Origin of the sequence: Frondihabitans sucicola, from assembly GCF_030296615.1 — a bacterium.
GTDB lineage: Bacteria > Actinomycetota > Actinomycetes > Actinomycetales > Microbacteriaceae > Frondihabitans > Frondihabitans sucicola.
On the sequence record NZ_AP027732.1, the window covers coordinates 1,860,953 to 1,975,650 of the forward strand.

The 114,698-nt window shown below is 69.2% G+C and carries 96 protein-coding genes, 1 tRNA gene, 17 pseudogenes and 1 riboswitch (1 of these 115 cut by a window edge); of the genes and pseudogenes, 73 read left to right on the forward strand and 41 right to left on the reverse strand.

The window, feature by feature from the left end; genetic code table 11:
- On the forward strand, positions 1-264 hold the final stretch of the coding sequence (locus tag QUE79_RS09625) for an ABC-F family ATP-binding cassette domain-containing protein (protein WP_286346466.1). Its footprint begins 1,344 nt before the window's first position; 264 of the gene's 1,608 nt are visible here — the last part of the coding sequence; its start codon lies off the left edge, out of view; the stop codon is at positions 262-264.
- Positions 261-743: pseudogene (locus QUE79_RS25450) on the forward strand (NAD-dependent epimerase/dehydratase family protein); the annotation flags it as partial. The gene QUE79_RS09625 and the pseudogene QUE79_RS25450, both read left to right, overlap by 4 nt.
- A 487-nt stretch (positions 744-1,230) precedes the next feature.
- Here the strand turns inward: QUE79_RS25450 and QUE79_RS09635 are convergent.
- Positions 1,231-2,073: an NAD-dependent epimerase/dehydratase family protein gene (locus QUE79_RS09635; protein ID WP_286346467.1), complete on the reverse strand. Its 843-nt coding sequence runs from the start codon at positions 2,071-2,073 to the stop codon at positions 1,231-1,233.
- A gap of 118 nt (positions 2,074-2,191) precedes the next feature.
- Here QUE79_RS09635 and QUE79_RS09640 point away from each other — a divergent pair, with 118 nt between their 5' ends.
- A complete protein-coding gene (locus tag QUE79_RS09640) occupies positions 2,192-3,025 on the forward strand; it encodes an aldo/keto reductase (protein WP_286346468.1) in 834 nt (277 codons plus the stop codon).
- 19 nt (positions 3,026-3,044) lie between these two features.
- Positions 3,045-3,949: pseudogene (locus QUE79_RS09645) on the forward strand (LysR family transcriptional regulator).
- Here the strand turns inward: QUE79_RS09645 and QUE79_RS09655 are convergent.
- From QUE79_RS09655 to mobA, 5 genes and pseudogenes are all read right to left on the reverse strand, one after another.
- Positions 3,950-6,256: an FdhF/YdeP family oxidoreductase gene (locus tag QUE79_RS09655; protein ID WP_286346471.1), complete on the reverse strand. Its 2,307-nt coding sequence runs from the start codon at positions 6,254-6,256 to the stop codon at positions 3,950-3,952.
- Positions 6,253-7,133 (reverse strand): annotated as a pseudogene (gene fdhD, locus QUE79_RS09660) (formate dehydrogenase accessory sulfurtransferase FdhD). Before fdhD ends, QUE79_RS09655 begins: the two are co-directional and overlap by 4 nt.
- 30 nt (positions 7,134-7,163) lie before the next feature.
- The gene (locus tag QUE79_RS09665) at positions 7,164-8,378 is read right to left on the reverse strand and encodes a molybdopterin molybdotransferase MoeA (protein ID WP_286346472.1); all 1,215 of its coding nucleotides are present in this window, start codon (positions 8,376-8,378) and stop codon (positions 7,164-7,166) included.
- Positions 8,375-8,632, reverse strand: a complete 258-nt coding sequence (locus QUE79_RS09670) for a DUF6457 domain-containing protein (RefSeq protein WP_286346473.1) — start codon at positions 8,630-8,632, stop codon at positions 8,375-8,377. Before QUE79_RS09670 ends, QUE79_RS09665 begins: the two co-directional genes overlap by 4 nt.
- Before the next feature lie 4 nt (positions 8,633-8,636).
- A complete protein-coding gene (gene mobA, locus QUE79_RS09675; RefSeq protein WP_286346474.1) occupies positions 8,637-9,254 on the reverse strand; it encodes a molybdenum cofactor guanylyltransferase in 618 nt (205 codons plus the stop codon).
- Between the two features lie 76 nt (positions 9,255-9,330).
- Here mobA and msrA point away from each other — a divergent pair, with 76 nt between their 5' ends.
- The gene (msrA, locus tag QUE79_RS09680; RefSeq protein WP_286346475.1) at positions 9,331-9,852 is read left to right on the forward strand and encodes a peptide-methionine (S)-S-oxide reductase MsrA; all 522 of its coding nucleotides are present in this window, start codon (positions 9,331-9,333) and stop codon (positions 9,850-9,852) included.
- A gap of 55 nt (positions 9,853-9,907) precedes the next feature.
- Here the strand turns inward: msrA and bla are convergent, their stop codons facing one another.
- Complete coding sequence (bla, locus tag QUE79_RS09685; protein ID WP_286346476.1) at positions 9,908-10,849, reverse strand: class A beta-lactamase; 942 nt, start codon at positions 10,847-10,849, stop codon at positions 9,908-9,910.
- A gap of 41 nt (positions 10,850-10,890) precedes the next feature.
- Positions 10,891-11,853, reverse strand: coding sequence for a quinone oxidoreductase family protein (locus tag QUE79_RS09690; protein ID WP_286346477.1), 963 nt, complete (start codon positions 11,851-11,853; stop codon positions 10,891-10,893).
- Positions 11,854-12,094: 241 nt separating this feature from the next.
- Between QUE79_RS09690 and QUE79_RS09695 the strand changes: the two are divergent.
- Positions 12,095-12,178, forward strand: a pseudogene (locus QUE79_RS09695) (MarR family transcriptional regulator); the annotation flags it as partial.
- Between the two features lie 190 nt (positions 12,179-12,368).
- Here QUE79_RS09695 and QUE79_RS09700 read toward each other — a convergent pair.
- The 3 genes from QUE79_RS09700 to QUE79_RS09710 all read right to left on the reverse strand — a co-directional run bounded on the left by QUE79_RS09700 (position 12,369) and on the right by QUE79_RS09710 (position 14,549).
- Positions 12,369-13,259, reverse strand: coding sequence for an aldo/keto reductase (locus QUE79_RS09700; RefSeq protein WP_286346478.1), 891 nt, complete (start codon positions 13,257-13,259; stop codon positions 12,369-12,371).
- An 88-nt stretch (positions 13,260-13,347) separates the two neighbouring features.
- Positions 13,348-13,755: a VOC family protein gene (locus tag QUE79_RS09705; RefSeq protein WP_286346479.1), complete on the reverse strand. Its 408-nt coding sequence runs from the start codon at positions 13,753-13,755 to the stop codon at positions 13,348-13,350.
- Between the two features lie 92 nt (positions 13,756-13,847).
- Positions 13,848-14,549, reverse strand: a complete 702-nt coding sequence (locus tag QUE79_RS09710) for a helix-turn-helix transcriptional regulator (protein ID WP_286346480.1) — start codon at positions 14,547-14,549, stop codon at positions 13,848-13,850.
- A 44-nt stretch (positions 14,550-14,593) separates the two neighbouring features.
- Between QUE79_RS09710 and QUE79_RS09715 the strand changes: the two genes are divergently transcribed.
- Positions 14,594-14,995, forward strand: a complete 402-nt coding sequence (locus tag QUE79_RS09715) for a VOC family protein (RefSeq protein ID WP_286346481.1) — start codon at positions 14,594-14,596, stop codon at positions 14,993-14,995.
- Complete coding sequence (gene lepB / locus QUE79_RS09720; RefSeq protein WP_286346482.1) at positions 14,992-15,678, forward strand: signal peptidase I; 687 nt, start codon at positions 14,992-14,994, stop codon at positions 15,676-15,678. Before QUE79_RS09715 ends, lepB begins: the two co-directional genes overlap by 4 nt.
- 990 nt (positions 15,679-16,668) lie before the next feature.
- Here lepB and QUE79_RS09725 read toward each other — a convergent pair.
- The gene (locus QUE79_RS09725) at positions 16,669-16,902 is read right to left on the reverse strand and encodes a hypothetical protein (RefSeq protein ID WP_286346483.1); all 234 of its coding nucleotides are present in this window, start codon (positions 16,900-16,902) and stop codon (positions 16,669-16,671) included.
- A gap of 266 nt (positions 16,903-17,168) precedes the next feature.
- On the opposite strand from QUE79_RS09725, the gene QUE79_RS09730 reads away from it, so the two are divergent.
- From QUE79_RS09730 to QUE79_RS09740, 3 genes are all read left to right on the forward strand, one after another.
- Positions 17,169-17,912: a hypothetical protein gene (locus QUE79_RS09730; RefSeq protein ID WP_286346484.1), complete on the forward strand. Its 744-nt coding sequence runs from the start codon at positions 17,169-17,171 to the stop codon at positions 17,910-17,912.
- Positions 17,909-18,550: an ABC transporter ATP-binding protein gene (locus tag QUE79_RS09735; protein WP_286346485.1), complete on the forward strand. Its 642-nt coding sequence runs from the start codon at positions 17,909-17,911 to the stop codon at positions 18,548-18,550. The genes QUE79_RS09730 and QUE79_RS09735 overlap by 4 nt, the downstream gene beginning before the upstream one ends.
- Before the next feature lie 69 nt (positions 18,551-18,619).
- Positions 18,620-18,970 (forward strand): helix-turn-helix domain-containing protein, encoded by a 351-nt coding sequence (locus tag QUE79_RS09740; RefSeq protein ID WP_286346486.1) that lies wholly within the window; start codon positions 18,620-18,622, stop codon positions 18,968-18,970.
- On the opposite strand, the gene QUE79_RS09745 is transcribed toward QUE79_RS09740, so the two are convergent.
- Together QUE79_RS09745 and QUE79_RS09750 are read right to left on the reverse strand one after the other, a co-directional pair.
- A complete protein-coding gene (locus QUE79_RS09745) occupies positions 18,952-19,590 on the reverse strand; it encodes a ClpP family protease (protein ID WP_286346487.1) in 639 nt (212 codons plus the stop codon). The two genes, QUE79_RS09740 and QUE79_RS09745, sit on opposite strands and share 19 nt — an antisense overlap.
- On the reverse strand, positions 19,587-20,201 hold the full coding sequence (locus QUE79_RS09750) for a ClpP family protease (RefSeq protein ID WP_286346488.1): 615 nt from the start codon (positions 20,199-20,201) through the stop codon (positions 19,587-19,589). Before QUE79_RS09750 ends, QUE79_RS09745 begins: the two co-directional genes overlap by 4 nt.
- An 89-nt stretch (positions 20,202-20,290) precedes the next feature.
- Here QUE79_RS09750 and QUE79_RS09755 point away from each other — a divergent pair, with 89 nt between their 5' ends.
- Positions 20,291-20,539 (forward strand): glutaredoxin family protein, encoded by a 249-nt coding sequence (locus tag QUE79_RS09755; RefSeq protein WP_286346489.1) that lies wholly within the window; start codon positions 20,291-20,293, stop codon positions 20,537-20,539.
- A gap of 45 nt (positions 20,540-20,584) precedes the next feature.
- A complete protein-coding gene (gene deoC / locus QUE79_RS09760; protein ID WP_286346490.1) occupies positions 20,585-21,280 on the forward strand; it encodes a deoxyribose-phosphate aldolase in 696 nt (231 codons plus the stop codon).
- 25 nt (positions 21,281-21,305) lie between these two features.
- Here the strand turns inward: deoC and QUE79_RS09765 are convergent, their stop codons facing one another.
- Positions 21,306-21,701, reverse strand: coding sequence for a VOC family protein (locus tag QUE79_RS09765; protein WP_286346491.1), 396 nt, complete (start codon positions 21,699-21,701; stop codon positions 21,306-21,308).
- Positions 21,702-21,792: 91 nt separating this feature from the next.
- Here QUE79_RS09765 and QUE79_RS09770 point away from each other — a divergent pair, with 91 nt between their 5' ends.
- The 3 genes from QUE79_RS09770 (at position 21,793) to QUE79_RS09780 (ending at position 25,087) form a co-directional block, all read left to right on the forward strand.
- Positions 21,793-22,704, forward strand: a complete 912-nt coding sequence (locus QUE79_RS09770) for a glycerophosphodiester phosphodiesterase (protein WP_286346492.1) — start codon at positions 21,793-21,795, stop codon at positions 22,702-22,704.
- Positions 22,705-22,976: 272 nt separating this feature from the next.
- Positions 22,977-24,599: a sigma-70 family RNA polymerase sigma factor gene (locus tag QUE79_RS09775; protein ID WP_286346493.1), complete on the forward strand. Its 1,623-nt coding sequence runs from the start codon at positions 22,977-22,979 to the stop codon at positions 24,597-24,599.
- Positions 24,518-25,087: an Ig-like domain-containing protein gene (locus QUE79_RS09780; RefSeq protein WP_286346494.1), complete on the forward strand. Its 570-nt coding sequence runs from the start codon at positions 24,518-24,520 to the stop codon at positions 25,085-25,087. The genes QUE79_RS09775 and QUE79_RS09780 overlap by 82 nt, the downstream gene beginning before the upstream one ends.
- Positions 25,088-25,093: 6 nt before the next feature.
- Here the strand turns inward: QUE79_RS09780 and QUE79_RS09785 are convergent, their stop codons facing one another.
- The 4 genes from QUE79_RS09785 to QUE79_RS09800 form a co-directional block, all read right to left on the reverse strand.
- Positions 25,094-25,936: an ABC transporter permease gene (locus QUE79_RS09785; protein ID WP_286346495.1), complete on the reverse strand. Its 843-nt coding sequence runs from the start codon at positions 25,934-25,936 to the stop codon at positions 25,094-25,096.
- Complete coding sequence (locus tag QUE79_RS09790) at positions 25,923-26,843, reverse strand: ABC transporter ATP-binding protein (RefSeq protein ID WP_286346685.1); 921 nt, start codon at positions 26,841-26,843, stop codon at positions 25,923-25,925. Before QUE79_RS09790 ends, QUE79_RS09785 begins: the two co-directional genes overlap by 14 nt.
- A 29-nt stretch (positions 26,844-26,872) precedes the next feature.
- Positions 26,873-27,997 (reverse strand): LolA family protein, encoded by a 1,125-nt coding sequence (locus QUE79_RS09795; protein ID WP_286346496.1) that lies wholly within the window; start codon positions 27,995-27,997, stop codon positions 26,873-26,875.
- A 100-nt stretch (positions 27,998-28,097) separates the two neighbouring features.
- Positions 28,098-28,853, reverse strand: a complete 756-nt coding sequence (locus tag QUE79_RS09800) for a DeoR/GlpR family DNA-binding transcription regulator (protein ID WP_286346497.1) — start codon at positions 28,851-28,853, stop codon at positions 28,098-28,100.
- Between the two features lie 142 nt (positions 28,854-28,995).
- Between QUE79_RS09800 and melA the strand changes: the two genes are divergently transcribed.
- From melA to QUE79_RS09840, 9 genes and pseudogenes are all read left to right on the forward strand, one after another.
- Complete coding sequence (gene melA / locus QUE79_RS09805) at positions 28,996-30,312, forward strand: alpha-galactosidase (RefSeq protein ID WP_286346498.1); 1,317 nt, start codon at positions 28,996-28,998, stop codon at positions 30,310-30,312.
- The gene (locus QUE79_RS09810; protein ID WP_286346499.1) at positions 30,309-31,184 is read left to right on the forward strand and encodes a class II fructose-bisphosphate aldolase; all 876 of its coding nucleotides are present in this window, start codon (positions 30,309-30,311) and stop codon (positions 31,182-31,184) included. Before melA ends, QUE79_RS09810 begins: the two co-directional genes overlap by 4 nt.
- Positions 31,181-32,077, forward strand: a complete 897-nt coding sequence (locus tag QUE79_RS09815; RefSeq protein WP_286346500.1) for an SIS domain-containing protein — start codon at positions 31,181-31,183, stop codon at positions 32,075-32,077. Before QUE79_RS09810 ends, QUE79_RS09815 begins: the two co-directional genes overlap by 4 nt.
- 37 nt (positions 32,078-32,114) lie before the next feature.
- Positions 32,115-33,449, forward strand: a complete 1,335-nt coding sequence (locus QUE79_RS09820) for an ABC transporter substrate-binding protein (protein ID WP_286346501.1) — start codon at positions 32,115-32,117, stop codon at positions 33,447-33,449.
- A 250-nt stretch (positions 33,450-33,699) separates the two neighbouring features.
- Entirely contained in the window at positions 33,700-34,407 is a 708-nt protein-coding gene (locus QUE79_RS09825) for a carbohydrate ABC transporter permease (RefSeq protein WP_286346502.1), read from the forward strand.
- Positions 34,408-34,459: 52 nt separating this feature from the next.
- Positions 34,460-35,314 (forward strand): carbohydrate ABC transporter permease, encoded by an 855-nt coding sequence (locus QUE79_RS09830; RefSeq protein ID WP_286346503.1) that lies wholly within the window; start codon positions 34,460-34,462, stop codon positions 35,312-35,314.
- A complete protein-coding gene (locus QUE79_RS09835; RefSeq protein ID WP_286346504.1) occupies positions 35,311-36,285 on the forward strand; it encodes a carbohydrate kinase family protein in 975 nt (324 codons plus the stop codon). The genes QUE79_RS09830 and QUE79_RS09835 overlap by 4 nt, the downstream gene beginning before the upstream one ends.
- Before the next feature lie 32 nt (positions 36,286-36,317).
- A pseudogene (locus tag QUE79_RS25455) lies at positions 36,318-36,854 on the forward strand (PfkB family carbohydrate kinase); the annotation flags it as partial.
- A 47-nt stretch (positions 36,855-36,901) separates the two neighbouring features.
- Positions 36,902-37,228 (forward strand): PfkB family carbohydrate kinase, encoded by a 327-nt coding sequence (locus QUE79_RS09840; protein WP_286346505.1) that lies wholly within the window; start codon positions 36,902-36,904, stop codon positions 37,226-37,228.
- A 232-nt stretch (positions 37,229-37,460) separates the two neighbouring features.
- Here QUE79_RS09840 and QUE79_RS09845 read toward each other — a convergent pair whose 3' ends face one another.
- Genes QUE79_RS09845 through QUE79_RS09855 form a run of 3 tightly spaced genes read right to left on the reverse strand, consistent with a single transcriptional unit; the run spans position 37,461 to position 40,383 of the window.
- Positions 37,461-38,594: an N-acetylglucosamine-6-phosphate deacetylase gene (locus QUE79_RS09845; RefSeq protein ID WP_286346506.1), complete on the reverse strand. Its 1,134-nt coding sequence runs from the start codon at positions 38,592-38,594 to the stop codon at positions 37,461-37,463.
- Positions 38,591-39,505, reverse strand: coding sequence for an ROK family protein (locus QUE79_RS09850; protein ID WP_286346507.1), 915 nt, complete (start codon positions 39,503-39,505; stop codon positions 38,591-38,593). Before QUE79_RS09850 ends, QUE79_RS09845 begins: the two co-directional genes overlap by 4 nt.
- Positions 39,502-40,383, reverse strand: a complete 882-nt coding sequence (locus tag QUE79_RS09855) for an SIS domain-containing protein (protein WP_286346508.1) — start codon at positions 40,381-40,383, stop codon at positions 39,502-39,504. The genes QUE79_RS09850 and QUE79_RS09855 overlap by 4 nt, the downstream gene beginning before the upstream one ends.
- Positions 40,384-40,514: 131 nt before the next feature.
- On the opposite strand from QUE79_RS09855, the gene QUE79_RS09860 reads away from it, so the two are divergent.
- The 10 genes and pseudogenes from QUE79_RS09860 (at position 40,515) to QUE79_RS09905 (ending at position 52,161) form a co-directional block, all read left to right on the forward strand.
- A complete protein-coding gene (locus QUE79_RS09860; RefSeq protein ID WP_286346509.1) occupies positions 40,515-41,303 on the forward strand; it encodes a DeoR/GlpR family DNA-binding transcription regulator in 789 nt (262 codons plus the stop codon).
- A gap of 249 nt (positions 41,304-41,552) precedes the next feature.
- A complete protein-coding gene (locus QUE79_RS09865) occupies positions 41,553-41,756 on the forward strand; it encodes a hypothetical protein (protein ID WP_286346510.1) in 204 nt (67 codons plus the stop codon).
- Positions 41,753-42,790 (forward strand): Gfo/Idh/MocA family protein, encoded by a 1,038-nt coding sequence (locus QUE79_RS09870; RefSeq protein WP_286346511.1) that lies wholly within the window; start codon positions 41,753-41,755, stop codon positions 42,788-42,790. Before QUE79_RS09865 ends, QUE79_RS09870 begins: the two co-directional genes overlap by 4 nt.
- A gap of 25 nt (positions 42,791-42,815) precedes the next feature.
- Positions 42,816-44,144, forward strand: coding sequence for an ABC transporter substrate-binding protein (locus QUE79_RS09875; RefSeq protein WP_286346512.1), 1,329 nt, complete (start codon positions 42,816-42,818; stop codon positions 44,142-44,144).
- A 4-nt stretch (positions 44,145-44,148) separates the two neighbouring features.
- Positions 44,149-45,084, forward strand: coding sequence for a carbohydrate ABC transporter permease (locus QUE79_RS09880; protein ID WP_286346513.1), 936 nt, complete (start codon positions 44,149-44,151; stop codon positions 45,082-45,084).
- A complete protein-coding gene (locus tag QUE79_RS09885; RefSeq protein ID WP_286346514.1) occupies positions 45,077-46,033 on the forward strand; it encodes a carbohydrate ABC transporter permease in 957 nt (318 codons plus the stop codon). The genes QUE79_RS09880 and QUE79_RS09885 overlap by 8 nt, the downstream gene beginning before the upstream one ends.
- 358 nt (positions 46,034-46,391) lie before the next feature.
- Positions 46,392-47,812: pseudogene (locus QUE79_RS09890) on the forward strand (DUF4832 domain-containing protein).
- Positions 47,813-48,073: 261 nt separating this feature from the next.
- Positions 48,074-49,228, forward strand: coding sequence for an ROK family protein (locus QUE79_RS09895; RefSeq protein WP_286346515.1), 1,155 nt, complete (start codon positions 48,074-48,076; stop codon positions 49,226-49,228).
- A 121-nt stretch (positions 49,229-49,349) separates the two neighbouring features.
- A complete protein-coding gene (locus tag QUE79_RS09900) occupies positions 49,350-50,627 on the forward strand; it encodes an MFS transporter (RefSeq protein WP_286346516.1) in 1,278 nt (425 codons plus the stop codon).
- Between the two features lie 53 nt (positions 50,628-50,680).
- A pseudogene (locus QUE79_RS09905) lies at positions 50,681-52,161 on the forward strand (carboxylesterase/lipase family protein).
- Between the two features lie 235 nt (positions 52,162-52,396).
- Here the strand turns inward: QUE79_RS09905 and QUE79_RS09910 are convergent.
- Positions 52,397-52,879 (reverse strand): FBP domain-containing protein, encoded by a 483-nt coding sequence (locus tag QUE79_RS09910; protein ID WP_286346517.1) that lies wholly within the window; start codon positions 52,877-52,879, stop codon positions 52,397-52,399.
- A 50-nt stretch (positions 52,880-52,929) separates the two neighbouring features.
- Between QUE79_RS09910 and QUE79_RS09915 the strand changes: the two genes are divergently transcribed.
- Both QUE79_RS09915 and QUE79_RS09920 read left to right on the forward strand, forming a co-directional pair.
- Positions 52,930-53,706, forward strand: a complete 777-nt coding sequence (locus QUE79_RS09915; RefSeq protein WP_286346518.1) for a class I SAM-dependent methyltransferase — start codon at positions 52,930-52,932, stop codon at positions 53,704-53,706.
- 136 nt (positions 53,707-53,842) lie between these two features.
- Positions 53,843-55,027 (forward strand): Gfo/Idh/MocA family protein, encoded by a 1,185-nt coding sequence (locus QUE79_RS09920; RefSeq protein WP_286346519.1) that lies wholly within the window; start codon positions 53,843-53,845, stop codon positions 55,025-55,027.
- Between the two features lie 108 nt (positions 55,028-55,135).
- Here QUE79_RS09920 and QUE79_RS25460 read toward each other — a convergent pair whose 3' ends face one another.
- Positions 55,136-55,636: a LacI family DNA-binding transcriptional regulator gene (locus QUE79_RS25460; protein ID WP_350271694.1), complete on the reverse strand. Its 501-nt coding sequence runs from the start codon at positions 55,634-55,636 to the stop codon at positions 55,136-55,138.
- Here QUE79_RS25460 and QUE79_RS25465 point away from each other — a divergent pair.
- Positions 55,559-55,870 (forward strand): hypothetical protein, encoded by a 312-nt coding sequence (locus QUE79_RS25465; protein WP_350271753.1) that lies wholly within the window; start codon positions 55,559-55,561, stop codon positions 55,868-55,870. The two genes, QUE79_RS25460 and QUE79_RS25465, sit on opposite strands and share 78 nt — an antisense overlap.
- A gap of 185 nt (positions 55,871-56,055) precedes the next feature.
- Here the strand turns inward: QUE79_RS25465 and QUE79_RS25470 are convergent.
- Positions 56,056-56,154, reverse strand: a pseudogene (locus QUE79_RS25470) (LacI family DNA-binding transcriptional regulator); the annotation flags it as partial.
- Positions 56,155-56,262: 108 nt separating this feature from the next.
- Between QUE79_RS25470 and QUE79_RS09930 the strand changes: the two are divergent.
- The 7 genes and pseudogenes from QUE79_RS09930 to gcvP all read left to right on the forward strand — a co-directional run bounded on the left by QUE79_RS09930 (position 56,263) and on the right by gcvP (position 64,667).
- Entirely contained in the window at positions 56,263-57,441 is a 1,179-nt protein-coding gene (locus QUE79_RS09930) for a Gfo/Idh/MocA family protein (RefSeq protein ID WP_286346520.1), read from the forward strand.
- On the forward strand, positions 57,438-58,445 hold the full coding sequence (locus tag QUE79_RS09935; protein WP_286346521.1) for a sugar phosphate isomerase/epimerase family protein: 1,008 nt from the start codon (positions 57,438-57,440) through the stop codon (positions 58,443-58,445). The genes QUE79_RS09930 and QUE79_RS09935 overlap by 4 nt, the downstream gene beginning before the upstream one ends.
- 257 nt (positions 58,446-58,702) lie before the next feature.
- Complete coding sequence (locus QUE79_RS09940) at positions 58,703-59,224, forward strand: SseB family protein (RefSeq protein ID WP_286346522.1); 522 nt, start codon at positions 58,703-58,705, stop codon at positions 59,222-59,224.
- A gap of 246 nt (positions 59,225-59,470) precedes the next feature.
- A complete protein-coding gene (locus tag QUE79_RS09945) occupies positions 59,471-59,737 on the forward strand; it encodes a hypothetical protein (protein ID WP_286346523.1) in 267 nt (88 codons plus the stop codon).
- Positions 59,738-60,005: 268 nt separating this feature from the next.
- Positions 60,006-60,101, forward strand: a riboswitch (glycine riboswitch).
- A 142-nt stretch (positions 60,102-60,243) separates the two neighbouring features.
- A pseudogene (gene gcvT / locus QUE79_RS09950) lies at positions 60,244-61,385 on the forward strand (glycine cleavage system aminomethyltransferase GcvT).
- Between the two features lie 11 nt (positions 61,386-61,396).
- A complete protein-coding gene (gcvH, locus tag QUE79_RS09955; protein ID WP_286346524.1) occupies positions 61,397-61,771 on the forward strand; it encodes a glycine cleavage system protein GcvH in 375 nt (124 codons plus the stop codon).
- Positions 61,768-64,667, forward strand: a pseudogene (gene gcvP / locus QUE79_RS09960) (aminomethyl-transferring glycine dehydrogenase). Before gcvH ends, gcvP begins: the two are co-directional and overlap by 4 nt.
- 133 nt (positions 64,668-64,800) lie before the next feature.
- On the opposite strand, the gene QUE79_RS09965 reads toward gcvP, so the two are convergent.
- Complete coding sequence (locus QUE79_RS09965; protein ID WP_286346525.1) at positions 64,801-65,286, reverse strand: peroxiredoxin; 486 nt, start codon at positions 65,284-65,286, stop codon at positions 64,801-64,803.
- A gap of 43 nt (positions 65,287-65,329) precedes the next feature.
- Positions 65,330-66,123, reverse strand: a pseudogene (locus QUE79_RS09970) (CPBP family intramembrane glutamic endopeptidase).
- 289 nt (positions 66,124-66,412) lie between these two features.
- Here QUE79_RS09970 and QUE79_RS09975 point away from each other — a divergent pair.
- From QUE79_RS09975 to QUE79_RS10025, 11 genes and pseudogenes are all read left to right on the forward strand, one after another.
- Complete coding sequence (locus tag QUE79_RS09975) at positions 66,413-68,050, forward strand: peptide ABC transporter substrate-binding protein (protein WP_286346526.1); 1,638 nt, start codon at positions 66,413-66,415, stop codon at positions 68,048-68,050.
- A 132-nt stretch (positions 68,051-68,182) separates the two neighbouring features.
- Positions 68,183-69,112: an ABC transporter permease gene (locus QUE79_RS09980; RefSeq protein WP_286346527.1), complete on the forward strand. Its 930-nt coding sequence runs from the start codon at positions 68,183-68,185 to the stop codon at positions 69,110-69,112.
- Positions 69,102-70,052, forward strand: coding sequence for an ABC transporter permease (locus QUE79_RS09985; RefSeq protein ID WP_286346528.1), 951 nt, complete (start codon positions 69,102-69,104; stop codon positions 70,050-70,052). The genes QUE79_RS09980 and QUE79_RS09985 overlap by 11 nt, the downstream gene beginning before the upstream one ends.
- Complete coding sequence (locus tag QUE79_RS09990) at positions 70,049-71,809, forward strand: dipeptide ABC transporter ATP-binding protein (RefSeq protein ID WP_286346529.1); 1,761 nt, start codon at positions 70,049-70,051, stop codon at positions 71,807-71,809. Before QUE79_RS09985 ends, QUE79_RS09990 begins: the two co-directional genes overlap by 4 nt.
- A 205-nt stretch (positions 71,810-72,014) precedes the next feature.
- On the forward strand, positions 72,015-73,922 hold the full coding sequence (gene typA, locus QUE79_RS09995) for a translational GTPase TypA (RefSeq protein ID WP_286346530.1): 1,908 nt from the start codon (positions 72,015-72,017) through the stop codon (positions 73,920-73,922).
- A gap of 90 nt (positions 73,923-74,012) precedes the next feature.
- Positions 74,013-74,201: a hypothetical protein gene (locus QUE79_RS10000; RefSeq protein WP_286346531.1), complete on the forward strand. Its 189-nt coding sequence runs from the start codon at positions 74,013-74,015 to the stop codon at positions 74,199-74,201.
- A gap of 56 nt (positions 74,202-74,257) precedes the next feature.
- A complete protein-coding gene (locus QUE79_RS10005) occupies positions 74,258-75,031 on the forward strand; it encodes a PIG-L family deacetylase (RefSeq protein WP_286346532.1) in 774 nt (257 codons plus the stop codon).
- Complete coding sequence (locus tag QUE79_RS10010) at positions 75,028-75,522, forward strand: DUF6113 family protein (protein WP_286346533.1); 495 nt, start codon at positions 75,028-75,030, stop codon at positions 75,520-75,522. Before QUE79_RS10005 ends, QUE79_RS10010 begins: the two co-directional genes overlap by 4 nt.
- Before the next feature lie 3 nt (positions 75,523-75,525).
- Entirely contained in the window at positions 75,526-75,852 is a 327-nt protein-coding gene (gene fdxA / locus QUE79_RS10015; protein ID WP_286346534.1) for a ferredoxin, read from the forward strand.
- Positions 75,853-75,858: 6 nt separating this feature from the next.
- Positions 75,859-76,958: pseudogene (gene dapC / locus QUE79_RS10020) on the forward strand (succinyldiaminopimelate transaminase).
- Positions 76,959-77,145: 187 nt separating this feature from the next.
- A complete protein-coding gene (locus QUE79_RS10025; RefSeq protein ID WP_434011046.1) occupies positions 77,146-78,459 on the forward strand; it encodes a citrate synthase in 1,314 nt (437 codons plus the stop codon).
- 579 nt (positions 78,460-79,038) lie between these two features.
- Here QUE79_RS10025 and dapD read toward each other — a convergent pair.
- Positions 79,039-80,037 carry a 2,3,4,5-tetrahydropyridine-2,6-dicarboxylate N-succinyltransferase gene (gene dapD / locus QUE79_RS10030; protein WP_286346535.1) on the reverse strand — a complete coding sequence of 333 codons (999 nt, stop codon included), beginning with the start codon at positions 80,035-80,037 and terminating at the stop codon, positions 79,039-79,041.
- A gap of 99 nt (positions 80,038-80,136) precedes the next feature.
- Between dapD and dapE the strand changes: the two are divergent.
- The 3 genes and pseudogenes from dapE to QUE79_RS10045 all read left to right on the forward strand — a co-directional run bounded on the left by dapE (position 80,137) and on the right by QUE79_RS10045 (position 82,719).
- A pseudogene (gene dapE / locus QUE79_RS10035) lies at positions 80,137-81,209 on the forward strand (succinyl-diaminopimelate desuccinylase).
- Positions 81,194-82,447: a hypothetical protein gene (locus QUE79_RS10040; RefSeq protein WP_286346536.1), complete on the forward strand. Its 1,254-nt coding sequence runs from the start codon at positions 81,194-81,196 to the stop codon at positions 82,445-82,447. The pseudogene dapE and the gene QUE79_RS10040 overlap by 16 nt, the downstream one beginning before the upstream one ends.
- Positions 82,448-82,542: 95 nt before the next feature.
- Complete coding sequence (locus QUE79_RS10045) at positions 82,543-82,719, forward strand: DUF3117 domain-containing protein (protein WP_119868011.1); 177 nt, start codon at positions 82,543-82,545, stop codon at positions 82,717-82,719.
- 248 nt (positions 82,720-82,967) lie between these two features.
- On the opposite strand, the gene QUE79_RS10050 is transcribed toward QUE79_RS10045, so the two are convergent.
- On the reverse strand, positions 82,968-83,594 hold the full coding sequence (locus QUE79_RS10050) for an O-methyltransferase (protein WP_286346537.1): 627 nt from the start codon (positions 83,592-83,594) through the stop codon (positions 82,968-82,970).
- Positions 83,595-83,657: 63 nt separating this feature from the next.
- Between QUE79_RS10050 and QUE79_RS10055 the strand changes: the two genes are divergently transcribed.
- Positions 83,658-84,050, forward strand: coding sequence for a twin-arginine translocase TatA/TatE family subunit (locus QUE79_RS10055; protein ID WP_286346538.1), 393 nt, complete (start codon positions 83,658-83,660; stop codon positions 84,048-84,050).
- Positions 84,051-84,068: 18 nt separating this feature from the next.
- Here QUE79_RS10055 and QUE79_RS10060 read toward each other — a convergent pair whose 3' ends face one another.
- From QUE79_RS10060 to QUE79_RS10075, 4 genes and pseudogenes are all read right to left on the reverse strand, one after another.
- Positions 84,069-84,986: a LysR family transcriptional regulator gene (locus QUE79_RS10060; RefSeq protein WP_286346539.1), complete on the reverse strand. Its 918-nt coding sequence runs from the start codon at positions 84,984-84,986 to the stop codon at positions 84,069-84,071.
- Between the two features lie 443 nt (positions 84,987-85,429).
- A complete protein-coding gene (locus QUE79_RS10065) occupies positions 85,430-86,575 on the reverse strand; it encodes an Mrp/NBP35 family ATP-binding protein (protein ID WP_286346687.1) in 1,146 nt (381 codons plus the stop codon).
- A 7-nt stretch (positions 86,576-86,582) separates the two neighbouring features.
- Positions 86,583-87,130, reverse strand: a pseudogene (locus QUE79_RS10070) (DUF1003 domain-containing protein).
- Positions 87,117-88,436, reverse strand: a complete 1,320-nt coding sequence (locus tag QUE79_RS10075; RefSeq protein WP_286346540.1) for a magnesium transporter MgtE N-terminal domain-containing protein — start codon at positions 88,434-88,436, stop codon at positions 87,117-87,119. Before QUE79_RS10075 ends, QUE79_RS10070 begins: the two are co-directional and overlap by 14 nt.
- Positions 88,437-88,484: 48 nt before the next feature.
- Here QUE79_RS10075 and QUE79_RS10080 point away from each other — a divergent pair, with 48 nt between their 5' ends.
- Positions 88,485-88,967, forward strand: a complete 483-nt coding sequence (locus QUE79_RS10080) for a YflT domain-containing protein (protein ID WP_286346541.1) — start codon at positions 88,485-88,487, stop codon at positions 88,965-88,967.
- Positions 88,968-89,237: 270 nt separating this feature from the next.
- On the opposite strand, the gene QUE79_RS10085 is transcribed toward QUE79_RS10080, so the two are convergent.
- Together QUE79_RS10085 and QUE79_RS10090 are read right to left on the reverse strand one after the other, a co-directional pair.
- A complete protein-coding gene (locus QUE79_RS10085; protein ID WP_286346542.1) occupies positions 89,238-90,725 on the reverse strand; it encodes an aminopeptidase P family protein in 1,488 nt (495 codons plus the stop codon).
- A 77-nt stretch (positions 90,726-90,802) separates the two neighbouring features.
- Positions 90,803-91,807, reverse strand: coding sequence for an endonuclease/exonuclease/phosphatase family protein (locus QUE79_RS10090; protein ID WP_286346543.1), 1,005 nt, complete (start codon positions 91,805-91,807; stop codon positions 90,803-90,805).
- Between the two features lie 91 nt (positions 91,808-91,898).
- On the opposite strand from QUE79_RS10090, the gene QUE79_RS10095 reads away from it, so the two are divergent.
- The gene (locus QUE79_RS10095; RefSeq protein WP_286346544.1) at positions 91,899-92,753 is read left to right on the forward strand and encodes a PHP domain-containing protein; all 855 of its coding nucleotides are present in this window, start codon (positions 91,899-91,901) and stop codon (positions 92,751-92,753) included.
- Between the two features lie 236 nt (positions 92,754-92,989).
- Here the strand turns inward: QUE79_RS10095 and QUE79_RS10100 are convergent.
- Positions 92,990-94,446, reverse strand: a pseudogene (locus QUE79_RS10100) (DEAD/DEAH box helicase).
- A gap of 98 nt (positions 94,447-94,544) precedes the next feature.
- Here QUE79_RS10100 and QUE79_RS10105 point away from each other — a divergent pair.
- A complete protein-coding gene (locus tag QUE79_RS10105) occupies positions 94,545-95,267 on the forward strand; it encodes a ferritin-like fold-containing protein (RefSeq protein ID WP_286346545.1) in 723 nt (240 codons plus the stop codon).
- A gap of 51 nt (positions 95,268-95,318) precedes the next feature.
- On the opposite strand, the gene QUE79_RS10110 is transcribed toward QUE79_RS10105, so the two are convergent.
- Both QUE79_RS10110 and QUE79_RS25475 read right to left on the reverse strand, forming a co-directional pair.
- Positions 95,319-95,618: a hypothetical protein gene (locus QUE79_RS10110; protein WP_286346546.1), complete on the reverse strand. Its 300-nt coding sequence runs from the start codon at positions 95,616-95,618 to the stop codon at positions 95,319-95,321.
- A gap of 2 nt (positions 95,619-95,620) precedes the next feature.
- Positions 95,621-95,998, reverse strand: coding sequence for a DUF3107 domain-containing protein (locus QUE79_RS25475; protein ID WP_350271677.1), 378 nt, complete (start codon positions 95,996-95,998; stop codon positions 95,621-95,623).
- Between QUE79_RS25475 and QUE79_RS10120 the strand changes: the two genes are divergently transcribed.
- Genes QUE79_RS10120 through QUE79_RS10130 form a run of 3 tightly spaced genes read left to right on the forward strand, consistent with a single transcriptional unit; the run spans position 95,991 to position 102,242 of the window.
- Positions 95,991-96,383, forward strand: a complete 393-nt coding sequence (locus QUE79_RS10120) for an AAA family ATPase (protein ID WP_286346547.1) — start codon at positions 95,991-95,993, stop codon at positions 96,381-96,383. The two genes, QUE79_RS25475 and QUE79_RS10120, sit on opposite strands and share 8 nt — an antisense overlap.
- A complete protein-coding gene (locus QUE79_RS10125) occupies positions 96,353-99,178 on the forward strand; it encodes a PD-(D/E)XK nuclease family protein (RefSeq protein ID WP_286346548.1) in 2,826 nt (941 codons plus the stop codon). Before QUE79_RS10120 ends, QUE79_RS10125 begins: the two co-directional genes overlap by 31 nt.
- Positions 99,179-99,188: 10 nt before the next feature.
- Positions 99,189-102,242, forward strand: coding sequence for an ATP-dependent helicase (locus QUE79_RS10130; RefSeq protein ID WP_350271678.1), 3,054 nt, complete (start codon positions 99,189-99,191; stop codon positions 102,240-102,242).
- 235 nt (positions 102,243-102,477) lie between these two features.
- Here the strand turns inward: QUE79_RS10130 and QUE79_RS10135 are convergent, their stop codons facing one another.
- A complete protein-coding gene (locus QUE79_RS10135) occupies positions 102,478-103,479 on the reverse strand; it encodes a phosphotransferase (protein WP_286346549.1) in 1,002 nt (333 codons plus the stop codon).
- Between the two features lie 74 nt (positions 103,480-103,553).
- Here QUE79_RS10135 and nudC point away from each other — a divergent pair, with 74 nt between their 5' ends.
- On the forward strand, positions 103,554-104,504 hold the full coding sequence (gene nudC / locus QUE79_RS10140; protein WP_286346550.1) for an NAD(+) diphosphatase: 951 nt from the start codon (positions 103,554-103,556) through the stop codon (positions 104,502-104,504).
- A 1-nt stretch (position 104,505) separates the two neighbouring features.
- Positions 104,506-106,218 (forward strand): ATP-dependent helicase, encoded by a 1,713-nt coding sequence (locus QUE79_RS10145; protein WP_286346551.1) that lies wholly within the window; start codon positions 104,506-104,508, stop codon positions 106,216-106,218.
- Here the strand turns inward: QUE79_RS10145 and QUE79_RS10150 are convergent.
- Positions 106,202-106,957 (reverse strand): annotated as a pseudogene (locus QUE79_RS10150) (TOMM precursor leader peptide-binding protein); the annotation flags it as partial. The gene QUE79_RS10145 and the pseudogene QUE79_RS10150 overlap by 17 nt on opposite strands.
- A gap of 81 nt (positions 106,958-107,038) precedes the next feature.
- A pseudogene (locus QUE79_RS25480) lies at positions 107,039-108,402 on the reverse strand (zinc-dependent metalloprotease).
- Between the two features lie 160 nt (positions 108,403-108,562).
- Between QUE79_RS25480 and QUE79_RS10165 the strand changes: the two are divergent.
- The 5 genes from QUE79_RS10165 to QUE79_RS10180 all read left to right on the forward strand — a co-directional run bounded on the left by QUE79_RS10165 (position 108,563) and on the right by QUE79_RS10180 (position 114,512).
- Positions 108,563-109,726, forward strand: coding sequence for a YlbL family protein (locus QUE79_RS10165; protein ID WP_286346552.1), 1,164 nt, complete (start codon positions 108,563-108,565; stop codon positions 109,724-109,726).
- Between the two features lie 147 nt (positions 109,727-109,873).
- Positions 109,874-112,645, forward strand: coding sequence for a UPF0182 family membrane protein (locus QUE79_RS10170; protein ID WP_350271679.1), 2,772 nt, complete (start codon positions 109,874-109,876; stop codon positions 112,643-112,645).
- Positions 112,646-112,653: 8 nt separating this feature from the next.
- Complete coding sequence (locus QUE79_RS25485; protein ID WP_350271680.1) at positions 112,654-112,782, forward strand: hypothetical protein; 129 nt, start codon at positions 112,654-112,656, stop codon at positions 112,780-112,782.
- Between the two features lie 61 nt (positions 112,783-112,843).
- Positions 112,844-112,917, forward strand: a tRNA-Met gene (locus QUE79_RS10175).
- A gap of 773 nt (positions 112,918-113,690) precedes the next feature.
- On the forward strand, positions 113,691-114,512 hold the full coding sequence (locus QUE79_RS10180; RefSeq protein WP_286346553.1) for a carbon-nitrogen hydrolase family protein: 822 nt from the start codon (positions 113,691-113,693) through the stop codon (positions 114,510-114,512).
- Positions 114,513-114,698: the final 186 nt, after the last annotated feature.

Sequence of the window (114,698 nt, forward strand, 5' to 3'; positions counted from 1 at the left end):
GGCACGCTCTCGGGCGGGCAGAAGGCGCGCGTCGCCATGGCGCAGTGTCTGCTCTCCGGAGCGTCGGTGCTGCTTCTCGACGAGCCGACCAACCACCTCGACCTGGTCAGCACGCAGGTGATGGAGCGGGCGCTCGTGCACTTCCCCGGGGCGGTCGTCGTGGTCAGCCACGACCGTTTCTTCAGCGACAAGATCGCCAACCGGCGGCTGACGTTCGGCGTCGAGGGGTCGGAGCCCGGCGAGGTCGAGGTGTCGGCCGCATGAGCCCCGCGGCACTGCTCGCCGGGTGCGGCGACCTCGGAACCGAGGTCGGGCTCCGCCTGCGAGCGGCCGGTTGGGAGGTCTCGGGCGTCCGGCGCCGGGCGGAGCTGCTCCCGAAGGCGTTCGGGCACCAGGCCGTCGACCTGCGGCACGAACGCCCCTTCGTCGCCCGCGACACCGCGGTCGTCGTCGTCGCACTGACAGCCGGCGACCGAACGGCCGAGGCCTACCGGGCTTCCTACCTCGACGGCCTCCGACACGTCCTCGAGGCCGTCGAGACGTCGGGAGCCGCGCCTCGGGTCCTCCTCCTCTCGTCGACGGCCGTGTACGACGTCGACGACGGGTCCGAGATCGACGAGACGACCGAGGCGACCGGGCGCACGCCCACCGGCGCAGTCCTCCTCGAGACCGAGGCGCTGCTGCGGGAACGCTCTCGAGACTCTGTGATCCTGCGCCTCGGCGGAATCTACGGGCCCGGCCGCGAACGGCTTCTCGACCAGGTGCGCCAGGGCGGCATCCACGAGCCGCACGATTCGCCGTTCACGAACCGCATCCACCGCGACGACGCGGCCCGCGCGATCCTGCACCTGGTGACTCTCGAGAACCCGCCGCCGCTCGTTCTGGGCGTCGACGACGAGCCCGCCCGGCTCGGCGACGTGCTGCGGTTCCTGGCCGCCGAGGTCGGGGCGGATGAACCGGGTACCGGATCCCGCGACCGCGGTCCTGCGGGGAGCAAACGCTGCAGCAACGCCCTCCTGCGCTCGACCGGCTTCGCGTTCTCCTACCCGACGTACCGCGAGGGCTACCGGGCTGTGTTGGCCGGCAGCGGCGTGCGGCACCCTGACCGACGCCGGTTGGGCCCGCGACACCGGTTCGGCCCGCGACACCGGTATCACCGGGTGTCGCGGGCCGAAAGCGGTGCCGGGCGGCTGGGGCGTGTCTCTCGCTTCACCGCGCGCCGTGTGCGCCCTAGTCGCGCCAGCTGTGCTCGGGCGCGTAGCCGAGGAGGCGGCGCGCCTTGTCGATCGACAGCAGGGTCTCGGTGCCCGACACGTCGCGCGCGAGCTCGACGTTCGGGAAGACCTCCGCGGCGAGCTCCGCGCTCGGACGGCTCATCACGGTGTCGGCCGCGGCGATGATGTACGCCTCGAATCCCCGCTTCGCGGTCTCAAGAGCCTTCGCCACCGCCTGGGCGCCGTCGCGCCCGTCGATGTAACCCCAGAGATTCCACTTGCGCAGCGTGGCGTCCGCGTCGAACGACGGGAACGCCGCGTAGTCCTCCGGGTTCATCACGTTCGAGAAACGGAAGGCCGTGATGCTGAGCTCCGGGTCCCAGCGGACCAGTTCTTTCGCCATCGTCTCTTCGAGGTGCTTGACGAGGGAGTAGGTGCTCTCGGGCCTGGCGGGGTACTCCTCGTCGACCGGGATGTACGGAGGGTCGATGTCGAACGGGAGGCCGAGCACGGTCTCGCTGGACGCGTAGACGATGCGCTTGATCCCGGCCCGACGGGCCGCCTGGAAGACGTTGTAGGTCGAGAGGATGTTGTTGTGGAACGTCGCCACGTCGGGCAGGATCGCCGGCGCCGGGATCGCGCCGAGGTGGACGATCGCGTCGAAGCCGGTCGTGTTCACCTCGTCGATTCCCAGGATCGCGTCGACCACCTGGCCGTAGTCGGTCAGGTCGATCGCGATGAAGCCGCGACCGCGGGTTCCGGCTCGATCGAGATTCACGACGTCGTGCCCGTCGTCCTTCAGGCGGGCGACGACGCTCCGGCCCAGTTTTCCGCTACCGCCGGTGACAGCAATCTTCATCGGTGAACTCCTTCGTTTCGGCCATCCTGCACCTCTCGGGCTTTCATGAGCCCAGCTTCTGAATGCCATGAGCATTTTCCATTTGACGTCACGAACCAGCTTTCCTAGATTCAGGACCATGACGGACACGCAGACCACGATCCCCCTCCTCTCCACGACCTCGATTCCGCAGGTCGGCTTCGGCGTCTTCCTCGTCGACCCCGAAGACACGCAGCGCGTGGTGGAAGACGCCCTCGAGGTCGGCTACCGCCACATCGACACGGCGACCGGGTACCACAACGAGAAAGAGGTCGGGGCGGCCCTCACGGCTTCCGGCATCCCGCGCGACGAGATCTTCGTCACGACGAAGCTCCGCAACGACCACCACAAGGCCTCCGACGTGGAGGGCGCCTTCGAGCGCAGCCTCGAAGCCCTCGGCCTCGACTCGCTCGATCTGTACCTGATCCACTGGCCGATGCCTCAGAACGACCGCTACGTCGACACCTGGAAGACCTTCGAGACGTTCGCCGCCGACGGCCGGGCGAAGGCGATCGGCGTCAGCAACTTCCTCGTCCCGCACCTCGAGCGTCTCCTGGCCGAGACCGAGGTCGTCCCCGCGGTGAACCAGGTCGAGCTCCACCCCATATTCCAGCAGCGCGAGCTCCGCGAGTTCCAGGCGCAGCACGGCATCGTGACCGAGGCCTGGGGTCCGCTCGGGCAGGGCAAGTACGACCTGTTCGGGCTCGCGCCGATCCAGGCCGCCGCCGCGGCGCACGAGGTGACCCCGGCCCAGGTCGTCCTCCGCTGGCACCTGCAGACCGGCAACGTCGTGATCCCGAAGTCGAACCGCAAGGAGCGCATGGCCGAGAACCTCGATGTCTTCTCGTTCGCCCTCGACGCGGACGAGATGGCCGCCATCGACGCCCTCGACGAGAACCGTCGAGTCGGCGGGGACCCGGCCGAGGTCAACTGACCCCGTGGACCTCCGGCAGATGGAGTACTTCGTCGCGCTCGCAGAACAGCAGCAGTTCACGCGAGCGGCGGAGGTCACCAGGGTGTCGCAGTCCGGTCTTTCCGCTGCGATCCGCACGCTGGAGGACGAACTGCAGACGCCGCTCTTCACGCGGACGACCCGTCGCGTCGAGCTGACCGGCGCCGGCCGGGCGCTTCTTCCGCACGCGAAGGCGCTGCTCGCCCAGGCCGTGGCCGGCCGCGACGCCGTCGTGGCGGCGCGCGGCGAGGTCGTCGGCGAGCTGCGCGTCGGCGGTGAGCAGTGCCTGGGGGTGCTCGACCTGCCCGATCTCCTCACCCGGTTCCGGACGCGGTACCCCAAGGTCGCGATCACCTTCGAGCAGGCGGGATCGAGCACCCTCCTCGCGCAACTCCGGAGCGGAGACCTCGACATCGCGTTCGTCGCCTCGGCCGAGCAGGAGCTCGGCGGGCCTCAGCGCGGTGGGGCCGGCGCACCGGCGGTGACTCAGATCGCGGTCGAGCCCCTGGTGTTCCTCTGCAGGCCGGACTCCCGGCTCGCGAAGAAGACGCAGTTCGACTGGTCCGACCTCGAGGGGAGACCTTCGTCGACTTCCACCCCACCTGGGGCGTGCGAGCGATCAACGACCGCGCCTTCCACGAACGCGACCTCGACCGCCGCGTCGGGCTGGTCGTGAACGACGTCCACACCCTCCTCGACTTCGTCCAGCGCGGACTCGGGGTGGCCATCGTGCCGCGGCCGATCGCCGCGAAGCCGCAGGCGCAGGGTCTGGTCGTGAAGGCCATCGTCGACCCGCGCGCACCCCGCTGGTCGGTCGGGATCGCCACGCCCGCCGGTGATCGGGCGGGAACGCTCGCGGCGCGCCTTCTCGAATTGGTGAGCGTCCCGGATCCTGCCGTCGTCTGATCAGACGCGCGTCGAGACGGCGGCGGGAACGACGCGGACGAGGACGGCCTTCGACACGGGCGTGTTGCTGCCGATCGCGGCGCTGTCGAGCGGCACGAGCACGTTGGCCTCGGGGAAGTAGGCTGCTGCGCACCCGCGAGCCGTCGGGTAGGCGACGACGCGGTAGTCGCGGAGCACTCGCTCGACGTCGTCGGTCCACTCCGTGAAGACGTCGACGCGCTGGCCGTCGACCAACCCCAGCTCGACGAGGTCGTCGGGGTTGATGAACACCACCTCTCGGCCTTTCTTGATGCCGCGGTAGCGGTCGTTGAGGCTGTAGATCGTCGTGTTGTACTGGTCGTGCGACCGGAGGGTCTGCAGCAGCAGACGGCCCTCGGGGCGTTCGACGGGCTCGAGGTCGTTGACCGTGAGGACGGCTCTCCCGGACGTCGTCGGGAACGTCCGAGAGTCGCGGGGCCCGTTCGGCAAGACGAATCCGTCGCGGCTCCTGACCCGCTCGCTGTACCGCTCGAAGCCCGGGACGACTCGGCTGATGTGGTCGCGGACGCTGTCGTAATCGTCTTCGAACGACTGCCAGTCGACCGGCACGCGGTCGCCGAGCGTCGCGAGAGCCAACCGGGCGACGATCGCCACCTCGGAGAGCAGCTCGGGCGCCACCGGCGGCACCTGCCCGTGGCTGCCGTGCACCGAGCAGACGGTGTCCTCGACGGAGACGAACTGCGGTCCCGACTTCTGGATGTCGATCTCGGTGCGGCCCAGGGTCGGCAGGATCAGAGCCTCTGCGCCGACGACGGCGTGCGAGCGGTTGAGCTTCGTCGACACCTGGACGGTCATCTCGGTGCCTCGCATGGCCTTCTCCGCGAGCTGCGTGTCGGAGATCGCGGCCACGAGGTTGCCGCCCATTCCCATCCAGAACCTGATGTCGCCAGACTGCATGGCCTTGATGCCCTTGAGGGCGTCGACGCCGTGCTTCCGGGGCGGCTCGAAGTGGAACTCGTCGCGAATCGCGTCGAGGAAGGTATCGGACATCTGCTCCCAGATGCCCATGGTGCGGTCGCCCTGGACGTTGCTGTGACCGCGGATCGGCGATGCGCCGGCCCCCGGCTTGCCGATGTTGCCGCGCAGGAGCAGGAGGTTCAGGATCTCCTTGATCGTCTCGACGGCCTTCCTGTGCTGCGTGATGCCCATCGCCCAGGTGATGATGACGCGGTCCGAGTGGATGTACCGGTCGGCGAGCTCGTCGATCTCCGCGAGCGACAGTCCCGTCGCCAGCAGCACCTCGTCGTCGTCGACCTCGGCCGCGTGCTCGGCGAACGCCTCGAAGCCCTCGCAGTACTCGTCGATGAACGCCCGATCGAGGACGGTTCCGGGTGCCGCGGCCTCCGCTGCCAGCACGCGCTTCGAGACGGCCTGCAGCAACGCCATGTCGCCGCCGAGTCGAATCTGCAGGAACTGGTCGGCGATCTCGGTGCCCTTGCCGATGATCCCCTTCGCCCGCTGCGGGTTCTTGTACCGGCGGAGACCGGCCTCGGGCAGCGGGTTCACCGCGACGATCGCGGCGCCGTTCCTCTTCGCGTCCTCGAGCGCCGTGAGCATCCGGGGATGGTTCGTGCCCGGGTTCTGGCCCATCACGATGATGAGGTCGGCCTTCTCGAAGTCGTCGTAGGCGATCGTCGACTTGCCCACGCCGACGACCTCGTTCATGGCCGTGCCCGTCGACTCGTGGCACATGTTCGAGCAGTCCGGCAGATTGTTGGTCCCGAACGCCCGGACGAAGAGCTGGTAGGCGAACGCCGCCTCGTTCGACGTGCGACCCGAGGTGTAGAACGAGGCCTCGTCGGGGCTCCGGAGCGAGGTGAGCTTGGCCGCGATGATCTCGAATGCCTGCGCCCAGCTGACTTCTTCGTAGTGGTCGCTGCCGACCGGCTTGTGCACGGGCTTCGTGATCCTGCCCTGCATCCCGAGCCAGTACTCGGATTTCCCGAGGAGGTCGTCGATCGAGTGCTCGGCCCAGAACGAGTCGGGGACGAGCACCGGGTTGGCCTCCCAGGTGACCGCCTTGGCGCCGTTCTCGCAGAACTCGGCGACCTTGCGGTGATCCGGATCGGGCCAGGCGCAGCTCATGCAGTCGAAGCCGTCCTTCTGGTTCAGGGACGTCATCAGCTTGATCGTGCGCGTCAGGCCGAGCTGCTTGATCGCCGGCTCCATGGAGTGCAGGACCCCGGGGACTCCGGCCGCCCACTCCCGGGGCGGGCCCACCTCGAGCCGATCGTCGGTCACGTCGTCGACGGGAGGCTTCTCGGTCACGGGCGGGTTCCGATCGTCAGGGGAACGGGGGTGGCGGCTTCGGCAGCGGGTTCGCCCAGCCGGTCGGGCCGTGAGTAGACGACCATGTTCGGGCCGCGCAGGAACCCGACGATGGTCACGCCGAGTTCGACGGCGAGATCGACGGCGAGGAGGAAGGTGCGGAGACGGCCGCCATCATCGGGATCCCCGCCATCGAGGCCTTCTGCGTCAGCTCGAACGACGCGCGACCGGACACCATGAGCACGTGGCCCGTCAGAGGCAGTCGATTCTCTTTCGCGGCCCAGCCGATCACCTTGTCGACCGCGTTGTGCCGCCCGACGTCTTCGCGGAGCACGAGCATCCTGCCGGTCCGCCCGTCGAAGAGGGCTGCGGCGTGGAGACCACCCGTCTTCTCGAAGACGTCCTGACCCGCGCGGAGCAGGTCGGGGAAGGTGGCGAGGAGCGCAGGATCGACGACGAGCGGGTCGTGCAGGACGGCGTGCTGCGACGTCGTGCGGACCGCGTCGATCGACGCCTTGCCGCACAGGCCGCAGGAGCTCGTCGTGTAGAAGGCGTGCGCGAGGCTCGGATCGGGGGCCGGGACTCCGGGGGCGAGCGTGACGTCGAGCACGTTGTACGTGTTCAGGCCCTCGTCGGTCGCGCCCGCGCAGTAGCGCGCGGCGAAGAACTCGTCGCCGGTGGAGATCACCCCCTCCGAGACGAGGAAGCCGGCGGCGAGGTCGAAGTCGTTGCCCGGCGTGCGCATCGTGATGGCCAGCGACTCGCCTCCGACGCGGATCTCGAGGGGCTCTTCGACGGCGAGGGTGTCCATCGTCTTACGGGTCTCGACGCCGACCGTCAGCCGCGTCACCTGCCTGCGCGCCGTGATTCGTGCCATGGGGTCAGGTCTACCCTTCCGGGCTCGGGTTCACCAGGGCAGTGCCAGCGACGCCACGCTGTCGCCCGCGCGCGAGCCGCCTTCCGGCACGACGAGCAGACCGTCGGCGTCGGCGAGCCCTCGCAGCATGGCGGACGACTGCCGCGGCATCGGGACGGCGCCGTCGGACGTCATCCGATAGGCCTGCACCAGAGAGCCCGGTCGCGGATGCTCGACGTCGACGGCGAGCGTCACCGGCGCGGGAGTGCCGGTGGCTCGACCCAGAAGGCCGTCGATCAGGGGCGTGCCGACCAGGACGAGGCCGACCAGGGCGGCCATCGGATTGCCCGGAAGGCACAGGTACAGCGTCTCTCCGCGCCGGGCCACGAGAAGCGGCTGGCCGGGTCGCAGGGCGACCCGATCGATGACGAGGTCGGCGCCGAGGCGCCCCAGCGCAGCTCGCACGTGGTCGGTGCTGCCGTGGGCGGTGCCTCCCGTCGTCACCACGAGAGCCGTATCCGGGCGGTCCAGGGCGGCGACGGTCCGGGCGAGCTCGTCCGGTACCCGTTCGCTGGAGACCGGGACGGCGCCGAGGCGGCGCAGGACGTCGGGAACCTGGACGGAGAACACGTCGCGAACCGTTCCCGGCAGGGGCACCCCGCTTCCGACGATCTCATCGCCGAGGACCGCCAGCGCCACACGCGGCGGGACGACGACCGGTACCTCGTCGAGCCCGCAGACGGCGGCAACGGCCACCCGGGGCGGCGTGAGCACGGTGCCTGCGGCGAACAGCAGGTCGTCGCGTTCGGCTTCTTCGCCGGCGCGGCGGATGTGGCGCGGGGAGGGGACGGCCGGACCGCGGTCGCTTCCGGCGTGGTCCGGTCGCCCGGAAGCCGGGCCGTTCTCCGCGAGGACGCCGCCGTCGACGCGGCCCGACTCGGAGCGCAGCACGCGGTCGGTGCCGGGCGGGACCGCGGCTCCGGTCGTGACAGGCCGGGCCGCGCCGGCCGCCAGTGGAGGGACATCGACCGCGGCGCCGGCGACGATCGGCGCTCCGACGGCCCACGGTCCCTCGCCGGAGACGGCCCAGCCGTCCATGGCCGAGGCGTCGAAGCCGGGAACGCGTCCCGGCGATCGGAGCTCGGTCGCCACCGTGCGGAAGGCGGCCTCGGCCAGCGGGACGCGCTCCGTAGCGCGTGGACGGCCGAGGGCCTCCGCGTGGGCGAGGGCGCGCGCCTCCGTCCACTCCGGTCGGGTGACCGTCACGCCTGCTCGGCCGCCGCGAGCTGACGCGCGGTCTCGAACGACCGCGCCAGGTCGTCCGGGGACGCCCCGCCGAGTCCCGCCGCGAGGCCGACCAGGAATGTGGTGAGGGGAGCGGCCGGTCGAGCGACACCGTGCGCCGCGTCGCGCGCCAGATCGAGCACGGCGGGGACGTCGATCTCGACGTCGTCGGGGAGTCGGAGGGCGGCGGCGAGCTTCGCCGCCCAGGCATCGAGGTCTGCGGGAGTGTCGGTCATGCCCTCACCTAACCAGCCCCTCGCCCGCCGCGCCGCCGACACCCAGGCGAGCGGCGTCCGCGGGCGTGTCGACGTCGGCGCAGAGCTCCGTCGGAACCGGAACCTCGACGAGGTCGACATCGGCGAGCAGGCGCCGCAGCGACAGCCCCGCGAGCGGCCCCTCGGCTTCCAGCGCGGCGAGCCGCTGCAGGAGCGCCTCGGTGCGGTAGACCGCGAGGAGCGGCTGCCGGTACCCGGCGTCGTCGACGGCGACGAACCCGTCGTGTTCGCGTCCCGAGCCCCGGGCGCCGGCGAGGAGGGCGCGCGCGGCCTCCGGCGCTCTCGGGAGGTCGCAGGCGAGCACGAGCGTGCTCGGCGACATCACCGGAAGGGCTTGCAGCCCGGCGGCGAGCGCTGCCACGGGGCCTGACCAGGGAGGATCCTCTCGAGTCAGGATGGCGCGAGCCGGAGGTGCGGTTCCGTCGCGGAGGCCGACGATCACCAGCGCTGTGGCCTCCTGGGCCGCCTCGATCGCCCGATCGAGGAGCGTCGCCCCGCGGCTGACCATCCGGGTCTTGTCGAGGCCGCCGAGGCGGGACGCGCGGCCGCCCGCGAGGAGGACGGCGGTGTACGCGATGCTCACGAGGAACATCCTGCCCCCGTCGGCTGTTGGATGGAGTGGTGCCACAGCCAGCGGCACGAAACCATGGAGGAACCACATGACATCGACCACCGAGACCGCGATCCTCGCCGGCGGATGCTTCTGGGGCGCGCAGCAGCTGCTCCGCCGCCGCCCGGGAGTGATCAGCACGCGGGTCGGCTACTCGGGTGGCGAGGTCGCCAACGCGACCTATCGCAACCACGGTAACCACGCGGAGTCCGTCGAGATCGTCTTCGACCCGTCGCAGATCTCGTATCGCGACCTGCTGGAGTTCTTCTTCCAGATCCACGACCCGTCGACGAAGAACCGCCAGGGCAACGACGTCGGCGCGAGCTACCGTTCGGCCATCTTCTTCACGTCGGACGAGCAGAAGCGGGTGGCGCTCGACACCATCGCCGACGTCGACGCGTCCGGCCTCTGGCCGGGCAAGGTCGTCACCGAGGTGACGGCCGCCGGCCCGTTCTGGGAGGCGGAGGAGGAGCACCAGGATTACCTCGAGAAAGACCCGGCCGGGTACACCTGCCACTACGTGCGCCCGGGCTGGAAGCTCCCGCACCGCGAGGACGCCGTCACCGCGTAGGTCGACGAAGCCCCGTTCCGTTCGTCGGAGCGGGGCTTTCGCGTGCTCGGGCCGATCAGCCGAGCTGTGCGACGACGGCCCGCGTCGCGTCCGCCAGCAGTGCGTCGTCGGAGCTCGCCCCCGCGGCGCCGCGGTCGGACAGCAGCGCGAGCACGATCGGGGCTTTGCCGGGGCGCCGGACCAGCGCGATGTCGTTGCGTGTGCCGAAGCCGGCGTTGCCCGTCTTGTCGGCCACCGTCGATCCTGCGGGGACGCCCGCTCGGATGTACGGCCCACCCGTCGTGTTGCCCGCCATCCAGGTGTTCAGCAAGGCCCGGCGAGACGAGGTCAGGGTATCGCCGAGGAGGAACGAGCGGAGATCGCCGGCCAGCGCCCTCGGAGTGCTCGTGTCGCGCGGATCGCCCGGCGTCGCCTCGTTCACGTCGGGCTCGGGGCGGTCGACGTTCGTGACCTCGTCGCCGAGGCCGCGGAGGGCCTGCTGCAGCCCGGCCGGTCCGCCCAGCTGCTGCAGCATGAGGTTCGCGGCCGTGTTGTCGCTGTACTGGAGGGCCGCTGTGATGAGCGCCCGCAGAGTCATCCCGGTGGCGACGTGCGCGCCGGTGACCGGCGAGTAGTCCACGAGATCGGAGGCGGTGTACCGGACGGTCGCGTCGAGCTCGGCGTCGGTCCGCTTCTGAAGCAGGACCCCCGCGGCGAGGGCCTTGTAGGTGGAGGCGAAGGCGAACCGTTCGCCGGACCGGTAGGCGACCGTGCGCCCGGTGCCGGTGTCGACCGCGTCGACACCCAGCCGCGCACCGAACCGCTTCTCCAGGGCTGCGAAGGCGGCGGAGTCGGTGACGTCCGTCGCGGACGGCGAAGACGTCGGCGTCCGTGTCGATGGGGAGTCCGGTGTCGAGGGGGAGGTCGTGGTCGCCGGTGCGGGGCGGGCAGCGGTGCACCCCGTCACGGCCAGAAGGATGATCGCGAGTCCGGAGGCGAGTCGTGCGCGCTGGAGCATCCGGCCATCCTGCCCCACTCGTCCGGGCTCTCGCCGAACGGCTAGGGGACGAGGACCACGCGCTCGGTGGCTCGCGCGGGTGCATCGGCCCAGGCCTCGGCGACTTCGGCCAGGGGACGAGCGACGGCGTCGACCGAGAAGGTGCCGCGGCCGATCTCGGCGACGAGGTCGGGGAGCTCTCGGAGGATGCCGGCCGCTGAGACCGAGCCCTGGCCGCTGCCCGAGAAGCAGACGTTCGCCTGCCGCAGGGCGGCCGACGGCAGAGCGATGTCGGGCCCGGCGACGGAGCCGATCTCGACCCACGAGAGGAGCCTGCTGCGGTCCGTCCGCGCGAGCAGGAGAGGCATGATCGCCTTCTCGGTGACGGGCCCCCACAGGTAGTCGAGAACGACGTCGACGTCGGCGGCCTTCGCTGCGAGCTCCTGCGCAACCGTCTCGTCGTCACCGGCGAGGTCGACCGTGTCGGTCGCCCCCAGAGCGGTCAGGGCCGCCAGACGTTCCGCCCCGCGGCCCGCGGCCACGATCCTGCCCGCTCCGAGGAATCTCGCCGTCTGGATGGCGAGTCGGCCGGCCGAGCCGGTCGCCCCGAGGATCAGGACGGCCTGACCGGGTGTGAAGGTCACTCGGCGCTTCAAGGCCACCCAGGAGGACATGGCCGGGTTCATCGCGGCGGCGAGAAGGACCGGGTCGATGCTGTTCGGGACGGGGATGCTCCGCCCGGGGTCGACGAGGGTCTTGTCGGCCATGGCGCCGAGCGCGGTGTCGGGCAGGACGAAGTAGAGAAGCGAGCCGTCGGCGCGGCGGCCGACGCCGTCGACGCCCGGGACGAGCGGGAGCTCGTCGGTCGCCGTGTAGTGCGTGCCGTCGGCCTGCGACCGGACCCGCGGATGGAGCCCGGAGGCGAGGACCTCGACGACCTCCTCGCCCGGGCCGGTCGCGACGGGATCGGGGAACTCGTCGTACCGGGGCGGCTCGGCGAACGTGTGGACGACTGCTGCGTGCATGGTGACTCCTCGACGGTGTCCGGCTTCGTGTCAGGCCGGTAAGTAGTTGGTGACACCAATCATATGCTTGGTGTCACCAACTATGTCAAGTACTCTTCTGGACATGCCCCTCTCGCTGACCGACGCGGCCGCGCAGTTCACCTTCGCCGTCCACGAAGAGCTGACCAGGGTCGCCGCGAGCCGGCAGCTGTCGGTGACCCAGCTGCGCGTGCTCGGGATCCTTCGGGATCGCACCCCGAGCATGGCCGAGATCGCCGATCGCCTCGGGCTCGACCGCTCGTCGGTCACGGGGCTGATCGATCGCGCAGCGGCTCGCGGCCTCGTCGAGCGGGCGCCGTCCGACCACGATGCCCGAGTCGTCACCGTCCGGCTCACCGACGCCGGGCGCACGATCGGCGCCGTCCTCGAAGAAGACGTCGAGGGCAGGATCGCGCACCTGCTCCGGGGGTCTCCGCGCGCGATCGCGAGGCGCTCATCCGGATGGTTCCCCTCCTGCGCCGATCGTGACCTGGAGGTCAGGCCTCCGGGATCGAGTAGATCGCCTCGGGCGGGCGGACCGCGTCGGGATCGGGACCGCTGCGCACGCCGCGGTCGAGGGCGTCGATGGAGGCGAGTTCGTCGGACGACAGCACGAAGTCGAACACGTCGAAGTTCTCCGCGATCCTGTCCGGATTGACCGACTTCGGGATGGCGCTGCGTCCCTGTTGGAGGTGCCAGCGCAGCATCACCTGCGCGGCCGACTTGCCGTGGGTTTCGCCGATCCCGAGAAGGACCGGGTCGGTCAGGGGATTGCCGTTCCTGCCCTCCGCGAAGCCGGGGTAGAACGTGATCCCGCCGATGGGTGACCAGGCCTGCGTCACGATGCCGAGCGCCGTGTCGGCGGCTTCGTTGTCGTGCTGGGCGAAGTACGGGTGCAGCTCGATCTGGTTGACGGCGGGAACGACGCTGCGCTCCGCCATCAGGCGCCCGAGGTGAGGCTCGGTGAAGTTGCTGACGCCGATGGAACGCACGCGCCCGTCGGCGAGCAGACTCTCCAGAGCCCGGTAGGCCTCGAGCGTCCTGTCGAACAGCCACGGCGCGGGCTGGTGCAGGATCAGCAGGTCGAGTGTCTCGACGCCGAGCTTCGCGGTGCTGAGATCGAACGCGTGCAGGGTCTCGTCGTACCCGTACTGGGCGATCCAGACCTTCGTCTCGATGAAGATCTCGTCGCGGGCGACGCCCGACGCGCGGATGCCTTCGCCGACTTGACGTTCGTTTCGGTAGGCGGCGGCGGTGTCGATGTGGCGGTAGCCGGTGCGCAGCGCCGCCTCGACCGCTGCGGCGGTGTCTTCGGCGGAACTCTGGAAGACGCCGAGACCGAGGGCGGGCATCTGCACGCCGTTGTTGAGAGTGAGCAACTCGTTCATGTTCCCAGGCTGGCACCGGTTCGCCACGGGAGGGAGGCAGCGTCATTACCTGGACCAGCGGGCCCCCGCACCACTCGCCGCCGCGTCATCAGCGCGGGGTGCCTGCGAATTTGGCGATCGCATCGGGGGTCACCGGTGTGAAGAGGTTGACGAGTGTGCCGTCGGGGTCGCGGAACAGCAGCGACCGGTTGCCCCACGGCATCGTCGTCGGCCGGGTGACGACCTCCGCGAGCGAGTCGCGGAGCCGCTCGAACTCGGCGTCGACGTCGTCGACCAGGAACTCGACGATGACCGACGCATTGGCGGCTGGACGCGCCGACCCCGGCCCGAAGAGACCGACGGTCGCCGTGCTGCCGAGGGCGAGCGTGCCCTGCGGTGTGCGAATCTCGGCGAACTCCTCGTTGAGGAACACGGCAGGGGTCTGGGTGACGGTCGTGTAGAAGCCGGCGAGAGCGGCGACGTCGTCGGTGATGATGCGGAGCGAGACGAGGTTCATGAGAAGGTCCGTTTCTGCCGGGATCGTCCCGACTCGCTCCACTCTCCCGGGATCCTGCGACAGCCCCCTGTCGGTGTTCTCCGGCTTCCGCCCTAGTCGTCGAGGCTGAGCTGTCGGACCTCGCCGTAGGGGATGGCGAGATCCTCCGGGCGCAGGTCCCGTGGCGCGGGCACTTCGGCGGTCGCCACACTGGACGTGATGCGGTCGGTGCGGAACGCCCGGACCCCGTCGCGGAGGCGACACCACCCGACGAGGTACCACCCGGTGGCCGAGCCGACGTAACCGAGCGGTTCGACGTCGCGCACCGTCGGCGCTCCCTCGCGGTCGGTGTAGCCGATCCGGAGCACGTACCCCGCGGAGAGCGCGTCGGCGATCCAGGAGGGGACGGCTCGGGGCTCGTCGTCGCTGCCGAGGAGGTGGATGCGGGAGGCGAGTCTGCGGGCCGCCTGCACGTCGTGATCCTGCATCACAGCCACGACCTTGCGGAGCGCGGCCTGCGCCGCCTGCTGGAAGGGCGTGCCGCTGAGCCCCTCCAGTGAGACGGCCATCGCGACGGCTTCCGACGGCGTGAGATTGACCGGCGGCAGCGAGTGCTGCCGATCGAGGCAGTACCCGCCGGATCGGCCCGGTTCGGCCCAGATCGCAGTACCCGCCTGCTGGAGGGCACCGATGTCGCGCTCGATGGTTCTGGCGCTCACCTCGAACCGCCGGGCGAGCCAGGACGCGCTGCGTGGCCGCGGGGCGACGGCGCGGAGCTCCTCGACCAGCGCGTACAGGCGATCGGTGCGGTTCACGCCGACCATTCTCCCGCGGAAGCCCCGCTGACTAGAGTCGGGCCATGAACGACGGACTTCGCGCGGTGGGCGTCTCGCTCGACTGCGCCGACCCGGCCCTGCTCGGAGACTTCTACCTCGGATTGCTCGGCGGCGAGGTGCGGTGGCGGTCCGACGGCAGCGTCGGAATCCAGGTCCCGGGTCTGCTGCTCGTCGCCCAGCGCGTCGACGACTACCGGCCGCCCGTGTGGCCGGGCGCGTCGATCGTGCACCTCGACCTGACAGCGGGGGAGGAGCTCGAGGGGCCCGAGCAGCGCGCGCTCGCCCTCGGGGCCGTGCGTGCCGCGACGCAACCCGACCCGCGGTGGCGAGTGCTCCTCGATCCTGCCGGTCACCCGTTCTGCATCACGACGCTCGCGCCCGCCCCGGAGCCCTTACGATCGGATCAGGAACAGGGGGTCACATGACCGAACAGGGCGAGATCGCTGCCACGAACGCGGCCGGCGCTCCGCGCAAGGCCCAGCGGCCGTGGCGGTTCGTGCGCGACATCGTCATCATCCTGCTCGCGGCCCTGCTGATCTCGTTCCTGGTGAAGACGTTCGTGGCGCGGTCGTTCTACATCCCGTCGGCGTCGATGACCAACACCCTCCAGATCAACGACAGGATCATCGTCAACGAGCTGGTGCCGAAGGTCGCGCCCGTCAAACGCGGCGACGTGATCGTCTTCACCGACCCGGGCGGCTGGCTGCAGGGAGGCGAGCTGGCCGACGGCGACCACCTCGTGAAGCGCGTCATCGGCCTCCCGGGCGACAAGGTCGCCTGCTGCGACGCGAGCAGCCAGACCGAGGTGAACGGCGCGCCCCTCACGGAGCCGTACGTGCGAGCGCCCGAGAACGCCCTCGAGACGAAGAACGCCGACCAGTCGTTCTCGGTGACCGTTCCGGCCGGATCCGTGTGGGTGGAGGGCGACAACCGGGGCAACTCGTCCGACAGTCGTTTCCACCAGAGTCTCCCCGGCGGTGGCTTCGTCCCGATGTCCGACATCGACGGCAAGGCCTTCGTCATCACCTGGCCGATCTCGCGCTGGACCTGGCTCGGCGACTACCCCGACGTCTTCCGCGCCGCCGCCGCCGCCCCCTCGTCGCGCTGAGCCGGCACCCGTCGCGGGCGGTGCACGGCGTGCGCGCTGCCCGACTGACCCCTGCGCTCCGAGAGTGTCACATATGACATGAGTTGTCCGATAGGAAAAATTCTGCGAAAGTGACTGTGTCCGAGGGCTCCACAGCGGCTGCTGATCGTCTGCCGTGGGGGTGCTTCTGAGGGGAGCGCCCCCACGGATCCGAAGGGGAATCGGCCCGTGCCGTTCAGATCCGTCCGAATCGCCTTTGTCGTTCCGCCCCTGCTCGCGTTCCTTCTCGGATTCCTCGGGCTCACGCAGGTCGCGGACGACGGGATCATCGGGGTCTCCTCGGTCGCCACCGCAACCGGCGAATCCGGATCAGCAACGAACGAGCGGATAGCCGAGGTGTTGGAGTCCGTGGCTGTCGAGAACGGCGCGACGATTCTCCGCGTCGTGGCGGATCGCGCAGCGCCGACCTCTCGGCGCGTCGCCCTCGTGACGAACGCTCCGTCGAGCAGCGGAGCCGAGTGGCTCCAGGGCGGGTACCCGGAGTTCTCGCGGGCGATGACAACTCGCGTCAGACCGATGGCGGACCTCATTCGCTACGACACCGCCGGGTCCTATCAGGTGATCGGCGATGCTGCCTCGCGACGGGCGGTGTCCGTCGCCCTCGCAGCGGTCGGATTCTCCGTGACGACAGAATCCGTTCCGTTGGCTGAGAGGTTCGGGATCACGGGTGGGCTCAGCGGGACCGGCGCGCTGATCGGCGCGCTCACGCTCGGGTGCGTGACGCTCTGTCTCGTCGGCACCGTTGGCGCACCCCGACGGTCGGCGATCCGTCGTATGAGCGGACGCAGCACAGGTGCCGTCGTGCTGGCCGAACTCGCGGAGCTCCGCTTCTCTGCGATCGCCGCCGCGATGGCGACGCCGGTGGCAGCCGTGTCACTGTGGTTCTACAACGGGCTTGCGTCGGTGTCGCACCTGGCGGCAGCCGTCGTCGTGTTCGCCGTCCTCCTCCTGTTACCGGTCGTCGTCGCACAGACGGTCGGGACACTCATCGCCTGCCGGCTTCCGCTCGCAGCGGCCATCCGAGGAGCCCGTCCACCCGGCGCACTCGTCCTCGCTGCGGAGTTCGCCCGAGTACCGGCGGTTCTGCTCCTCGTCGCCGCGAGTTTCGACCTGGTCGGGAGCGTCGCCGTCGCTCGTTCCGGAGACGCTGAGCGAGACCTCCGGGCGGCGGGCGACGCCGTCCACCTGTGGATCACTCCGGACGCCGGTTCAGATGCTCAGACGCACGAGTATTGGGATCGGATCGGAGCTTTCGCTGGTCGGTCCCTAGACCGCGGCGACGCCTTCCTGGCTGCGAGCGCGGAGGTCGGCTCAGGAGGGAGCGCCGGCACGCTCCCGGCGTTGATCGTCGACGCCGGGTACCTGCGGCAGCAGGATCTCCGCGCGGCCGACGGTGAGCGCATCGCGGGGAGGGCGACCGGATCAGTGTCTGGATTCCGCGAGGTGTCGACGTGCAGCGCGACCGGCTCGTGCGTTCGCTCACCCGGTGGGAGCTCCGCGGCGCGTCGAAGCTGCAGCGCCGCGAGATCGGCGGAGGGCGTCTTCGAGACGAAGACGTCTACGTGTACCCGGGCGATTCCGGCGTGGAATCGAGTCTCTCCGACGCGATCGTCGTCGTCGTGCCGAACCCCTCGGCGGTTTTCTCTGCCGACCAGCTGGGTTCGTGGCTGTCGACCGGCGACGTCGTCTTCACCTCGGCTCGGGTGGCGGACCGTGCCATCGCCACCTCTGATGTCCACGATCAATTCAGTGCCGTCGTGGCCGTCGGACAGGATGCGGCCGAGCGTGCGCGGCACGCCGGCACGGCCGTGCGAGTGACCATCGCGGCACTCGTGGCGGCCGTGGTCGTGGTGGTGCTTCTGAGCCTGCTCGCGACGACCGCGCATCGCCGACGTCACGGGCGGGCTCTCTTCGCCCGCACGGCCGCGGGGCACTCGTTCGCGCGGGTCAATGTCGGCGTGCTCGTCGCCGAAGCGGCCGTCCTCGCTGTCGGGGCCGTCTCGACGGTAAACGCCTGGTGGGATCGACACCCCGACGGGACCGGCAGGACCTCGGTCCTCGATCCGATCGCGCGAAGCGCTGCGACGGGCGGGCTCGAGGCAGGGGGTGCTGTGATCGTGCTCGCGGCGGTGGGCACGGCCGTGATCGCGTGGACAAGTCTTCGCACCGAGAGAACGAGAGGAAACGAGGCATGATGCTCGAAGTGCGCAACGCGACCAAACGACGAGGCCGCAGGCTGCTGTGGGACGACCTGTCGTTCGACATTGCCGCGGGCGAGACCGTTGCTGTCACGGGTCCGAGCGGCTCGGGGAAGTCGACGCTGCTCGACTGCGTCGGACAGATCGACTCGCTCGATTCCGGCACCATCAGGCTCGATGATCGCCAGGCGGGCGGAAGCCGCAGGCGGGCGCGTCTCCTCCGCCGCGACGTCCTCGGATACCTCTTCCAAGACTTCGGCCTCGTCGCTGACATGACCGTCGAAGAGAACGTCGCCATCGCGGTGAGCCAGCGGCTGGGGCGCCGTGCACGTTCGATCTCGACGGGAGCGGCGCTGGAACGCGTCGGGCTCGACGGGAAGGTGGCCTGTCGCGCCCATGAACTCAGCGGAGGCGAGCAGCAGCGCGTGGCGCTCGCCCGACTCCTCGTCAAGCGACCGCGCATGATCCTTGCCGACGAGCCGACGAGCGCTCTGGACGAGACGAACGCGAGCGTCGTCCTCGACCTCCTCGCCGAGTTCGCCGCAGGCGGGGCGGCGATCGCCATTGCGACCCATTCGCCGCGGGTGCGGGCGGCCGCCGATCGCACTCTCGAATTGGGGCGGGCCCCGGTGTGAGAGCGCGACCCGTTCTGCTCTGAGCGGAACGGGTCGCGAGAGCGCAGCGAAGGCTGCTTGGCTGTGGCCATGAACGAGGTCGGGAAGGCCCTGCAGGATCACGAGCCCGCAACGCTCGAGCCGCTCCTGCGAGAGGTGCTCGGGCGGCGGCTTCGCGAGCTCCGACTCGCTCGGGGCGAGCGGCTGATCGAGACGGCGGCGCGAGCCGGCATCTCTCCGCAGTACCTGTCGGAGGTCGAGCGCGGCCTCAAGGAGCCCTCCAGCGAGATGATCGCTGCGATCACCGGCGCCCTCCGCATCACCCTCGTCGACCTGACCCTCGCCGTGGTCGCCGAACTGCAGGGCGAGACGACACTCGCCGGCGTGACGAGCTTCGCCCCGCCCGGCCCCGACTTCACGCTCTACGCCGTCGCGGCCTGAGGAAGCGCGCGGGCGTCGAGAGTCGCCGGTGCGGTCGGCCCGGTCAGGATCGCGTCGATCAGGCCGTAGTCGCGAGCCTGCGGCGCCGTGAAGATCCGGTCGCGGTCGGTGTCGCGTCGGAGGGTCTCGACGCTCTGACCGGTGTGCTCCGAGAGGACCTCTTCGATGTCGGCGCGGATCCGCACCAGCTCGTCGGCCTGCAGGATCAGGTCGGGGATGGCGCCGCGACCCTGGCCCGCCGGCTGGTGGAGGACGATCCTGGCGTGCTTGAGCGCGGCCCGTCGACCGGGCGCCCCCGCAGCCAGGAGCGCCGCTCCGGCGGCGATCGCCTCGCCGACGCAGGTCGTCGACACCGGTGAACGGATGAACCGCATGGTGTCGTAGACCGCCAGCATCGCCGAGAGGTCGCCGCCATCGCAGTTGATGTACAGGTTGATCTCGGTACCGGGCGACGCGGCGTCGAGGTGGAGCAGCTGAGCGATCAGCGCGTTGGCGACGCCGGCGTCGATCGCCGTGCCCAAATAGACGATCCGCTGCGTGAGCAGGTGGGAGTAGACGTCCATCACGCGATCGCCGCGCGGGTTCTCGGCGACGACGTTGGGAATCGTGTACGAGCTCATGCGAAGGTCCCGATTCCGATGCGGTGCTGCCGGGTGGGCATCACCTGGTCGAAGGAGTCGACGATGCGGTCGACGAACCCGTAGTCGAGGGCTTCTGCCGCTGAGAACCAGCGGTCGTGCAGGGAGTCCTCGAACACGCGGTCGAGAGGCTGCCCCGTGTCGTCGGCGATGATCCCGAGCGTCACGTCGCGGCCCTGCCGGAGGTCGGCCGCCTGAGCTTCGACCTCCACGGCCGATCCGCCGAAACCGGCGGACCCCTGGTGCAGCAGGATCCGCGCGTGCGGAAGTGCGGAGCGTTTTCCGCGCGCCCCCGCCGAGAGCAGGAACTGTCCGGCGCTGCACGCGAGTCCGAGGGCGAGCGTCGCGACGTCGCACGGGACGAGGGTCATCACGTCGCGGATCGCCAGCATCGACGGCACCGAGCCGCCCGGCGAGTGGATCCAGAGGGCGATGTCGGCGGCGGGATCCTCCGCAGCGAGAGTCAGGAGCTGCGCCGTGAGGAGCATGCCGTTGTCGTCGTTCAGGACGCCGTCGAGGACGACGACGCGCTGGTGGAGCAGCTGCTGGCGCACCTCGGCGGTGAAGAACGGTGGTCGGGTTTCTTCGGTCATGACGCCATCGTGCGGCACGCGATGCCACTCCGTCCCGCGGTCCTGCTGTCGGCGGATCCGCCCCCAGCAGAGGCACGTATTCTTGAAGGATGACCTCCGACGCAGCTCCCGATCGCATCCTCATGTTCGGCGCCGAGTGGTGCGGCGACTGCCGCCGCTCGAAGGCGCTTCTCGACAAGCACGGCGTCGCGTACGACTATGTCGACCTCGAGAAGGTCGAGGACGGCGCTGATCGCGCCTTCGCGATCAGCGGCCGCACCCAGATCCCCGTCGTCGTGTTCCCCGACGGCAGCCACCTGGTCGAGCCGACCGACCAGGCGCTCGCCGAGCGTCTCTGACGTCTTCCCCACCCCGAGATCCTGCGTCACCGAAAGGCACCTCCCATGACAACTGAGCCCACTCCCGCGCATATCGCCCGCCTGATCGACCACACGCTGCTCAAGCCCGAGGCGACCACCGCCGACGTCGACGCCCTCATCGCGGAAGCCGCCGAGCTCGGCACGTACTCCGTCTGCGTCTCGCCGTCGATGCTGCCCCTGGTGATCCCCGCGGGGTCCGACCTCAAGATCGCGGTGGTCTGCGGGTTCCCGAGCGGCAAGCACACGTCGGCGGTCAAGGCGGCGGAGGCGGCCGAGTCGGTGGCGCTCGGTGCCGACGAGATCGACATGGTGATCGACGTCGGTGCAGCCAAGGCCGGCGACTTCGCATCGGTCGAGAGCGATATCGCCGCCGTCCGCTCGGCCGTCCCGGCTCCGACGGTGCTCAAGGTCATCATCGAGTCGGCCGTCTTGACCGACGACGAGATCGTCGCGGTCTCGCAGGCCGCGGTCGCAGCGGGGGCCGATTTCGTCAAGACGTCGACCGGTTTCCACCCTGCCGGTGGCGCCAGCGAGCACGCGGTGCGCCTGATGTCGGAGACGGTCGCCGGGCGTCTCGGGGTGAAGGCCTCGGGTGGCGTGCGCACCCTCGACGATGCCCGCCGCATGATCGCGGCCGGTGCCACCCGCCTCGGCGTCTCCGGCTCGCGCGCCCTCCTCGGGGCCGACGCGGCCGCCGGATCGGCCTCCGCCGGCTACTAGGGCGTGCCTCGGCGCCCCGGCCCGGTCACACGCGGCACAGGCAGAAGGGGTGCCCGGCGGGGTCGAGGTAGACCCGGAAGTCGCTCCCGCTCTCGGCGGGGAGACCGGTGGCTCGAGCCCCGGCGGCCAGGACGTCCCGTTCGGCCGCGTCGAGGTCGGGGACGTCCAGATCGAGGTGGAGCTGCTGCGGAACCGCGTTGTCGGGCCAGGTCGGCGGCACGAAGTCGGGAGCGGACTGGAGCGCGATGCCTGTGGACCCGGGGGCGGCGGGGTCGCGCACGGTGATCCAGTCGTCGCTCTCGTCGACGATCTGCCAGCCAAGGATCGCGGCGTAGAAGTCGGCGAGCCCGCGGATGTCGGGGGCGTCGAGCACGACGAGGTCGAGTTTCACTGCCGGGGCGGCCGGCGTCGCATCGGTCATGGCGCGACGCTACTCCTCAGCGCCGACCCGGGCGCCGCCTGCCCCGGACGCGGGCCTGGTGCCGCCGCACCGCGATCCTCATACTGGCTGCATGCCCGAGACGCCTGATCCGACCCGCGCTCCGGGAGCCCCGTGGCGTCCGTCCCGCCGCACCGTCCTGATCGGCGCCGGCGCCGCCGTGATCGTCGCGGCCGGCGCCACCACGACGGCGGTCGCTCTGCGGCCGCGCGGGCCGGGCAAACTCGCCACGCCGCTGCTCCAATCGGACCGCTTCACCGTGGCCCACCACGGCGGCTCGCGCGACTGGCCGGAGGAGTCGCTGTTCGCGTACCGTCACTCCGTCGAGGCCGGGGTCGACGCGCTCGAGGTCTCGCTCGCACGCTCGTCGGACGGAGTGTGGTTCGGGCTGCACGACGCGACTCTCGACCGCACCTCGGGTACGAACGGTTTCGTCGCTGCGGATCACACCTGGGCCGAGATCCGAGAGCACCGCATCGTGCCGACGGGGTCGCAGGATCCTGCCCAGCCCTCGCGCCCCTACGCCCGCTTCGAGGACGTCCTCGACGCCTACGGCGACAGCCACGCGCTCTTCATCGACCCGAAGGTCGTCGACCAGCGGTACTACGGCGACCTGTTCGATCTCGTCTCGAATCACGTCAAGGACCCCCGCGAGACGATGATCGCCAAGGGGTACTGCACGAGTGTGCCCTGGGCGAAGGAGGCCAGGCGGCGCGGACACCGGACCTGGGGCTACTACTACGCCAACGAGATCGCCGCGAAACCCGAGCTGCTCACGTCGACGGAGGAGTACTGGTCGGTGATGGGGATGAACTACGACGGCGCCCCGGAGCAGTGGCGACTCGTCGCGGCGCTCGGCAAGCCCGTGATCGGGCACGTGGTGCCGACTCCTGCCGCGGCCGCGACGGCTCTCGGCCTGGGGGCGCGCGGTCTGATGATCTCCGGCGTCCGAGAGACGGTCGGGCATCTGCCGACCGAGTCGTGACGACCCGGCAGGGTGCCCGATCGCGGCGTAGGGACCGCGATCGGGCGCGATCCAGCGGAGGTCGGAGACGGTTCGGGTACAGCTCCGACTTCGTGGATCACCCTTAAGAGCCGTCTCGACCCGTTTCCTTACGCGAAAGGTGTCCTCTTTTTTGAGGCCATCGGTGCGTCCCCCGTCTCGGTTTCCCCCGGAGGCTTCGGCGTGTTTACACTGTGGCGACTCCATCACGCGAATCCGCGCGGTCGCGATGTCATCCAGATCCCGAGGTCCCGATGGAACACCCCGCCTTCGACGTGTCGCGCGCCCGCCGCGCGCCCCGTCGAACCGCTCGGCGCCTCCACTCGCTCTCGGACGAAACACTGATCGACGAGGCGCGCCGAGGCGAGCGCGAGTCGTACGGCGAACTGTGGCGCCGGCACTCCAAGGCCGCCCACGTCGCCGCCCGCAGCTTCCGCCACCTCGACGAACCCGACGACCTCGTAGCCGAGGCCTTCGCCAACATCTACCAGGCGCTGACGACGGGCTCCGGCCCGACCACGGCGTTCCGGCCCTACCTCTACGTCACGATCCGCAACCTGGCGTCTCGGAGGCTGCGCGACACCCCCGTCGACGGTGACGTCGATCTCGACGCTCTGCCCGCGGCCGACGCCGATTCGGCCGAAGCGCTGCTCGAGCGGGGGATCACGGCCACGGCGTTCCGGTCCCTGCCGGAGCGGTGGCAGACGGTCCTCTGGTACACGGAGGTGGAGGGTCTCTCGCCCCGGCAGGCCGGCGAGCTGATGGGACTCGTCCCGAATGCGGTCTCGGCGCTCTCGTTCCGAGCCCGAGCGGCCCTCCGCGAAGCCTGGGTGCAGGGACACATCGACACCGCCCGCGTCACCGGATCGCATCGCGAGGTGTTGTCGAAGCTCGGCGGCTGGTCGCTCGGAACCCTGAGCCAGCGCGACGAACGCCTCGTGGGGGAGCACCTGCAGTCATGCACCCGCTGCCGCCTCGTCGCCGAAGAACTCGACGACGTCTCGCGTCGACTCGCCGTGATCCTCCTGCCGCTCGTCCTCGGGGGTGCCGCCGCGCTCGCGTTCCGGCAGCAGCTCGCCCGCGGCGCCGCGGTCGCCGCCGCGCCGCGAGCACAGCTGTCCGTCGCCACCTTCACGAGTCTGGGCGCGCGGCGGGTTGCGCTCGTCGGCGGCGCTGCGGTGGTCGTGGTGGGCGCGGCCCTGGTGATCTCGCTGTCCTCCGCGGCTCCGCAGCGAGTGCGGGCGACGGGGGACGCCGCGGCGTCCGGCAGTAGCAGCGCGGCGGGGCCGAGCCGGGGCGCGGGATCCGCCGACCCGGGCGCCGGTTCGACGGCTCCTGCGGCACCGCTCGCCCCCGGGGATCCTGCCGTCTTCCTCCCGGCGCCGCCCGCGTCGGTGGTCGACACGAGGCGCCCTCCGTCGACCACCGCTGTTCCGGCGCTGCCTTCGCCCGGGGTGACCTCGAAGGCTCAGCCCGTGACGCCGCCTGGGCAGCCGACGCGACCGGTCACGCCTCCGACCGCGCCCCCCACCACCCCGACACAGCCCGGAACCGCCCCGTCGCCGGTCGTGACGAGCGGCGCGGTCGTGCTCACCCGGCTCGACTCCACCACCGTCACCGGAACGGCGCCGGCCGGAACCGTGATCTCCGTCAGCCGAGACGGAGCAGCGGCGGGATCCGTGGCGGTCACGGCCCAGGGAACCTGGACCTGGTTCGCCGACGGCCTCGCCGAGGGGAGACGACTCTCTCGTTCACCGGCACCCGGAGCGGATCCACGCCCTCCGCTCCTGCGACCGTGGTCGTCACGCGCGACAGCACGCCGCCGCCGGCCCCGGCCGTCACGAGCGGTTGGAGCGCGAACCAGACGACGCCGCTGACGCTGTCCGGCACGGCAGAGCCCGGTTCGACGGTGACGGTCACCGCCTCGGACGGCACCGTGCTCAGCACCGTGACCGCCGACGCGGCGGGAACCTGGACCTCCGGAGCCCTGGCGGGCCTCACCCCGACGGTCGCCGATCTCGGCCTCACGGCAACCGACACCGCCGGCAACGTCAGCGAGCAGGCCCACTCCGGTCCGTACGCCTTCGTCCCGGTGTTCGACGCTCCCGCCGGCGAGACGTTCTCGACCGATACCGTGCCCGTGGTGATTGCGGGCTGGCCCGGAAGCACGGTCGTCGTCACTCTGAACGGCGCGAACCAGGGAGCCTTCACCCTGGGCGCCGACGGCACCGCGCACCTGACCGCCGCGGGTGCCGACGGTGCGCCGATAGCGGTGGGGGAGTACACGGTCACGGCGACCTACTCGGACGCCGGCGGAACCTCTCCGGCGGCGGCCACCACCGGCTTCACCGTCCGGCGCCCGTGATCGGGATCAGCTGAGGATGTCTTTCGTGGCGAATCGACCGTAGGCGAGGAACCCGAAGACCACGACGTAGCCGAGCTGGAGAAGGCCGTTCGACTGGAAGTTGTCGAACGACACCGGTGATCTCAAGAAGTCGGCGAAGCCCAGCCAGTAGGTGGTGAAGAGCCACGGCTGCAGGAACGCGAGTTGCGGCAGCTGACCCAGGATCTGCGCCGCCGTCGAGAGCACGATGGTCGCGGCCATGGCCCCGACCGGAACCGAGGTGAGGGTCGAGATGAACAGGCCTATGGCGCTGAGGCCGAGCAGCGAGATGGTGACGTACAGCGCCATCATCAGCATGCGCCCGGCGTAGTCGGCGACGCCGACCGTCTGCCCGGACAGCAGGGTCACCGGGCCGACGGGGAAGAGCAGGGCTCCGATGATCGCCCCGAAGATCACGATCACCAACGTGCCGGCCAGACAGAACGCCGCGGCGCCGATGTACTTCACGACGAGCAGTCGGATCCGGCCCGCGGGCGCCACGAGCAGGTACCGCAGTGTGCCGAGCCCGGCCTCGCCGGCGATCGTGTCGCCGGCCACGACGCCGACGGTCAGCGGCAGGAACAGCGGGATCGCCACGACCAGCGACGTCAGCGAGACGAACAGGCCGTTCTGCGTGATGTCGCCGAGGAACGCGGGACCCCGGCCCGAGTCGCCGCCGGTCGTGATCCGTACGGCGACGGCGAGCAGGATAGGGATCGCCGCCAGCGCGCCCAGCATCGCGATCGTGCGTGTCCGGCGGAACAGGACGCGCAGTTCGGAGCCGAGCAGGGCCACCCCGAGGCCGCCCGCGGGGGAACTATCCTGCGACATCGAATCCCTCCCCGGTGAGGTCGACGAAGCGGTCTTCGAGGCTCGCGCCGGAGACGGAGAAACCCCGGACTCGGACGCCCTGCTCGACCAGCCTCTGGTTGAGCTGTTCGGGCGGGAGAGCGTCGGACGGCAGCTCGGCGGTGACGACCGAACCGGAGACCGCAGGATCCAGCCCCAGACCGGCCAGGACGCGCACCGCGTCGTCGACGTCGAGCGTGTCGACCCGTGCTCGTTGCACCCCCTGGCGGCGCAGCTCGTCGAGCGGCCCCTGCGTCATCAGCCGGCCCGCGCTCATCACCGCGACGTGCGTGCACATCTGCTCGATCTCGGAGAGCAGATGGCTGGAGACGAAGATCGTGGCGCCTTCGCCGGCGAGGGACCCGATCAGGGAGCGGACCTCGCGGGTGCCCTGCGGGTCGAGGCCGTTCGAGGGCTCGTCGAGGATGAGAAGATCGCGCGGCATCAGCAGAGCGCCGGCGATGCCCAGGCGCTGCTTCATGCCGAGGGAGTAGGCGTGCGCCTTCTTCGAGGCGGCGTGCGTGAGGCCGACGCGCTCGAGGGCCGCGTCGACCCTGGCCTCGCGCGTCCTCCCGGGCGCGGCGCGGTCGGCGGTGTCCAGCCGCAGGAGGTTGGCTCGACCGGACAGGAACGGGTAGAAAGCCGGGCCCTCGACGAGGGCACCCACGCGGGGGAGCACCTGGGCGAGGCTCGTCGGCATGGTGCGGCCGAGCATCCTGATCTCACCGCTCGACGCCCTGGTGAGCCCGAGGAGCATTCGGATCGTGGACGTCTTGCCGGAGCCGTTGGGGCCGAGGAACCCGAAGACGCTGCCCGAGGGCACGGCCAGATCGAGGTCGGCGACCGCCTTCTGGCGACCGAAGTCTTTCGAGAGAGCAGTCGTCTCGATTGCGAGGGGGTGCTCACTTCTGAGGGCGGCTACTTCTGTGCGGCGACGGCGGCTTCGAGGGCCGAGGCCTTCACCGCTCCGACGTAGACCTTGCCGTCGTCGGTCAGGTACACCGATACGAGCGCCGTCTGGAGGACGCGGCCGCCGTCGACCTTCGTCAGCACCTTGTCGAGCATGCCGGAGGAGTCGTTCGACAGGGCGCCGGACGGGAGCGTGGCGCCCACGATCGTCGCCCATCCCGAGCCGATGACGACGGGCTTGGCCGCGCCGACGCGAGCCTTGGCGATCGCGTCGCGCTGCGTCAGGGCCCCCGGGTGTGCCGTGTGGGCCGACCGCGCGGGAGTCTTGACCTGCTCGACCTTGGTGCCCTTCGGCGGGGTGAAGGTGAAGGTGCTCGCCGACGGCGTCGAGTACGAGATCGACGTGAATGCGACGGAGAAGGCCGGATCGGTCTGGCCCTTGGCCTTGACGACGACGCGGAGCGGGATGCCCGTCTTGCCGTCGACGGCCAGCGTGACGCTGCTGACGAGGGTCGTGCCGTCGCTCGGCGTGAGCTTGATCTGGTAGGCCTTCTGGCCGGCGACGCGGACGTTGTCGGAGACCTTGACGGCGGTGTACGTGCCGATGGCGTCGAGGGCTTTCTGCGCGGCCTCGGTCGGCGTCAGCGTCGTTGCGCCGGGAGTCGGCGTCGCCCCCACGCCGGTGTCGAGCTTCGCCGATTTGGACGGCAGCGTGAGCCGTGTGGCCGTCTTCTTGTCGGAGTCGTACGCCCAGACCGTCGACCCGTTGCGGATCACGTCGGTCTCTTTGAGGTTGTCGAGGGTCTGAACGCGCTGCTTCGTCTTGCCGTCGACGTAGACCTTGGCCTTGTGCGTTCCCGTGAGCTGCGAGAGGGCGTCCTGCGCGCTGGAAGACGACGACGAGCCGGCGCCGCCGAGCGAGGAGAGGTCGGGCAGCCCGAGGTTCGCGGTCTCGGTGACGCTGCCGGAGAACGAGGTGCCGGCGCTCTTCTCGGCGAAGGCGACGATGCCGGCTGCCGATTTGTGGGGCAGCTTCACGTCGGCATTGGCCACGCTCGGGATGGCGACAGCGCCGGCGATCACGACAGCGGGGACGGCAACGGCCGGGATCCAGCGAAGGGAGGTTTTTTTCATGGCGAAACCTTTCACGTCTGCGAGGGAAGGTACGCGTCGAGTCTGCAAGCGTGCCCGGAATTCCGGGCTTTCGGCAAATGTCCGACCAGGGGACTACGACTCAGTCGTCCAGAGGTACCACGTGCACCCGGACGCCCCGCGCGCGGATCCGGGCGAGCTCGTCGGAGTCGGCCGTCGAGTCGGTGACCAGGTCGTGCACGTCGGTCAGGTCGGCGACCTTGGCGAGCGTGATCCTGCCGATCTTGGAGCCGTCGGCCACGACGACGACGCGCTGCGCGTGTCGGACCATGGCGGTGTTCGTCCTCGCCTCGGTCTCGTCGTGGGTCGTCGCGCCGCCGAGAGCGCCCACGCCGTCCATGCCGAGGATCGCCGTGCCGACGTTGATGGCGTTGAACGCGTTCTCGGCCAGGGCACCGACGAGTTCGAACGAGTGCGAGCGGACCACTCCGCCGGTCATGATGACCTTCAGGTTCGGCCTCGACGCGATCTCGGTCGCGGTGGTCAGCGAGTTGGTCACGATGGTCAAGTCGTTGCGGAACATGAGCGCTTTGGCCACCTCCGCCGCGGTGGTGCCACCGCCGATCGCGATCGCGTAGGGGCCGTCGGGCAGGAGCGTCGCCGCTCGCCGGGCGATGAGCTGTTTGGCCCGTCGGAACTGCGAGTCGCGGAGTCGGACCGGGACCTCCTGGCCGGAGGAGAACGCGCGCGCCCCGCCGTGGGTCCTGGCCAGAAGGCCCTGGTCCTCGAGGTCGGCGAGGTCGCGCCGCACCGTCGCGGCCGACATCGACAGGTCACTGCAGAGGTCGGCGAGTGTGACGTTCCCGCGCTCGGTGACCAGCGCGATGATCCTGACCATGCGGTCGGATCGCTTCGACGAGCCGGCGCGAGGCGTCTGGGTCGGGGGATTGTTGCCATCACGTTTCCCGTTCGCTCATCAAAAATGATTACTTCACGCACATGATTGCACGAAACGCTCATTCACCAGAATGATCGTCCCCATGACACGAGTGACCTTCATCGGAGCAGGCAGCGTGGTCTTCACGCGCCAGCTCCTCGCCGACCTCCTGGGCTTCGACGACCTCGGCCCCCTCGACCTCCGCCTCCACGACATCGACTCGGCGCGGCTCGCCGTCGCGGAGGGCACCGCGCGACAGGTCGCCGAACGGTTCGGCAAGCACGTCGACGTCACGGCGACGCTCGACCGGCGCCAGGCCCTCGACGGTGCCGACTTCGTGATCGACATGGTCCAGATCGGCGGCATCGACGCCACGAAGAAAGACCTCGAGATCCCCGAGCGCTACGGGCTCCACCAGACGATCGGCGACACGACCGGTGTCGGAGGAGTGTTCCGCGCCCTCCGCACCTTCCCGTTCCTGACCGCGCTCACCGCGGACATGCGCGAGGTCTGCCCCGACGCCGTCTTCCTGAACTACACGAACCCGATGGCGATGAACATCTGGTGGACGTCCGTGGTCGCCCCCGAGATCACCGCTCTCGGCCTCTGCCACAGCGTGTACTGGACGGCCCACGACCTGGCCGACCTCGTCGGCGTCCCCGTCGACGAGACGCACTACCGCGCCGCCGGCGTGAACCACCAGTCGTGGCTGCTGGAGTGGTCGCACGAGGGGCGCGACCTCTACCCGCTGCTCCGCGAGAAGATCCGGCAGGATCCCGAGCTGGAGCGTCGCGTGCGCGTCGAGATCTTCCGTCGGGTCGGGTACTACCCCACCGAGACCAGCGAGCACTCGTCGGAGTACACCGACTGGTTCCTTCGCGACCCGGCCCAGATCGAACGGTTCCGGCTGCAGCCCCTCGAGTACGTCGGCATCTCCGAGGAGAACGTCGCCGAATTCCACTCGGCGCAGGAGGCGCTCGCCACGGGCGCGCCGCTTCAGCTGGAGGAAGGGGCGGCGGAGTACGCGCCGCAGGTGATCCACTCGCTCGTCACCGGCACCGAGCGGACGATCCACGCCAACGTCGTCAACCGCGGCCTGATCGACAACCTGCCGCAGGGCGCCGTGGTCGAGGTGCCGACGATCGTCGGTCCGGCCGGTATCGCCCCCCAGGCCGTCGGGGCCCTTCCCGTGCAGTGCGCGGCGATCAACCGCTCGTACGTCTCGGTCAACGAGCTCACGATCGAAGCGGCTCGCACCGGCGACCCCCGCCTGATCCGCCAGGCCGTGCTCGTCGACCCGAACGCGTCGTCGTCGCTCACGCCGGAGAAGATCTGGGAGCTGTGCAACGACCTGGTGACCGCGCACGGAGACCTCCTGCCGGAGCCGCTGCGCGAGATCCTGCCGGCGGGTGCCCTGTGACCCGCGCCGGAGCGGCCGAGCTGGTCGCCGCAGCCGTCGCCGGCCGGACGGCCGTGCCGAGCTTCAACGTGATCGGGCTCGAACACGCGGAAGGGATCGTCCTCGGCGCCGAACGTGCGGGCACCTCCGTCCTGCTGCAGATCAGCGAGAACGCCATCGCCTTCCACGGCGGCAAGCTTCGGCCGCTGGTCGCCGCCTGCCGCGAGCTCGCCGACGCGGCGGAGGTCGCGATCGGGATCCACCTCGATCACATCGAGGACGCGGAGCTGATCGACGAGGCCGTCGCCCTCGGCAGCGCGTTCGGGCTGGGATCGATCATGGTCGACGCGTCCAAGCAGGACTACGCCGACAACGTCGCCACCACGGCCGACGCGGCCCGTCGCGCTCGGGCCGCGGGCCTCTGGGTGGAAGCGGAGCTCGGCGCGATCGGCGGGAAGGACGGCGCCCACGCCCCGGGCGTTCGGACGGACCCCGCTGAAGCGGCCTCGTTCGTCGAGGCCACGGGAGTCGACGGGCTCGCCGTCGCCGTGGGGTCGTCGCACGCGATGGCCACGAGAGACGCAGCCCTCGACCTCGATCTGGTCGCGGCGCTCGCGGCCGCCGTCGACGTCCCGCTGGTGCTGCACGGGTCGTCCGGGGTCCCGGACGTCCTGATCCGGCAGGCCGTCGAAGCCGGCATCCGCAAGATCAACGTCGGCACCGCCCTCAACCTCGCCTACACCTCCGCGGTCCGCGCGTTCCTGGCCGACGACGATCGCACCAGCGACCCGCGGAAATACCAGCGGCCCGCGCGCGAGGCGGTGGCCGTCGCCGTCCAGAGCCTCTGCGAGGTCATCTCGCCGACCGTCCTGACCAGAAAGGCCGTCCGATGACGAACAAGACCACCACCGAGATCCAGAGCCAGCCCGACACCTGGGCTCGCGCCATCGCCGAGTCGTCGTCGAACGCGGCCTTCTTCGGCCTGCCGGGCGAACGCGTCCTCTTCCTCGGCTGCGGGACCTCCGCCTTCGTCGCCGAGTCGCTCGCCTCCCTGCGCGAACGCGCGGGCCTCGGCGAGACGGATGCCGCCTACGCCTCCGAGTGGGAGCCCGGCCGTCGCTACGACCGGATCGTCGCCATCACGCGTTCCGGCACCACGACCGAGATCCTCGACGCTCTGACCGCCGCGGGGCCGGAGGTCGCGCGCTCCGCGATCACCGCGGTGGCCGACATGCCCGTCTCGGACCTCGTCGACCAGAACCTCGTCCTCGACTACGCCGACGAGGAGTCGGTCGTCCAGACCCGGTTCCCGACCACCCTCCTGGCCGCCGCCCGCGCCGTCTACGGGTACGACCAGGGCGACCTCGAGCGCTCCGGCCGGGCCACCCTGGCAGCACCGCTCGGCGTCGACGTCGCGCGGTTCTCGCACTACGTCTACCTCGGCAGCGGGTGGACCTACGGCCTGGCCCAGGAGGCCGCCCTCAAGATTCGCGAGGCGGCCCAGGCCTGGTCCGAATCGTACCCGAGCCTCGACTACCGGCACGGGCCGATCGCGGTCGCAGGATCACGCTCGCTCGTCACGATCTTCGGGCCCGTCGACCCGAGTCTGGTCGCCGACGTCGAGGCCACGGGCGCAACCGTCCGCACCGACTCCCTCGATCCGCTGATCCAGCTCGCGCAGGCGCAGCGGATCGCCGTGGCGCTCGCCGAGCACGAGGGCCTCGACCCCGACACCCCGCGCGGGCTCACCCGCTCCGTCGTCCTCGGCCAGCCCGAGCTCGGCTGACCCTCCCACCCACCACCCGTACGAAGTGGAGATCTCGATGTTCCGTTCCTCCGCACCACACACCACCCACCTCCGCCGCGGCCTCGCCCTCGGCGTGACCGTGATCGCCGCGGCGGCCGTGCTCACCGGCTGCGCGTCGTCATCCGGCGGCTCGTCGAAACTCGACACGAAAGCGAAGGTCGACCTGACCGTCTGGTCAGGACAGAACGACCAGGCCGAGAAGATCCTCGAGGGCCTGGCGGCGCAGTACGAGAAGCTGCACCCGAACGTGAAGATCGCCCTCTCACCCGGTGCGTCGTCGACCGACGAGCTCCTGCAGAAGCTGTCGGCCTCCTTCGCGGGCGGCACCTACCCCGACGTCTCGTACACCTTCGGATCCTGGGCCAGCCAGCTGGAACGCTCGAACCGCACCCTCGACATCACCAAAGAGGTCGCGAAGCCAGGCGTCAAGTGGGACGAGTTCACGTCCGCAGCTCGCGCCACGGCGCAGCCGACCGGCAAGAAGACCATCGGTTTTCCGGCGGTCGTCGACAACATCTCGCTCCTCTACAACAAGACCGTCTTCGACAAGGCGGGTCTCGCCTACCCGACCAAGGACTGGACCTGGGATCAGTTCCGCGACGCGGCCAAGAAGCTGACCGACTCGTCGACGAACACCTACGGCTACGGCTACTCGGTGTCCGGCAGCGAGGAGACCACCTGGCAGCTCTGGCCGCACCTGTGGCAGAACGGCGGCGACATCCTGTCGAAGAACGACACGAAGGCAGCGTTCGACTCCCCGGCGGGCGTCAAGGCCGTGAGCTTCCTGCGTGACATGGCCGTGACCGACAAGAGCGTCTACCTCGACCAGACCGACACCAAGTTCGCCCAGCTCTTCGAGAGCGACCACATCGGCATGATCACCTCCGGCCCGTGGGAGTTGTCCGCCCTGAAGACCGCCGGCACGAAGTACGGCGTCGTCCAGCTGCCGGGCACGAACGGCGACCACCAGACGGTCTCCGGCCCGGACGTCTGGACCCTCTTCGATCACAAAGACGCCAACCGCTCGTACTGGTCGACCCAGTTCACCGAGTGGCTGACGTCGGCGGCGCAGGACGAGAAGTTCAACGTCGCGATCGGCAACCTGCCGCTCCGCTCCAGCGAGGCGAACAGCCCGGCGTTCCAGGCGGCCGAGAAGGCCCTTCCCGGAATGGACGTCATGCAGGCCAACGCGGCGAACGCCAAGAAGGCCCGCCCGACCGTCCCGGGTTACGTCGGCCTCTCGACCGCCGTCGGATCAGCCGTCTCGCAAGTGCTGCAGGGCCAGGGCACGCCCGCGGCCGCGCTCAAGACCGCCTCAAGCGCCGCCGACAAAGCGCTGGCTCAGAACTAGGAGCGGCGATGACCACGTTCGCACTGCGACCCCGCGAAGGGGCCTCCGTTCCCCAGCGCCGCCCCCGACGAAGGCCAGGAGGCGTCAGAGCCTCCGGCAGGCACTCGAAGGCTGGGGCTTCGTCGCCCCGGCGCTGATCATCGTCCTCGGGCTCACCGTCTTCCCGGGAGTCTGGGCCTTCATCCTGTCGTTCCAGAAGTGGGACGGCTTCAGTGACCCGATCTCGGTCGGCGCCGGCAACTACCAGCAGATGATCTCCGACCCGGAGCTGCAGGGCGCCGTGGTGCACACGGTGATCTACACGGTGCTGTTCGTCCCGGCGTCGGTCCTGCTCGGCCTGTTCCTGGCCGTCGCGCTGAATCGCCGGATCCGCTTCATCGGGCTGTACCGCACGGCCATCTTCGTGCCCTTCGTCGCTTCCGCAGCCGCCACGGGCATCCTGACCACGTACCTCTTCAGCCCCCAGTTCGGCCTCATCAACAACGTGCTCCGCGTGCTGCACCTGCCGGAGCAGGGCTGGTTGGAGGACCGGCACGAGGCGATGGTCGTGATCACGATCATGTCGCTCTGGGGCGAGGCGGCGTTCACGACGGTGATCTACCTCGCGGCGCTCCAGGACGTCCCCGGCGACGTCATCGAGGCCGCCCGCATCGACGGCGCCAACTCGTGGCAGGTCTTCTGGCGCGTGGTCTGGCCGCAGCTGGCTCCCGTGACGGTCTTCGTCGCCATCTGGCAGACGCTGCAGGCGATCCAGCTGTTCGACCTCGTCTACACGACGACTCGCGGCGGCCCGCTCGAAGCCACCCAGACGATCGTCTACTACCTGTGGAAGGTCGCCTTCCAGAACCTGCAGTTCGGCTACGGCTCCGCCGTGGCGTACGGGCTGTTCTTCGTCACGCTGATCATCACGATCGCCGTGACCGTGTACTCGCGCAAGACCGGACGGGAGGCGTTCTGATGACCATCGAAGCCCCGATCCTGCCCCCGCTGGGCTGGCGAACGCCGGTGGGGTGGTCGCTCCACCGCGAATCCCCGCCCGAGCCAGGCGTCGCAGGCTGCCGTTCAGCGGCTGGCACTTCCTCCTCCTGCCCATCGCGGTGCTGTTCCTGCTGCCCTTCGTCGAGATGTTCCTCACCTCGGTCGAGCCGGCCTCCGAGATCAACAAGTTCCCGCCGGCGTTCATCCCGTCGCACCTCACGATGCTCGGCTACCGGCAGCTGTTCGCCCAGTCGGACATCCTGCACTGGCTGCTCAACACGGCCATCGTGTCGGCGTCGGCGATCGCGTCGCACCTCGTGCTCTGCTCGCTCGCCGGCTACGGCTTCGCCCGGCTGAAGTTCCCCGGTCGCACGTTCGGGTTCCTGGCCGTCGTCGCCACGATCATGGTCCCGACGCAGCTGCTCATGATCCCGACCTACGTCATGTTCGCCAGGCTCGGTCTCGTCGACCACCTCGGCGCGGCGATCGTGCCGTGGCTCGCCTCGGCGTTCGGCATCTTCCTGATGCGACAGTTCTTCCTGTCGCTGCCGGCCGAGCTCGAGGAGGCCGGACTCATCGACGGGTGCAGCCGTCTGCAGGTGTTCTTCCGCATCGTCCTGCCCCTGGCCAAACCCGCTCTCGCGACCCTGGCCATCTTCACGCTGCTCGGCTCGTGGAACGATCTGGTCTGGCCGCTCATCGCGATCAACAACGACCAGGCGTTCACGCTGCAGCTGGGGCTGACGAACTTCCAGGGCACCAGACGCACCGAGTGGTCCCTGCTCATGGCGGGTAACGTCGTCGCCACCCTGCCGCTCATCCTGTTCTTCCTCGCGGCGCAGAAGCAGTTCATCGCGACCATGACGTTCTCGGGCCTGAAGGGATGACCACCATCACGAACCAGCAGGATCCCGCCGTCCTCGTGGTCGGCGACGCCAACGTCGACCTCGTCCTCACCGGCGACGTCGTGCCGCGCTTCGGCCAGGAGGAGCAGCTGCTCGACTCGGCGTCGACCGTGCTGGGCTCCTCCGCCGGCATCGTCGCGCACGGTCTCGCCCGACTCGGCGTGCCCGCGTCGCTGGTGGCCTGCGTCGGCGACGACGAGTTCGGCCGATTCACTCTCCAGGCGCTGGGCGACGTCGACACCACGTTCGTCCGAGTCGTGCCGGGGGAGACGACCGGGCTCAGCGTCATCCTGTCGGCCCCGGCCGACAGGTCGATCCTCACCTCGACCGGCGCCATGACCCGCGTCTCGGCCCGGGACGTCCTCGCAGCCCTCGATGCCGGATCGTTCACGCACGTGCACTTCGCGTCGTACTTCCTGCTGCCGGGGCTCGCCGCTTCGATGCCGGTGCTGCTGCCCGAGCTCCGCCGGCGCGGGCTCACGATCAGCCTCGACACGAACTGGGATCCCGCCGCGCGCTGGGAGGGACTCGACGAGGTCCTCCCGCTCGTGGACGTCTTCCTCCCGAACCTCGAGGAGCTTCGAGCGGTCTCGCCGGGGCATGCCTCGGACGCCCGCGCGGCGGCAGCTCTCGCGGCGACCGGTCCGACAGTCGTCGTCAAGGCCGGCAAGGACGGCGGCTGGTCGGTGCGCGCCGGCGACAGCCCCGTATCGTCGCCGGGCCTCCTGATCGACGTCGTCGACACCACCGGCGCCGGCGACAGTTTCGACGCCGGCTACCTCGCGGCGCTCGTCGGAGGGATCGAGGACGAGGGCCGCCGCCTCGGCTGGGCGACGACCGCCGGATCGCTGTCGACCCGCTCGGCCGGAGGGACGGCCGCCCAGGCGACGCGCGACGAGATCCTGATGCATCTCGACGCCTTCGGCGAGCTCACGGTCGGAAGCCTGACGTGATCACGGTCGCCGCTCTGAGCCCTGCGCTCGACATGACCTACGTCGTCGACGAGCTCGTCCTCGGCCGGCCGCATCGACCGAGCTCCGTGGTGCGCGTCGCCGGCGGAAAGGCTCTCAACTCGGCTCGAGCCGCCGCTCGCCTCGGAGCGACCGTGACCGCGGTGCCCGTGCTCGGCGGACACGTCGGCGCGCTGGTCGCCTCGCTGCTCGACGCGGACGGCGTGACCGCCCGCGTCGTCGACGGCGGTGCCGAGTCGAGGATGTGCGTGACGATCGCCTCCGAGCGCGCGAATTCCCTGACGGAGATCTACGAGAACCCCGTGCCACTGTCGCCCGCTGTCTGGGGCGCGGCGCTGGAGATCCTGCTCTCGTCCGTCACACCGGGCTCGTGGCTGTCCATCTCGGGCGGCCTCCCGGCGGGCGCCGGCGACGAGCTCGTCGCCCTCGTGGAAGGCGCCGCTTCGCGCGGGGCCCGGGTAGCGCTCGACACGCACGGCGACGCGCTCCTCTCGGTGCTCGACGGCGGCGCCCTGGGGCTGCTCAAAGTGAACCGCGAGGAGGCAGCCGAAGCGCTGGGGGCCGGCGCACCCAGATCTGGTGCCCCCTCGACGAACTCGTGGCGGCCCTCCGCGAACGGGCCGGGTGCCCCGTGGTCGTCACGGACGGCGCGGCCGGCTCGCTCGCCGCCGACGCCTCGGGCGCGTGGCGCGTCGCGCTGCCGGCGTCGGCCGGGGCGTTCGGCTCGTACCCGGTCGGCTCGGGGGACTCCTACCTGGGCGGCCTCCTCGCCGCCCTCGACGACGGGGCCGGCCTGCCGTCCGCCGTGGCGCTCGCCGCGGGTGCGGCCACCGCCAACGCCCTCGTGCCGGGTGCCGCCGTGTTCGACGCGGGCCGCGCCCGCGCGCTGGCCGCCCTCGTCGAGGTCGCTCCCGCCGTCCGCTAGGCCTCGCCTTCCTGCCCGCCTGCCGTCTTGCCCTCCTGCCATCCGCGCCCCCTCCCCTCCGTCCCCTCCGGCCCTTCCGGAAATCGAAGGGGATTTTCGCCGGGAGACCTGTTCTGGCCCGACACCGGCGGCGAGATCGCAGGATCCCCTTCGATTTCGGGAGGGAGGGAGGGAGGGAGGGAGGGAGGGTGCGGGCGGGAAGGAAGGCGGAGGCCCGCGCCGACCGACGCGGCTAGAGCCAGAGGCCGGCGCGCAGAACGCGGCGCGCGCGGAGGGTGTCGTCGACGACGACGAGGTCGGCGCGCGAGCCGGCGGCGAGCCCTTCGGCGAGCCCTTCGGCGAGGCCGAGCGTCCGGACGGCTGCGGCCGAGGTGGCGGCGACGGCCTCGGGCAGCGTGACGCCGGCCGCGCCGAGGCGGACGAGGGCGTCGGCCACCGTGGCGGTGCTGCCGGCGAGCGACGATCCGTCTGCGAGCATGGCCACGCCCTCGGTGACGACCACCGGCGATCCTGCGATCGCGTATTCTCCGTCACCGAGTCCGGTGGCGCTCATGGCGTCGGAGACGAGCGCCAGCCGCCCCGGTGCGACCCGGCGCACCAGGGAAGCGACCGGGGAAGCGACGTGGTGCCCGTCGAGGATCAGTTCGAGCAGCACCCGCTCGTCGTCGAGCACGGCGCCGACGAGTCCGGGCTCGCGGTGGCCCAGTGGCCGCATGCCGTTGAAGAGGTGCGTCGCGACCGTGGCACCGAGGTCGATGGCGCGCCGGGCGGTGTCGAAGTCGGCGTCGGAGTGGCCGAGCGCGACGGTGACGCCCTGCGACACCAACCAGGCGACGGCGTCGAGCGCGCCCGGGAGCTCCGGCGCGATCGTGACCTGGCGGACGGATCCTGCCCCCGCCTCGAGCAGCGCCGCGAGTTCGGCGACGGAGGGCTGTCTCAGCAGCGCCGGATCGTGAGCGCCCCGACGGACAGCCGAGAGGTACGGCCCCTCGAGGTGGAGACCCGCGAGCGTGCCGTCGTCCACCAGCGGGGCGAGCGTGCTCAGCGCCTGCTCCAGAGCGGGCAGCGGCGCCGTGGCGATCGACGCCACGAGACGGGTCGATCCGGTCGCCGCGTGGAAGTGTGCGACCCGGCGGGCCTCCTCGGGTGTCGCCCGTCCGAAGTCGACGCCGAGCGCCCCGTGCACGTGCTGGTCGACGAATCCCGGCAGGATCGCGCCGGAGACGTGCTCGGTCGCGCCGGCATCCAGCCCGGGAGAGCCTTGACCGAGGGCGACGACCGTCGAGCCCTCGACGGTGACGAATCCGGGCGACCAGACGGTCTCGGCGGTGGCGACCCGGTCGGCGGTGAGTGTGAAGCGCGTCACGACTCCGCCAGGGCCTTGCGGGCGAGGAGGCCCGCTCCGACGATCGCCGCCGCGTCGCCGTGCAGCGCGCGAGCGAGCACGGGACGGCGGGAGAACGCGAGGCGCTCGTCCAGGGCGTGCTGAAGGGGAGCGAACAGAAGGTCGCCCGACTCGGCGAGACCGCCCCCGACGACGATCATCTCGGGTGCTGCGACGGCGGCGATCCACGACAGGGTGTCGGCCAAGACCTCGACGGTCTCGGTCCAGGCGGCGAGAGCGGCAGGATCCTGCGCGCGCACCCGATCGGCGACCTCGCGCGCGTTCCCGGCCCCGAGCCGCCTGGCGAGGCCGCCGGCCGACGCGACCTCCTCGACCCGACGGCCCCGATGGGCTCCGTGACGGATCACGACCTGCCCGATCTCGCCCGCCCAGCCGCCTGACACGAGCGGTACGCCCCCGGTGACGAAGGCGCTTGCGAGGCCGGTTCCGACCGGGACGAAGGCCATGTCCTCCACGTCGCGCGCGGCCCCGGTGGAGCTCTCGGCGACCGCGCCGACGCGGACGTCCTGTCCGAAGCCGACGGGCAGACCCGTCGCCGCCCCGAGGAGGTCGCGGACGGGGAGGCCGCTCCAGCCGAGGTTGACGCTGTTGACCGAGACGCCGGCTGAGTCGTCGACGACGCCGGGGATCGCCAGTCCGACGGCCTGGACCGGCGTCACGGCGTCCGCTTCGGCGAGGACACCTCGGATGGCTGCGATCGTCGCGAGGGCCGAGGTGTCGTTGCGAGGAGTCGCAACCCGCCACTCGCCGAGGACCGACTGGTCGCTTGCGAACAGGCGGGCCTTCACGGTGGTCCCGCCGACGTCGACCCCCAGCACCGCGGCGCCGAGCGAGTCGGACCTGTCGGCGGGGGCGGCGTCGGTCGGGCTCACGAAGCGAGTATGACGGACCGCGTGAGCGAGCGCGGGTGATCGGGGTCGAGGCCGCGGGCCTCGGCGAGGGCGACGGCGAAGCGGTGCACGACGACGAGCCCGGGCATCGGGTCGAGGTCGTGGTGCACGAAGGTGGCGCCGGTGGCGGCGACGTCGTCGGCGATGCCGTCCGGCGCCTCGCCGAGCGACCAGACGAGGCGGCCCGGCTGGGCGATGGCGATCGGGCCGTGCCGGTAGTCCATGGAGGGGTACGACTCGGCCCAGAACTGCGCCGCCTCGCGGGTCTTCAGCGCGGCCTCGAAGGTCAGGCCGACCGCCGCGCCGACGCCGATGAACGAGACCTGCTCGGCCTCCAGGAGGTCGTCGATGGGCAGGGTGAGAGCGGTCTCGGCCTGCACGGCGAGGGGCTCGATGTCTTCGCCGAGACCCGCGCGCAGCAGCGCGAGGGTGGTCGTCGCGAATCGGGTCTGGACGACCGAGCGCTCGTCGGCGAACGGAAGCGCCACGACCTCGTCCGCCTCGGCGGCGGCGGGGGAGTCGGCGACGGCCGTGATCAGGACGGTCTTCTGGTTCAGCAGCTCGGACAGCAGCTGGACGATCTCGGTCGTCGTGCCCGAGCGGGAGATGGCCACGACGCGGTCGTACTCGCGTGAGGTCGGGTACTCCGAACCGGCGAAAGCGTCAGTGACGCCCTGGCCGGCCCGCTCGCGGAGAACGGCGTAGCTCATCGCGATGAACCAGCTGGTGCCGCAGCCGACGACGGCGACGCGCTCGCCGGGTCGGGGCAGGATGCCCTCGAAGTCGGGGGCGAGGTCGGCTGCCCGTCGCCAGGTCGACGGCTGACTCGCCAGTTCGGCGGCCACGAAGGTGTCTGTCATGGTTTCCTCTCGGTCACGTCGACCGGCGACGTCTCTTTCGCTCATCATAGGTCGTCATTTATGAGTGAGTCGAGAGCAAAACGTCAAATTCGCTCATCCTGGTTGAGCGATTGCGCCCTAGGATGGGCTCCATGACGCAGCAGCAGCGCTTGAACGAGCTCCTCGAACTGGTCTCGGAGCGTGGCAACGTCAGTATCGCCGAGATCGGAGAAGCCCTCGCCATCTCGGCGGCGACGGCTCGCCGCGACCTCGCCACGCTCGCCGACCAGCGCCTCGTCACCCGGACCCACGGCGGCGCCTCCGCGCTCGGCAGCGGGTACGAACTCCCGCTGCAGTACAAGATCGCCCGGCAGGCCGAGGCCAAGGTGCGGATCGCGAAGGCGGCCGCCGCGCTGGTCTCGGTGAGCGACTCCGTCGGCCTCAACGGCGGCACCACGACGAGCGAGGTCGCGCGCGAGCTCGGGCGGAGCGATCGACTCGTCCGCTCCGACGGTGACTTCGGCGTCACGATCGTGACCAACGCCCTCAACATCGCGTACGAGCTCTCGGTCCGGGCGCACGTCAAGATCGTGGTCACCGGGGGCGTCTCGCGGCGCCAGTCCTATGAACTGGTCGGCCCGCTGGTCTCCAACTCCCTGCAGGAGATGGCTCTCGACGTCGCCATCCTCGGTGTCGACGGACTCAGCGTCCGCTTCGGCGCGACGACCCTCCACGAGGGAGAGGCCGACGTCAGCCAGCAGTTCGGGCGGGTGGCCAAGAAGGTCGTCGTCGTCGCCGACTCGACCAAGATGGAGCGGACGACGTTCGCCAGGATCTGCCCGCTCGACCAGCTCGACGTCCTGGTGACCGACCTTCCCGTGCCACCCGAGCTGGCCAAGGCCCTCGGCGCGGCGGGCGTCGAGATCATCATCGCGCCGTAACTCCGGGGCACGCCGAGCGCGGGTGTTCGGCCGAATGCCGGTCGCGCTCGAAACGAGCGAGGCTCGACGGTCGGGCGGCGACTCGTGCCCGATCCGAGGTCCGAGACGGGCCGTGTGTTTCGGGTTCGTAAACATCGCGCCGGAAACTCGATTCGGACTTCCGCTCAGACTTGTGAGCATTTACTGTCACTTCATGATCGTTTCGAGTACGTTTGAATCATGTTCACGCAAAGACGCGGAGAAAATGTGATGTCGACCCCTCGCGAAAGCGCCGCACCGATCCGGGTGGGTGTCGTCGGCATCGGCCAGCGCGCCTACATCGCGCACCACGTCGCGACCTCGCCCGACGCAGCCCTGGTCGTCGCCGCCGCCGACACGACGGCCGAGGGCGCCGCCGGGCCGCCGAAGAGTTCGGAGACGACATCGAGGTCTTCTCCTCGGTGGAGGCGATGATCCGCGACGCCGCCCTCGACGCCGCCATCGTGACCACTCCCGACTGGACGCACGCGGCCATCGCCATCGAGCTGCTCCGCGCGGGCGTCGCCGTCTATCTCGAGAAGCCGCTCGCCATCACGATCGAAGACGCCGACGAGATCCTGCGCACCGCCCACGAAACGGGCACCAAGCTCTACGTTGGTCACAACTTCCGGCACGCGGCCGTGGTCCGGCTGATGCACGACATCATCGAGCGCGGCGAGATCGGCGACGTGAAGACCGTCTGGGTGCGCCACTTCGTCGGCAACGGCGGCGACTACTACTTCAAGGACTGGCACGCCGAGCAGTCGAAGACGAACACGCTCCTCCTGCAGAAGGCCAGCCACGACATCGACGTCGTGCACCTGCTGGCCGGCGCCTACACGAAGCGGGTCGTCGGAATGGGCGACCTCATGGTCTACGGCGACGTCACCGACCGGGACACGCACGAGGGCGAGACGGTGAGGGACTGGTTCTCCCACGACAGCTACCCGCCGCTCGCGCAGACGCGGCTCAACCCGGTCATCGACGTCGAGGACGTCTCGATGATGATGATGACGCTCGACAACGGCGTGCTCGCCAGCTACGAACAGTGCCACTTCACCCCGGACTACTGGCGGAACTACACGGTCATCGGCACCGAGGGGCGGCTCGAGAACATCGGCGACACCGCCGGGGGAGTCGTCAAGGTCTGGAACCGGCGGCACGCCGCCGAGTGGAAGGTCGACGGCGACCTCGAGTACCCCATCGAGGGCGTCGAGACCGGCCACGAAGACGCAGACGTGCTCACGATGCACGAGTTCCTGGCCTTCGTCGCGCGCGACGAGAAGGTCACGCTGTCACCCGTGGCAGCTCGCGCCGCAGTGGCAGCAGGAGCCCTCGCCGCGCGCTCCCTTCGCAGCGGCTCCCAGCCGCTGGACGTCCCCGACCTCCCACACGACCTCGTCGAGCACTTCGCCCGAACCACGACCGTTCCCTCCCGCACCCCCACCGCACCCAGCCCTGCCGCCTAGGCAGAGCCTTCGAAAGGACACCGCAATGATCTCTCGACTCACCAGAGGCGGCAGTGCCAAGCGCCGCCTCGCGCTCGGCGTCGCCGCAGCCGTCGGCGTCGCCCTCCTCGCTTCGGGCTGCAGCTCGTCCTCGGGCGGCAGCGGCGGCAGCGATTCCGGCTACAAGGCGCCTGCCAAGAGCCTCAAGGCCAACATCACCTACGGCGTCTGGGACCAGACGCAGGTCAAGGCGATCGACGCCAACCTCAAGGGTTTCAACGAGGAGTACCCGAACATCAAGGTGAACGTCAACGTCACGCCGTTCGACAGCTACTTCACCAAGCTGCAGACGCAGGCCTCGAGCAACACGCTGCCCGACCTGTTCTGGCTCAACGGTCCGAACTTCCAGCTCTACGCGGCGAACGGCAAGGTCGAGCCGATCACCTCCGAGGTGAAGGCCGGCGCCATCAAGCTCAGCAATTACTCGTCCGCCCTCGACGACCTCTACTCGCTGAACGGCACCCAGTACGGCGTGCCGAAGGACTTCGACACCATCGGCGTCTGGGTCAACAAGGCCCTCTTCACCGAAGCGGGCGTGGCCCTCCCCAAAGCCGGCTGGACCTGGGACGACTTCCAGACGGCGGCCAAGACCATCTCCGAGAAGCTCGGCAGCAAGGGCATCTACGGCGGAGCCGGAGGCATGGACGGTCAGACCACGTACTACGACACCATCTTCCAGGCCGGCGGCAAGGTCATCAACGGCGACGGCACCAAGTCGGGTTACGACACGGCCGCCACGCAGTCCGGCATCGACTTCTGGACCAAGCTGATCGCCTCCAAGGCGTCACCGACCATCCAGCAGCTCACCGACACCCCGGCCGACCAGTGGTTCACCTCGGGCAAGCTCGCCATGTACTGGGGTGGCTCGTGGGCCCGCACCGAGGTCGGCTCGTCGCCGATCGCCAAGGACGTCCAGGTCTACCCGCTGCCGACGGGCAAGAAGCAGGCCACCGTCATCCACGGCGTGTCGAACGTCGTCGCGGCCGGCAGCAAGAACAAGGCCGCTGCGCAGGCCCTGCAGGTGTACCTCGCCTCGAAGAAGGCTCAGCTCCAGCAGGGCAACATGGGCGCCGTGATCCCGGCGTTCACCGGCACGCAGACCGCGTTCGCGAAGTCCGAGCCGGGCGTCAACCTGCAGATCTTCCTCGACGCCGTCAAGTACGCCGAGCCGTACCCCGTCTCGAAGAACACGGCCGCGTGGAACGCCCTCGAAGGCGCCCAACTGCCGGAGGCGTTCTCCGGCAAGAAATCGGTCTCCTCGGTGACCGACGGTCTCGCCACGCAGATGAACGCGCTGCTCGCCAAGGAGAAGTAGGCCGATGACCACCGAGACACTCCCGAAGGGGCGGGCCGCTCTCCGCGAGCGGCCCCGGCTCCTGAAGCGCGACGGGGCATGGCCCTGGTTGTTCGTCCTGCCGCTGTTGATCGGCATCGCCGTCTTCTACCTGTGGCCGATCATCCAGACCGCCTACTTCTCGCTCACGACCTGGGGTGTCTTCGGTGGCTCGACCTTCACGGGGGTGGCGAACTACGTCCGCCTGTTCGCCGACCCCCAGCTCTACTCGGCACTGGGCAACACGCTGCTCTACACCGGCATCGTCGTGCTGGGGGTGCCTCTGGCCGTCTGGCTCGCCAGTCTGCTGAACACCCCCGGCCTTCGATTCGCCTCCTTCTACCGGGTGCTCTTCTTCCTTCCCTACGTGGCCATGCCGACCGCCATCGCGATGGTCTGGCGGATCATCTTCAACGGCGACTTCGGCATCCTGAACTACGTCTTGAAGGGGTTCGGGATCACCGGTCCCTACTGGATCTCGACCCCGGGCTTCGCGCTGGTCGCGGTCGCCATCGTCGGGCTCTGGTCGTCGCTCGGATTCTCGATGATCATCCTCGGCGCGGGGCTCAAGAGCATCCCGGCCGAGCTCTACGAGGCCGCCGAACTCGACGGCGCGACACCGTGGCGGCAGTTCCGCTCCGTCACCGTGCCGCTGCTCACCCCGAGCATCTTCTTCGTCCTGATCATCACGATCATCGGCAGCTTCCAACTCTTCGACCTGCAGTACGCGATCCTCGGGTCGCCGACCACGAACCCCGTGATCCCGCAGAGCCTCTCGCTCGTCTACTTCTTCTACCAGCAGGGTTTCGTGTCGAACGACAAGGGCTACGCGGCGGCCATCGCCATGGTCATCTTCGTCATCATCGGCATCGTCACGCTCGTGCAGTTCCGACTGCAGAAACGGTGGGTCTCCAATGACTAACAACGTGTCCGTGGCCCGCACCTCGGCCGCCCTCAGCGACCCCGAGCTCGATCCGACCATGCCGCCGCCCGTCTCCCCCAAGAACCGGGGCGCAGGATCCCGCGCCCGCGCCGCACGCACCGCACGCCCCGGGCGCCGCCACGGCTCCCACGCCGTCGCCCACGTCGTGCTCGGCGTCGGCGGATTCCTGATGGCCTTCCCGTTCCTCTGGCAGATCGTCATGTCGCTGTCGACCAACGCCGAGGTCCAGAGCGTGACCCCGCATTTCTGGCCGGCGCACCTCCAGTGGTCGAACTACGCGACGGTCTTCGAGACACTGCCGTTCCTCGACCAGCTGCGCACGAGCATCCTGATCACCGTGATCCGGACGCTGGCCCAGATCCTGCTGTGCACCCTGGCCGGCTACGCGTTCGCCCGGATGACGTTCAAAGGGCGGGCCATCGTCCTCGCGCTGGTCCTGTCGATCCTGATGGTGCCCTCGCAGGTGTACCTGATCTCGCAGTACCAGCTCGTGCAGGGCTTCGGGCTCCTGAACACCATCGTCGGGCTGATGCTGCCAGGGTTGTTCAGCGCGTTCGGGACGTTCCTCATGCGGACGGCCTTCCTGAACCTGCCGACGGAGCTCGAGGAAGCGGCGCGGCTGGACGGCGCCAACCCGTTCCAGATCTTCTGGAAAGTGATGCTCCCGCTGGCGAGACCCTCGATCAACGTCCTGGCGATCACGACGGTGCTCTGGTCGTGGAACGAACTGCTCTGGCCGCTGGTCGTCTCGACGAACTCCACGTCGATGCCGCTCTCGGCCGGGCTCGCGACCCTCATCGGCGACAAGACCACCGACTACCCGGTGGTCATGGCGGCCAGCCTGATGGCCATGGCGCCGGTGCTCATCATGTTCATCGTGCTCCAGCGTCGTGTCATCGATGGCTTGGCGTTCAGCGGCCTCAAATGACGCCGCGCACGGATCACTCGGCGCGGAGAGCGCCTCCTGGTCCGTGCGCAGCGTCGGGGCTTGAAATGACGCCGCGCACGGATGACTCGGCGCGGAGAGCGCCTCCTGGTCCGTGCGCAGCGTCGGGGCTTGAAATGACGCCGCGCACGGATGACTCGGCGCGGAGAGCGCCTCCTGGTCCGTGCGCAGCGTCGGGGCTTGAAATGACGCCGCGCACGGGTCACTCGGCGCGGAGAGCGCCTCCTGGTCCGTGCGCAGCGTCGGGGCCTCAAGTGCCGCCGCGCACGGATCACTCGGCGCGGAGAGCGCCACGGGCTTGAAGTCAGCGCAGTTCCGATCACACAACAGGGGAGTTTCAATGAAGAAGCAGTTGTTCGCAGGGGTGGCGCTCGCCGCCGCCCTCGCCCTGGCGGCACCGACCGCCGCGTCGGCACACCCGGCGCCCTCGTCGCACACGGTCTCGTACACGGCGTCCGACGCCGTGATAGCGAACCCGGCGCGCGGCTTCTACCACTCGACGGAGACGCACTACCTCAAGGACGGAACCGGCTACGAGCCGCTCGACCTGAAGACGCTCCAGGGCTACCGGAAAGAGGGAGTGACGCAGATCCTGCGCGAATTCTGGATGGAGAAGTTCGTCGACCAGAAGAGGCTCGATCCCGCCTGGCTGAAACTCGTCCAGAAGGACTTCGACACGGCTCGCAAGGCCGGCGTCTCGGTGATCGTGCGCTTCGCGTACGTCCAGGGCGGTGACTTCCCGTACAACCCGCCCTACGGTGACGCGGACGTGTCGACGGTCCTCTCCCACATCGCTCAGTTGACGCCGATCCTGCGTCGTAACGCCGACGTCATCGCCGTGCTGCAGGAGGGCTTCATCGGTCTCTGGGGCGAGGGGTACTACACCGACCACTTCGCGGCCGATCCGAGCGACCCCGGCACGCTGACCGACACCGACTGGGCGAACCGCAACAAGGTGGTGGCGGCCGAGCTCGCAGCTCTGCCCGCCTCGCGGCAGATCCAGGTGCGCACCATGCAGATGAAGCAGAAAGCGGTCGGCGTGACGTCCGGCACGTCCGGAGCGCTGACCCCGACGCAGGCGCACAACGGATCGGCGAAGTCGCGCATCGGGCACCACAACGACTGCTTCCTCGCTGCGCCCGACGACTTCGGGACCTTCCTCACCGACCCGCTGTCGCTCGACCAGGACTACCTGGCGGCCGACTCGCGATACGTCGCCGTCGGCGGGGAGACGTGCAACGTCGACGCCCCCGCTCGGAGTTCCCGAGTGCCGAGGCCGAGATGGCGAAGTACCACTACAGCTACCTCAACCGCGACTACAACGAGGACGTCCTGAACTCCTGGGGCAGCGCCGGCCTGACCGAGACCGCCAAGCGCCTCGGCTACCGGTTCGTGCTCACCTCGAGCACGGTCACGTCGGGCCGCACGCCCTCGGTGTCGGTCTCGCTTCGCAACGACGGCTTCTCGGCCCCGTACAACTCCAGGCCCGTGCAGCTCGTCCTGACCGACGGGCGCCGCAGGATCACCGTCCCCGTCAAGGCGGATGCCGACACCTGGCAGCCCGGCAGGACGATCACCGTCGGTGCCTCGCTCGCGCGGGTTCCCGCCGGTCACTGGTCGGTCGCGCTCGCGCTGCCCGCACCCGAGCGATCGCTGGCCCATGACGTCGACTACGCCATCCAGACGGCGAACGTCGGCACCTGGGACGCCCGCGCCGGTGTCAACCGGCTCCACCAGACGGTCACCGTCGGCCGACGCTGACCCCCGCCCTCCGGCAGCCTCCCCACCTCCGAAAATCGAAGGGAATTTTCGCCCCCTGCCCGCGAGATCCGCATGAGTCGGCAGCTCGAGCGAAAATCCCCTTCGATTTCGGGACAGACCGGCCGCGCCCGCACCTGATCCGCGGGCGCGGCCTTCCCGACGGCGGGTGTGCGAAGCTACCTCCATGAGCAGGGCGGCGGCCGGGGGAGCGAGCGCGCATCGCTCGTCAGTGAAGACGTCCGTCGTCGCAATCTGAGCCTGGTGACCCTCGACCTCCTCGAGAACGGCCCGCGCTCGCGCAGCAGGATCGCCGACTCCACCGGCCTCACGCGGGGTTCCGTGACCGCGCTCAGCGCGGCTCTCGTCGAGGCCGGCGTCGTCCGGGAATCCGAACCGCTGCTCGACGGCGGCAAGGGCAGGCCCGTGACACACCTCCTGCTCGCCGCCGACGACGTGGCCTTCGTGGCCCTCCAACTCGACGCCGACCGGGCGGAGGGGGTCGCCGTCACCCTCTCCGGTGACGTGCTCGCGCGCCGGACGCAGCACCACGGACGGCCGATGGGGCGACCGGAGCTGATCCTGGACGTCTTGGCGGCGGTGGCGACGCAGGTGCTCGCCGATGTGGAAGAGGCCGGCCGGCGCGTGATCGATCTGTCCGTCGTCGTCTTCGCTCCGGTCGGCGGTGATCCCGTCGTCGTCCTCGCCGACACCGACCTGCAGTGGGGGAGGGTGGATGTGCTTCGGGGACTGCGCGATCGCGTCCCGGGCCTTCCCGCTTCGATGCGCTTGCAACCGGACGCTACGCTCGCAGCCCTGGCCGAGCTACGGCTGCGCCCCGGCATCCTCGATCTCGTCTACCTGAAGAGCAACTCCGGCATCGGCGGAGCCGCCTTCGTCGACGGGCGCCTCGTCGCCGGATCGCACGAGGCCGCGGGCGCGTTCGGCCACCTCCCGGTCGACTTCGCCGGCGACCTCTGCGACTGCGGCCAGCGCGGGTGTCTCGTCACGGTCGCCGGCCCGGACGTCGTCCTGGAGCGGGCCGGGCTGCGGCCGCTGATGCTCGATTCCGGCCTGACCCTGGCGCTGGAGGAGCTGGTGAGCCGAATCGCCGCGGGTGAGTCCGACGCCGTGCGCGCCTGGCATGACGCGGCCGTCTGGATCGGGCGGGCGCTCCAGATCATCGTTCGCAGCTTCGATCCTGCTGTCGTCGTGTTCGGCGGCTACTGGGCGGAGCTCGTCGACACGCTCCGGCCCGCGTTCCTCCGCGATCAGCCGACTCTGGTCGGGGCCGACACGTGGGCGGTCGCCGTGCTGGAGGCGGGTGTCCTCGGCCAGGACGCCGCTCTCCGCGGGGCGCTCTGGTCGGCGCGGGCTGCTGTTCTGGAGGAGCCGCTGCTGCTCGACCCGGCCCGTTAAATTCAACGCTTGAACTATTTGGCGTCTCGCGTCATACTCATTGCCGAACGGTGGTCGGTTTTCGGCCGGCCGTTCGAGCACGCTCCCGTGCGATCGCAGTCCGTCTCAATGAGGAGAACGAATGTCCAACGCGCCTTTTCCCGTGGTCGGCTCCACGCCGATCCCTGCCGAGAGCGCTCCGGCCCCCGCCGTGAAGCGCACCCTCCTGCCCTCCCTGGCCATCACGTCGCTCGTCCTGTTCGCCACGTACTCCGGGCTCATCTCGGTGCTGCTGCCGAATCAGGCGACGGCCATCGATCCGGCGCACAAGGTCCAGAACGTCGCGATCATCAGCACGGTGTCGTTCGTCTTCACGCTGTTCGCGCAGCCGATCGTCGGTGCCTTCAGCGACCGCACGCGGTCCCGCCTCGGGCGGCGAGCGCCGTGGATGATCATCGGGACCGCCGTCGCCGCCGTCTTCCTGATCGGTCTCGGGAACCTGTCGTCGATCCTGTGGATCACCGTCTTCTGGGTCGTCATCCAGGTCGCCCTGAACGCCATGCAGGGCCCGCTGACCGCGGTGACGCCGGATCGCTTCGAGAAGAGCCGCCGCGGGGGAGCGTCGGCGATGGTGGGGCTCGGCACGATGGCCGGAGGCACCATCGGCGTGATCGTGGCCGGGCGCCTCGCCGCGAACGTGGGCGTCGGCTATACGGCGTTCGGCATCGGCGTCCTCGTCGTGACCGCGCTGTTCGTCGTGTTCAACCGCGACTTCTCGAGCGCCCAGCAGCAGAACCCGCCGTTCCGGTGGCGCGCCTTCTTCTCCGGCTTCTGGATCGACCCGCGGAAGAACCCCGACTTCGCCTGGGCCTTCGCCGCCCGGTTCCTCTTCATCATGGGGTACTTCGTCGTCTTCGCGTACCAGTTGTTCATCCTCACCGACTACATCGGTCTGAGCCTCGGCCAGGCCAACGTCCAGATCGGGGTGATCAGCCTCGCGTCACTTGCCACGACCGTCGTCTCGGTCCTGCTCGCCGGGTTCCTCAGCGATCGTCTGGGCCGCCGCAAGGTCTTCATCTACATCGCGTCGGTGCTGATGATCGTGGGACTCGCAATGCCCCTGCTCATGCCGACCGTCACCGGCATGCTCGTCATGTCGGCCATCAACGGCTTCGGCTTCGGCCTCTACATGTCGTGCGACACCGCGCTCATGACCGAGGTGCTGCCGGGCGGTGGCGTCGCGGCCGGAAAGGACCTCGGCATCCTGAACGTCGCGACCAACATCCCGCAGGCCCTGAGCCCGGCGGTCGCCGCACTGCTGATCAGCAGCTCGTTCGGCTACCACGCGCTGTTCGTCTTCGGCATGATCTGCGTCGCTCTGGCGGCCATCGCGCTGGTACCGATCAAGAGCGTCCGGTGAGCCGGATGCCGCATACCGAACCGACCACCTCAACCCCTTCCGAAGGAGACACCATGACCTCGACCGTCGACGTCACCACCCGCGCGGGAACCGTCCGCGGAATCCAGCGACCCGGCTCGGCCGCATTCCTCGGCATTCCGTTCGCCGAGGCCCCCACCGGGGAGAGGCGCTTCGCCGCTCCGGTGCCGCACGCCCCTGGGACGGCGTCCTCGACGCGACCCGTTACGGTGCGACGCCACAGCGGGAAGCTCTGTCCGAAGTCACCCTGATTCCCGAGCCGTCCATCCCGGGCGACTCGACCCTGAACGTGAACGTCTTCACGCCCCGGCCGGGAGAGACCGACGCGGCGCTTCCTGTCCTCGTGTACATCCACGGGGGCGGGTACGTCGCCGGCTCACCGGCGAGCCCCTGGTACGACGGAGCAGCCTTCAACCGCGACGGAATCGTCACCGTCAGCGTGTCGTACCGCCTCGGATTCGACGGCTTCGGCTTCATCGAGGACGCGCCGATGAACCGCGGCGTTCTCGACTGGATCCTCGCGCTCGAGTGGGTCCGCGACAACATCGACGGGTTCGGCGGCGATCCCCGACGCGTGACCATCGCCGGCCAGTCGGCTGGTGGGGGAGCCGTCCTCACCCTGCTCGCCGTGCCAAGCGCGAAGGAGCTCTTCCACGGGGTGATCTCGCTCTCCGGCGCCACCTCGGACACCCCGCTCGCGAGCGCCGAGGCGGCCGGGCGGCTCCTGGCCGAGAAGGCAGGCGTCGCGCCGACTCTCGAGGGGCTCCGGGCGGTGCCGGAGGAGACGATCCTGCGCCTCCAGGGCGAACTCTCGGTCGTCGAGGCGCAGGCCCCGGGGGATCCGATGGCGCCGCTGGCCGCGCTCGTCACCGACGGGCTCGTGCTCGGACCGGTGGTCGACGGGCACCTGCTGCCGACCGGCGTGCGAGAGGCGCTCGCCGGAGGAGCAGGAGCGGAGAAGGCCCTCCTCCTCGGCGCCACCGACAACGAGTTCAGCATGGCTCTGCTGCCGCACGAAGCGGCGCTGGCCGACGTCGACCCGGCCTCGGCCCTGGCCGGACTGGGACTGGACGAACCGGCTGCGCGTTCGTACGTCGACACTCACCCCGGTCTGTCGACGGCCGGGATCCTCGGGCAGTTCGTCACCGACAGCATCTTCCGTTCGAAAGCGGTCGAGTACGCCCGCGCCCGCGAAGACGGAGGCGCTCCGGCGTGGCTGTACCGTTTCGCCTGGTCGTCCGCGGTCATGGGCGGTGCGACGCACTGCCTCGATGTGCCGTTCTTCTTCGATTGCCTGGACGACGACCGCGTCGACGCCATCACCGGGCCGAACCCGCCCGCGTCGCTCGCGGCCGACGTCCACGGTGCCGCGGTCCGCTTCATCACGGCGGGCGATCTCGGCTGGGCTGCGTACGACGACGAGGCGAAGGCCGTCATGGTCTACGGCGTCCCGTCCGTCGTCGTGCCGGACGGCTACGCCGACGCGAGCGTGTCGGCCGCGGTCCCCCGGCGCTGAGCTGCCGCGCCTCTGCCCGCACTCCCCGCCTCCTCCCTCCTTCCCGCCCGCCTTCCTTCCCGCCTCCCGAAATCGAAGGGGATTTTCGCCTGATGCCCTCGCGATCCGCTTGGGGCGGCGGCTCCGGCGAAAATCCCCTTCGATTTCTGCCAACGGCGGCGGGCAGTGGGGCGGGGCGGGCGGGCAGTGGACGGCGAGGTGGGGCAGAGCCGACGGACGGCAGAGCGACTCGGCGCTACGCCGTCTTCATGATGTCGGCGGTGAAGTTCTGCACCCGCGCGAGGAGCCCGGCGGCGCGCTCGGCGATGCGCTCCGGCGGGTTCAGGTGCGGCGGTGCGACCCGGATCAGCATCGAGCAGGCGAGGTCTTCGCAGATGTAGGTGCCGACGGTGTTGCCGTTCAGCCCCGCTTCTCCGGCTCGCGGTGCGGTGAACAGGCGCACCTGCGTCGCCGGCTGCGGCGAGTGGCAGAGCGAGCACATCGCGGCGATGCCCGGGCGGAGGGCTGTCGACGAGGTGCGGACGACGAGGCCCGTCGCGCGGTCGTCGAGCCACGACACGATGTAGCCGCGCAGGTGGGCCTGCGGGTCGCGCCAGCCGAGGAACTCGCGTTCGTCCCACAGCATCTCGTGCAGCCCGGGGATCGGCAGGCGGTCGAGGTCGCCCGGAAGGGCATTGACGAACGACGAACGGATGTCGTCTTCGGTCAGCGGCTTCACGACTCCAGCCTAGCCGCGAGATCCCGACGCGGTACTGGCAGGATCGAAGCATGACAGGCGCTCGAAGGACGGACGGAAGCGCGGGCGACGCCGACTACGGAACGATCGGTGCGGGGTACGCCCACTACCGGCAGCCCGACCCGCGCATCAAGGCGGCCATCGTCGAGGCGCTCGGCGACGCGCGTTCCGTGGTCAACGTCGGGGCGGGCGCAGGATCGTACGAGCCTCGCGATCGCAACGTCACCCCGGTCGAACCGAGTGCGTCCATGCGCGCCCAGCGTCCCGCCGGCCTCGCCACCGCGATCGACGGCACGGCCGAGCACCTGCCGTTCGACGACGATGCGTTCGACGCGGCGATGTCGACCTTCTCCATCCACCAGTGGGGAGACCTCGGAGCAGGACTCCGGGAGCTTCGGAGGGTGACGCGCGGCGCGGTGATCCTGCTCTCCTGTGATCCTGCTGCCCTCGACCGGTTCTGGCTTGTCGAGTACGCGCCCGAGGTGATCCGGACGGAGGCCTCGCGGTACCCGGCGCCGGCCGACGTGGCCCGACTCCTGGGCGGAGACGTCACGACCACGCCGGTGCCGATCCCGCTCGATTGCACGGATGGTTTCGGCGAGGCGTACTACGGGCGGCCGGAACTCCTGCTCGAGCCGGGCGCCCGTCTGGCGAACTCGGCGTGGAGTTTCGTCGAGCCAGAGGTCGAGGGCCGCTTCGTCGAGAACCTCACGGCCGACCTCGCCTCCGGAGTCTGGGACGAACGCCACGGGCACCTGCGCACGCAGCCGACGTTCGACGGCTCGCTGCGCCTGATCGTCGGTCGCTGATCCCTCGCGCGCAGCTCGCACAGAGCGCTCGTCCCTTGTCACATTGACTGGACATAAACGGGGCACCCACGTAGTCTCGAGAGGCGCCGATTCGTCGGCGCCCCCAGCACCTCCCGCGTCGAAGGAGACCACTCGAATGAACACCCGCCGCCCCCTCGGAATCGGACTCATCAGCGTCGGCTGGATGGGGCGGCTGCATTCGAAGGCCTACTCGTCGATCCGGTACGCCTATCCCGAGGCGCAGTTCTCCCCGCGCCTCGTGGTGGCGGCCGACGCGGTCCAGGCCAACGCCGACTACGCGGTCGACGTCCTCGGCTACGAGCGCTCCACCCTCGACTTCCGCCAGGTGCTCGCCGACCCCGAGGTCGACGTCGTCTCCATCTGCGCGCCGAACTTCCTGCATCGGGAGTTCGCGCTCGCCGCCGCTGCCGCAGGCAAGCCCTTCTGGATCGAGAAGCCGACCGGCCGCGACGCCTCCGAGACTCGCGACATCGTCGACGCCGCAGCGGCGGCCGGGCTCGTCACCGGCGTCGGCTTCACCTATCGGCAGGCGCCGGCCATCCAGCACGCCAAGCGGCTCATCGCCGACGGGCGGCTCGGTGAGATCACCAACGTCAAGGTCTCGATGCTCGCCGACTACTCGGCCGACCCGCTGGGCGCCCACACGTGGCGCTACGAGACCGCGCGAGCAGGGTCGGGCGTCCTCGGAGACCTGCTCTCGCACGGCATCGACCTCGCCACGCAGCTCGTCGCCCCCATCGGCGACGTCACGGCGCTGACGCAGACCGTCATCACCGAGCGGCCGAAGCCCGCAGGCGTGACCGTCGGCCACGTCCAGGCTTCGGCCGACGACCCGAAGCTGCCCGTCGAGAACGAGGACTACGCCTCGATGCTCGTGAAATTCGCAGGATCGCGAGCCGTCGGGTTCCTGGAGGCCAGTCGCGTCGCCGTCGGGCCCCGCTCCGACTACGCCATCGAGGTCTTCGGCACGAACGGGTCGCTCCGCTGGTCGTTCGCGAGCATGAACGAGCTCGAGGTGTGCCTCGGCACGGATGGCGACACCCACGGCTACACGACCGTGCTGGCGGGCCCCGGCGACGGCGACTACTCGCACTTCCAGCCCGGCCCCGGCATCGCGATGGGTTTCGACGATCTCAAGACCATCGAGGCGTTCCAGTTCTTGCAGTCGGTCGTCACCGGCACGCAGGTCGCGCCCTCGGTGGGCGACGCACTGGCCGCCGCCCGGGTGGTCGCCGCCGCCGAGGCGTCGGCCGCCGACGGTGCGTGGCACCACGTCGAGTCGGTGCCCGCCACCGTCTGACCTGCACGGCCGTCCAACTCGCCCCACCGTCCCTCTCGCACCACCGACTACCGCTCCCGCCGCCGGACACCGCCGGAGGCGGGTGGATCCGTGCTGTGCGGCGTCGACTCAGCGACGGGCGGCGGCCGTCGACGACCGCACGACGAGCGACGGCTCGACCAGGGTCGTCCGCGGCGGCAGCGTCGGGTCGTCGATCCTGCTCAGAAGGGATCTCGTGACGGCAGAGCCGACCTCGGCGCCTCGGTCGTCGACGGTGGTGAGGTCGAGGGTGTGGCTGCTGGCCAGCGGTGAGTTGTCGAAGCCGACCAAAGAGACGTCCTGGGGCACGCGGAGGCCGCGTTCGCCGAGGGCTGCGAAGGCCCCGAGCGCCATGGTGTCGTTGGCGGCGAAGACGGCCGTGACGTCGGGGTGCTCGTCGAGCAGGGTCGTTGCCGCGCGGTAGCCGTCGGGCTCGTTCGTCTCGGCGCCTGCGCCGGTGACCACGGGGGCGAGGCCGGCCTCCTGCAGGCGTTGCTCGTACGCGATCCTGCGATGCCGGGCGCTGCCGCCCGAGCCCGTGAGGTGGCCGATCCGGGTGTGCCCGAGAGCGAGCAGGTGGTCGACCGCCAGGCGGGATCCTGCCTCTTCGTCGACGGCGACGCTGTCGGCCCCGGGATTCCGCGCTCGCGTCCGCCCGCCACGACCGTCGGCACGGGCGTGCTGCGCGGTCCGGCGAGGGCTTCGACGACGGCCTCGGTGGGCTCGGCCGCCACGACGAGGCCCTCGACACGCATCGCGAGGAAGGCGTCGACCGGGCTTCCGCCGAGGCGGGAGTTCAGCTGCATGTCGGTGACGGTGACGTAGTGGTTGTGGCCGAAGAGCTCGTCTTCCATGCCGCGGATCAGCCCGACGAACCAGAGGTTGGTGTAGTCGTCGACGACGACGCCGATGCTGCCCGTGCGGTTGCCGGCCAGCGAGGTCGCCGCGAGGCTCGGCCGGTAGCCGAGCGACTCGATCGCCGCTTCGACGGCCAGGCGACGCTTCTGGCTGACCCCCTTGCCGCCGCGAAGGACGAGCGAGACGAGCGACTTCGAGACCCCCGCGCGATCGGCGACGTCGTAGATCGTCGGCCCTCCGCCTTTTCGCATTGACGCGCCCCTCGTTGGTATGTACTGTCAAACCTAGCGTTTGTGTAGCGCTCCATTTTTACACAGTTTCACCTCCACCCCTTTCGTTTCGAAGGAGAAACCCCACTCGTGGCCACAGAAATCGGCGTCGCCGTCATCGGCGCAGGCATGGCGGGCAAGGCACACGCCGCCGCCTACCGCGTCGCCTCGTCCCTCTACAACCCGGTGCTACCGCCGGTTCGACTCGTCTCGATCGGCGACGTGAACGCCGAGTTCGGCTCGATCGCCGCGAAGCGGTTCGGCTACGAGCGCAACGACACGTCGTGGCAGGCCATCGCCGAGGCCGACGACATCGACGTGGTGAGCGTCGTCATCGCGAACTCGCTTCACCGCGAGGTCGTCGAGGGTCTCCTGGCCGCAGGCAAGCACGTCCTCTGCGAGAAGCCGCTCAGCGACTCGCTTCCCGATGCCCGCGCCATGGCGGCCGCCGCCGCCGAGTCCGACAGCATCGCCCGAGTCGGCTTCACCTTCCGCCGTACCCCGGGCATCGCCTACATTCGCGAGCTGATCCAGACCGGCGTGCTGGGCGAGGTCTTCCACTTCTCCGGCCGCTACTGGACCGACTACGGTGCCGACCCGCAGGGCCCGATGAGCTGGCGCTTCGCAGGCCCGGCAGGATCCGGCGCGCTCGCCGATGTGGGAAGCCACCTCTCGTACGTGGCCGAGTTCCTCTGCGGTGACGTGAAGAGCGTCAGCGGCGGGCGCCTGTCGACCGTCATCGACCGGCGCCCCAAGCCGCTCGGGGCGGTCATGGGTCACGACCACGCCGAGGTCGGAGACGAGCTCGCCGACGTCACGAACGACGACTACGCGGCCTTCTCGGCCGAGTTCGCCACCGGCGTCGGCGGCTTCGAGGTCTCCCGTGTCGCCGCCGGCCACGCGAACAGCCTGATCTTCGAGGTCTTCTGCGCCAACGGCTCCGCTCGCTTCGACCAGCGTCGGCCCTCCGAGATCGAGCTGTTCCTCACGGGCGGGCCGTCGGCCACGAACGGCTACCGCCAGGTCATCCTGGGGCCGGCGCACCCCTACATCGCGGGCGGCCTCGCCATGGACGCCCCGAGCGTCGGCTTCGGGCAGAACGACGCCTTCGCGTACCAGGCCCGGGCCTTCCTGGAGGAGGTCGCCGGCATCGACGAGAACGACTCGCTGCCCCGCTGCGCCGGCTTCGACGAGGGGATCCACAACCTGGAGTTCCTCGCCGCCGTCGCCGAATCCGCTCAGAACGAAGGAAAGAAGGTCTCGCTGTGAAGCTCGGCGTCTACAACGCGATCCTGCACGACCGTCCACTCCCCGAGGCCCTGAAGGTCGTCGGCGACCTCGGCCTCACCGGCATCGAGGTCAACTCGGGCGGCTTCCTGCCTCCGGTCCACATCCCGAACCTCGACGAGATCGTCGCGTCGCCCCAGGCGGCCGCCGACTATCTCGGCGTCTACGAGGGCACCGGCGTGAGCATCGCCGGCCTCAACTGCAACGGCAACCCGCTCCACCCGAACTCCGTGATCGGCGACGCGCACGCGAACGACATCCGCCGTTCGATCGAGGCCGCGGCGGCGCTCGGCCAGAACCGTGTCGTCACGATGTCCGGCCTGCCCGGTGGGTCCCCGACGGAGCAGCACCCGAACTGGCAGGTCAACGCCTGGAACTCGGCGTCCCTCGACATGATCGACGACCAGTACGAGGTGGCGGTCGCGTTCTGGAAGGAGATCGACGCGCTGGCGCGGGACCACGACGTCAAGGTCGCGCTCGAGCTCCACCCCCAGAACCTCGTCTTCAACTCCGAGGGGATCCTGCGTCTCGTCGAGCAGGGCGGCCTCACCAACATCGGCGTCGAGCTCGACGCCAGCCACCTGTTCTGGCAGCAGATGGATCCGGTGGCGGTCGTCCGTCACCTCGGCTCCCTCGTCTTCCACGCCGCGGCGAAAGACATCAGGATCAATCCCGCCGTCGCTCTGAACGGCGTCCTCGACAACAGCTTCCGCAAGCTCAGGCCGGACGAACCGCGCACCCATCTCGGCGGCGACGAGTGGGCCAACGAGTGGCCGAAGGATTCCGCGTGGGACTTCGTCGCGCTGGGCAAGGGGCACGACACGGCCTACTGGACCGAGTTCCTGCGAGCCTTGCACGACGTCGATCCTGAGATCGCTGTCAACATCGAGCACGAGGACGTCGAGCTCGGCCGGATCGAGGGGCTCGAGATCGCGGCGAGCGTGCTCAGGGACGCCGACGCTGCCCTGCAGGCCTCGCTCGTCTGAGGCCGGCGCGCCTCGCCGCGAGGTCGCCCGACCCCTCGCGGGTACGCCGCGAGGTCGCCCGAACCCTCGCGGGTACGCCGCGAGGTCGCCCGAACCCTCGCGAGATGGCCCGATCTGTCGCCTGCTGGCGAGCGACCCCACAGAACGGGCCATTTCGTGCGGGGCAACCGGCTCGGGGAGCGGCGCGCCCCGCCGCCGTCCCCCGAAACGCCGCCGGGATTGAGCGCTTACGGAGGTTGAGCGGCCAGGATTGCCGGATGACTTCCACCGACGACGCCTCGACTCCCGACGACGCAGCCATCAGCGCCCCCGACCGCGAGCAGACGCCGCTCGAGTCGGCGATCGCGAACGGCCAGGCCGGCCAGGGTGACATGAACGACGTCATCGCGCAGTTCGTGAACGCGCTCATCGTCGTTCCAACGGCCACGGAGGTGACCGACGACCTCAACGAGCTCCAGCCGGTCCTCTTCGACCGCGAGGGCACGCCGATGCTGGCCGTGTTCAGCCACGTCGACCGCATTCCCGAACAGGTCGCCGATGTTGCGTCCTACGCCGTGCAGATGCCGGCCGCCGAGCTCGTCCAGGCGATCCCCGACGAGACCGGCCTGGTGGTGAACCCCGGCAGCACCGAGGGGTTCGAGATGCTGCCCGAGGGTGTTCAGCAACTGGCGAACGACGTGCGTGGCCTCGTGGCCGCCATGGAGGAGTCCGAGGCCCAGCAGCAGTCCGAGACGTCGACCCCGTCGAAGGTCGACCCCTCGAGCATTCCCAACTTCTAGATCGTGATCGGCGGGGCCGGGGGCGGGCTCCGGGAGGACTCTCCTCCGCGGCCGGACGAGTCGTGATCGTCGACGCGAGGTGCGTGAGTTCGAAGTGATCGATCCGTGACGACAGGCAATCATTCGGAGCCCTTCGAGGGACCGCTCTCCAGAGACATCCCCGTCGTGCGTCGTGGCCCGGCGGTGAGCTACGCAAAGAGGCCGACCGGTCCGGTCACGTTCGGAAGAGTCGTCGTGGACGGACGGTTGATCGGCTTCGTCTACTACTCGGACTCACACGACGCGCTGGGTTTCCTCGCCGCCGACGGCGCCGGAGATTTCGGGCAGAACGCGGCGGGATCCTGGTCACGATTGTTTCGTTTCCAGTTTGAGCGTGCGTTGAGTCCGTCCGAGGCCTTTGCCAAGATCGCCGAGGGTGAGTCCGGCAGCGAGGCGGTCGGCAACCTCGTGCCCGGCTCGACGGAGAGCGTCTCGACGTTCGACGCCCTCGACGCTCTGGCCAGGAGGTCGTGACCGACGGGCCGCTCGCCCCGTTCGTCGAGGCGATCCCGTGAGCCGTTGCGGTCGGTGCGAGGAAATCGAAGGGGATTCTTCGTCTGACAGGGGTTTCACGCGCGAAACGGGGCCGCTTCGGAGGAATCCCCTTCGATTTCGGCGGAGTCGGCGACAGCACAGGCGGAGCCCGAGATCGCGGCTACGCGCGGGAGGGCAGGCTGAGCCGCGACACGCGCACGAAACCCAAGGCTTGCTAGGCTCGACGCACAACCGAACATCGGGCCAGAACCACAGCGCGGGAGAGTGCTCGACCATCACGGTCGGCCACCGAAGGAGCAAGCTTCCCCGCCAATCTCTCAGGTAGACGTACCGCGCAGTGGTGGCCACTCTGAAAAGCAGGAGCTGATCATCGCGCCTCGCCCACGGTGAAAGTCGACGGCCAGCGCGTGGCCCGGCGAAGCTCTCAGGCTCATGACAGAGGGGGATTCCTGCTGACACGCTCGACGAGCCCACCGGAGTCCTGAATGACCGATGCACTAGTCCCGCCCGACGAGGGTGCGGTCGAACCTCGCTACAGCCCGCTCCACGACGTCCACGTCGAGGCCGGTGCGAGCTTCACCGACTTCGCCGGCTGGCAGATGCCCGTCCGCTACTCGTCCGATCTGCAAGAGCACCACGCCGTCCGCCAGGCGGCCGGTCTCTTCGACCTCTCCCACATGGCCGAGATCGCCGTCGTCGGTCCCGATGCCGGGCCGTTCCTCGACGCGGCCCTCGCCGGCACGCTCTCGAGCATCGCCGTCGGCCGCGCGAAGTACTCGCTGCTGCTCGCCGAAGAGGGGGCATCCTCGACGACCTCGTCGTCTATCGCCTCGACGACCACGACTTCCTCGTGGTCGCCAACGCCGGCAACCGGCAGGTCGCCTTCGAGACGCTGGCGAAGCGGGCGCACGGCTTCGACGTCACCGTCGACGACGAGAGCGACGACACCGCTCTCATCGCGATCCAGGGTCCCGAGGCCGAGGGGGTCCTCGACGAATTGATCACGCAGGATCGCCTCGCCCCCGACTCCCCGCTGGCCGAGTTGCGCTACTACCGCGTCCTCCAGGGCACCTTCGACGACGTCCCCGTGCTCGTCGCCCGCACCGGGTACACCGGCGAAGACGGCTTCGAGCTCTATCTCGACAACGAGACCGCGCCGTCGCTCTGGCGCGCCATCGCCGAAGCCGGCGCCTCGCGCGGCGTCGTGCCCGCCGGGCTGGCGAGCCGCGACACGCTCCGGCTCGAGGCCGGCATGCCGCTCTACGGGCACGAGCTCGGGCTCGACACCCGAGCCGCGCAGGCCGGTCTCGGTCGCGTCGTCGACCTCTCCAAGGACGAGTTCGCCGGGCGCGACAACGCCCTGCCGGCCGAGGGCGCCCGGGTGCTCGTCGGCCTCGCGCTCGAGGGCAAGCGCGCCGCGCGCGCGGAGTACCCCGTCCTCGATCCTGCTGGAGTCGTCGTCGGCGAGGTGACCAGCGGGGCCCTCTCGCCGACGCTCGGTCACCCGGTCGCCATGGCGTACGTCGATCCTGATTTCTCCACCGTCGGAACCGCGCTCGGTGTCGACGTGCGCGGCACCACCATTCCTGCGACCGTCGTCGCGCTCCCCTTCTACAAGCGCTCCTGAAAGGGCCACCCGTGTCTGACCTCACCACCCTCAAATACACCGCCGAGCACGAGTGGCTCCTGATCGACGGCGGCACCGCCACCGTCGGCATCACCGACTACGCGGCCGACAAACTCGGCGACGTCGTCTACGTCGACCTTCCCGCCGTCGGAACCGACGTCGAGGCGGGCAAGGTCGTGGGCGAGATCGAGTCGACCAAGTCGGTGGGCGAGCTCTTCGCGCCGGTCCTCGGCACGGTCCTCGCGATCAACGACGCCGTGGTCGACGCGCCCGACCTGGTGAACTCGTCGCCGTTCGACGACGGCTGGCTGATCAGGATCACGCTCTCGGGCGATCTCCCGACGCTCCTGAGCCGCGACGAGTACGTCGCCCTGACCGCCGAATGAGCGGCGACCTGATCCAGGGCACCGCGGCCGAGGGTTTCGCCGATCGCCACATCGGGACGACCCCGACCGAGCAGCAGACCATGCTCGAGGCTCTCGGATTCGATACCGTGCGCGCCCTCGTCGAGAAGGCCGTACCCGACAGCATCCGCGCCCGAGAGCTCCCCTCCACCGTGCTGCCCGAGCCGATCGGCGAGCAGGAGACGCTCGCCGAGCTCCGCACTCTGGCGAACCGCAACCGCGTCAACCGGTCCTTCCTCGGCCTCGGCTACTACGGCACGGTCACCCCCGCGGTCATCCAGCGCAACGTCCTCGAGAACCCGAGCTGGTACACGGCGTACACGCCGTACCAGCCGGAGATCTCACAGGGCCGCCTCGAGGCCCTGATCAACTTCCAGACCATGGTCGCCGAGCTCACCGGTCTCATCACGGCGAACGCCTCCATGCTCGACGAGTCGACGGCCGTCGTCGAGGGGATGCTCCTCGCGAGGCGCGCCTCCAAGGCCGCGAACAACACCTTCGTCGTCGACTCCGACGCGCTGCCGCAGACGAAGGCGCTCCTGCGCGGCCGCGCAGCAGCGGTCGGCATCGACCTGGTCGAGCTGCCGCTCGCGGTGACGTCCCCGACCGATCTGCCCGAGGCCTTCGGTCTCTTCGTGCAGTACCCCGGTGCGAGCGGGCGCGTCTTCGATCCTGCGCCCCTCGTCGACCAGGTCCACCTGGGGGCGGCCTCGCGGTCGTCGCCGCCGACCTGCTCGCCCTGACCCTGCTCACGGCACCCGGCGAATTCGGGGCCGATGTCGCCGTCGGCACGAGCCAGCGCTTCGGCGTGCCGATGGGCTTCGGCGGCCCGCACGCCGGTTACATGGCCGTCCGCACCGGCCTCGAGCGTCAGCTGCCCGGCCGCCTCGTCGGCGTCTCGCAAGACGCAGTCGGCAACCCGGCGTACCGCCTCAGCCTGCAGACCCGCGAGCAGCACATCCGCCGCGAGAAGGCGACCTCGAACATCTGCACGGCGCAGGTGCTCCTCGCGGTCATGGCGTCGATGTACGCCGTCTACCACGGGCCGTGGGGCCTCACGCACATCGCGAAGCGCACGCATCAGCACGCGGTCGATCTCTTCGCAGGGGCGGAAGCGGCCGGCATCGAGACCTCGAGCGACGTGTTCTTCGACACGGTGACCTTCGTCGTCCCGGGCCGAGCGAACGAGATCGTCACGCGCGCCCACGAGCGCGGCTTCCTGCTGCTCGAGGTCTCTCCCGACCAGGTCGCCGTGTCGACCGACGAGACGACCACGCGCGACGATCTCGCCGTCCTCGGTGAGCTTCTCGGCTTCGAGGTCTCCGCCGGTTCCGCGTCGGTGATCCCAACCGAACTGCTGCGCACGAGCGATTTCCTGACCCACCCGGTCTTCCGGACCCACCGCAGCGAGACCAGCATGATGCGGTACCTCAAGCACCTGGCCGACAAAGACTATGCGCTCGATCGCGGCATGATCCCGCTGGGCAGCTGCACGATGAAGCTCAACGCCGCCACCGAGATGGCCGCCGTCACCTGGCCGGAGTTCGCGAACATCCACCCGTTCGCCCCGGCCGACGACGTCAGCGGCTACCTCGAGCTGATCGGCCAGCTCGAGGGCTGGCTGGCCGAGGTCACCGGCTACGACACCGTCTCGCTGCAGCCGAACGCGGGCAGCCAGGGCGAACTCGCCGGGCTTCTCGCGATCCGCGGCTACCACCTCGACCGCGGCGACAGCGGCCGCACCGTCTGCCTCATCCCGCAGTCGGCCCACGGCACCAACGCCGCCAGTGCGGTGCTGGCCGGTCTGAGGGTCGTCGTGGTGGCCTGCGACGACCAGGGCAATGTCGATCTCGGCGACCTGAGGGCGAAGGTGCAGGATCACGCGGCGGAGCTCGCCGCCCTCATGGTCACCTACCCGTCGACCCACGGCGTGTACGAGCACGACATCCGCGAGATCACCGACGCCGTCCACGAGGCCGGCGGCCAGGTCTACGTCGACGGGGCGAACCTCAACGCGCTGCTCGGCTTCGCCCGCTTCGGGGAGTTCGGCGGCGACGTGTCGCACCTCAACCTCCACAAGACGTTCTGCATCCCGCACGGTGGCGGTGGCCCCGGCGTCGGACCCGTCGCGGCCAAGGCGCACCTGGCGCCGTTCCTGCCTGGGCACCCGCTCGCGCAGCAGGCCGACCGCCGCACCGGCAGCCCCGCGGCCGCCGAGGGGCAGCGCCTCGCGCACTCCGGTGTGCCCGTCAGTGCCGCTCCCTACGGGTCGCCCAGCATCCTGCCGATCTCATGGGCGTACGTCCGCATGATGGGCACCCAGGGCCTCACAGAGGCGACCGGGGCGGCTGTGCTGGCGGCCAACTACGTGGCAGCGCGCCTCCGCGACCACTATCCGGTGCTCTACGCCGGCGAGGGAGGTCTCGTGGCGCACGAGTGCATCCTCGATCTGCGGCCGCTCCGCGACGCCACCGGCGTCACCGTCGACGACGTGGCCAAGCGCCTGATCGACTACGGATTCCACGCACCGACGATGTCGTTCCCCGTGGCGGGCACGCTGATGGTCGAGCCGACCGAGAGCGAAGACCTGGGCGAGATCGACCGCTTCGTCGAGGCCATGATCGCGATCAAGCACGAGGCCGATCGGGTCGGCAACGGCGAGTGGTCGGCCGACGAGTCGCCGCTGCGCGGCGCCCCGCACACGGCCGAGGCGGTCATCGCGGGGGAGTGGGCTGCGGCGTACTCCCGCGAGGAGGCCGTCTACCCGCTGAAGAGCCTCGTGCGATCCAAGTACTGGCCCCCGGTGCGCCGCATCGACCAGGCCTACGGAGACCGCAACCTCTTCTGCGCCTGCCCACCGGTGGAGGCCTTCGCCTAGAGGTTCCTACCCCGCTGCCGCAAAACGTTTTGCGGACACATCCACGTGCCGCGGCGCGTGGATGTGTCCGCGAAACGTTTTGCGGCGGAATGCAGGAGGAGGAATGCAGGAAGCGGGGTGCAGGAGGCCGGCTTCAGGAGGCGACGTGCAGGCCGGCGAGAGCCTGTTGGATGACGCCGGCCGACTGGAACTTCGCGCCGACGAGGGAGACGTGCTTCCAGGCGATGAGGCCTGCCGAGTCGATCACGAAGACCGAGCGACGCAGGCCCAGCCCCTTGAGGCCGACACCGTAGCGTCGGACGGCTGTCCCGTTCTCGTCGGCGAGGAGCGGAAACGAGAGTCCCTGGTGGCGGGCGAAGTGTTCGTGACTCTCGACGCCCTGCTTGCTGATGCCCCACACCTCGGCGCCGAGCCCCTCGAAGCCGGCGAGTTCGGACTGGTAGCTGCACAGCTGCGCGGTGCAGACGGCCGTCTCGTCACCGGGGTAGAACGCCAGCACGACGGGGGAGCCGTGCCGGGCGGAGAGGCAGAAGGTGCTCTTCTCGACGGCACCGTCGACCAGACGAATGCCCGGCAGAGAGAAATCGGGGGCGATGTCGCCGATCTCGGGAGTGCTCATTGCACGAGCGTACGACGCCCAACCTTTCGGCCGGCGGTGAATCTCAGTGCGTCCCGAACAGGGACGGGAACGCCGCTGCCGCCCACGGATAGCCCACGAACACGGCGGCGTCCATGAGGAAGTGGGCGATCACGAGGGGAGGATCCGCCCGAATCGCATGTAGAGCCAGCCGAAGACGACGCCCATGACCGCGTTGCCGACGAACGCCCCGAAGCCCTGATAGAGGTGGTAGGTGCCGCGCAGCAGGGCGGCGGAGAGCAGGATCGGCCACGTCGACCATCCGAGGTCTTTGAGCCGCGCGAAGAGGTACGCCACGACGATGACCTCCTCGGTGACGCCGGAGCGGAACGCCGACAGCAGGAGCACCGGCACCGTCCACCAGTGGGCGGCCAGATTGGTCGGGACCACGTCGACCGTGATGCCGATCGCGCGCCCGACGAAGTACAGCGCCAGTCCGGGAATCCCGATGGCGAGCGCGAGACCAGCACCGCCCAGCGCATCCTTGCCGACCCGGGAGAAGTCGATGCCGAGCCGCGCCAGATGCGGCGCCGCGGTCTTCCAGAGCAGAAACCCCACGAGGACGACCGGAACCAGGTCGAAGGCGTTCTCGAGCACCTGGTAGACGAAGTCGAACAGTTCTCGGCTGTCCAAAGAGGTGTTGAGCGTGGCAGTCTGGCTCGAGAGCGACTTGGACCTGGTCAGAAGGTCCAGGATCTGCACGACGGAGTAGACCGCGCTCGCTCCGAGCGAGAGACCGAGGACCAACAGGATCTCGGCGCGGATCCGCCCGCGAGTCACCCCTTCTGGCAGCGTCTCGGCGAGTGGGTAATCGGGCATGCGTCCTCCTGGTCGTCGCCCATGATGTCAGATCGTTACGAAGCACTTGCGTCTGCGGGGTGCAACTGCTTACTCCTCAAAACGCAACTTTGTTGCGCCGCATCCCAAATCGACGCACAAAAGCAATCAATCTCGCAACGAATTTGCTCGGCGTGTTTCCAAGTCGTAACGCTTTCGCCCGTGGTTTGGCGTTTCGCAACGCGTTCCTTATGGTCTTCTTATCCAGAGCGGATCGTCCTGCCTTCAGCAGGGTGCCGCTGTGCGTCACATTCCACAGGAGGAACATTCAGTGAAAATCACTGGTAAGCGGCTGCGCCCGCTCTTCGGCGCCATTGCGATCGTGGGAGCGGCCAGCGTCGTCCTCGCGGGCTGCAGCTCGTCGAGCAGCACGAGCCCCACGAAGTCGGCCGCAGCAGGCGACACGTCCGCGGTCATCTCGACGAACGGCAGCGAGCCGCAGAACCCGCTGATCCCGTCCAACACCACCGAGACCGGCGGCGGCAAGATCGTCACCTCCATCTTCGAAGGTCTGGTCAGCTACGACGCCAAGGGTGCCACGGTCAACGAGGTCGCGAAGAGCATCAAGTCGTCCGACCAGCAGAACTGGGACATCAAGCTCAACAGCGGCTGGAAGTTCACCGACGGCACCGCCGTGACTGCTGAGTCGTTCACCAAGGCCTGGGACTGGGCGGCCAAGTTCTCCAACGCCCAGAGCGCCGGCTACTTCTTTTCCAACTTCAAGGGCTTCGACGCCGCGAAAGACTCCGACCTCGACCTGACCGTCGTCAGCCCGACCGAGTTCAAGGTCGCGCTCACCGCTCCCCAGGCCGACTTCCCCCTGAGCCTCGGCTACTCGGCGTTCTACCCGCTGCCCGCGTCCTTCTACAAGGACACGAAGGCGTTCGGCCAGAACCCCGTCGGCAACGGCCCGTACAAGCTCAAGTCGGCCACGGCGTGGACCCACAACGTGGGCATCAACCTCGTGACCAACAAGGACTACAAGGGCAAGCGCAAGCCGGTCAACGGTGGTCTGGACATCAAGTTCTACACCACGACCGAGGCCGCCTACGCCGACGTCCAGTCGGGCAACCTCGACATCCTCGACGCCGTTCCGGCTTCCGACTTCGCGACCTACAAGTCGGACTTCCCGAACACCAACGCCAACCAGGCGGCGGCGATCTTCCAGTCGGTGACGATCCCCAGCTACCTCGCTCACTTCGGTGAAGACAAAGAAGGCAAGCTGCGCCGCGAGGCCATCTCGCTCGCGATCAACCGCGCCCAGGTGACCAAGGTCATCTTCCAGGGCACGCGCACCCCGGCGAAAGACTTCACGTCGCCGACGATCGACGGTTACTCGGGCAGCCTCAAGGGCAACGACGTCCTGACCTACAACAAGACCAAGGCCAAGAAGCTCTGGGCCGAAGCCAACGCGATCTCGCCCTACAGCGGCACCTTCAGCATCTCCTACAACGCTGACGGCGACCACAAGACCTGGGTCGACGCGGTTGCGAACAGCATCTCCTCCACGCTCGGCATCAAGGCCGAGGGCAAGTCGTACCCGATCTTCTCGGCTCTCCTCGCCGACGAGTCGGCTCACAAGATGACCGGCGCCTTCCGCTCCGGTTGGCAGGCCGACTACCCGTCGCTGTACGACTTCCTGGCTCCGCTGTACGGCACCGGACAGGGCTCGAACTACGGTCAGTACACGAGCAAGGAGTTCGACAACTACATGACCGAGGGTTCGGCCAAGACCACCGTCGCGGCGGCCAACAAGGTCTACCAGAGCGCTCAGGAGCTGCTCCTGAAAGACCTGCCGGCCATTCCGCTGTGGTACTCGAACGTCACCGGCGTCTGGAGCACCAAGGTCGACAACGTCAAGTTCGGGTGGGATTCGGTTCCGCTGTACTTCGAGGTTTCGAAGAAGTAGTAACTTCGCGTAACCTCACTTGATACAAAACTGAAAGGTCCGGGGTGGGTTTCACCCCGGACCTTTTGGTGAGTTCCCTATCTGAATCATGATTGCGACCAGTATGTTTTCGCAGAACCGAGAGGTGGCCTGATGGTCTGGTACGCCAGCCGGCGCCTCCTCCAGCTCATCCCCGTCTTCTTCGGGGCCACGCTCCTCATCTACTTCATGGTGTTCGCCCTCCCCGGCGACCCGGTGGCTGCTCTCTACGGCGACAAGCAGCCCAGCCCCGAGGTGATCGCTCAGGTCCGGGCGCAGTTCAACCTCGACAAGCCCTTCATCGTCCAGTACCTGATCTGGATCGGGCACCTCTTCCAGGGCAACCTGGGCACCACCTTCTCGGGCATCCCCGTGATCGACCAGCTCAAGCAGGCCTTCCCGATCACGTTCCGGCTCTCGATGCTCGCCCTCCTGTTCGAGGCCGTCGCCGGCATCCTGGTCGGCCTCGTGTCCGGCCTTCGCCGCGGCAAGATCTTCGACAACAGCGCCCTCGTCGTGAGCCTCCTGCTCATCTCGGTGCCGACGTTCGTCATCGGCTTCCTGCTCCAGTACTTCTTCGGTGTCAAATGGGGGCTGTTCTCCACGACGGTGAGCGCTGCTGCTCCCTGGCACGAGCTGGTCCTGCCCGCCATCGTGCTGGCCACCGTCTCGTTCGCGTACATCGTGCGGCTCACCCGTTCGTCGGTGGCCGAGACCATGAACGCCGACTTCGTCCGCACGGCCACCGCCAAGGGCCTCCCGCGCCGTCGCGTGATCTACGTTCACATCCTGCGCAACTCGCTGGTACCGGTCGTCACCTACCTCGGTGTCGACATCGGCTCGCTCATGGTCGGTGCGATCGTGACCGAGGGAATCTTCAACATCCAGGGCGTGGGTGGCACCGTGTACAAGGCGATCCAGCTCGGGCAGGGGCCGACCGTCGTCGCCTTCGTCGCGATCATGGTCATCATCTTCATGCTGGCGAACCTGCTCGTCGACCTCCTGTACGCCCTCCTCGACCCCAGGATCCGTTATGCCAAGTAGCCCCAGTCAGCTGTCCGCCGACCACTTCGTCGCGGACCTCGAAGAGACGCCGATCCGGGCCGTCGACGCCGTCGACGAGAGCGAGAAGCCTCGAAGCAGCTGGACCGACGCCTGGGAGAGCATGCGTTCCCGGCCTCTGTTCTGGATCTCCGGCGTCCTGATCCTGCTGATCATCGCCGTGGCGATCTTCCCCGGTGTCTTCAACCACGTCAGCGCCACGTCCGCCAACCTGAACAACAGCAACGGCTCTCCGCGGGCCGGCCACATCATGGGCTTCACCTACCAGGGCCAGGACGTCTACGCGCGACTCATCGTCGGTGCCCGGGCCTCGCTCACGGTCGGTATCCTCGCGACGCTCATCTGCACCGTCATCGGCATCATCATCGGCGCCCTGGCCGGGTACTACGGCGGCTGGCTCGACGCGGTCGTGTCTCGCATCGGGGACATCTTCTTCTCGATCCCGACCGTCCTCGGGGCGATCGTGATCATGACGACGATCCCCAACCGCACGCCGCTGACCGTCGCGGTGATCCTGGCCATCTTCGCGTGGCCGCAGGTCGCTCGGCAGATGCGCGGTGCCGTCATCTCGGCGGCTGCGACCGACTACGTGATGGCGTCCACGGCGCTGGGGGTCTCCCGATTCCGCATCCTGATCCGTCACGTCGTCCCCAATGCCATCAACCCGGTGATCGTGATCGCGACCGTGTCGCTGGGAACCTTCATCGTCGCCGAGTCGACGCTGTCCTTCCTCGGCATCGGCCTCCCCGGAACGACCATCTCCTGGGGTAACGACATCAGCAGCGCGCAGACCTACCTGCGCACCGCGCCCCTGCCGCTGCTCTGGCCGGCCGTCGCCCTGAGCATCACCGTTCTCTCGTTCCTGATGATGGGTGACGTCGTCCGCGACGCGCTCGACCCGAAGGCGAGGGCCCGCCGATGACCACCACCACCGAAACCAGCACGACCACGAATTTCGAGGCGCAGAAGGGCAAGCCCCTCCTCGAGATCAAGGGCCTGAACATCGGCTTCAAGACGCAGAACGGGTACGTCGAGGCCGTTCGCGGCGTCGACCTCTCGCTCGGGCAGGGTGAGACCCTCGCAATCGTCGGCGAATCCGGCTCGGGCAAGTCGACCACGGCGACGTCGATCATCGATCTCCTTCCCGGTACGGGCAAAGTCACGTCGGGCGAGATCTGGTTCGACGGCAAGAATCTGGTCACGCTGCCGAAGGCCGAGCTGTCCGACATCCGGGGCCGCGAGATCGGCTACGTTCCGCAAGACCCGATGTCGAACCTCGATCCGGTGCTCAGCATCGGCTGGCAGGTCGAAGAGACGATTCGCGCCAACCGCGTCGCCACGGGCCGCAAGGAGGTCAGGGCGCACGCCATCCAGGTGCTGAAAGACGCCGGGCTCTCCGACGCCGACAAGCGCCTCAAGCAGTACCCGCACCAGTTCTCCGGCGGTATGCGCCAGCGCGTCCTGATCGGCATCGGGCTTTCGTCGCGACCGAAGCTGCTCATCGCCGACGAGCCGACCTCGGCTCTCGACGTGACCGTGCAGCGTCGCATCCTCGATCACCTCGAGACGCTCACCCGCGACTACGGAACCTCGGTGCTCTTCATCACCCACGACCTCGGGCTCGCCGCCGAGCGCGCCGAGAAGCTCGTCGTCATGTACAAGGGCCGCGTCGTCGAGTCGGGGCCCTCGCAAGAGATCCTCGCGAACCCGCAGCACCCGTATACGCAGCGCCTCGTCGCTGCAGCACCGAGCCTCGCGAGTCGCAGGATCCAGTCGCAGATCAGCCCCAGCGTCACTCACGGTGTCACCGTGTCCGACGTCGGCTCGGACGACGCCCTTCGCATCGAGCAGGCCCACGAGCGCGAGGCCGCCGCCAGCAAGGCGAAAGACTTCATCAAGGTCGAGAACCTGACGAAGGTCTACAACATCCGCCAGGGCGGCTTCAAGTCGCTCGAGCTGAAGGCCGTCGACGACGTCTCGTTCGAGATCCCGCGCGGCACCACGATGGCGCTGGTGGGCGAGTCCGGGTCGGGCAAGTCGACGGTCGCCAAGCTGGTCCTTCAGCTCGAATCGATCACCTCGGGCACCGTGGCGGTCGACGGACAATCCATCGGCGCCCTCAAGGGCCGCGAGCTGTTCGACTTCCGGCGTCGAGTGCAGCCGGTCTTCCAAGACCCCTACGGCTCCCTCGACCCGATGTACAGCGTCGGCAACACGATCGCCGAACCGCTCACCACGCACAACATCGGCGATCGGGCGAGTCGGCAGGCGCGCGTGCGCGAGTTGCTCGAGCAGGTCTCGCTGCCGGTCTCGACCATCAACCGGTATCCGAACGAATTGTCCGGCGGTCAGCGTCAGCGCATCGCCGTCGCGCGCGCTCTGGCTCTGAAGCCCGACGTCATCGTCCTCGACGAGGCGGTCTCAGCGCTCGACGTGCTGGTCCAGGGGCAGATCCTGAACCTGCTGACCGACCTGCAGTCCGAACTCGGCCTCACGTACCTCTTCATCACCCACGACCTCGCCGTCGTCCGGCTGGTCGCCGACAACGTGTGCGTGATGCAGAAGGGCAAGGTCGTCGAGCGGGCCACCACCGACGAGGTGTTCAGCAACCCGGAGCAGGCGTACACGCGCGATCTGCTCGAGGCGATCCCCGGGGCGAACTTTCAATTCGGAGCGTAGCGACGGATTGAAAGCAGACAAGCACAGCGCTTTCGGAGCGTAGCCACGAAACAGCCCCGCAGGGTCCGCCCCGCGGGGCTGCTTCTACGCCCTGAGAGGACGAATCCCGCTGTTCACCCGTCTCCGGGTAGACTCTTGAGGTCGGGGCCATGGTCGCCCCCATCGAGACTTTCTCCCATCCCCCTCTCCTGAAGGACGTATAACTATGGCGACTGCCATTCGCAGTGACCTGCGCAACGTGGCAATCGTTGCCCACGTCGACCACGGCAAGACGACGCTCGTCGACGCGATGCTCAAGCAGACCAACAGCTTCGACGCGCACTTCGACACCGAAGACCGCATGATGGACAGCAACGAGCTCGAGCGCGAAAAGGGCATCACGATCCTCGCGAAGAACACCGCGGTGCTCTACAACGGCGAGCACGCGACGGACGGTCCGATCACCATCAACGTGATTGACACCCCGGGCCACGCCGACTTCGGTGGCGAGGTCGAGCGCGGCCTGTCCATGGTCGACGGCGTCGTCCTGCTCGTCGACGCGTCGGAGGGTCCGCTGCCGCAGACCCGCTTCGTCCTCCGCAAGGCCCTCGCGGCCAAGCTGCCCGTGATCCTGCTGGTCAACAAGACCGATCGCCCCGACGCGCGCATCGACGAGGTCGTCGCCGAGTCGCAAGACCTGCTGCTCGGTCTGGCCTCCGACCTGGCCGACGAGGTCGAAGACCTCGATCTCGACGCGATCCTCGACGTGCCCGTCGTCTACGCCTCCGGCCGTAACGGCGCTGCCTCGACCAACAAGCCCGAGAACGGCACCCTGCCCGACAACGACGACCTCGAGCCGCTGTTCGACGCGATCCTCAAGCACGTCCCAGCTCCGACCTACGACGACGAGCACCCGCTCCAGGCTCACGTCACGAACCTCGACGCGTCGCCGTTCCTCGGTCGTCTCGCCCTCCTGCGCGTCTTCCACGGCACGCTGAAGAAGGGCCAGACCGTCGCCTGGGTCAAGTCCGACGGCTCCGTCCAGAACGCCAAGATCACCGAGCTCCTGATCACGAAGGCCCTGTCGCGCTACCCGGCCGAGAGCGCCGGCCCCGGCGACATCGTCGCCGTCGCCGGTTTCGACACGATCACCATCGGTGAGACGCTCTCCGACCCCGACGATGTCCGCCCGCTGCCCACCATCACGGTCGACGACCCGGCCATCTCGATGACCATCGGCACCAACACCTCGCCCATCATCGGCAAGGTCAAGGGCCACAAGCTCACCGCCCGCATGGTCAAAGACCGCCTCGACCGCGAGCTCGTCGGTAACGTCTCGCTCAAGGTCGTCGACATCGGGCGCCCCGACGCGTGGGAGGTCCAGGGTCGCGGCGAGCTCGCCCTGGCCATCCTGGTCGAGCAGATGCGCCGCGAGGGCTTCGAGCTCACCGTCGGCAAGCCCCAGGTCGTGACGCGTCGCGTCGACGGCAAGCTCCAAGAGCCTTTCGAGCACATGACCATCGACGTGCCCGACGAGTACCTCGGTGCCATCACGCAGCTCATGGCGGCCCGCAAGGGGCGCATGGAGAACATGGCGAACCACGGCTCGGGCTGGGTGCGCATGGAGTTCATCGTCCCCGCGCGCGGCCTCATCGGCTTCCGCACGCAGTTCCTCACCGACACCCGCGGAACCGGCATCGCCAACGGCATCAGCCACGGCTACGACTCCTGGGCCGGCGAGATCTCGACCCGGACCAACGGTTCGATCATCGCCGACCGCACCGGTGTGGTCACTCCGTTCGCCATCATCAACCTCCAAGAGCGCATGACCTTCTTCGTGCAGCCCACCGAAGAGGTCTACGAGGGCATGGTCGTGGGCGAGAACTCGCGAGCCGACGACATGGACGTCAACATCACCAAGGAGAAGAAGCTGACCAACATGCGTCAGTCGACCGCCGACAACTTCGAGTCGATGACGCCGTCGCGCGTCCTCTCGCTCGAAGAGGCGCTCGAATTCGCCGGTGACGACGAGTGCGTCGAGGTCACCCCCGACGCGATCCGCATCCGCAAGGTCGAGCTCGACGCCTCGGCCCGCCAGCGCAGCACCGCTCGTCTCAAGAAGCAGAACGCGTAGCGCTGACGCCTTCGTGAAGACGCCCCCGGCTCGACGAGCCGGGGGCGTTTCGCGTCTGTGCGCGTAGAGTGCCGCGCAGGAGGCACTGACATGCTGGTGGTACTCGGAATCGTGGTCGTCGTCGTGGTCGGGGCGGTCTTCCTCGGCAACTCGCAGGGCTATGCCGGACGCCGTCAGCGAGAGGCCGACTACCGGGCGATGGGCGACCGCGAATCCGCGGAAGCCCTGCAGCGCATGCAGCGCGACATCGACCGAGGCCGAGGCAACCCGCTCTTCTGATTCCCCTGGGCGCTTCCGGAGGTTCGCCGCGCCGGGCTCGCCTATTCTTGCTTGTGATGTCTTTCCCCGACGCCGCCGCACGCCGCACCGACTCCACGCTTCCGCGCGATCTCGAGAGAGTGCTGGTCGTGCACGCGCACCCCGACGACGAGACCATCTTCACCGGGGCGACCCTCGCCACCCTGGTCTCGGCGGGCGCCCGCGTCACCGTCGTGACCTGCACGCGCGGAGAACTCGGCGAAGTGATGCCCGACGACCTGGCCGCGCTGCGCGGAGATCCTGCCGCCCTTGCCGTTCACCGCGAGAGCGAGATCGCCCGAGCAATGCGCGAGCTCGGCGTCGCCGACCACCGTTTCCTGGGGGCGCAGGATGCCAGGACGACCGGGCTCCTCCCTCGTCCCTATCGCGACTCGGGCATGGAATGGGGCCCTGACGGTTCGCCCGTGCCCGTGGTCGACCTGCATCCCGCAGCCCTCTGTAACGCCGAGTTCGGCGAGATCGTCTCCGACCTCGCGGCCGTCGTGGCCGACATCCGGCCCGACGCGATCGTCAGCTACGACAGCGACGGCGGCTACGGGCACCCCGACCACGTGCGCGTCAATCGCGCGACGCTCCGCACGGCGCGCCTGGCCGGCGTCCCGTTCTTCGCCATCACCGGCGGGTCGGCACACCCCGAGGCCGCCCTGGCCGACGCGGACGTCGTCGTCGACGGCAAGCCGGTCTTCGAACGCAAAGTGCGTGCCCTCGAGGCGTACCGCTCGCAGATCCGCGTGCTCCAGACCGCTGGGGGCCCGCCCTCGAGTACCCGCACGGCGCCGTGGAGCCGGTGACCGTGGTCGAGACGTTCCGGCACGTCCCCGAGCCGTCCCGGGACACGGCTCCCGTCGCCCCGGGCCTCGACGAGCTCGGTGCGAGCGGCAAGATCGTCACCTACGTCCTCGCCCTCGTCGCCGGCGGTCTCTTCGGCGCCATCGGGACCGTGTCCCACCAAGACTCGGCGGGCGGCTTCCCGCTCGGGGCGGCGCTCTCCCTGCTGCTGGTCGTGGCCCTGCTCGTCGGCTTCCGCCTGCTGTTCGGCTCCCGCCTCGTCGGGATCGTCGCCGCCATCGGCCTCCTCGGGGCCGTCGCGATCCTGTCGCTCCCGGGATCCGGCGGGTCGGCGCTGATCCCTGCGAACCTCGCCGGCTACGCGTGGACCTTCGGACCGACCGTGATCGCGGTCATCGTGCTCGCGTGGCCACGATTGCCCCAGCGGGGGAGCGATAGGATGAAAGCCTCGCCGCGCGACCCAGACGCGCCCGATGCGAAGGAACAGATTTAGCCCGTGACGTATGTGATCGCCCTTCCCTGTGTCGATGTCAAAGACCGCGCCTGCATCGACGAATGCCCGGTCGACTGCATCTACGAGGGTGAACGCTCGCTCTACATCCACCCCGACGAGTGCGTCGACTGCGGTGCGTGCGAGCCGGTCTGTCCCGTCGAGGCGATCTATTACGAAGACGACCTGCCCGACAAGTGGGCCGACTACTACAAGGCCAACGTCGAGTTCTTCGACGAGGTGGGCTCGCCCGGCGGGGCCGCCAAGGTCGGCGTGATCCCGAAAGACCACCCGATCATCGCCGCACTGCCCCCGCAGGCCGCGGCCCACTAGGCGACGATGGCACTCGACCTGCCCGACTTCCCCTGGGACAGCCTGGCAGCGGTCACGGCGACCGCTCGATCTCACGAGGGGGCATCGTCGACCTCTCCGTCGGCTCGCCCGTCGACCCGACGCCGCCGATCATCCGTGACGCGCTCCGTGACGCGACCGACGCCCACTCCTACCCCCAGGTCGCCGGCACCCCGGCCCTCCGGCAGGCGATCATCGAGTGGTACGAGCGTCGCCGTGGTGTGACCGGCCTCACCGACGCGAACGTGCTCCCGACGATCGGCTCCAAGGAGCTCATCGCCGGTATGGCCCTGTGGCTCGGTATCGGGCCGGGCGACACGGTGGTGTACCCGCGCAACGCCTACCCGACCTACGAACTCGGCGCCGCCCTGGTCGGAGCCACCGCCCTCGCCTCCGACGACCCGGCCGAATGGCCCGCGTCCACCAAGCTCGTCTGGCTCAACAGCCCGGGCAACCCCGACGGCAGCGTGCTCTCGTACACCTCGCTGAAGGCGGCGGTCGATCGCGCGCGCGAACTCGGAGCCGTCATCGCGGGCGACGAGTGCTACGCCGAACTCGGCTGGTCGCCGTCGTACGACGGCGTCGCGACGCCCTGCATCCTCGACCCGCGCGTCATCGGCGACAGTCGCCACGGTGTCGTGTCGGTGTATTCGCTCTCGAAGCAGTCGAACCTCGCCGGGTACCGCGCCGGATTCGTCGCCGGATGCTCCGAGGTGATCGGCCAGCTCCTGGCCGTCCGCAAGCACGCCGGTCTCATGCCGCCGGCCCCCGTGCAACAGGCCATGGTCACGGCGCTCGGCGACGAAGCCCACGTCGTGGCGCAGAAAAAGCTCTACCGCGCGCGTCGCGCCCGCCTCGCGGCCGCCCTCGAGGGCGCCGGATTCCGCATCGATCGCAGTGAGGCCGGCCTCTACCTCTGGGCCACGCGCGGCGAAGACGCCTGGACGACCCTCGAGTGGCTCGCCGAGTGCGGCATCCTGGCAGCCCCCGGCACCTTCTACGGCGCCGACGGGGCAGAGCACGTCCGGCTGGCGCTGACGAGCACCGACGAGCGGATCGACGCGGCAGTGCGGCGCCTCTCCTCGTAGGGGCCGCTTCGCGGGGGCGTCTTTGCGGGGCGTCTTGGGGGCGTGACGCTCGCCGGCGAGGCAGGTCTTCGCGGGCGCGTGACGGCTCGCCTTCGAGAGGGTCTTCGCGGGCGCGTGACGGCTCGCCTTCGAGAGGGTCTTCGCGGGCGCGTGACGGCAAACGCCCGAGGACTATTAGGCTGGTCGAGTGACTGACACTGCCAACGACGCCCAGAAGGCCACGCTGCAGACGGCGAGCTTGCACATCGCGGGCGAAACCGCTGAGTTCCCCATCGTCCCGTCGACCGACGGCGCTTCGAGCGTCGATATCTCGACGTTCATGAAGCAGACGGGGTATTCGACCCTCGACACCGGCTTCGTGAACACGGCGGCGACGAAGAGCGCGATCACCTACATCGACGGCGACCAGGGCATCCTGCGCTACCGGGGCTACCCGATCGAACAGGTGGCAGCGAACTCGACCTTCCTCGAGACGGCGTGGCTGCTCATCTACGGCGAGCTTCCGACGGCAGATGAGCTGGCCTCGTTCGACGAGCGCATCCGCCGTCACACGCTGCTCCATGAAGACCTCAGGCGGTTCTTCGACGCGTTGCCCGCCACAGCTCACCCCATGTCGGTGCTGTCGTCGGCCGTCGGCGCCCTGTCGACCTTCTACGAAGACACGACGGACGTCCACGATCCCGAGCAGATCGAGCTCCAGACCATCCGCCTGCTGGCCAAACTCCCTGTGATCGCGGCTTACGCGCACAAGAAGAGCCTCGGCCAGGCGTTCCTCTACCCCGACAACTCGCTCAGCTTCGTCGACAACTTCCTCAAGCTGAACTTCGGCACGATGGCCGAGCCGTACGTCGTGAACCCGGTGCTCTCCAAGGCTCTCGAGCGCCTCCTGATCCTGCACGAAGACCACGAGCAGAACGCGTCGACGTCGACCGTGCGACTCGTCGGCTCGACCGAGGCGAACATGTACTCGTCGATCTCGGCCGGGATCTCCGCGCTCTACGGCCCGCTGCACGGCGGCGCCAACGAAGCGGTGCTGAAGATGCTCGCCGATATCCGAGACTCCGGTCAGGGCGTCGCCCGGTTCGTGGAGCGCGTCAAGAACAAAGAAGAGGGTGTGAAGCTGATGGGCTTCGGGCACCGGGTCTACAAGAACTACGACCCGCGCGCCAAGCTCGTCAAGGAGAGCGCCGACGAGGTGCTCGCCGCCCTCGGCGTGAAAGACGAACTGCTCGACATCGCCCTCGAACTCGAGCAGGTCGCCCTGAGCGACGAGTACTTCATCTCGCGGCGCCTGTACCCGAACGTCGACTTCTACACCGGCATCATCTACAAGGCCATGGGATTCCCGCCGCGCATGTTCACGGTGCTGTTCGCCATCGGGCGCCTGCCGGGCTGGATCGCCCACTGGCGCGAGATGAACCTCGACAAGGCCACCAAGATCGGTCGCCCCCAGCAGCTGTACGTCGGTTCACCCGCTCGCGACTGGCCCACCGACCACTAGCTCGCGCCCCTGGCTCACGAACAGGCGCTTTTACGCAAAACAGGTCATCTAGATCGCCTGTCCCGCCGAAAAGCGCCTGTTTTCGCGTCGTGTCGGACGGCGGTAGGCTGGACGACGCCGCAGGCCGCGCCACTCCTCTCGCCAGGAGCCGCGGCCTGCGGTGTTTCGTGGTGCCGCGCGCTGCTGTGGTGCCGAGCGCGGCGGCGGGGCGGTGCAGGCCGCGGCGAGCCCGCCACCCGGCACGCGGTACGTCGCGGCAGGCCCCCGCCACGCGGCACGTGGCTGCCGGCACGCGCCACCCGCCACGCGCCACGCGCCACCCGCCGCGCGGCGGCAGGTGCCCGCCACGCGGCACCCCGGGCCGGTATGCGGCACTCCGGGCCGGCATCCGGCAGCCGCCTGCGGACGCGCCGCATCCGCGAGCGGGCACCAGCCACCGGGCATGCGGCAGTCGCCTAGGGGCACACTGCGCCGTCGGCAGGCACGCGCCATTCGGCACGCGGCACGCGCCGCCCGCCGCCCGCCGCCCGCCGCCCGCCGCCGGCGCCCGGCGCCGGCACGCCGCACCCGCCGCCGCGGTCAGGCGTGCAGCGCTTCGTTGAGCTGGATGCCCGTGCCCTTGCGCGTGAGCACTTCGACGGCGCCGGTGAGGGAGTTGCGGCGGAAGAGCAAGCCGGGCTTGCCGGAGAGCTCGACGGCCTTCACCGTCTGCGATTTTCCGTTCGAGTCGTGAGCCGACCCGACGACGACGACCTTCGTGCCGGCGGTGACGTAGAGGCCTGCCTCGACGACGGTGTCGTCGCCGATCGAGATACCGATACCCGAGTTCGCGCCGAGAAGCGCCCTCTCGCCGATCGAGACGCGTTGCGTGCCGCCGCCCGAGAGCGTGCCCATAATCGAGGCGCCGCCCCCGATGTCGGAGCCGTGGCCGACGACGACGCCCTGCGACACTCGCCCCTCGACCATGGACGAGCCGAGCGTTCCCGCGTTGAAGTTGACGAACCCCTCGTGCATCACCGTGGTGCCCGGGGCCAGATAGGCGCCCAGCCGTACTCGTGACGCATCGGCGATCCGTACCCGGTCGGGGACGACGTAGTCGAGCATTCGCGGGAACTTGTCGATGCCCGTGGTGGTGATGCCGGCGCGCTGGAGCGCCGGCCGCAGCCGTGCGAAATCGTCGGGGTGGACGGGCCCGGCATTGGTCCAGACCACGATGGGCAGGTGCCCGAAGATGCCGTCGAGATTGATGGTGTTGGGGCGGACGAGGAGGTGGCTCAGCAGGTGCAGCCGGAGGTAGGCGTCGGGAGTCGACGTCGGGGGAGCGGTGAGGTCGATCTGCACCGTGATCGGCTCGAGGCGAACCTGTCGTCGCTCGTCGCGGCCGGCCAGCTCTTCGACGTCGGAAGGGGCGATCGCAGGATCACGATCGGTCGGGAACGAGCCGAGGTGCGGCTCGGCGAACCAGGTGTCGAGGACGCTGCCGTCGCCGGCGATGGTGGCGAGACCATAGCCCCAGGCGGCGGAGGCCCCGGCGGCGGAGCTCCTGGCGGCGGTCGATGCGGTGTCGTCGTGACTCATGGGAACGAGCGTATCGGGGGATGCGACCCTCTCGCGCGGGCTCTGAAGGGCCCTGTGGACAACTCAGATCCCGCAAAGGGCCCCGGCTAGGCTGGTCGCATGCCAGCCCTCGACCTCACGGTGTCTTCGATCGACCTCACGCGGCAGCTCTGCGACATCGAATCGGTGTCGGGAGACGAACAGCGCATCGCCGACGAGATCTGGCGCGTTCTCGGGGGCGCCGCCCACCTCGATGTGTTCCGCGACGGCGACGCCTTGGTGGCCAGGACGAACCTCGGCCGGGCGAAGCGAGTCGTGATCGCCGGTCACATCGACACCGTGCCGATCAACGACAACGTCCCGACCCGGTTCGAGACGATCGACGGCACCGACTACCTCTGGGGCCGCGGCACCGTCGACATGAAGGCGGGCTGCGCCGTGGCGCTCAAACTCGCCGTCGAGCTCGACGAACCCGCGGTCGACGTCACCTGGGTCTGGTACGACCACGAAGAGGTCTCCGACGCCCTCAACGGGCTCGGCCGCCTCGCGCGACAGCAGCCCGAACTCCTCGCCGGCGACTTCGCGATCCTGATGGAGCCCTCCAATTCCAGCGTCGAGGGCGGCTGCAACGGCAACCTCCGCGCTGAGATCCGCACCTACGGGCTCCGCTCGCACAGTGCTCGTTCGTGGATCGGCGACAATGCCATCCACAAGGCCGCTCCCATCCTCGACCTCCTCGCGGCCTACGAGGCGCGACAGGTCGAGGTCGACGGACTCGTCTACCGCGAGGGGCTGAACGCCGTCGGCATCACGGGTGGCGTCGCCGGGAACGTGATTCCCGACGAGTGCATGGTCCACGTCAACTACCGATTCGCCCCCAGTCGATCGACCGACGAAGCAGTTGCCCACATCCGCGAGCTCTTCGGCGAGTTCGACGTCACCATCGTCGACCTGGCTCAGGAGCCCGGCCGGGCCTCGACGCCCCACTCGCGCAAGAGTTTCTGGCGGCCGTCGGAGGCGAAGCCAAGCCCAAATACGGCTGGACCGACGTCGCCCGATTCGCCGGCCTCGGTATCCCCGCGGTCAACTACGGTCCGGGTGACCCGATCAAGGCCCATGCAGACGACGAACGCGTCGCTCTCGAGCAGATCACCGAGTGCGAACGAGGGCTCAGGGCGTGGCTGACGGCCTGATCACACGGCCCACGGCTCAGCACCTGGGCGGCGAGCCGACGCCGAGACATTGGCGGGAGAGCCTCGCGCTTCGCTACCGCCTGACTCCGTGGTGGGCACGGGTGCTCGCGATCTTCGTTCTGTCGCGCGTGATCAGCACAGCCCTCCTGCTCGGGTTCGCCCGGGTCCAGGCGACCAATGCCTGGACGGTGGCCCGGCCCGACTACGCCAGCTTCGCCAAGATGTGGGACGGCCAGTGGTACTTCATCGTCGCCCAGATCGGTTATTCGAGCACGCTGCCGCTGACGGCCGACGGGCACGTGGCCCAGAACCAATGGGCGTTCCTGCCCGTCTACCCGGTTATCGTCAAAGGGCTCATGGTGTTGACGGGCGCCCCCTTCGCGCCGACGGCCGTCGTCGTGTCGGTCGCGGCGGCTGCCCTCACCGCTCTGGTGTTCTTCCAGATCCTGCGCCGCTTCCTGCCCGAGGGGTCCGCGCTCTTCGGGGTCGTCCTGTTCTGCGTCGCACCGCTTTCGCCGCTTCTGCAGGTCGCCTACGCCGAGTCCCTGTTCCTCCTCCTCCTCGCGGCGAGCCTGCTCCTGCTCCTGCAGCGGCGCTACTGGCTGATGCTCGGTGTCCTCGCCGCCGCCTCGTTCACGCGGCCGGGCGTCGTCGCCTTCGCTCTCGCCCTGGCGCTCCACTGGAGCCACCGGTGGCTGACCCGCGGCCGAGACCCGTTTCCCGTCCGCGATCGCGTCACAGTGGCCGTGGTGGCCGTCTCGACGGCCATCCTGGGTTTCGCGTGGCCGGCCGTCGCTGCCATCGCGACCGGGCGCCTCGACGCGTACACCGCCACCGAACTGTCCTGGCGGGCCGACTACATCGGGTACGGCAGGCTGCTGCCGTTCACGTCGTGGGTGCAGGGGGCGAACTGGTGGTTCCCCGGCGGGTCGGGCATCGTGTTCCTCGTCGTCGCCATCGTGTTGTTCGGGCTTTTCCTCGTGTCGCCCTGGGCTCGACGGCTGCCGATCGACCTGCGGTTCTGGGTGGCGTCCTACGTCGTCTACCTGTTGGCGGTGTTCTTTCCGCAGTCGAGCACCTTCCGCGTTCTCATGCCCGTCTTCCCATTGCTCGGCGCGCTCGCCGTGCCGCGGTCGAAGGTCTTCCGTGTGGCGCTGGTCGTCGTGGCTGTCCTGCTCCAGTGGGTATGGCTCTACTACTGCTGGTGGGTCGACGGTTACGACTGGACCCCGCCGTGATCGACGCGCCGCGTCTTCCGTATCACGGTCGTTTAGGGGCTGGCGAAGAAATCACGGATAATAGGTGTGAGCATTCCGCGAAAGGGGACTATCTGATGGCAGCCATGAAGCCGAGAACCGGCGACGGACCAATGGAGGCCGTTAAGGAGGGTCGGCTCATCATCGTGCGGGTTCCGCTCGAAGGTGGAGGGCGCCTCGTGGTTTCGGTCAACGATGACGAAGCCAAAGAGTTGCACGACGCCCTCGCCGGCGTCGTTTCCGCAGCCTCCTGACGGCCCCGCTGCTTCCGCAGTAAAAACGCCCCGCCCCGCGCGTAAGCACGGTGGTGGGGCGTTTTGCGCGAGAGGCGCTGGCCCGCGCGGCAGGCTCTGGCCCGCGCGAGAGGCTCTGGCCCGCGCAAGTTGCTCTGGCCCGCGCGGCAGGCTCTCGCCCGCGCGGCAGGCTCTGGCCCGCGCGAGAAGCTCTAACCCGTTCGAGAGGCTCGGACCCGACCGGGCAACGCGCAGCGGCAGAAAGAAATTCAGCGCTTGACGAGCTGCAGGAGCCCGTCGCCCGCGGTCGACAGCGAGCTGATCACGGCCGGGGACGTCGACACCTCGGTCAGGAGCGACCGGTAGCCGGTCGTGATGGCTTCTCGCGCCGCCGGATTCGCGACGCGACCGTTCCACAGGGCGTGCACCACGAGCACGACGCCTCCGGTACGCGCCAGCCGGAGCCCGTGCTCGACGTACTCGATCACGCCCTCGGGGTCGGCGTCGACCAGGACGATGTCGTACGAGTTCTCGTTCATGCGCGGCAGAACGTCGGAGGCACGACCGGCGATGAGGCGTACGCGATTCGCGGGGATGCCGGCGAGGGCGAAGCTCTCGCGGGCCGCCTGCTGGTGGTCGACCTCGACATCGATCGACGTGAGGGTCGCGGTCGGTGCTCCGGCGAGGAGCGAAAGACCGGACACGCCGAGACCGGTGCCGATCTCGATGATGTTCGAGGCTCCCAGGAGCGCGGCTGTCACGGCGATCTGCGCGCCGACGCCGGGAGAAATGGTCTCGACACCGGCCTCGAGGGAGTGCTGGCGGGCGAGACCGATCGCGTCGCTCTCGGTGACCAGTTCTTCGGCGAACTTCCAACTGGACTCTTTGTGTGGCACTCGTCACTCCTTGTCGGTCAACTCTAGAGCCCACTTCGCGGCGGGACGGGTTAGTCTCTTGTCGTGTTCCAGAACTTCGACAAGCTCTTCGTGATCGCGCTGATCGCGGTATTGCTGCTGGGCCCGACAAGGTTGCCGGTGTATGCCCAGAAACTCGCCCAGTTGGTCAAGGCCGTTCGCGGCATGGCCGACACCGCCCGCGACCGCATGCGCGACGAGATGGGCGAGGAGTTCAACGACGTCGACTGGCAGAAGCTCGACCCTCGCCAATACGACCCGCGCCGGATCATCCGCGACGCCCTCCTCGAAGAGCCGACGACGGCGATTTCGACGCCGGCTTCCGCATCCGCTGCGGCCGCGGCGGTGACCGCCGGCCTCCCGGGGCCCCGCGAGCGCAGCCCGATCGTTCCCCTCGCGGCGGGGGAATCGCCGCCGTACGACAACGAGGCCACCTGAGCTCTGCGATTCTCGCTCTCATACGGTGCCGTGCACGGCGGCGACGCGTGAGGCCTCGGCTCGCAGCGCGTCGACGACTCGGCGCACGGACGGCCGCTCGGCACGGTCGGGGCGCAGGAGCACCGAGAGGTGCCGCACGGCTCGCATGCCCTCGAGTGGCAGGAGGACCATGTCGTCGCGAACACCGGTCGAGGTGAATCGCGGCAGGACCGCGATGCCGAGCCCGGCGCCGACGAGCGCCTCGGTGATGCGCGTGTCGCTGAAACGCTGCGTGATCCGCGGCGACGTGCCCGTCTTGCGTTCGATCTCGCGGTAGACCCAGTCGTACGGGTAGCCGGCGGGAACGCCGATCCAGCTCTCGCCCTCGAGGTCTTCGAGAGCGAGTGAGGCGCGCCCGGCGAGACGGTGGTCGGCGGGCAGGGCGATGTCGAGCGGTTCGCGGAGCAGCGGCACGGTCGTCAACCCGCGGCCCCGCCAGCTCCGGGCGCCGTCGGGGGAGTGCGCCACGACGACGTCGTAGTCGCCGGTGAGATCGGCGAAGCCGAGGGTCGCAGGATCATGGTCGGTCGCCCGGACGACGAGACCCGGCGTCTCGCCGATGGTGCGCAGCAGCCCCGGCAGCAGCATCTGGCCGGCCGTGGGGAACACCGCCAACGTCACTTCGCCTTGCGGTGCAACCACGAAGTCGTCCCAGACTGCCTGGGCGCGCTCGAGGGCGACCGCGACGTCGGTGGCCGTCTGGGCCAGGACGCGACCCGATCCCGTCAGCACCAGGCCACGGCCGACGCGTTCGGTGAGTCGCGTGCCGGCTTCGCGCTCGAGGACTTTGAGCTGCTGGGACACGGCCGACGGCGTGCGGTGAGTGGCCTTCGCCACGGCCGCGATGCTGCCGCGTTCGGAGAGCTCGCGCAGGAGCTCGAGACGCTTCACATCCATGTAGCAAAACTACACTGTCGGCGAAGAAAAGATCGATTGTGCTTGTCTTTTGCGCCGCTCATACTGGATATATCACTAATTCACCCGCAGAGAAACAGGAAGTCATGTTCATCGGACTCGGAGTCCTCGTGGTCGCAGCCGCGGCCGCAATCGTCGGCACGTTCGTCAGCACCGCCCGTGACGGCTACCGCCGTCAGCCCACGCGCTCGTTCGACTGAGCGCACCACCCCGTCGGCCCTGGGTCGACGGTCGCCGGCTCCTGCCGGCGTCAGCACACGGCGACCCTCGCATCCGCGAGTGGTCGCCTTCGTTGTCTCGGCACGAGCATCCTGGCGCGATACGCCGTCTGGACCGGGATCCGAAACCGTAGCGATCAGGTGCCGTCCCCGCGCGCTGGGCGCCCTCGCACCCGCGGGTCTGAGTGATACTGCGCTTATACGGGTTCAGCCGACGCTGAGGCCGAGCTTGCGGCCCGCGAGGCCGCGCTCGCGTACGGCGAGCCGCGAGGCCAGAGATTCGATGGCGACGGCCGCAGGATCCGCGGGCGCTCCCACGACCACCGGCACACCGCTGTCGCCGCCCTGGCGCAACCCCAGGCTCAGCGGAACACTCGCCAGGAGCTCGACCCGAGCATCCTGCCCCTTCGACAGCCGGCGAGCCGTCTCGGCACCGCCGCCGGAGCCGAACAGCTCGAGCACGCTGCCGTCGGGCTGCACGAGGCCGGCCATGTTCTCGACGACCCCAAGGAGCTTCTGCCCGGTCTGCCGCGCGACCAGGCCGGAGCGCTCGGCGACGTCGGCCGCGGCAGCCTGCGGCGTCGTCACGACGAGAACCTCTGCGTTCGGCAGCAGTTGGCCGACAGAGATGGCGACGTCGCCGGTTCCCGGCGGAAGGTCGAGGAGCAGGACGTCGAGGTCGCCGAAGTAGACGTCGGTGAGGAACTGCTGGATTGTCCGGTGCAGCATCGGCCCGCGCCAGGCGACCGCCGTCGAGGTGTCGTCGACGAACATGCCGATCGAAATGACCTTCACGCCGTAGGCGACGGGAGGAAGGATCATGTCGTCGACCTGGGTCGGCTTGACGCTGGCGCCCGCGGTATCGACGAGCCCCAGCAGCCCCGGGATCGAGAAGCCGTAGACGTCGGCGTCGACGATGCCGACCGCGAGTCCACGGGCGGCGAGCGCCACGGCCAGGTTGGCCGTGACCGTCGACTTGCCCACTCCGCCCTTGCCGCTCGTCACGGCGTAGACGCGGGTCAGCGAGTCGGGGCCGAAGGGCATGGCCCGTTTCGCCTTGCCGCCGCGCAGCTTGGAGGTGAGCGCCGCGCGCTCGTCGCGCGTCATGACCGAAACTCGGACGTCGACGCTCGAGACCCCGGCGACGGCCAACGTCGCATCGCGGACGTCGCGCTCGATGGTATCGGCGGCCGGGCACCCGACGATGGTGAGCTTCACCTCGACGACCGCGACGCCGTCGTGCGCCACTTCGATGCCACCGACCATGTCGAGCTCGGTGATCGGTTTGCGGATCTCCGGATCGATGACTCGGTCGAGAGCGGTGCGGATGCGGCTGGCGACGCCTTCGGACACGACGCCGTCAGTCACGCGCACTGCCCCGACCGACGGGGTCACCCGTCGAGTCGCGGTCGTCTTCGCGGCGGTCGATCTCTTCGAGGAGCGACCGCAGCTCATCGCGGATGAAGTCTTTCGAGGCCATGTCCTTGATCGCGAGGCGCAACGCTACGACTTCTCGGGCCAGGTACTCGGTGTCGGCCAGATTGCGTTCGGCCCGTTGGCGATCCTGCTCGACCTGGACTCGATCACGGTCGTCCTGGCGATTCTGCGCGAGCAGGATCAGGGTGCGGCGTAGGACGCCTGCAGAGACAGGATCAGCGTGAGAGCAGTGAAGCCGATGGCCGCGGAGTCGAATCGCACCCCCGACGGCGCTAGCGTGTTGTAGCCCATCCAAGCCAGGACGAACAGCGTCAGCGCGATCAGGAACATGGGTGTTCCCATGCCGCGAGCGATCGCCTCGGTGGCACGACCGAAGCGATCCCGACTCTGTCTGTTCCGGCCGGGGAGGACGCGGACCCGGAGGCCCTTGGGGGAGTCGAGACGGACGTCGCTGCGGCTATCGCGTGCCATTGGTCGTCCTCCTTCCGGTACTGCTCACGGGTGTTCTTCTGATGCGAGTGCGGGTTCTTCCCAGGGGTTGCTCGGGATCCTGGCTGCGCCAGTCGTCGGGCAGCACGTGGTCGAGGACGTCGTCGATTGTCACCACCCCGACCAGTCGATGGTTGTCGTCGACGACCGGGACGGACACGAGGTTGTACCGAGCCATGACTCGGGTGACCTCGAGCGCCGAGGCGCCGACGTTGACGGGTTCGAGCTGCTGGTCGATCAGGGTGCCCAGGCGCTCGTTCGGCGGATAGCGGAGCATCCGCTGGAAGTGCACCATGCCGAGAAAACGGCCGGTCGGAGGTTCGTACGGGGGAAGCACCACGCAGACCGCCGCCCCGAGCGCGGGTGCGATCTCGTGACGCCGGATCATCGCCAGCCCTTCGGCCACCGTCGCGTCGCCGGACACGATCACCGGCTCGGTGGTCATCAGCCCGCCCGCAGTGTCGGAGTCGTAACTGAGCAGCATGCGGACGTCTTCGGCCTCTTCGGGCTCCATCAGCCCGAGCAGGGCCTCGCCGCGCTCGTCCGTGAGCTGGGCGATCAGGTCGGCCGCGTCGTCGGGTTGCATCTGGTCGAGGACGTCGGCCGCCCGACTGTCTTCGAGCCGGTTGAGGATGTGCACCTGCTCGTCTTCGGGCATCTCTTCGAGCACGTCGGCGAGACGTCCGTCGGAGAGCTCTTCGGCGACCTCGTAGCGGCGTTCTTCGGTGAGGTCGAGCAGGGTGTTGGCGAGGTCGGCCGGCAGGAGGTCGGCGTAGGCCGCGATCACGTGCTCGGCGCTCTGCGCCTCACCGGTCGCATTCTCCTCGCGCACGTCGCCCCACGCGGCGAAGACCGTCGCACCCTTGCCGAACGGCGAGGGGCTCGTCTTGGGCTTGCGGACGAAGACCTGCGAGACCTCCCAGTCGCCCTCGCCGATCTCGTCGATGGCGACGTCTTCGATCGTGGCCTGCGAGTTGTCGTGCCGGAGGCGCACCTTCCGGCCCAGGAGCTCGGCGATGACGCGCACCTCGCCGCCGCGCTGCTCGAAGCGGCGAAGGGTCACGGTGCCGGTCGTGATGATCTGGCCCGAGCCGATGCTGGTGACGCGACCGATGCTGACGAAGACGCGCCGCTTGCCCGGAACCTCGACGACAAAACCGACGACTCGAGGCGATTCGCTGCTGCGGTAGACCACCAGGACGTCTCGAACCTTGCCGACCTTGTCACCCGCGGGGTCGAAAACGGAGCACCCGGCCAATCGGGCGACGAAGACTCTCGTGGCGCTCACAGAACCAATTTAGCCTGTGCGGCTGGGCCCACCGTGTTTAATGTCGGAATGAGCAGTCAGCGGCCCCTCGGTCGGCGCGGTCCGCAGTATCCGACCCTGCCGCGAGGCGACGTCCTCGGCACGTACGAGACCTATCCCGAGGCCCAAGCCGTGGTGGCGAGGCTGGCACAGCGCGAGTTCCCGGTCGCCCACGTGTCGATCGTCGGGAACGACCTGAAGACCGTCGAACGAGTTACCGGAGCCCTCAGCTACGGGCGTGTCGCCTTGGCAGGCGCCTTGAGCGGGTTCTGGCTCGGCGTCTTCCTGGGGATCGTGGTCACGCTCTTCTCGGGATCGTCGGCCCTCGGCCTGATCGGTGCGGCCGCTGTCATCGGCGCGGGCTTCGGCATGCTCTACGGCGTCGTCAGCTACAGCCTGACGAGGCGCCGCCGCGACTTCACCTCCACTCACCAGGTGCTCGCGTCGAACTATCAGGTCATCGTCGAGTCGCAGTTCACGGTGCGGGCCCAGGAACTGCTGGCGCGCCCGTGACAAGCGCCCGTAGCAGGTGGCACCCTTCGCGTGCCGGGCGCCGGTGGCCGATGCCACGGTCACCTTGCGCCCCGCTGTGCCACCTTCCGCCCCGCAGTGCCACCTTCCGCCCCGCAGGGCCACCTTGCGCCGGCAGGGCGCCGGTAGCCGAGGCCACGGTCGCCCTTCGGCGTCGCGGGCGCACGCACCGAGGTCACGCAACGGCTGCCGAAGGACGCCGTCGTCGGTCGTGCATCTCACCGCCCGACTCCCCGCGCGTGCCCGGAAGGATCAGCGCCGACCGACCCACGCCTCGACGTCAGACGCGGTCCGTGGGATCGCGATGGAGAGGTTCTCGGCACCGTCGGCGGTGACCAGGATGTCGTCTTCGATCCGTACGCCGATGCCGCGGAACGCCTCAGGAACGGTGAGGTCGTCGGGCTGGAAGTAGAGCCCGGGCTCGATCGTGAACACCATTCCGGCCTCGAGCACGCCGTCGAGGTAGAGGTCGCGGCGGGCCGCGGCGCAGTCATGCACGTCGATGCCGAGGTGGTGGCTGGTGCCGTGCACCATGTAGCGCCGGTGGTGCTGGTGCTCTGGCTGGATCGACTCGGCGGCACTGACCGGAAGGAAACCCCACTCGGCCGTCTTCTCGGCGATCACGGACATGGCCGTGGCATGGATCTCCCGGAACCGGATTCCCGGCTTCACGATCGCGAAAGCCGCGTCGGCGGCCTCCAGCACCGCCTCGTAGACGAGGCGCTGCACGTCGGAGAAGCGCCCGGAAATCGGGAGTGTTCGCGTGATGTCGGCCGTGTAGAGGCTCTCGAGCTCGATGCCGGCATCGATCAGGATGAGGTCGCCCGGGGCGACGGCGCCGTCGTTTCTTGTCCAGTGCAGGATGCACGCGTGGTCGCCGGACGCCGCGATGGTGTCGTAGCCGACCGTGTTGCCGTCGGCGCGGGCGCGACGATTGAACGTGCCTTCGACGAGGCGTTCGCCCCGGGTGTGGGCGATCACTTCGGGGAGGTCGGCGATGACGTCGTCGAAGCCGCGCTTCGTCGCGGCGACGGCCGCGCGCATCTCGGCGATCTCGAAGGGGTCTTTGACGAGACGCAGTTCGCTCAGGTCGCGGGTCAGCACCCCGAGGCTGGCAGCGCGGTCGGCCACGGTGTCGACGGTCTCGTCGGCCGGAGCCGCGGGCAGGGTCGCATCCAGGCGACGGGTGAGGTCGGCATCGGCTTCGCGCACGACGAGGGTCTCGGCGTCGGTGGCGGCGACGACGGTCTCGAAGTCGGCGAGATCGCGAGTCGCGAGGGCGAGGTCGGTGCCGACCTGTGTGAGCGACGGCCGCGGCCCGATCCAGAATTCGCCGATCTCGGGATTCGCGTAGAACTCGTCGGAATCGCGGCCCGCGCTCGCCCGGAAGTACAGGGTGGCGTCGTGGCCGTCGCCGGTGGGCTCGAGCACGAGGACGGAGCCGGGGACGGTGTCGGCGCCCCAGCCGGTGAGGTGGGAGAAGGCGGAGTGCGCTCGGAACGGATAATCGGTGTCGTTCGACCGGACCTTGGCCTGGCCGGCCGGAACGATGAGGCGCTGCCCGGGGTGCGCCGCGGAGATCTTCGCGCGGCGGGCGGCGGCGAACGAGGCCTGCTCGCGAGCAGGGACGATCTCGTCGGGCCGGTCGGCCCACTGTGACGAGATGTACTGCTTGAATGTGTCGGAGCCCGGAGTGGTCGAGCGGTTTGAGGTGGCCCGCGGTGCCTTCTGATCTGCCATGACAACCATTATGCGGCCCGCGCCCTGGCGCGCGGCGGGCAATCGGCCGCCTGTGGAGAACCTCGCTGTGGAAGGCCCTACTGGTCGTCGCGCGGGGTGAGCTGCGCGACGACAGGGCGGTGGTCGCTGCCCGCGTGGTCTTCGGTCGAGACGACTGTGAAGCCGGTGACCTTGTAGTCGGAGGTCGTCATCACGTGGTCGATCGGTGTTCCGAGCAGCTCGGGCACGTTGGTGGGCCAGGTGCCGACACCGGCGTTGCCGGTTGCCTTGGCGGCGTCGCGGCACTTGCCGAGGGTGGAGCTCGGGGTCGCACCGAGGCCGGATTGGTGGTCGAGGGTGGAGTTGAAGTCGCCGGCCATGATCATGCTCTCGCCCGAGCACAGGTCGGCCAAGTAGTCGAGATCGTGCCGCCACGCCGCCATGTGCGCCTTCACCGGTGCCACGGGATGCGCTGCGACGATCACGGGGCCGGTGCCGTCTTTCGGCCGGGCGACGACGCTGGGAAGCACGTCGGTGGTCGTCTTGTCGGCCGACGTCTCGTACGCGCCGAGATTCGAGCTGATGAGCAACGAGGTCGACCGGGTCGCGTCCTTCTGGTCGTAGGCCAGGGTGAGAACGCTCATCGTCACGCCCGACTTCTTCATGATCGCAGCCACCTCGTCGGCGCTTTTGCGCTGCGTCTCGGGCAAGCTGACGATGTTGGCGTGCTCCGCGAGTGCGAGCTTCGCGATCGCATCCGCGCCGGTCGCGCTTCCGCGAGTGTTCCAGGCGAGCACCGTGATGTCGCCGGAGACCTTGGCATCGAAGCTCGTCGAGCCGGTGCCGCGTTCGACGATGACGCCGGCGGAGACGACGGCGAAGACGAGCAGGAGGACGGCGAAACCGCCCAGGAACCCGCGCACCGGACGGATGGCGAGGCCCAGCAGGAGCAGAACGATCGCCGCGACGACCGCGACGACGACGAGGGCGCCCCGGAAGGAGACCAGTTGGGCGATGTAGTAGTGCTGCTGCAGCCCCACCACCTGCGGGAAGGCAGCGACGAAAAGCGCTGCGGCGATGGCGAGCAGCAGGAGGAAGGTCACGAAACGGCGTAGCACGGTGGACAGAGCCTACGGGACGGCGAGCGACCAGGGCCTGAACGACGCGTGGCGAGCCGGGACCTACGATGGGCAGATGATCTCCGGCCGCATCGACCTGCACACCCACTCGAGTGTGTCCGACGGCACGGAGACCCCGGCGGAGCTGATCCGGTCCGCGGCCGCGCAGGGCCTCGGGGCCGTCGCGCTGACCGATCACGACTCGACCGCTGGCTGGCGGGAGGCCACGGCCGCCGTCGCGGGAACGGGGATGACGCTGGTGCCGGGGATGGAACTCTCCACCCGCGTTGGTCTCAACAGCGTGCACATGCTGGGGTACCTCTTCGATCCTGCGAACGAGGCGCTGGTGCGCGAGACCGACCGCCTGCGCGAAGACCGCCTGCACCGGGCCGAGCGCATGGTGACGCGGATCGGCGCCGACTACGACCTCAGCTGGGCGGACGTCCTCGCCCAGGCGACGCCGGGTGCGACGCTCGGGCGCCCCCACATCGCCGACGCGCTCGTCGCGAAGGGCTACGCCCGGGACAGGAGCGCAGCGTTCGCCGGGATCCTGCACTGGCGGAGCGGGTACTACGAGCCGCACGAAGCGCCGAGCCCGCTGACCGGCGTACAGCTCATCCGCGATGCCGGCGGCGTACCGGTCCTGGCGCATCCCGCGACGCGCGGGCGCGAGGCCAACCTGCCACGGACCCACCTTCTCGAACTCATCGAAGCGGGACTCGGCGGGATCGAGGTCGGTCACCGAGAGAACACCGAGGCCGGCAAGCAGACTCTGCGCGAACTCGCCGAAAAGTACGGTCTCATCGTCACCGGCTCGAGCGACTACCACGGTGACGGCAAGCCGAACCGGCTGGGGGAGAACACGACGGATCCCGAACAGTTCGCTCGTATCCTCGAACAGGCGACCGGCAGCGCACCCGTCTCCGGCTGACTCCCGCCGCTCCGGCTCCCTCCCGAAATCGAAGGGGATTTTTCGGGAGACGCCGTGCGATCCGCCTCACTTTCGTGTCCGGCGAAGAAACCCCTTCGATTTCCGGCCTGGCCGGCCGGGGTGGGGCGGGGCCGGGCCGCGCCGGACGAGGCGGCGCCGGACGGACCTGGACTGGGCGAGCCAGCGACGCAAAAGCCCCGCCGCACAGGGCGACGGGGCTTCGAGCGGAGCGAGCGCTACTCGGACGCGGCGGGAGCCGTCGAGCCTTCACCGCTCGGCCGACGGCGGCGGTTGCGGCTCCGGTTGCGGGCCGGACGGGCCTCGCCGTCGGCGGCGGGCGCCTGCGTGGTGGCGGCGGGTGCACTCGACTCGCGAGGGGCGCTGTCGCCACCGCGCGTGCGCGAGCGACCGCGCGAACCGTCACGCGAACCGTCGCGGGATCCGCCGCGCGGGCCGGAGTCGCGGCCCGTGCCGGCGGACGCGGAGCGCGGAGGAGTCTCGCGCGACGTCGGCTTGAGCCTGCCCCGGGTGCCCGCGGGGATGTCGAGGTCGCTGAACAGGTGCGGGCTCGACGAATACGTCTCGACCGGCTCCGGGATGTCCATCTCGAGGCCGCGGTTGATGAGCGCCCACTTGTGCAGGTCGTCCCAGTCGACGAACGTGACCGCGATGCCGGTCTTGCCGGCGCGGCCGGTGCGGCCGGCGCGGTGGAGATAGGTGTCGGGGTCGTCGGGGACCGTGTGATTGATCACGTGGGTGACGTCGTTGACGTCGATCCCGCGAGCTGCGACGTCGGTGGCGATGAGAATGTCTTTCTTGCCCGCCTTGAAGGCGGCCATCGCTCGCTCGCGCTGTTCCTGGTTGAGGTCGCCGTGAACGGCCGCGGCGTTGAATCCGCGATCGTTGAGCTCTTCGACGAGCTTGGCGGCCGCACGCTTGGTGCGGGTGAAGATGACGGTCTTTCCGCGACCGTCGGCCTGCAGGATCCGGGCGATGACCTCGTCTTTGTCGAGGTTGTGCGCGCGGTAGACCACGTGCTTGATGTTCGCCTGCGTGAGGCCCTCGTCAGGGTCGGTCGCACGGATGTGGATCGGCTTCGACATGAAGCGGCGTGCCAGGGCAACGATCGGACCGGGCATCGTCGCCGAGAAGAGCATCGTGTGGCGAGTGGCCGGCGTCTGCGCGAAGATCTTCTCGATGTCGGAGAGGAACCCGAGGTCGAGCATCTTGTCGGCTTCGTCGAGGACGACTTCGGTGACGCTCTTGAGGTCGAGGAGCCGCTGACCGGCGAGGTCGAGGAGCCGCCCGGGGTGCCGACGACGATCTGGGCGCCCGCCTTCAACTGCTCGACCTGGCCCTCGTAGGCCTTGCCCCCGTAGATCGAGACGATCTGCGTGTCGGGTCGGTTCGCGGTGGCGATCTCGAGGTCTTGCGTCACCTGGACGCAGAGTTCGCGGGTCGGGACGACCACGAGCACCTTGACGCCGGGCGCCGGGTGGAGGCCGATGCGCTGGATGATCGGGAGGCCGAAGCCGAAGGTCTTTCCGGTGCCGGTCTTCGCCTGGCCGATGATGTCCTGGCCGGAGAGAGCGAGCGGGATGGTCTGGGTCTGGATGGGGAAAGGTTCGATGATCCCTTTCGCCGCCAGAGCGTCGACCATGTCTTGGTCGATCGAAAGGTCGCTGAATGTCAAGTGTGGCCCTGTCTCATATATAGGGGTAAGCCCACAGTTTAGCCGGTCGGCCCGTGGGGCTGCCTCAGCGCCCAGACTCGACCCTCTAAGGTGGTGCCGTGATTTCATGGAGGGGCTTCCGCGACCGGCGGGCCGCGCAGAACGCTCGCCCTCGCGCGACGTCCCGGCCTCTCGTGGTCAGCCGGGTCGAACTCGGCGACTTCACCCCCGATCTCGACGTCTATCTCGGGCTCGCCGCGTACCTCCAACTGGCCTTGTTCGAATCCCTCGGCCGCGCCTCGAGCATCGCGCCGTCGACGCGGGCCAAGGCCTTGACCGGGCTCGTGGCGACCTCGACGCTCGAGCGGCACAAGGCTCTGCTCGTCGAGATCGAGCGCGCGGGGAAAGACGCGTCCGACGTTATGCAACCGCACACCGACGTGATCGACGACTTCCAGCACCGCACCGGAGGGGGTGACTGGCACGAGACCATGCTGGCCACGTTCGTCGGCGCGGGCCTCCTCAACGACGTCTTCTCGCGGCTCGCCGCCGGGCTTCCGGCCGACTATCGCGAGCGGGTCGTCGCCGCGCTCGAGTGGAACGCGGCGACCGACGAGGCCGAGATCGTGGCCGAGCTCTCGCTCGCGATCGGCGCCGATCCCAAGCTCGCCTCGCGTCTCGCCCTGTGGGGTCGTCGCCTCGTCGGCGACACGCTGCTGGTTGCCCGCGCAGCCATCTCGGCGTCGCACGAGTCGGCCGACGACGAGCGCCTCGAGCCGGTGTTCACCGAGTTGATCGCGGCTCACACTCGCCGCATGGACTCCTTGGGCCTGACCGCGTAACGAGCGGGTGATCCTGCTCGCCTCCGGATCAGGGGCGCAGGATCACGCGACTCACGCGGCGGAACCGCGGAACAGCGCTTCGAGAAGCTCTTTGTCGGCTGCCCGGCGGCGCAGGGTGCCGATGCGCGCGACCGCCACGACGGTCAGAGCCGCGGCCAGCAGGGAGACGACCCAGATCCAGCCCGCACCCGACTTCCACTCGAGCCACGTGAGGACCTCCCACGCGACGATGGCCGCGGAGGTTCCCCAGCCGGCGAGCCAGACGAGACCGCGTGTGTCGGCTCCGGGCAGGGCGAAGTGGAAAATGAAGCCGAGCAGCGCGCCGCCGAGCGCGGCGAAGAGCAGTTCCACGACTAGCTGACGAAGCCGACGCGGCCGCGCTCTTCGCTGCCGACCTCGACGTAGGCGAGCCCGGCGGTCGGAACGATGAAGACCTTGCCCTTGGTGTCGGACAGGGTGAAGTAGGACTTGCTCCCGTCGAGGGCGTCTGCGACGACCTTCTCGACGTCGGCCGGCGTCTGGGCCGACTCGAACGAGATCTCACGGGGGCTGTTGGCGATACCGATGCGAATGTCCACGAGGACGACGATAACCGACTTCGAGGCGGCCGCGCTGCTGCGTTCACTGTCGGCAGAAGGGCGCGTCGCGTTCGACTCGTCCGCGGCGCGGAGGAGCGCAGGATCGAAGGGGGCGATGTCGGTGGGAGCCGCTAGCGTCGTTCTCGTGGTCACCCCGTCTCCTCGCACCGAGCCGTCTTCGAGCGCCGAGCCGTCTTCGCGTGTTCTCCGAGCGCCCGTACAGCTCGACGCGTCACAGCTCGCCGTCCTTGCGCTCGGCGAGGCCGAATCGGCAGCCGTCATCGGTGCGCCGGGGTCGGGCAAGACGGAGGCCTTGATCGCGTACGTCCTGGATCGCGTGCACCGCGAGGGCTGGGGCCCCGAGGCGGTCGTGGCTCTCGCGCCGACGCGCGGCACGGCGACGGCGCTCCGCGACGTCCTCGCCGCCCGACTCGATGTTCCGACGCCGGGGCCCTCGCGCGCACGGTCGCCTCGCTGGCCTTCGACATCGTGGGGCACGCCGCCCGGATGGCGTCCAGCGCGCCGCCTGTGCTCCTGACCGGTGGCGAACAGGACGCCATCATCCGCGACCTCCTCGACGGCCACGTCGACGACGGCTCAGGCCCCGATTGGCCCGAGCAACTGGGTGCGCCTGTGCGGGCACTGCGCGGATTTCGCACCGAGCTGCGCGAGTTGCTCATGCGCACGACCGAACACGGCATCACGACCGACCGCCTCCGCGAGCTCGGCCGCGCGACCGAACGTTCCGAGTGGCTCGCCGCCGCCGATTTCATCGACGAGTACCGCGGTGTCGTCGACGGGCTGCGGGCCGGCGTGCTCGACTCGGCCGAGCTGGTCGACTTCGCGGCGGCGGCGCTCGATCGCGGCGAGTCCTCGCCCCTCGTCGAGAAGCTCCGGGTCGTCGTCGTCGACGACGCGCAGGAGGCGACCGAGTCGACGCTGGCTCTGCTGCGTGCGCTCGTGCGCCGGGGCGTCGCGGTGGTGGCTTTCGGCGACCCCGACCTCGCGACCAACGCGTTCCGCGGTGGTTCGCCCGACGTGCTCGGGCGGCTGGCCCTCCGGTTGGGTCTCCCGGCCGTGACGACGCTGCACCTCGACGCCGTGTACCGGCATCCTGCCTCGATTCGATCGTTCGTGGCAGCGGTCACCGAGCGCATCGGCACCGCCGGGGCCGGGCGCCAACACGGGGCACGAGCCGTCTTCGCCGACGAGGGCGACGAGACGGGTGCGGTCTCGGTGCCGCCGCTCTGGCGGATCGAGTCGGACAGCCCGGCGCACGAGGTCGCCGCGGTCGCCCGCGCCCTCCGCGAGCACCACCTGTTCGGCGGGGTTCCCTGGTCGTCGATGACAGTCGTGGTGCGCAACGGCGCGCTCGTCCCGTCGGTCGCCCGAGCGCTCCAGCTCGCCGAGGTGCCGACCCGCACGCCGGTGGCGGGTCGGGCGGTCCGCGACGAATACGGCGCCCGGCACCTCCTGCTCGCCGCCGCCGTCGCGACCGGTCGAGACGAGCTGACGGCCGACGTCGCGAGCGAGTTGCTCGGCGGTCCGCTCGCCGGTTTCGACTCGCTGTCGCTTCGGCGGCTGCGCCTGGCCCTCCGCTCCGAAGAGCTCTCCGGCGGCGGTACCCGGACAGCCGACGCCCTCCTCGTCGAAGCACTGGAGGGGCCGGGTCGCTTCGCGACCATCGATGCCAGGTTCGCGGCGCGTGCTGGGCGGTTCTCCGCCAGCCTCGACCAGGCTCGGGCCGACTCCCGCGGCGGAGCCAGCATCGAAGAGATCCTCTGGGGCCTCTGGGAGCGGAGTCGGCTGGCCGACGAGTGGAGCGCGCAGTCGCGTGGCCACGGCATCATCGCGGCCGAAGCCGACCGGCACCTCGACGGCGTCGTCGCGCTCTTCACGGCGGCCAAACGGTTCGTCGAGAGGAGCCCGGAGGCCGATGCCGTCGTCTTCCTCGACGCGATGATCGGCGCCGACGTGCCAGAAGACACGCTGTCGCCACAGGCTCTGGCCGAGTCGGTGATGGTCTGCACACCGTCGGCGGCGATCGGCCTCGAGGTAGAAGTCGTCGTCGTCGCGCGGCTCCAAGACGGCATCTGGCCGAATCTGCGGGTGCGCGGAGGGCTGCTCGCCCCCGACGCGCTCGTCGACGCCGTCGTGAGCGGGAGCCCGTCCGCGGCGCCGTCTGCGGCGCCGTCTGCGGGTGGCGAGGCCTCCGCGGTCGACCGCCGCGCCGAGGTCCTGTCCGACGAACTCCGCATGTTCGCTCTGGCGACCTCCCGAGCGACCCGCCAGGTCATCCTCTCGTGCACTGCGAACGACGACGAAGCGCCGTCCATGTTCTTCCGCCTGCTGCCGAGGTCGACACCGACGGCAGACATCCGGCCGCCTCTGTCGCTGCGAGGCCTCGTCGGTCACCTCCGGCACGTGCAGGTCTCCGGCCGCAGCCCGCTCGACGCTGCCGATGCGGCCAGCGGCTTGGCGCGTCTGGCCGAAGCCGACATCGTCGGCGCCTCGCCCGACGAGTGGTACGGCCTTCTCGAGCCGTCGACCCTCGACGACCTCGTCGACCTGTCCGATCCCGAAGCGCGGGTTCCCGTGTCACCGTCCTCGATGGGCAGCTTCGAGGAGTGCCCCTTGCACTGGTTCATCGACCGTTTCGGCGGCTCGAGCTCGAGCACGGCGATGGGGCTCGGCACGGTCATCCACGACGTCATGGAGAACGCCGTCGAGATCGACGTCGAGTCGCTGTGGAAGGGCGTCGAGGCTCGCTGGGAAGAGCTCGAATTCGAGTCCGAATGGATCAGCGCCGCCGAGAAGCGCCGCGCCCGCCAGATGACCGAGAGTCTCGCCGCGTACCTCGGCGATTTCGTGGCCAGCAACTCGACGCTGCTCGGAGCCGAGTCCGGATTCGAACTCGACGTCACCCCGGCTGCGCTCCGGGGCAAGATCGACCGGGTCGAGCAGCAGGCCGACGGCAGCGTCGTCATCGTCGACCTCAAGACGGGCAAGTACGCGCCGACCGGGCCCGAGGCAGAGAAGAATCCGCAGTTGGGCAGCTACCAGTTGGCCCTCGCGGACGGCGCGCTCGACGCGGCCCCCGCCGAGTCGGCGCGAGGTGGAGCGAAGCTGCTGTTCGTCGCCGTGCGGACGGCCAAGAAGGCCTACTCGGAGCGCACACAGGGCGCGTTCGACGACGAGGCCCTCGCCGCATTCCGCGACAGGGTCCGCACCGACGCCGTCGGGATGGCCAAACGGGTGTTCGAAGCCCGGATCGACGAACACTGCCTGGGCAGGAGCGGGGATCCTGCCGGATCCACGTCGTCGGAGAGGTGACCCAGTGACCGTGTGCGCCACCGCTCGCTATGCCGCGACGGAGATCGCCGCGGCGCTCGGGCTGCCCGAGCCGACCGTCGAGCAGCAGCGCGTCATCGAGGCACCGCTCGAGCCGGCCTTGGTCGTCGCCGGAGCGGGGAGCGGCAAGACGGAGACGATGGCCAGTCGCGTCGTCTGGCTGCTCGCCAACGGGCACGTGACCGTCCCGCAGGTTCTCGGGCTCACCTTCACGCGGAAGGCCGCGGGCGAACTGGGCGAGCGCATCGGCAGACGCATCGAACTCCTCGCCGAGAAGGGCCTGCTCGAGGCGAGCCTCGACCCGTTCGACGCCCCGACCGTGTCGACCTACAACGCCTTCGCCAACGCGATCTTCCGCGATCACGCTCTCATCGTCGGCCGCGAGAGCGAGTCGCAGCTTCTCGGCGAGGCGTCGGCGTGGCAGCTCGCGCGCTCGCTGGTCGTCCGAAGCACCGACGAGCGGCTCGCCGCCCTCGGCAAGTCGGTCGACCAGATCACCGAGGCGGTTTTGTCCCTCAGCCACGCACTCGGTGAGAACGTCGCAGACCCCGAGGCCGTCGCGTCGATGGCGGAGCAGTTCGTCGACGTGGCTTCGCTGCCATTCACGGGCCGGGCCCACCGGCCGCACGTGACTCGCGCCGTGACGGCGCTCGCCACCCTGCCGCCGCTCGTCGGGCTGGCGACGGCGTTCAGCGCCGAGAAGGCGCAGCGCGGCTTCGTCGAGTTCTCCGACCAGGTCGCACTCGCTCTCGAGGTGTGCGAGACCGACCCGGCCGTGGCGGAGGAGTACCGAGATCGATTCCGCGTGATCCTGCTCGACGAATACCAAGACACGAGCGTCGTGCAGACGCGCCTGCTGTCGCGGCTCTTCGGCGGCACGGCCGTGATGGCCGTCGGCGACCCGCACCAGTCGATCTACGGCTTCCGCGGGGCGAGCGCCGCCAATCTCGGCCGTTTCCCGGTCGACTTCGCGGCCCGCGACGACGCGTCGTACACGCTGTCAACGAGCTGGCGGAACCCGGTTCGGGTCCTCGATTCGGCCAACGTCGTCGTCGACGAGCTGTCTCGCGCCTCCGAGGTCGCAGTCGGCCGCCTGCAGCCTCGCCCCGGCGCGCCGGAGGGAACGGTCGAGACAGCGTTTGCCGAGACCCTTCCCGAAGAGGCCGCCGCGGTGGCCGAGTGGTTCGAGCGCGGGCTCGCCAGCCTCAACGACGACGGGTCGAAGCGCACCGCGGCGCTCCTCTTCCGGTCGAAGAAGACCGTGCCGGTGTTCGCCGAGGCGCTGCGGGTTCGCGGCGTCCCCTTCCACGTTCTCGGCGTCGGCGGGCTCCTGTCGCGGCCCGAGATCGTCGACCTCGTCAGCTGCCTGAGGGTTCTGCACGATCCCTCTGCGGGCTCCGAGCTGATCCGGCTGCTGGCCGGAGCCCGCTGGCGGGTCGGCATCCACGACATCAAGGTGCTGCGCGACGTTTCGTCGTGGCTCTTTCAGCACGACCACGCGCAGCAGCGGCTTCCCGAGGAGGTCCGGGCTCGCCTGAGGGCGTCCGTCGCCGCCGGAGAAGACGGTTCGATCGTCGACGCTCTCGACTTCGTCGGCACGGCGCCCGAGACGCACTCGCAGCTGGGCGCCTTCAGCCCGGACGGCCTGGCGCGCCTGCGCACCCTCGCCCGCCATCTCGCGTTCCTGCGCAATCGCATCGGGCTCGACCTCGTCGACCTGGTGGCGCTCGTGCAGCAAGAGATGCTCCTCGACATCGAGGTGGCCGCCGTCGGGGGATCGCTTCACGGGAACGCCTACCTCCAAGCCTTCGACGACGAGGTGGCCGGTTACGTGGCCGCCGACGAGAACGCGAGTCTGGCCGGGTTCCTCGGCTGGCTTGCCGCCGCCGAGAGACGCGACGACATGGGCCCCCGGTCCGACGCGAGCGAGGCCGGAGTCGTCCAGTTGCTCACCGTGCACGGGGCCAAGGGCCTGGAGTGGCAACTCGTCGCGGTTCCGCGACTCGTCGAGGGCGAGCTCCCCGGAACGCCGCGCGAGGGCAACGGCTGGGTGGCCTTCGGAGAGCTGCCCTACGAGTTCCGAGGCGACTCGTCCGAACTGCCGGTTCTCGCGTGGAGGGGAGCCGAAGATCAGAACGAGTTCCACGAGGCGGTCGAGGCCTTCCGCGACGACCTCAAGCGACGCCACCTGGCCGAGGAGCGCCGACTCGCCTACGTGGCGCTCACCCGCGCTCGAGACGCTCTTCTTCTCACCGGATCGTTCTGGGCGACTCAGAAGCGTCCCCGCAAGCCGAGCCCGTATCTGCGACAGCTCGCCGAGGCGGGCCTCGTCCCCGAGCAGGCGCTTCCCGAGGAGTCAGCCTTCGAGGAGAACCCGCTCGCCGCCGAATTCCGCACTCCGAGCTGGCCTTTCGATCCGCTCGGGGGCCGACGGGACATCGTGCACGCCGCCGCCGAGGCCGTGCGGCAGGCAACGGAGGGCGGGGCGCTGGACGCCGGCCGCTGGAGCGCCGACATCGAACTCCTGCTCCGCGAGAGTGCCGCTCTTCGCGACCGGACGGGCGTCGTGGGTCTTCCCCAGCGCATCCCGGCGTCGCGATTCAAAGACTATGTCGATGATCCTGCGGCCGTCGCCGCCGCCCTTCGACGACCGCTGCCCGAGAAGCCCTATCGCGCGACGCGCATGGGCACGCTCTTCCACGCGTGGGTCGAGGATCGCTTCCGACCCACGGGGGCGAGTGAGACGCTCGATTCCGGTTCGTTCGAGCTCGACCTCGACCTCGATGACGAAGCCACGACGGGAGGGCCGTCCGATGCCCCGATCGACGCGGATGATGCGCGGCGACTCGCCGAACTGCAGGCGACCTTCGAGGCGTCCGAGTGGGCGACCCTCGAGCCGGTCGACGTCGAGCTCGAGATCCACCTGCCCCTCGGCCGGCGCACCGTCATCTGCAAGATCGACGCCGTGTTCGAGCGCAACGGACGCTTCCAGGTCGTCGACTGGAAGACGGGGAAGGCCCCTCGAACGCGCGCGACCTCGAACTGAAGCAGCTCCAGCTCGCGCTCTATCGAGAGGCCTACTCGGCCTACCGCGGCCTCGACCCCGACCTGATCGACGCCGTCTTCTACTTCGTGGCTGACGATACGAGGGTGCAGCCGGACCACGTCAGCGACCGCGCCGAGCTCGAGGCGCTGTGGGACGGCGTCGAAGCAGCGGGTGCGGCCGCACCCGTCTCGACTCGGTGACGGGTCGGTCGTGGGCGAACGGCAGCGGCTCTGGGCTACTGGCGGTGGCGTTCCGTCGACGCGAGCAGGTCTTCGACGCCGTCGATGTCGAGCGCCTCGGTGGTGCCGACGACGAGTGGTCGCTCGTCGTGGTCGTGGACCGCGTCGACCAGGCGCGACATCATCGACACGGCGTCGTCGACGACTTCGGTGTTCTTCGTGTGCGTGCCGTGCAGCAGCCACTTTGCCAGGTCGAGCTCGTGATAGAGCGTCGCCCGGTGGCGAAGCTGCCGGTCGCTGGTGCCTCGCGCGACGTTGTACGCCTCGAACACCGCGTCGATGCTGTCGCCGGTGGGAGCGCCGAGAACCCAGGCCAGGTCGCGGGCAGGATCAGCGATCTGAAGATCGTGCCAGCCGAGAACCCCGCTGATCCTGTCGCCCGACACCAGGAGCGACTCCGCCTCGAGCGATCCGTTGACGACCGTCGGCTGGAACTGCCACAGGAGGGAATCCTGGATCGCCGTCTCCCACCGCTCGAGCAGTGCCGCAGGCAACAGGCCGGTCGCAGCCGCCCGGTCGACGAGACTCGCTGACGATCTCATCGCCTCGAACGGCGTATGACTGGTCAGTCCGGCGTCGGTGACGAAGCTGGTCGGGAGCGAGTGGATGGCCGCCACCGCGGCGCCGACTGCGGACGGCAGGCCCGTTCCTGCCAGGACCTCGGACACCGACAGCGGTTCGCCGTCGATGTAGTCGTAGACGATCGCGCGCGTCTCGGCGATGGGCGCCTGACCGCGGTAGGTCGGAACGGCGAAGTCGAGGCGGCTGCGAACGCCGGCGCTGAGCGCGCGGATCGCGACGAGGTCGGCCGACTGCTCGGCTTCGGCTCGCTGCGTGCGGGGAACCCGGATGATCCACCGCTCGCCCTGGGCGCCGTCGAGCCGGGCGGAGTCGAAATCGCCCGCACCGAGCGACCCGTGCGGGCCGACCTGACGGACATCGAGGTCGGCGACGGCCGCCGTCGCCAACGCGGCTAGAGTTAGGTGGGTTCTGGCCATGACCTCAGGGTAGGCCGCTCATCACGGTCACCCGCCGTGCGCCACGCTGAATACTCACGACGATTGGTGGTCGGATGCCTGCTCGTCCCTCCGAAAGCCAGGCCTCTTTCGCGGCGAAACTGCCGCTTTCCCGCCATCAGATCGACCGCGACTACCTGGCTCGGGAGCGTGAAGAGCTCTTTCCCGAACTTCTCGCCGACGAGGGCACTCGCATCCTCCCCGTCTCGAAGGGGCGAGCCCTCTTCCAGAACGAGACGTCCCTTGCTCTGCTGCCTCCTGCCGCGATCCCACCCCAGGCAGAACTGGTCTACCTCGGTCGCTCGCTGGCCACCGACGCGCCCGAGCCCGTCGGCACACCGATCCTGGCCGCGCTCCTCACCGACGAGCAAGCCGAGAAGGTCGCCAGCGAAGAGCAGTGGGGCAACCTACGCATGTTCGCGACCGGGCTGAGCGACCGCGATGCCGGTCTCGCCACCGAGGCGCTCGGCATCGCCAACTGGCACGCGTCCCACCGCTTCTCTCCGCGATCGGGTCGCCCGCTGCGATCGGTCAAGGGCGGCTGGGTCCGGATCGATCCCGACGACGGCCACGAGATCTTTCCGCGCACCGATCCCGCGATCATCGTCGGCGTCACCGACGCGGACGACCGGCTGCTCCTGGGCTCGAACGCCCTGTGGGAGAAGAATCGCTTCTCTCTCCTGGCCGGTTTCGTCGAGCCCGGCGAATCGCTCGAACAGGCCGTCGAGCGCGAGATCTTCGAAGAGTCGGGTGTGCGCGTCACCGACGCCACCTATCTCGGGTCGCAGCCGTGGCCGTTCCCTGCCTCGCTGATGCTCGGCTTCCGCGCGCGCGTCGACGACGCGAACCCGGGCTCACTCGAACCCGACGGGGCCGAGATCGTCGATCTCCGCTGGTTCACTCGCGACGAGCTCATCGCCGCCGGGGACGAAGTCATCCTCCCCGGGCGCTCCTCGATTGCGCGGGCGATCATCGAAGACTGGTACGGCTCCGAGATCGACGACTGACGTGGAGGCCGCCGATCTGATCGCTGGCCTCGACGAGCAGCAGCGACTCGCCGCGCAAACCCTCCTCGGCCCGGTCTGTCTGCTGGCCGGAGCAGGGACGGGCAAGACCCGCGCCATCACCCACCGCATCGCCTACGGGGTGGCGACCGGTGTCTACGCGCCCAACCGGGTCATGGCTCTGACCTTCACGTCGCGCGCCGCTGCTGAACTTCGCGGTCGGCTCCGCGCCCTCGGCGCCGGTGGTGTCTCGGCCAAGACGTTCCACGCGGCCGCCCTGTCGCAGCTGTCGTATTTCTGGCCGCAGACGATGGGCGGCACCATGCCGCGCCTTCTCGACGGCAAGGCGAAGGTCGTCGCGCACGCGGCCGAGACGCTTCGATTGCGACTCGACACCGCCAGTCTTCGAGATCTGTCGGCCGAGATCGAATGGCGTAAGGTCTCGCGCCTGACCCTCGAGGAGTACGCGGCCGCCCTCGGCTCGCGGAAACTGCCGCAGAACGTCACCCCCGAGCAGGCGGTCGATCTGCACCGCGCCTACGAAGACATCAAGGACAGCCGTAAGCAGCTCGACTTCGAGGACGTCCTGCTCGTCACGGCGGGCATGCTCGAACTCGAGCCACGCGTCGCTCAACAGGTGCGCGAGCAGTACCGGTTCTTCGTCGTCGACGAGTATCAGGACGTCTCTCCTCTGCAGCAGGATCTCCTCGACCTCTGGCTCGGAGATCGAAACGATGTGTGCGTCGTCGGCGACGCGAGCCAGACCATCTACTCGTTCGCGGGGGCGTCGGCCGACTTCTTGCTCGGCTTCGGATCTCGGTACGACGACGCGACAGTGCTCCGCCTCGAACAGAACTACCGGTCGGCCAGGCCGATCGTCGAGACGGCCAACGAGCTGATGCGGGGGCGCCCGGGAGCGCTGCACCTGCATCCGGTTGCGCAGACACCCGGGCCGCAACCGCGCGTGACCGACTACCTCTCGGACTCGGCCGAGGCGCGGGCCGTCGCGGAGAGCATCGCGGCGGAGATTCGCGGCGGGGCCCTGCCCGAGCAGATCGCCGTTCTCGTTCGCGTCAACGTCCAGGTCGCAGCGCTGGAGCGCGCCCTCGACGATCTCGGCGTGAGTACGCGTCTGCACGGCGCCGCGAGATTCTTCGACCTCCGCGAGGTCAAACAAGCCCTGATGATGCTCAAGGGGGCCGCCGTCAGCATCGTCGGCGAACCGTTGTTCAAAACGGTGAGCGACGTGCTGCGCTCGCTGGGCTGGACGCAGGAGGCGCCGGAGCAGCGCGGTGCCGTGCGCGATCGCTGGGAGTCGCTGAACGCACTGATGGGCCTTGCCGAGCAAGCCCCGAAAGACATGACCCTTCGCGAGTTCGTCGCCGAACTGTTCGCGCGCCAGGCGGGGCAACACGAACCCACCATGTCTGCGGTGACGCTGGCGACACTGCATTCCGCCAAGGGGCTCGAATGGGAGAGCGTCTACATCGTGGGTCTCAGCGAAGGGCTCGTGCCGATCAGCTACGCGCAGACCTTCGAGGCGGTCGACGAAGAGCGGCGCCTTCTCTACGTCGGGATCACGCGGGCACGGCAACGCCTGCACCTGTCGTGGAGCCACCAGGGGCAGGGGCGAGGGCAGGCGGATCGCCGACCGAGTCGCTTCGTGGAAGAGCTGCGCATCCGCAGTCGGGATGAGGTCGGCTCGTCGACCGCGTGACCAGCCCTGTCTGGGCGTCGACTGTTTCGATCACCGCGTCGGGAAGGCGATCGTCGTCTCCGGCGGCCCACGCCAACGCGCGACGAGCGACCCTCGTGGCCGCCTCGCGAGTGGAGAGCAGCGATTCTGCGGGCTGCGGCCTGCCCCAGAGCTGTCCCGCGATCACACCCCAGGCGCTGTCGACGTCGCCCCGGTGGAGGTCGAGGCAGTGCGCGCACGCGGTCGCCCCCGGGACGACGACGGGCCCGATCCTGGTGGAGTGATCACCCGTGACGACCTGAAGGTGCGGGACGTCGCGCCGCAGCCAGACACCTGCCAGCACGGGATCGTGCACATGCTGCGATACGGCGACCCCGAGAGTCGGGGCGGGTGAGCACTCGGCGGCATCGCCGTCGATCCGCTCGGTCGGCGCGCCGGTGGAAGCGACCACCGAGCGGATCTCGTCGGCGAGCGACGAGGATCCTGCGACGTGGATCGTGGCGGTCGGACGCGGTCTCGGCCGGACGAGCGCCGGGATCAACTTCTCGACGAGCTCGACGACCTCGGAGTCTCGGCAGCCGGCCCTCTGTGCGATTGCGCCCGTGCCGGAGCGGCCGTGGCCCGCGGCGATGGCCGAGATGATCCGCTCGTGGCGGGGCGTCACACCGTCGACAACCGCGACGGGTTGATCGACGCCGATCTGCAGGGTGTGCGGGTCGCGCCAGACGAGGGGGAGCCGGGGATCGAATCGGATGTCCATCCCGAGAGGATGCCCGAATGTGCGATGGCCTGCAGACGTTGTCCACAGGCCGTCGACGGGCTCAGCGAGCCGCGCCGGGAATCACTGCTTCGGCTCTTCGGCCGAGCCGTCGCCGGCCTCGTGGGGACGGTCGTCGCGATCGTCGCTGAGGAGATCGGCGATGGCGCGATCGACGTCGTCGAGCTCGGGTTCGCCGGAGGTCAGGCGGGCGATCAGCGACTGCGGGTCGTCGATGTCGTCGCTCGTCGGGACGATGTCGGGGTGAGCCCAGAGTCCGTCGCGCGTCTCGCCGCCGACGGAGTCGGAGACCGCCTGCCACATGGCCGCGGCCTCGCGGAGGCGACGTGGCCTGAGCTCGAGACCGACCAGGGTCGCGAACGCGGACTCTGCGGGGCCACCGGCAGCTCGCCGACGGCGGACCATCTCGGCAATGGCGCCCGACTTGGGCAACCGCTCGGTCGCCTTGGCCGTGACGACGTCGACCCAGCCCTCGATCAGGGCGAGCGTGGTCTCGAGGCGGCCCAGCGCTGCCAGCTGTTCGTCCGTCTTCGGGGGAATCAGAGCCCCGCTGCGCATGGCATCTTGAAGCTGCTCGGGGTTCGACGGGTCGAAGTCGACGGCCAGCTCCTCGAGGCGGCTCGTGTCGATCGAGATGCCCTGCGAGAACTCGCGGATCGACGAGATGAGGTGCAGGCGGAGCCACCGCGCGTGGCGGAACAGGCGGGCGTGAGCCAGCTCACGGACCGCGAGGTAGAGCTGGACCTGGTCGTCATCCACGTCGAGACCTTCGCCGAAGGCCGCGACGTTCTGGGGGAGCAGCGCCGCCTGCTGATCATCGAGAAGGGGATGCCGACGTCGCCGCCCGAGACGACCTCGGTGGAGAGCTGACCCACGACCTGCCCCAGTTGCATGGCGAAGAGGGCGCCGCCGACGCTGCGCATGACCTCGCTGGCACCCGCCAGCATGTCGCGCATCTCTTCGGGAGCCTGCTCGCCGAGCACCTTCGTCAGCGAGTCGGCGATGGAGGCCGCGACGGGCTCGGCCAACTGGGTCCAGACGGGCATGCTCGCCCGCGCCCATTCGGCGCGGGTCATCAGCCGCGGCGCGACGGTGAGTTCGGCGACGTGGGCGACCTCGTCGAGCCAGAGAGCGGCGACGTGGAAAGCCTGCTCGAGCGAGCTGATCCTGGCGGGCGACGTCTCGACGGCCGACTCGGCCCCGATGCTGGTCGCCTGATCCGTGGCGAGCGACCAGTCGATGCCGTCGCCGGAGTGGTTCACGGCGTTCTGAAGCTGACTCATGAGACGAGCCATGAATGCCGGGTCGTTGGGCAGGCCGGCGGCGCCGACCAGCTTCGACGGGTCGATTTCGGAATTGCCGGACAAGAACTGCCGCAGCATGTCGCGGAACTCGTCTTCCGGGCCGGGCTGCGAATCTTCAGACATGGCAACTACGCTAGCCGTTGGCCGCTCGAACAGTCTGGGATTCGACCACTTCTCGGGGTCCTCCACTGCGCCCACGGCGAACACTCCCGTCGGTCGGCCAGAAGAGCGTTGATCCGACTGGCGCACCTGCGCCTGGCGCCCCTGAAAGGCAGTTCTCGAGTTGGCCCTGTTCACCGCCCCCGACGTCACGACCTCGGCACCGAGACGCCGCCGGGGTCTCGTCGGTCTCATCTTCCTGGCCGCGGCCCTGATCCTCGGCATCGCGCTGTCGGTCCTGCCCGCCCCGTACCTCATCGAGCAACCGGGCCCGGTCTTCAACACCCTCGGCAGCAACGAGTTCGACGGCAAGCAGACGCCGCTGATCACGATCGACGGCCACTCGACCTACCCGACGTCGGGCACGCTCGACCTCCTGACCGTCAGCGTGGTCGGGAACCAGACACAGCGCCCCAACTGGGCCGAAATCGTGGGGGCCTGGTTCGACCCGAGCAAGGCCGTCATCCCGGTCGAAGAGATCTACCCGACCGGGGTCTCCAACAAGCAGGTCGACCAGCAGAACACCATCGACATGGAGCAGAGCCAGAAGTCGGCCGTCACCGCGGCTCTCGCCCACGAAGGCTACGACGTCGGCACCGCCATCACCGTGAGCGCCGTCGAGAAGGGCAGCCCTGCCGACGGCGTCCTCGCGAAAGGCGACGTGATCACGGCCATCGACGGGACGAAGCTCTCCGAGAACAGCGATGTCGACACGCTCAGGGCGCTGGTCGCGAAGACGGGCGGAAAACCGGCCAGGATCACGTACACCCGAGCGGGCGATTCGGCCGCGGCGGGCGGACAATCGCGTTCGGTCTCCATCACGCCCGAGAAGACGCAAGGCACCTACCTCCTCGGCATCGGCGCGAGCGTGTCGTACGATTTCCCGTTCAAGGTCTCACTGAAACTCGCCGACGTCGGCGGCCCGAGCGCGGGCCAGATGTTCGCCCTCGGAACGATCGACAAGATCACGCCGGGCCCACTCAACGGCGGCAAGAAGGTCGCCGGGACAGGGACCATCACGGCCAACGGCACGATCGGCGCCATCGGGGGATCCGGCAGAAGATGTACGGCGCGCGCGCGGCGGGCGCGACCGTCTTCCTGGCGCCGGCGAGCAACTGCAACGAGGTCACGGGCCACATCCCGTCCGGGTTGTCCGTCTACTCGGTCAGCACGCTCGACCAGTCGGTCAGAGTGCTCGACACGATCTCCGCCAAGGGCGACACGTCCAAGCTGCCCACCTGCCCCGCGTCCTGACGTTCGGCGGCTGCTTGGGTTCTCCACAGGCTGAGCCGACGGCGTTCGAGCGTGGAGGTTGGGCACATAGGATGGCGGTTCCACCTCTCAACGAGCCAGGAGCAGCCTCTTGACTTCCTCTGCCACAGCGTCGTCGGGTCCGGTTCGTCCGGGCCGTCGTTCGCCTCGTGTCCCCATCCTCGTGACCATCGGCGTGCTCGCCGCGCTGGTGATCATGTTCTTCATCTTCGCGGGCCTCGCGACCGACTACCTGTGGTACCAGCAGCTCGGCTTCACCCGCGTCATCGTGACGCAGTGGATCACCGGCACGGCGCTGTTCTTCATCGGCTTCCTCGGCATGGCCGTCCCGGTGTACGTCAGCATCGACATCGCGTTCCGGTTCCGGCCGGTGTACGCCAAACTCAACTCGCAGCTCGACCGCTACCAGCAGGTCATCGAGCCGCTCCGCCGAACGGTGATGCTCGGCATCCCGATCGTGCTCGGCCTGTTCGGCGGCATCGCCACCTCCAGCCACTGGTCGATGATCCTCCAGTGGCTCAACCGAACGCCGTTCCACAAGGTCGACCCGCAGTTCCACCTCGACATCGGCTTCTACGTCTTCTCCCTGCCCTTCTATCAGGGCTTGGTCGGCTTCTCCTCGGCCGTCGTGCTCCTCTCCGCCATCGCCGCCCTCGCCACGAGCTACCTCTACGGGGCCCTCCGTTTCTCGGGCCGCGAAGTGCGGATCTCGCGCGTCGCTCGTATCCAGATCGCCGTGACGGCCGCGGTCTACATCGGTCTGCAGGCCATCAGCCTCTGGCTCGACCAGTACGCCACGCTCACCGACGGGTCGAACAAGCTGCTCACCGGAGCGACCTACACCGATGTGGTCGCGGGAATCCCCGCGAAGCAGATCCTGGCCTACGCGGCGGCGGTCGTCGCGATCCTGTTCATCGTCACGGCGGTCATCGGGCGCTGGCGCCTGCCGATCATCGGTACGGCACTCCTCATCGTGATCAGCCTCGTCATCGGTGCGATCTATCCGTGGATCGTCCAGCGGTTCACGGTCGACCCCTCCGCGAAGAGCGTCGAGTCGAGTTACATCGAGAAGAACATCAAGGCGACGAGAACGGCGTACGGGGTCTCGAGCGTCAAAGAGACCAACTACGACGCCAAGTCGACGGCATCCAAAGGCGCCCTCGCGAACGACGCAACGACCACGGAGAACATCCGGATCATCGACCCGTCGCTCGTGACCGATGCTTTCGCTCAGCTCCAGCAGTACCGGCAGTACTACGCCTTCCCCGACCAGCTCGACGTCGACCGCTACAAGATCGACGGCAAGGTGCAAGACGTCGTGATCGCCGTTCGCGAGCTCAACCAGTCCGGTCTCGGCTCCTCGAACAATCCGTACAACTCGACCTTCGTCTACACCCACGGGTACGGCGTCGTGGCGGCGTACGGCAACCAGCGTTCGGCGGACGGTCAGCCGGTGTTCCTCGAGTCGGGAATCCCGGTGAAGGGCTCCCTGGGCACTTCGAAGAACTTCGAACCGCGCATCTACTTCGGCGAGCAGGGGCCGCAGTACTCCATCGTCGGCGGAAACGGTCTCAACAAGGTCGAGCTCGACTACCCCTCCGGCAATGACGACAACGGCAACAACGCCACCACCACGTACTCCGGCGACGGTGGGCCGAAGCTGAACAACACGTTCAAGAAACTCATCTACGCGATCAAGTTCCAATCGGAACAGATCTTCCTGTCCGACGCGGTGAATTCGAAGTCGCAGATCCTCTACGACCGCGACCCGTCGACCCGCGTGCAGAAGGTGGCCCCGTACCTCACGCTCGACAGCGACCCGTATCCCGCGGTGGTCAACGGTCGAGTGGTCTGGATCGTCGATGGTTACACCACGACCGATCAGTACCCGTACTCCGCCCAGCGAAGCCTTTCGACGTCGATCGCCGACGCCAACAAGGCGGCCCCGGCCTACGCGACCGACCAGATCAACTACATCCGGAACTCCGTGAAGGCGACGGTCGACGCGTACTCGGGCAAGGTGACGCTCTATTCCTGGGACAAGACCGATCCCATCCTGCAGACGTGGCAGAAGGTCTTCCCGTCGACGGTGAAGCCCATGGCCGACATGAGCGGCACACTGCTGAGCCACGTCCGGTACCCCGAAGATCTGTTCAAGATGCAGCGCGAGATCCTGGGCACGTATCACGTGACCGATCCTGGCTCGTTCTACAACGGTGACGACGCCTGGACGACTCCGAACGAGCCGACCAAGACGAGCGGCGACACGTCGCTGCAGCCGCCGTACTACCTCACGATGAAGCTGCCCGATCAGAATGCGGCGTTCCAGCTGTACTCGACGTACATTCCACAGCAGACCAACGAGTCGAATCCCCGAAACGTGCTGACCGGTTATCTGGCGGCGAATTCCGACGCCGGCGATACCAAGGGCTCGATCTCGAAGAACTACGGCAAGCTGACGCTCCTGACCCTGCCGAAGACGGACAACGTCCCCGGCCCAGGCCAGGTGCAGGCGAACTTCAACGCCGACTCGACGGTCGCCAACGTGCTGAACATCCTGGCGCGTGGTGACACCCAGGTGAAGCGAGGCAACCTCCTCACCCTCCCCGTCGGTGGTGGCCTTCTCTACGTCCAGCCGGTCTACGTCCAGTCGACCTCCGATACGTCGTACCCGATCCTGCAGAAGATCCTCGTGTCGTTCGGCGACAGGATCGCCTTCGAAGACACCCTCAAGGAGGCGCTCGACGACCTGTTCGGCGGCGACTCCGGTGCGACCACCGGCGACGCCGGCGTCGGGACCGGCACCTCGACGGGGGAAGCACGGGCACCGGAACGGGCACGGGAACCGGAACGGGGACTGGAACCGGCACGGGCACAGGCACAGGCACGGGCACCGGATCGGGAACGGGCTCGACGGCCCAGAGTGCTGCTCTGAAAGCCGCATTGGCGGACGCACAGTCGGCTCTTGCCGAGCGCAAGACGGCGTACGAGAAGAACGATCTCGTCGCCGCAGCACAGGCCGATGCCAAGCTGCAGAGCGCCCTCGAGGCGGCCGTGAAGGCTTCCCAATAGGGTCCGGAGCCGCCTCGATTAGAACCGAGGCGGCACCCCGTGCTAGAGTCATTTCTTGTGCCGCGGGGTGGAGCAGTTCGGTAGCTCGCTGGGCTCATAACCCAGAGGTCGTAGGTTCAAATCCTGCCCCCGCAACAAGAAACACCACGAAAACCCCCGAGATCATCACGATCTCGGGGGTTTTTGGTTGTGTCCCGGTGCCCCGCCAATCCGGTCAGCGCCGCCGATGGCGACGAGCACCCTGTGATCCGGCAGTGCCAACGGGATCGCGTGGTGCTGCTTCGCCGCCGGATGGAGTCTGCGCCGAGTCAGGTCGTCGCTGGTGCTACTGGTTCGTAGCGCGCGGCACGAGCGGCAGCCGAGGACCGACTGACAGGCGCCGGCAATCAGCGCGTACCGGCCCGACGCCGGGGCGGTCTCGCCGAGGCCGTGACGCCCGCCTGAGGGCGACTGGTGCCGAGCGGCACCACGGGGCGACGTCTGGCACCGTGCGATCGCGTGGTGCCCAGCGGGTGGGCTGGTGCCGCCGCTGCCGGGCGGGCTGGTGCCGTGGTGCCGGGCGGACGGGCTGGTGCCGTGGTGCCCAGCCGGTGGGCTGGTGGTGGTGCCGGGCGGGTGGGCTGGTGCTGGTGGTGGTGCTGCCTGGCAGGTGGGGCTGGTGTGGTGCTGCCTGGCGGATCGGCTGGTCGGCTGTGCCGACCCCGGCGTGTGGCACACCGACGGGCACCCGATGCAGGAGTTGCCCAGACGCACCGCCGGGGCGGTCTGTACCCCGGGCACGCGCACGGCCGCCGCCGACCACGCTCCGCAGTGCTCGAGCCTCCGGGCCGACCTCGGTCCACCTGGCGACCTCCGCAGCGGCCTGGCACCTCGGCTCTCAGCCGACGGCTCCGCGCTAGGGTGACGGCATGAGCGAGAGCATTCTGGTGGCCGTCGGACAATTCGCCCCGACGGCCGACTCGGCAGCCAACCTCGCCGCCATCGACGAACTCGCGACTCGGGCCGCTGCGCGAAGCGCACGCGTGGTCGTCTTCCCCGAGTACTCCTCCTACTTCGAGAAGGAGATGGGTCCCGGCTTCGTGGCCGCCGCCCAGCCCCTCGATGGCTCCTTCGTCCGCGGTCTGGGCAGGATCGCAGCGCGACTCGATCTCCACGTCGTCGCCGGCCTGGTCGCGTCGACCGGCACCGAGCGCTTCTCCAACACCCTCGTCGCCGTGGCGCCGAGCGGCGAGGTCGCTGCCAGCTACCGCAAACTTCATCTCTACGACGCGTTCGGCCAGCGGGAGTCCGACTGGGTTCTCCCCGGCGAGATCGAGGCCCCGCAGACCTTCGTGGTCGATGGATTCACCCTCGGGCTGCAGACCTGCTACGACATCCGGTTTCCCGAGGTCACCAGGATGCTCGTGGACGCCGGTGTCGAGGTCGTCGTGCTCCCGGCGGAGTGGGTCCGTGGCCCGCTCAAGGAGCACCACTGGCGAACGCTCGTCACGGCCCGGGCCATCGAGAACACCATCTACGTGGCGGCGGCCGACCACGTGCCTCCGGTCGGGGTGGGAAACAGCATGATCGTCGATCCGCACGGAGTCGAGATCGCGGCGATCGGCGACGAACCCGGCATCGCGGTGGCCGAGGTGCGACGCGACCGGCTCACCGACGTGCGCCGGGTCAATCCTGCTCTCGCCCTGCGGCGCTTCCGCGTCGTGCCCGCAGAGCCCGCGTCCGACCGCTGAACCTCCCGAAATCGAAGGGGATTCCCCTGCTTCGGCCCGAGGACTGGGCGAAGCGCGGGGGTGTGCGAAAAATCCCCTTCGATTTCGGGCAGGCGTAGGGGCAGAGGCGGGGCAGGGGCAGGGGCAGGCAGACAGCAGGCAGGCAGGCAGGCGGGCAGACAGGCGGGCGGGGCGGACAGACAGGCG

Excerpts from the sequence above, each read along its gene's own strand:
- QUE79_RS09635 (WP_286346467.1), bottom strand. The coding sequence starts at position 2,073 with ATGAAGATTGCTGTCACCGGCGGTAGCGGAAAACTGGGCCGGAGCGTC.
- QUE79_RS09640 (WP_286346468.1), top strand. The coding sequence starts at position 2,192 with ATGACGGACACGCAGACCACGATCCCCCTCCTCTCCACGACCTCGATT.
- QUE79_RS09670 (WP_286346473.1), bottom strand. The coding sequence starts at position 8,632 with ATGACCGACACTCCCGCAGACCTCGATGCCTGGGCGGCGAAGCTCGCC.
- msrA (WP_286346475.1), top strand. The coding sequence starts at position 9,331 with ATGACATCGACCACCGAGACCGCGATCCTCGCCGGCGGATGCTTCTGG.
- bla (WP_286346476.1), bottom strand. The coding sequence starts at position 10,849 with ATGCTCCAGCGCGCACGACTCGCCTCCGGACTCGCGATCATCCTTCTG.
- QUE79_RS09690 (WP_286346477.1), bottom strand. The coding sequence starts at position 11,853 with ATGCACGCAGCAGTCGTCCACACGTTCGCCGAGCCGCCCCGGTACGAC.
- QUE79_RS09700 (WP_286346478.1), bottom strand. The coding sequence starts at position 13,259 with ATGAACGAGTTGCTCACTCTCAACAACGGCGTGCAGATGCCCGCCCTC.
- QUE79_RS09705 (WP_286346479.1), bottom strand. The coding sequence starts at position 13,755 with ATGAACCTCGTCTCGCTCCGCATCATCACCGACGACGTCGCCGCTCTC.
- QUE79_RS09715 (WP_286346481.1), top strand. The coding sequence starts at position 14,594 with ATGAACGACGGACTTCGCGCGGTGGGCGTCTCGCTCGACTGCGCCGAC.
- lepB (WP_286346482.1), top strand. The coding sequence starts at position 14,992 with ATGACCGAACAGGGCGAGATCGCTGCCACGAACGCGGCCGGCGCTCCG.
- QUE79_RS09735 (WP_286346485.1), top strand. The coding sequence starts at position 17,909 with ATGATGCTCGAAGTGCGCAACGCGACCAAACGACGAGGCCGCAGGCTG.
- QUE79_RS09740 (WP_286346486.1), top strand. The coding sequence starts at position 18,620 with ATGAACGAGGTCGGGAAGGCCCTGCAGGATCACGAGCCCGCAACGCTC.
- QUE79_RS09745 (WP_286346487.1), bottom strand. The coding sequence starts at position 19,590 with ATGAGCTCGTACACGATTCCCAACGTCGTCGCCGAGAACCCGCGCGGC.
- QUE79_RS09750 (WP_286346488.1), bottom strand. The coding sequence starts at position 20,201 with ATGACCGAAGAAACCCGACCACCGTTCTTCACCGCCGAGGTGCGCCAG.
- QUE79_RS09755 (WP_286346489.1), top strand. The coding sequence starts at position 20,291 with ATGACCTCCGACGCAGCTCCCGATCGCATCCTCATGTTCGGCGCCGAG.
- deoC (WP_286346490.1), top strand. The coding sequence starts at position 20,585 with ATGACAACTGAGCCCACTCCCGCGCATATCGCCCGCCTGATCGACCAC.
- QUE79_RS09765 (WP_286346491.1), bottom strand. The coding sequence starts at position 21,701 with ATGACCGATGCGACGCCGGCCGCCCCGGCAGTGAAACTCGACCTCGTC.
- QUE79_RS09770 (WP_286346492.1), top strand. The coding sequence starts at position 21,793 with ATGCCCGAGACGCCTGATCCGACCCGCGCTCCGGGAGCCCCGTGGCGT.
- QUE79_RS09775 (WP_286346493.1), top strand. The coding sequence starts at position 22,977 with ATGGAACACCCCGCCTTCGACGTGTCGCGCGCCCGCCGCGCGCCCCGT.
- QUE79_RS09785 (WP_286346495.1), bottom strand. The coding sequence starts at position 25,936 with ATGTCGCAGGATAGTTCCCCCGCGGGCGGCCTCGGGGTGGCCCTGCTC.
- QUE79_RS09795 (WP_286346496.1), bottom strand. The coding sequence starts at position 27,997 with ATGAAAAAAACCTCCCTTCGCTGGATCCCGGCCGTTGCCGTCCCCGCT.
- QUE79_RS09800 (WP_286346497.1), bottom strand. The coding sequence starts at position 28,853 with ATGGTCAGGATCATCGCGCTGGTCACCGAGCGCGGGAACGTCACACTC.
- melA (WP_286346498.1), top strand. The coding sequence starts at position 28,996 with ATGACACGAGTGACCTTCATCGGAGCAGGCAGCGTGGTCTTCACGCGC.
- QUE79_RS09815 (WP_286346500.1), top strand. The coding sequence starts at position 31,181 with ATGACGAACAAGACCACCACCGAGATCCAGAGCCAGCCCGACACCTGG.
- QUE79_RS09820 (WP_286346501.1), top strand. The coding sequence starts at position 32,115 with ATGTTCCGTTCCTCCGCACCACACACCACCCACCTCCGCCGCGGCCTC.
- QUE79_RS09825 (WP_286346502.1), top strand. The coding sequence starts at position 33,700 with ATGATCTCCGACCCGGAGCTGCAGGGCGCCGTGGTGCACACGGTGATC.
- QUE79_RS09835 (WP_286346504.1), top strand. The coding sequence starts at position 35,311 with ATGACCACCATCACGAACCAGCAGGATCCCGCCGTCCTCGTGGTCGGC.
- QUE79_RS09855 (WP_286346508.1), bottom strand. The coding sequence starts at position 40,383 with ATGACAGACACCTTCGTGGCCGCCGAACTGGCGAGTCAGCCGTCGACC.
- QUE79_RS09860 (WP_286346509.1), top strand. The coding sequence starts at position 40,515 with ATGACGCAGCAGCAGCGCTTGAACGAGCTCCTCGAACTGGTCTCGGAG.
- QUE79_RS09865 (WP_286346510.1), top strand. The coding sequence starts at position 41,553 with ATGTCGACCCCTCGCGAAAGCGCCGCACCGATCCGGGTGGGTGTCGTC.
- QUE79_RS09870 (WP_286346511.1), top strand. The coding sequence starts at position 41,753 with ATGATCCGCGACGCCGCCCTCGACGCCGCCATCGTGACCACTCCCGAC.
- QUE79_RS09875 (WP_286346512.1), top strand. The coding sequence starts at position 42,816 with ATGATCTCTCGACTCACCAGAGGCGGCAGTGCCAAGCGCCGCCTCGCG.
- QUE79_RS09880 (WP_286346513.1), top strand. The coding sequence starts at position 44,149 with ATGACCACCGAGACACTCCCGAAGGGGCGGGCCGCTCTCCGCGAGCGG.
- QUE79_RS09885 (WP_286346514.1), top strand. The coding sequence starts at position 45,077 with ATGACTAACAACGTGTCCGTGGCCCGCACCTCGGCCGCCCTCAGCGAC.
- QUE79_RS09900 (WP_286346516.1), top strand. The coding sequence starts at position 49,350 with ATGTCCAACGCGCCTTTTCCCGTGGTCGGCTCCACGCCGATCCCTGCC.
- QUE79_RS09915 (WP_286346518.1), top strand. The coding sequence starts at position 52,930 with ATGACAGGCGCTCGAAGGACGGACGGAAGCGCGGGCGACGCCGACTAC.
- QUE79_RS09920 (WP_286346519.1), top strand. The coding sequence starts at position 53,843 with ATGAACACCCGCCGCCCCCTCGGAATCGGACTCATCAGCGTCGGCTGG.
- QUE79_RS25465 (WP_350271753.1), top strand. The coding sequence starts at position 55,559 with ATGCCGGGCGCTGCCGCCCGAGCCCGTGAGGTGGCCGATCCGGGTGTG.
- QUE79_RS09940 (WP_286346522.1), top strand. The coding sequence starts at position 58,703 with ATGACTTCCACCGACGACGCCTCGACTCCCGACGACGCAGCCATCAGC.
- QUE79_RS09965 (WP_286346525.1), bottom strand. The coding sequence starts at position 65,286 with ATGAGCACTCCCGAGATCGGCGACATCGCCCCCGATTTCTCTCTGCCG.
- QUE79_RS09980 (WP_286346527.1), top strand. The coding sequence starts at position 68,183 with ATGGTCTGGTACGCCAGCCGGCGCCTCCTCCAGCTCATCCCCGTCTTC.
- QUE79_RS09985 (WP_286346528.1), top strand. The coding sequence starts at position 69,102 with ATGCCAAGTAGCCCCAGTCAGCTGTCCGCCGACCACTTCGTCGCGGAC.
- QUE79_RS09990 (WP_286346529.1), top strand. The coding sequence starts at position 70,049 with ATGACCACCACCACCGAAACCAGCACGACCACGAATTTCGAGGCGCAG.
- typA (WP_286346530.1), top strand. The coding sequence starts at position 72,015 with ATGGCGACTGCCATTCGCAGTGACCTGCGCAACGTGGCAATCGTTGCC.
- QUE79_RS10000 (WP_286346531.1), top strand. The coding sequence starts at position 74,013 with ATGCTGGTGGTACTCGGAATCGTGGTCGTCGTCGTGGTCGGGGCGGTC.
- QUE79_RS10005 (WP_286346532.1), top strand. The coding sequence starts at position 74,258 with ATGTCTTTCCCCGACGCCGCCGCACGCCGCACCGACTCCACGCTTCCG.
- dapD (WP_286346535.1), bottom strand. The coding sequence starts at position 80,037 with ATGAGTCACGACGACACCGCATCGACCGCCGCCAGGAGCTCCGCCGCC.
- QUE79_RS10045 (WP_119868011.1), top strand. The coding sequence starts at position 82,543 with ATGGCAGCCATGAAGCCGAGAACCGGCGACGGACCAATGGAGGCCGTT.
- QUE79_RS10060 (WP_286346539.1), bottom strand. The coding sequence starts at position 84,986 with ATGGATGTGAAGCGTCTCGAGCTCCTGCGCGAGCTCTCCGAACGCGGC.
- QUE79_RS10080 (WP_286346541.1), top strand. The coding sequence starts at position 88,485 with ATGAGCAGTCAGCGGCCCCTCGGTCGGCGCGGTCCGCAGTATCCGACC.
- QUE79_RS10085 (WP_286346542.1), bottom strand. The coding sequence starts at position 90,725 with ATGGCAGATCAGAAGGCACCGCGGGCCACCTCAAACCGCTCGACCACT.
- QUE79_RS10095 (WP_286346544.1), top strand. The coding sequence starts at position 91,899 with ATGATCTCCGGCCGCATCGACCTGCACACCCACTCGAGTGTGTCCGAC.
- QUE79_RS10125 (WP_286346548.1), top strand. The coding sequence starts at position 96,353 with ATGGCGTCCAGCGCGCCGCCTGTGCTCCTGACCGGTGGCGAACAGGAC.
- QUE79_RS10135 (WP_286346549.1), bottom strand. The coding sequence starts at position 103,479 with ATGGCCAGAACCCACCTAACTCTAGCCGCGTTGGCGACGGCGGCCGTC.
- nudC (WP_286346550.1), top strand. The coding sequence starts at position 103,554 with ATGCCTGCTCGTCCCTCCGAAAGCCAGGCCTCTTTCGCGGCGAAACTG.
- QUE79_RS10180 (WP_286346553.1), top strand. The coding sequence starts at position 113,691 with ATGAGCGAGAGCATTCTGGTGGCCGTCGGACAATTCGCCCCGACGGCC.